This window comes from Rhodopseudomonas rhenobacensis (assembly GCF_014203125.1).
Taxonomy (GTDB): Bacteria; Pseudomonadota; Alphaproteobacteria; order Rhizobiales; family Xanthobacteraceae; genus Rhodopseudomonas_A; species Rhodopseudomonas_A rhenobacensis.
The window spans coordinates 1-81,330 of sequence record NZ_JACHIH010000025.1; the positions used below are offsets into that span (position 1 = coordinate 1).

The 81,330-nt window shown below is 65.7% G+C and carries 76 protein-coding genes, 3 pseudogenes and 1 riboswitch; of the genes and pseudogenes, 42 read left to right on the top strand and 37 right to left on the bottom strand.

Features of this window, described 5'->3' with window-relative positions:
• The first annotated feature begins 200 nt into the window (after positions 1-200).
• The 3 genes from HNR60_RS17350 (at position 201) to HNR60_RS17360 (ending at position 3,973) form a co-directional block, all read left to right on the top strand.
• Positions 201-1,358 carry an alpha-D-ribose 1-methylphosphonate 5-triphosphate diphosphatase gene (locus HNR60_RS17350; RefSeq protein ID WP_184259751.1) on the top strand — a complete coding sequence of 386 codons (1,158 nt, stop codon included), beginning with the start codon at positions 201-203 and terminating at the stop codon, positions 1,356-1,358.
• The gene (gene phnN / locus HNR60_RS17355; RefSeq protein ID WP_184259754.1) at positions 1,355-1,933 is read left to right on the top strand and encodes a phosphonate metabolism protein/1,5-bisphosphokinase (PRPP-forming) PhnN; all 579 of its coding nucleotides are present in this window, start codon (positions 1,355-1,357) and stop codon (positions 1,931-1,933) included. The genes HNR60_RS17350 and phnN overlap by 4 nt, the downstream gene beginning before the upstream one ends.
• 996 nt (positions 1,934-2,929) lie before the next feature.
• Positions 2,930-3,973 (top strand): transporter, encoded by a 1,044-nt coding sequence (locus tag HNR60_RS17360; RefSeq protein ID WP_246432984.1) that lies wholly within the window; start codon positions 2,930-2,932, stop codon positions 3,971-3,973.
• Positions 3,974-3,988: 15 nt separating this feature from the next.
• On the opposite strand, the gene HNR60_RS17365 is transcribed toward HNR60_RS17360, so the two are convergent.
• The 3 genes from HNR60_RS17365 to HNR60_RS17375 all read right to left on the bottom strand — a co-directional run bounded on the left by HNR60_RS17365 (position 3,989) and on the right by HNR60_RS17375 (position 5,513).
• Positions 3,989-4,210, bottom strand: a complete 222-nt coding sequence (locus HNR60_RS17365; protein WP_184259757.1) for a hypothetical protein — start codon at positions 4,208-4,210, stop codon at positions 3,989-3,991.
• A 278-nt stretch (positions 4,211-4,488) separates the two neighbouring features.
• Positions 4,489-4,812, bottom strand: coding sequence for a DMT family transporter (locus tag HNR60_RS17370; protein ID WP_184259760.1), 324 nt, complete (start codon positions 4,810-4,812; stop codon positions 4,489-4,491).
• Entirely contained in the window at positions 4,809-5,513 is a 705-nt protein-coding gene (locus HNR60_RS17375) for a class I SAM-dependent methyltransferase (protein ID WP_184259763.1), read from the bottom strand. The genes HNR60_RS17370 and HNR60_RS17375 overlap by 4 nt, the downstream gene beginning before the upstream one ends.
• 148 nt (positions 5,514-5,661) lie before the next feature.
• Here HNR60_RS17375 and HNR60_RS17380 point away from each other — a divergent pair, with 148 nt between their 5' ends.
• Positions 5,662-6,867: a BtaA family protein gene (locus tag HNR60_RS17380; RefSeq protein WP_184259766.1), complete on the top strand. Its 1,206-nt coding sequence runs from the start codon at positions 5,662-5,664 to the stop codon at positions 6,865-6,867.
• Positions 6,868-7,098: 231 nt separating this feature from the next.
• Here the strand turns inward: HNR60_RS17380 and HNR60_RS17385 are convergent, their stop codons facing one another.
• A complete protein-coding gene (locus tag HNR60_RS17385; RefSeq protein ID WP_184259769.1) occupies positions 7,099-7,323 on the bottom strand; it encodes a hypothetical protein in 225 nt (74 codons plus the stop codon).
• 205 nt (positions 7,324-7,528) lie between these two features.
• Positions 7,529-7,708: riboswitch (cobalamin riboswitch) on the top strand.
• 87 nt (positions 7,709-7,795) lie between these two features.
• On the opposite strand from HNR60_RS17385, the gene cbpA reads away from it, so the two are divergent.
• The gene (gene cbpA, locus HNR60_RS17390) at positions 7,796-7,945 is read left to right on the top strand and encodes a modified peptide precursor CbpA (protein ID WP_184259773.1); all 150 of its coding nucleotides are present in this window, start codon (positions 7,796-7,798) and stop codon (positions 7,943-7,945) included.
• Entirely contained in the window at positions 7,942-9,363 is a 1,422-nt protein-coding gene (cbpB, locus tag HNR60_RS17395) for a peptide-modifying radical SAM enzyme CbpB (protein ID WP_347339354.1), read from the top strand. The genes cbpA and cbpB overlap by 4 nt, the downstream gene beginning before the upstream one ends.
• 95 nt (positions 9,364-9,458) lie before the next feature.
• Here the strand turns inward: cbpB and HNR60_RS17400 are convergent, their stop codons facing one another.
• The 7 genes from HNR60_RS17400 to HNR60_RS17430 all read right to left on the bottom strand — a co-directional run bounded on the left by HNR60_RS17400 (position 9,459) and on the right by HNR60_RS17430 (position 15,690).
• Positions 9,459-9,605, bottom strand: a complete 147-nt coding sequence (locus HNR60_RS17400; RefSeq protein WP_184259776.1) for a hypothetical protein — start codon at positions 9,603-9,605, stop codon at positions 9,459-9,461.
• A complete protein-coding gene (locus HNR60_RS17405) occupies positions 9,602-9,742 on the bottom strand; it encodes a hypothetical protein (RefSeq protein WP_184259779.1) in 141 nt (46 codons plus the stop codon). Before HNR60_RS17405 ends, HNR60_RS17400 begins: the two co-directional genes overlap by 4 nt.
• A gap of 247 nt (positions 9,743-9,989) precedes the next feature.
• Positions 9,990-10,904, bottom strand: a complete 915-nt coding sequence (gene hemF, locus HNR60_RS17410; RefSeq protein ID WP_184259781.1) for an oxygen-dependent coproporphyrinogen oxidase — start codon at positions 10,902-10,904, stop codon at positions 9,990-9,992.
• Between the two features lie 276 nt (positions 10,905-11,180).
• Positions 11,181-12,227, bottom strand: coding sequence for a phytoene/squalene synthase family protein (locus tag HNR60_RS17415; RefSeq protein ID WP_184259784.1), 1,047 nt, complete (start codon positions 12,225-12,227; stop codon positions 11,181-11,183).
• Positions 12,224-13,759, bottom strand: coding sequence for a phytoene desaturase (locus HNR60_RS17420; protein ID WP_184259787.1), 1,536 nt, complete (start codon positions 13,757-13,759; stop codon positions 12,224-12,226). The genes HNR60_RS17415 and HNR60_RS17420 overlap by 4 nt, the downstream gene beginning before the upstream one ends.
• 54 nt (positions 13,760-13,813) lie before the next feature.
• Positions 13,814-14,728 carry an alpha/beta fold hydrolase BchO gene (gene bchO / locus HNR60_RS17425; RefSeq protein ID WP_184259790.1) on the bottom strand — a complete coding sequence of 305 codons (915 nt, stop codon included), beginning with the start codon at positions 14,726-14,728 and terminating at the stop codon, positions 13,814-13,816.
• An 11-nt stretch (positions 14,729-14,739) separates the two neighbouring features.
• A complete protein-coding gene (locus tag HNR60_RS17430) occupies positions 14,740-15,690 on the bottom strand; it encodes an alpha/beta fold hydrolase (protein ID WP_184259793.1) in 951 nt (316 codons plus the stop codon).
• Between the two features lie 112 nt (positions 15,691-15,802).
• Between HNR60_RS17430 and hemE the strand changes: the two genes are divergently transcribed.
• The 3 genes from hemE to HNR60_RS17445 all read left to right on the top strand — a co-directional run bounded on the left by hemE (position 15,803) and on the right by HNR60_RS17445 (position 17,629).
• Positions 15,803-16,849, top strand: coding sequence for a uroporphyrinogen decarboxylase (gene hemE, locus HNR60_RS17435; RefSeq protein WP_184259796.1), 1,047 nt, complete (start codon positions 15,803-15,805; stop codon positions 16,847-16,849).
• A 163-nt stretch (positions 16,850-17,012) separates the two neighbouring features.
• A complete protein-coding gene (locus HNR60_RS17440; protein WP_184259970.1) occupies positions 17,013-17,309 on the top strand; it encodes a type II toxin-antitoxin system RelE/ParE family toxin in 297 nt (98 codons plus the stop codon).
• Positions 17,310-17,317: 8 nt separating this feature from the next.
• Positions 17,318-17,629, top strand: coding sequence for a HigA family addiction module antitoxin (locus HNR60_RS17445; protein WP_184259799.1), 312 nt, complete (start codon positions 17,318-17,320; stop codon positions 17,627-17,629).
• A 21-nt stretch (positions 17,630-17,650) separates the two neighbouring features.
• On the opposite strand, the gene HNR60_RS17450 is transcribed toward HNR60_RS17445, so the two are convergent.
• Positions 17,651-18,640, bottom strand: a complete 990-nt coding sequence (locus HNR60_RS17450; RefSeq protein WP_184259802.1) for a L,D-transpeptidase family protein — start codon at positions 18,638-18,640, stop codon at positions 17,651-17,653.
• 676 nt (positions 18,641-19,316) lie between these two features.
• Here HNR60_RS17450 and HNR60_RS17455 point away from each other — a divergent pair.
• Positions 19,317-20,381, top strand: a complete 1,065-nt coding sequence (locus tag HNR60_RS17455) for a PAS domain-containing protein (protein ID WP_347339355.1) — start codon at positions 19,317-19,319, stop codon at positions 20,379-20,381.
• 16 nt (positions 20,382-20,397) lie between these two features.
• Here the strand turns inward: HNR60_RS17455 and HNR60_RS17460 are convergent, their stop codons facing one another.
• The 3 genes from HNR60_RS17460 to hemC are packed head-to-tail and all read right to left on the bottom strand — an operon-like array spanning position 20,398 to position 24,253.
• The gene (locus tag HNR60_RS17460; protein ID WP_184259808.1) at positions 20,398-22,197 is read right to left on the bottom strand and encodes a magnesium chelatase subunit D; all 1,800 of its coding nucleotides are present in this window, start codon (positions 22,195-22,197) and stop codon (positions 20,398-20,400) included.
• Positions 22,194-23,216: a magnesium chelatase ATPase subunit I gene (gene bchI, locus HNR60_RS17465; protein ID WP_184259811.1), complete on the bottom strand. Its 1,023-nt coding sequence runs from the start codon at positions 23,214-23,216 to the stop codon at positions 22,194-22,196. The genes HNR60_RS17460 and bchI overlap by 4 nt, the downstream gene beginning before the upstream one ends.
• 56 nt (positions 23,217-23,272) lie before the next feature.
• The gene (gene hemC / locus HNR60_RS17470; protein ID WP_184259814.1) at positions 23,273-24,253 is read right to left on the bottom strand and encodes a hydroxymethylbilane synthase; all 981 of its coding nucleotides are present in this window, start codon (positions 24,251-24,253) and stop codon (positions 23,273-23,275) included.
• A 292-nt stretch (positions 24,254-24,545) separates the two neighbouring features.
• On the opposite strand from hemC, the gene HNR60_RS17475 reads away from it, so the two are divergent.
• From HNR60_RS17475 to HNR60_RS17495, 5 genes are all read left to right on the top strand, one after another.
• Positions 24,546-25,859, top strand: coding sequence for a DUF3422 family protein (locus tag HNR60_RS17475; protein ID WP_184259817.1), 1,314 nt, complete (start codon positions 24,546-24,548; stop codon positions 25,857-25,859).
• Positions 25,860-25,863: 4 nt separating this feature from the next.
• The gene (locus tag HNR60_RS17480) at positions 25,864-27,507 is read left to right on the top strand and encodes a dienelactone hydrolase family protein (protein WP_246432985.1); all 1,644 of its coding nucleotides are present in this window, start codon (positions 25,864-25,866) and stop codon (positions 27,505-27,507) included.
• Positions 27,508-27,731: 224 nt separating this feature from the next.
• Positions 27,732-28,238, top strand: coding sequence for a CIA30 family protein (locus HNR60_RS17485; RefSeq protein ID WP_184259821.1), 507 nt, complete (start codon positions 27,732-27,734; stop codon positions 28,236-28,238).
• 96 nt (positions 28,239-28,334) lie between these two features.
• Positions 28,335-29,564 (top strand): Coenzyme F420 hydrogenase/dehydrogenase, beta subunit C-terminal domain, encoded by a 1,230-nt coding sequence (locus tag HNR60_RS17490; protein WP_184259825.1) that lies wholly within the window; start codon positions 28,335-28,337, stop codon positions 29,562-29,564.
• A 113-nt stretch (positions 29,565-29,677) separates the two neighbouring features.
• Positions 29,678-30,133, top strand: a complete 456-nt coding sequence (locus HNR60_RS17495) for a PA2169 family four-helix-bundle protein (protein WP_184259828.1) — start codon at positions 29,678-29,680, stop codon at positions 30,131-30,133.
• Between the two features lie 180 nt (positions 30,134-30,313).
• Here HNR60_RS17495 and HNR60_RS17500 read toward each other — a convergent pair whose 3' ends face one another.
• The 6 genes from HNR60_RS17500 to pufB all read right to left on the bottom strand — a co-directional run bounded on the left by HNR60_RS17500 (position 30,314) and on the right by pufB (position 34,000).
• A complete protein-coding gene (locus HNR60_RS17500; RefSeq protein ID WP_184259831.1) occupies positions 30,314-30,766 on the bottom strand; it encodes a hypothetical protein in 453 nt (150 codons plus the stop codon).
• A 310-nt stretch (positions 30,767-31,076) separates the two neighbouring features.
• Positions 31,077-31,346 carry a hypothetical protein gene (locus HNR60_RS17505; protein WP_184259834.1) on the bottom strand — a complete coding sequence of 90 codons (270 nt, stop codon included), beginning with the start codon at positions 31,344-31,346 and terminating at the stop codon, positions 31,077-31,079.
• A 9-nt stretch (positions 31,347-31,355) separates the two neighbouring features.
• Positions 31,356-32,012, bottom strand: coding sequence for a hypothetical protein (locus HNR60_RS17510; protein WP_184259837.1), 657 nt, complete (start codon positions 32,010-32,012; stop codon positions 31,356-31,358).
• On the bottom strand, positions 32,009-33,463 hold the full coding sequence (locus HNR60_RS17515) for a PucC family protein (protein ID WP_184259840.1): 1,455 nt from the start codon (positions 33,461-33,463) through the stop codon (positions 32,009-32,011). Before HNR60_RS17515 ends, HNR60_RS17510 begins: the two co-directional genes overlap by 4 nt.
• Positions 33,464-33,652: 189 nt before the next feature.
• The gene (locus tag HNR60_RS17520) at positions 33,653-33,832 is read right to left on the bottom strand and encodes a light-harvesting protein (RefSeq protein WP_184259843.1); all 180 of its coding nucleotides are present in this window, start codon (positions 33,830-33,832) and stop codon (positions 33,653-33,655) included.
• Between the two features lie 12 nt (positions 33,833-33,844).
• Positions 33,845-34,000, bottom strand: a complete 156-nt coding sequence (pufB, locus tag HNR60_RS17525; RefSeq protein WP_011471705.1) for a light-harvesting antenna LH1, beta subunit — start codon at positions 33,998-34,000, stop codon at positions 33,845-33,847.
• Between the two features lie 914 nt (positions 34,001-34,914).
• On the opposite strand from pufB, the pseudogene HNR60_RS17530 reads away from it, so the two are divergent.
• Positions 34,915-35,109 (top strand): annotated as a pseudogene (locus HNR60_RS17530) (response regulator transcription factor); the annotation flags it as partial.
• 46 nt (positions 35,110-35,155) lie between these two features.
• On the opposite strand, the gene HNR60_RS17535 reads toward HNR60_RS17530, so the two are convergent.
• The 9 genes and pseudogenes from HNR60_RS17535 to glgX form a co-directional block, all read right to left on the bottom strand.
• A complete protein-coding gene (locus tag HNR60_RS17535; RefSeq protein ID WP_184259846.1) occupies positions 35,156-36,358 on the bottom strand; it encodes an NnrS family protein in 1,203 nt (400 codons plus the stop codon).
• A gap of 105 nt (positions 36,359-36,463) precedes the next feature.
• A complete protein-coding gene (locus tag HNR60_RS17540) occupies positions 36,464-37,180 on the bottom strand; it encodes an NnrU family protein (protein WP_184259849.1) in 717 nt (238 codons plus the stop codon).
• 284 nt (positions 37,181-37,464) lie between these two features.
• Positions 37,465-39,120 carry a phosphoglucomutase (alpha-D-glucose-1,6-bisphosphate-dependent) gene (gene pgm, locus HNR60_RS17545; protein ID WP_184259852.1) on the bottom strand — a complete coding sequence of 552 codons (1,656 nt, stop codon included), beginning with the start codon at positions 39,118-39,120 and terminating at the stop codon, positions 37,465-37,467.
• 143 nt (positions 39,121-39,263) lie between these two features.
• Positions 39,264-39,884, bottom strand: coding sequence for a Crp/Fnr family transcriptional regulator (locus HNR60_RS17550; protein ID WP_184259855.1), 621 nt, complete (start codon positions 39,882-39,884; stop codon positions 39,264-39,266).
• A 415-nt stretch (positions 39,885-40,299) separates the two neighbouring features.
• Positions 40,300-40,521, bottom strand: a pseudogene (locus tag HNR60_RS17555) (SDR family oxidoreductase); the annotation flags it as partial.
• Between the two features lie 91 nt (positions 40,522-40,612).
• Positions 40,613-40,837 carry a hypothetical protein gene (locus HNR60_RS17560; protein ID WP_184259859.1) on the bottom strand — a complete coding sequence of 75 codons (225 nt, stop codon included), beginning with the start codon at positions 40,835-40,837 and terminating at the stop codon, positions 40,613-40,615.
• A gap of 87 nt (positions 40,838-40,924) precedes the next feature.
• Entirely contained in the window at positions 40,925-41,752 is an 828-nt protein-coding gene (locus tag HNR60_RS17565) for an alpha/beta hydrolase (protein ID WP_184259862.1), read from the bottom strand.
• Between the two features lie 165 nt (positions 41,753-41,917).
• The gene (locus HNR60_RS17570) at positions 41,918-42,280 is read right to left on the bottom strand and encodes a response regulator (protein ID WP_246432986.1); all 363 of its coding nucleotides are present in this window, start codon (positions 42,278-42,280) and stop codon (positions 41,918-41,920) included.
• 114 nt (positions 42,281-42,394) lie between these two features.
• Positions 42,395-44,554 (bottom strand): glycogen debranching protein GlgX, encoded by a 2,160-nt coding sequence (gene glgX / locus HNR60_RS17575; RefSeq protein WP_184259865.1) that lies wholly within the window; start codon positions 44,552-44,554, stop codon positions 42,395-42,397.
• Positions 44,555-44,769: 215 nt separating this feature from the next.
• Between glgX and treZ the strand changes: the two genes are divergently transcribed.
• The 3 genes from treZ to HNR60_RS17590 all read left to right on the top strand — a co-directional run bounded on the left by treZ (position 44,770) and on the right by HNR60_RS17590 (position 47,208).
• The gene (gene treZ / locus HNR60_RS17580) at positions 44,770-46,581 is read left to right on the top strand and encodes a malto-oligosyltrehalose trehalohydrolase (RefSeq protein ID WP_184259868.1); all 1,812 of its coding nucleotides are present in this window, start codon (positions 44,770-44,772) and stop codon (positions 46,579-46,581) included.
• Between the two features lie 117 nt (positions 46,582-46,698).
• Positions 46,699-46,869 (top strand): hypothetical protein, encoded by a 171-nt coding sequence (locus HNR60_RS17585; protein WP_184259871.1) that lies wholly within the window; start codon positions 46,699-46,701, stop codon positions 46,867-46,869.
• 18 nt (positions 46,870-46,887) lie between these two features.
• Complete coding sequence (locus tag HNR60_RS17590) at positions 46,888-47,208, top strand: hypothetical protein (protein WP_184259874.1); 321 nt, start codon at positions 46,888-46,890, stop codon at positions 47,206-47,208.
• Positions 47,209-47,247: 39 nt separating this feature from the next.
• Here the strand turns inward: HNR60_RS17590 and HNR60_RS17595 are convergent, their stop codons facing one another.
• From HNR60_RS17595 to HNR60_RS17615, 5 genes are all read right to left on the bottom strand, one after another.
• Entirely contained in the window at positions 47,248-48,030 is a 783-nt protein-coding gene (locus tag HNR60_RS17595; protein ID WP_184259878.1) for an SDR family NAD(P)-dependent oxidoreductase, read from the bottom strand.
• 456 nt (positions 48,031-48,486) lie between these two features.
• Positions 48,487-48,663, bottom strand: a complete 177-nt coding sequence (locus HNR60_RS17600; protein WP_184259881.1) for a DUF2934 domain-containing protein — start codon at positions 48,661-48,663, stop codon at positions 48,487-48,489.
• 116 nt (positions 48,664-48,779) lie between these two features.
• Positions 48,780-50,378, bottom strand: a complete 1,599-nt coding sequence (locus tag HNR60_RS17605) for a response regulator (RefSeq protein ID WP_184259884.1) — start codon at positions 50,376-50,378, stop codon at positions 48,780-48,782.
• 210 nt (positions 50,379-50,588) lie between these two features.
• Positions 50,589-50,837 (bottom strand): hypothetical protein, encoded by a 249-nt coding sequence (locus HNR60_RS17610; RefSeq protein ID WP_184259887.1) that lies wholly within the window; start codon positions 50,835-50,837, stop codon positions 50,589-50,591.
• A gap of 110 nt (positions 50,838-50,947) precedes the next feature.
• Complete coding sequence (locus tag HNR60_RS17615) at positions 50,948-52,543, bottom strand: ABC transporter substrate-binding protein (RefSeq protein WP_184259890.1); 1,596 nt, start codon at positions 52,541-52,543, stop codon at positions 50,948-50,950.
• Positions 52,544-52,776: 233 nt separating this feature from the next.
• Between HNR60_RS17615 and HNR60_RS17620 the strand changes: the two genes are divergently transcribed.
• The 19 genes from HNR60_RS17620 to HNR60_RS17710 all read left to right on the top strand — a co-directional run bounded on the left by HNR60_RS17620 (position 52,777) and on the right by HNR60_RS17710 (position 74,242).
• The gene (locus HNR60_RS17620) at positions 52,777-54,396 is read left to right on the top strand and encodes an ABC transporter substrate-binding protein (protein WP_246432989.1); all 1,620 of its coding nucleotides are present in this window, start codon (positions 52,777-52,779) and stop codon (positions 54,394-54,396) included.
• Positions 54,397-54,556: 160 nt separating this feature from the next.
• Positions 54,557-55,510, top strand: coding sequence for an ABC transporter permease (locus HNR60_RS17625; RefSeq protein WP_184259896.1), 954 nt, complete (start codon positions 54,557-54,559; stop codon positions 55,508-55,510).
• A 16-nt stretch (positions 55,511-55,526) separates the two neighbouring features.
• A complete protein-coding gene (locus tag HNR60_RS17630) occupies positions 55,527-56,414 on the top strand; it encodes an ABC transporter permease (protein ID WP_430694978.1) in 888 nt (295 codons plus the stop codon).
• Positions 56,415-56,418: 4 nt separating this feature from the next.
• Positions 56,419-57,507 carry an ABC transporter ATP-binding protein gene (locus tag HNR60_RS17635; protein WP_184259909.1) on the top strand — a complete coding sequence of 363 codons (1,089 nt, stop codon included), beginning with the start codon at positions 56,419-56,421 and terminating at the stop codon, positions 57,505-57,507.
• Complete coding sequence (locus tag HNR60_RS17640; RefSeq protein ID WP_184259912.1) at positions 57,491-57,691, top strand: hypothetical protein; 201 nt, start codon at positions 57,491-57,493, stop codon at positions 57,689-57,691. Before HNR60_RS17635 ends, HNR60_RS17640 begins: the two co-directional genes overlap by 17 nt.
• The gene (locus tag HNR60_RS17645; protein WP_184259915.1) at positions 57,688-59,103 is read left to right on the top strand and encodes an amidase; all 1,416 of its coding nucleotides are present in this window, start codon (positions 57,688-57,690) and stop codon (positions 59,101-59,103) included. The genes HNR60_RS17640 and HNR60_RS17645 overlap by 4 nt, the downstream gene beginning before the upstream one ends.
• Positions 59,100-60,125 (top strand): ABC transporter ATP-binding protein, encoded by a 1,026-nt coding sequence (locus HNR60_RS17650; protein WP_184259917.1) that lies wholly within the window; start codon positions 59,100-59,102, stop codon positions 60,123-60,125. The genes HNR60_RS17645 and HNR60_RS17650 overlap by 4 nt, the downstream gene beginning before the upstream one ends.
• 46 nt (positions 60,126-60,171) lie before the next feature.
• A complete protein-coding gene (locus tag HNR60_RS17655) occupies positions 60,172-60,756 on the top strand; it encodes an ANTAR domain-containing response regulator (protein ID WP_184259920.1) in 585 nt (194 codons plus the stop codon).
• Positions 60,753-61,916, top strand: coding sequence for a CmpA/NrtA family ABC transporter substrate-binding protein (locus HNR60_RS17660; RefSeq protein ID WP_184259923.1), 1,164 nt, complete (start codon positions 60,753-60,755; stop codon positions 61,914-61,916). The genes HNR60_RS17655 and HNR60_RS17660 overlap by 4 nt, the downstream gene beginning before the upstream one ends.
• 349 nt (positions 61,917-62,265) lie before the next feature.
• Positions 62,266-63,576: a CmpA/NrtA family ABC transporter substrate-binding protein gene (locus HNR60_RS17665; RefSeq protein WP_184259926.1), complete on the top strand. Its 1,311-nt coding sequence runs from the start codon at positions 62,266-62,268 to the stop codon at positions 63,574-63,576.
• A gap of 188 nt (positions 63,577-63,764) precedes the next feature.
• The gene (gene ntrB, locus HNR60_RS17670; RefSeq protein ID WP_184259929.1) at positions 63,765-64,664 is read left to right on the top strand and encodes a nitrate ABC transporter permease; all 900 of its coding nucleotides are present in this window, start codon (positions 63,765-63,767) and stop codon (positions 64,662-64,664) included.
• A gap of 10 nt (positions 64,665-64,674) precedes the next feature.
• Positions 64,675-65,469: an ABC transporter ATP-binding protein gene (locus tag HNR60_RS17675; RefSeq protein ID WP_184259932.1), complete on the top strand. Its 795-nt coding sequence runs from the start codon at positions 64,675-64,677 to the stop codon at positions 65,467-65,469.
• A gap of 196 nt (positions 65,470-65,665) precedes the next feature.
• Positions 65,666-66,082, top strand: coding sequence for a globin family protein (locus HNR60_RS17680; RefSeq protein ID WP_184259934.1), 417 nt, complete (start codon positions 65,666-65,668; stop codon positions 66,080-66,082).
• Positions 66,079-67,308 (top strand): NAD(P)/FAD-dependent oxidoreductase, encoded by a 1,230-nt coding sequence (locus tag HNR60_RS17685; RefSeq protein ID WP_184259937.1) that lies wholly within the window; start codon positions 66,079-66,081, stop codon positions 67,306-67,308. The genes HNR60_RS17680 and HNR60_RS17685 overlap by 4 nt, the downstream gene beginning before the upstream one ends.
• A 5-nt stretch (positions 67,309-67,313) precedes the next feature.
• Positions 67,314-69,071, top strand: a complete 1,758-nt coding sequence (locus HNR60_RS17690) for a NirA family protein (protein WP_184259982.1) — start codon at positions 67,314-67,316, stop codon at positions 69,069-69,071.
• On the top strand, positions 69,068-70,684 hold the full coding sequence (locus HNR60_RS17695) for a sulfite reductase subunit alpha (protein WP_184259940.1): 1,617 nt from the start codon (positions 69,068-69,070) through the stop codon (positions 70,682-70,684). Before HNR60_RS17690 ends, HNR60_RS17695 begins: the two co-directional genes overlap by 4 nt.
• On the top strand, positions 70,684-73,371 hold the full coding sequence (locus HNR60_RS17700) for a nitrate reductase (protein ID WP_184259943.1): 2,688 nt from the start codon (positions 70,684-70,686) through the stop codon (positions 73,369-73,371). Before HNR60_RS17695 ends, HNR60_RS17700 begins: the two co-directional genes overlap by 1 nt.
• 78 nt (positions 73,372-73,449) lie before the next feature.
• Positions 73,450-73,968 carry a hypothetical protein gene (locus HNR60_RS17705; RefSeq protein ID WP_184259946.1) on the top strand — a complete coding sequence of 173 codons (519 nt, stop codon included), beginning with the start codon at positions 73,450-73,452 and terminating at the stop codon, positions 73,966-73,968.
• 67 nt (positions 73,969-74,035) lie between these two features.
• Positions 74,036-74,242, top strand: coding sequence for a hypothetical protein (locus tag HNR60_RS17710; RefSeq protein WP_184259949.1), 207 nt, complete (start codon positions 74,036-74,038; stop codon positions 74,240-74,242).
• 269 nt (positions 74,243-74,511) lie between these two features.
• Here the strand turns inward: HNR60_RS17710 and xth are convergent, their stop codons facing one another.
• Positions 74,512-75,282, bottom strand: a complete 771-nt coding sequence (xth, locus tag HNR60_RS17715) for an exodeoxyribonuclease III (protein ID WP_184259985.1) — start codon at positions 75,280-75,282, stop codon at positions 74,512-74,514.
• A gap of 389 nt (positions 75,283-75,671) precedes the next feature.
• Between xth and HNR60_RS17720 the strand changes: the two genes are divergently transcribed.
• Positions 75,672-76,667 (top strand): cytochrome-c peroxidase, encoded by a 996-nt coding sequence (locus tag HNR60_RS17720; protein WP_184259952.1) that lies wholly within the window; start codon positions 75,672-75,674, stop codon positions 76,665-76,667.
• A 92-nt stretch (positions 76,668-76,759) separates the two neighbouring features.
• On the opposite strand, the gene HNR60_RS17725 is transcribed toward HNR60_RS17720, so the two are convergent.
• The gene (locus tag HNR60_RS17725; RefSeq protein ID WP_184259955.1) at positions 76,760-77,695 is read right to left on the bottom strand and encodes an alpha/beta hydrolase; all 936 of its coding nucleotides are present in this window, start codon (positions 77,693-77,695) and stop codon (positions 76,760-76,762) included.
• A 171-nt stretch (positions 77,696-77,866) separates the two neighbouring features.
• Here HNR60_RS17725 and HNR60_RS17730 point away from each other — a divergent pair, with 171 nt between their 5' ends.
• The 3 genes and pseudogenes from HNR60_RS17730 to HNR60_RS24495 all read left to right on the top strand — a co-directional run.
• Positions 77,867-78,244, top strand: coding sequence for a rhodanese-like domain-containing protein (locus HNR60_RS17730; RefSeq protein ID WP_184259958.1), 378 nt, complete (start codon positions 77,867-77,869; stop codon positions 78,242-78,244).
• Positions 78,245-78,546: 302 nt separating this feature from the next.
• Positions 78,547-80,859 (top strand): FdhF/YdeP family oxidoreductase, encoded by a 2,313-nt coding sequence (locus HNR60_RS17735; protein ID WP_184259961.1) that lies wholly within the window; start codon positions 78,547-78,549, stop codon positions 80,857-80,859.
• An 8-nt stretch (positions 80,860-80,867) separates the two neighbouring features.
• Positions 80,868-80,990, top strand: a pseudogene (locus HNR60_RS24495) (amidohydrolase); the annotation flags it as partial.
• Between the last annotated feature and the right edge of the window lie 340 nt (positions 80,991-81,330).

The following is an 81,330-nucleotide window of genomic DNA, read 5'->3' on the forward strand; positions in this document are numbered from 1 at the left end:
CTGGTCCGCCTCAACGCCAAAGCGCGCGATGCGCGAGCCGAATACGCTAATGCAACTTGACACGCCAGATAGTCGCTCACCCGACCCGGCTTCGCGGAGCTTGTACTCGGACGGCGCGAAGCGCCGATCCGGGTGCTCCGCCAGGTCGACCTCTCCCCGCAAGCGGGGAGAGGTGAATCAGTGCTCCAAGGACAGATCAAATGACCACGCCTGACTCTCAATCTCTGCTCGGCAATGCCCGCATCGTGCTGGCCGACCGCGTCATCGATCGCGGCTGGGTGGCGATCGAAGCCGGCCGCATCGCCGAATTCGGCGAAGGCCCCGCCCCGCGCGGCAGCGTCGATTGTGGCGGCGACCTGCTGATGCCCGGCCTGATCGAATTGCATACCGATCATCTGGAGATGCATTATCAGCCGCGGCCCAAGGTGCAATGGGACCCGGTGGCGGCGGTGGTGTCGTATGACGGGCAGCTCGCGACCTGCGGCATCACCACGGTGCTGGATTCGCTGCGGGTGTGGCGCGAGGAAGGCGCCGACGACGTCGACGGCCAGGCCGTCATCCTCGCCGAGGCGATCGCCGCCGCGCGCGACGCCAATCTGCTGCGCGCCGAGCATTATCTGCATCTGCGCTGCGAAATCCCGATGCCCAACGTGGTGCACGAAGCCAAGGAGCTGATCGACCGCCCCGACGTGCGGCTGATGTCGCTGATGGACCACACCCCGGGCCAGCGCCAGTTTCGCGACGAAGGAAAGCTGCGCGAGTATTATCGCGGCAAGGGCGCCGGCATGACCGACGCCGAGCTCGACGTGATGTTCGCGCGCCGGCTGTTCTGCAAAGAGAACTACGCCGAGGCCAATATGCGCGCGATCGTGGCCTTGGCGCATCAGCACGCCATTCCGCTGGCCAGCCACGACGACACCACCGAGGAAAACGTCGCCGACGCGCTGCGCGACCGGGTGGCGGTGGCGGAATTTCCCACCACGCTGGAAGCCGCGCGCGGCTTGCACGAGGCCGGCATCGACATTCTGATGGGCGCGCCGAATGTGGTGCGCGGCGGCTCGCATTCCGGCAACATCGCGGCGATCGATCTCGCCCGCGAGGGGCTCTTGGACATTCTATCGTCGGACTACATCCCGTCGAGCTTGTTGATGGCGGCGCTGCAATTGCCGGACCGCGCGCCCGCGATCGATCTCGCCGCGGCGGTGCGCACCGTCACCAAGGCGCCGGCGGAAGCGGTCGGGCTCAACGATCGCGGCGAGATCGCGATCGGCAAGCGCGCCGATCTGATCAGGGTCCACGTCGCGCACGAGGTGCCGGCGGTGCGCAGCGTCTGGCGCGAAGGGAATCGGGTGGCGTGAGCGACCTTTTCACCAGCGCCGAACAAGCAGCAGCGCCGATCGGCCCCGGCCACTTCATCGCGGTGGTCGGCCCGAGCGGCGCCGGCAAGGACACGCTGATCGCGCTGGCGCGTGCCGGCTGCGGCCCCGAGGTGCTGTTCCCGCGCCGCGTCGTCACCCGCGCGGCCTCGGCCTATGAGGACAACGACACGCTGACGCCGCAGGCGTTTGATGAAGCATTGGCGCGCGGCGCCTTCGCGCTCAATTGGGGCGCCCACGGGCTGCGCTACGGCCTGCCTGTGGCGATCAATGATGCGATCCGCGCCGGCCGCAGCGTGGTGATCAACGTCTCGCGCGCGGTGCTGCCGGCGATCCGCAAGACTTACGCGCACGTCACCGTGGTGCTGATCACCGCGCCGCCCGACGTGTTGGCCGCAAGGCTCGCCGCAAGGAAGCGGCCGAGCGATGGCTCGCTCGACGAGCGGCTGCACCGCACGGTCAGTGACGCCGACGTCGCCGCCGACGTCACCATCAGCAATGTCGGCCCCGCCGAGCAGCATGGCAGGGAGCTGTTGGAGGTGATCAGGCGGGGGTGATTCTGGACGTCATCACGCGGCGGATGCAGATCGCGCTCCAAAGAGGGCGCGCCCCGGACGCGGCGCACCGCGCCGCGCTTGCGGCGTGGTGCGTTGCAGAGCCGGGGCCGTTACGGAACGCGGCGCTTGCAACGGTCGAGATTTAGCGCGTAACGGTCCCGGCTCGCTGTGCCGCGCCAAACGCGCGGCACAGCGTCCGGGACACGTGCCTCGTCTCTAATAGAAACCGTCATCCCGGGGCACGAGCGGCGTGAGCCGCGAGTGAACCCGGGATCCAGTACTCACCGCCCTGGAATACTGGATTCCGGGTTCGCTCGGCCTTCGGCCTCGCGCCCCGGAATGACAGCCTGAGTTTGGGCCGGCGCAGGAGAGGAACAGCTGAGCTGCGCAGCAGGAAACAGCCCTCCTGAATCACTCCACGACAGCGGTTCCGCGCCGCCCGGTTCCCCGCTGTCATCCAGACTTCAACTCCCTCGGTCATTGATGACCGCTCATTTGCAGATGAGGGATGTTGCATGACCGATTTGACGCTCGACCCATCGATGGACGGCGGCCCGGTGCAGCCGGCGGCGCGGCCCAATCTCGACAACGGCTTCAATCCGCTGACCTTGCCTGGGTGCTGACGCTGCCGGCGGCGATCCTGTTGTCGGGCGCGCTGTACTTCGTGTTCTCGCGGCTGTTTTGAGGCAAAAGGGCGAGAGACGTAGTCAGCGCTCGAGTTCGTCATTGCGAGCAGCTCTTGCGACGAAGCAATCCAGGGCTAAGCGTGCAGCCCCTGGATTGCTTCGCTGGTCGGCCGGCGCTGCGCGCCGTCCTCGGCTCGCAATGACGACAGGGCGTGGGTTACGAGCAGGCGTGCCCCGACTGTGCATGCTTCTCGTCATGGCTGGCAGTCGCTTCAGCCGAGATGGTCAGACTGACACATTGCCGTAACACAAAGGTCATTTCATAGGCGTGATGGCCGGTCCGCGGCCGGAGTAGTTCGATGACCGCATCATGACGTCCGACGTTCCCGCCGCGCACAGCCTTCCGATCGACCCCGAAATCCCGCTATTGGCGCCGCCGCAGCCGATCCCGGGGCTGGTGTGGGCGTTCCGGATCGGCGCCGACGGTCGGCCGCAAGCGTTGCCGGTCGATCGGCCGATCGAGCCGCAACACGACGCGCGGCTCTGGCTGCATTTCAACCTGACCGACACCCGCGCGCTGCAGTGGCTGGAGTCCGCGGCGCTGCCGATTCCCGAACAGGCCCGCGCGCTGCTGCTGTCGAAGGACACCTATCAGCAGCTGCACGCCAGCGACGACGGCGCCTACGGGGTGATCGCCGACCTGTTGCGCGACATCGGCGGCGCCACCGAGGACACCGGCTATCTGCGCTTCGTGATGACCGAGCACCTGCTGCTGAGCGGCCGGCACCGCGCGCTGTGCGCCGCCGACGCCACCAGGCGCGCGCTGGAAAACGGCTGCCGCATCGACAGCGTCGCAACATTGTTCGAAACCATCGTCGAGAACGTCGCCGCCACCATGGAACGGGTGATCGACCGGCTCGCCGAGACGCTCGACGACATCGAGGAAGAGGTGCTGTCGGACGAGGACGTCGATCTGCGCAAGAATCTCGGCCAGGTGCGGCGGACCTGCGTGCGGCTGCATCGGCAATTGTCCGGGCTGCAGCAGGTGTTCCACCGGCTGGAAGAGAAGGACACCTCCGAGCTGAAGCCGGCGCTGCAGATCGCCGCCGGCAAATTGGCGCAACGGCTCGACGGGCTCGACCGCACCATCATCGAGATGCGCGAGCGCAGCCGGTTGCTGCAGGAAGAGCTGCAGCTGAAGATCGAGGAACAGGGCAACAACAGCCTGCGGGTGCTGTCGGTGCTGACCGCGCTGTTGATGCCGCCGACGCTGGTCACCGGCATCTTCGGCATGAACACCAAGGGGCTGCCGTTCACCGACAGCGACGCTGGGTTCTGGTGGGCGGCGGCGCTGATCTGTCTGGCGTCGCTGTCGGCCTATCTGATCCTGCGGCGGATCGGCATCATCAGGTAGCGCGCGAGGCGCACGTTACGCCGCGAGGTCCCACAGCGACGGCGAGCCGCGCAGCAGCACGCTGCGCCCGGTCGGGGTGATGCGCGGGCCGTCGTCGCCCGGTGCCGCCAGCCCGAGCGAGATCAGCTCGGCCAAAGCGTGAGTGTTCATCGCGCGCCGCTCTGCGGCGGGCAGCCGCAGCGCGCGCAGTGTGTGCCAATGATCCGGGGTCAGGCTGCATCCGATTTCCGTCGCCATCGCGTCCGCCTTCAATCCGTGGTGCTGCGGGCTTGATACGGGCGGTAGATGAATAGGGTGCGACCGCTTTGCGGCGGGACCTTGAATTCCGCGCAACGGATTGTGATGGCCGACCAGCGCACTCCGATCTGACGCGTGTCCCGGACGCGGTGTGGCGCGTCAGCGCCGCACCCGCGAGCCGGGACCGTTCGAAATGCGGACTCCGTAACGGTCCCGGTTCTGCGGAGCAGCGCTTCGCGCTGCCCCGCGGCCGGGACACGGAAGGCACATACACGAGATTACACCGACGAATTCAGCTTCAGCCCGATCATGCCGGCGACGATCAGCAGCAGGCACAACAGCCGCACCGGATCGGCGGATTCGCCGAACATCAGCATGCCGACCACGATGGTGCCGGCGGCGCCGATCCCGGTCCACACCGCGTAGGCGGTGCCGAACGGCAGCGATTTCAGCGCCACCGCCATCAAGGCGAAACTGGCGAGAATCGCCAGCGCGGTCGCGGCGGTCGGCCAGAACCGGGTCAGCCCGTCGGAATATTTCAGCCCCATCGCCCAGGCGATTTCCAGAAGCCCCGCGGCGAACAGCGCAAGCCAGCCGTTCAAGGCGCGCGCGGTCCCGGCGGCAGGCTGATCACCGCATATTGAGCGTAGCCGCGATACGGCCGCTCGAAGCGAAGCGTGGCGCCGCGGCTGTCAGCGAAGCGCTGCAGCGTGCGCGCCAGATCGTCGCGCGGGGTGACGTCGAACAGCGCCAGCCAGCGTCGCAGCAGCGTGCGGGCCCAGCGCGGCAGGCCGTGCTGATCGCCGAAATCGACGATGTGCAGGCTGCCGCCCGGCGCCAGATGATGCGCCGCGGCTTCGAGTACGTGCGGCCAGTCCGCGATCATCGACAGGCAGTAGGAAATCATCACGTGATCGAAGGCGCGGACGCCGAACATCCGGCGCGGATCGAACGCGGTGGCGTCGCCATGCGCGACGCGAACGCGGTCGCTGCGGCCGTCGCGGGCAATCGCCGCGATCGCCGAGGTCAGCATCTCGGTGGAGACGTCGAGGCCGAAGAATTTGGCTTCCGGATAACGCCGCGAGGCGACGATCAGATTGCGGCCGGTGCCGCAGCCGATCTCCAGCACGCGCGCGCGCGGCGCCGGCTTCAGGCCGTCGATCATGTGGTCGCGGCCGAGCAGGTAGTAACGCCGCGTCGCATCGTAGATGTGGCGCTGCCAGCGATACATCCGGTTCATGCGCTGCGTAGCGTCGACCGGCCAGGAGCCGTCGACGCCAATCTCGGGCTGAAATGCGGACATCGTTGCACCTCATCAAGTGTGGGGTTGCCTCATCCTTGCGATGTTTGCGCGACAGCGGTGTGACACCTCGCGCGGGAAAAGCCGGGCGTTGTCGCAAAACTGCAGTGCGCGGTGGATATTTTCTGCAGATTGCCGATTCGAGGGTCCCATGAATACGCACTTGATCGCGGACGCCGTCCGCAACAGCCGCAGCCGCGACGAGTCGACCGTTTGGGACAAGTTGTTTGCGTTCTGGTTTCGCCGTCTGGTCTACACCCAGATCTGGGAAGATCCCGAGGCCGACCTCGCCGCGCTGCAATTGCCGGTCGGCTCCACCATCGTGACGATTTCATCCGGCGGCTGCAACGCGCTGTCCTACCTCACCGCGCGGCCCGCGCAGGTGTTCGCGGTCGACCTCAACGAGGCGCATCTGTCGCTGCTGAAATTGAAGCTCGCGGGCTTGCGCGCATTCGCCAACTACGCGGATTTCTGGCAGTTCTTCGGCGAAGGCGCCGATGAGGCCAACGCCGAGCTCTATCGCAACAAGCTGCGGCCGTTGCTCGACCCCGAGGCCCGCGAGTTCTGGGACAAGCGCAATCTCCTGGCCCGGCCGCGCCACGCTTACTTCACCGACGGCTTCTATCGCCACGGCGTGCTCGGCCGCTTCATCGGCATGGCGCATATCCTGGCCAAGCTGGCGCGGATCGATCTTGCCGCGTTGCTCGACGACAACCGCGAGGCGCCGAAACGCGTCGAGGCGCTGGCGCGGCTCGACCGGCTGTTTCATTCAGCATTGGCGCGGTTCATCACCAGGACCCCGGCGCTGTTGTTCAGCCTCGGCATTCCGCCGCAGCAGCGCGATCTGTTGGGCGGCAACTCGCCGCTCAACCAGGTGCTGCACGAGCGACTGCTCAAGCTGATCAACGTGCACCCCAACGATACTAATTACTTCGCCTGGCAGGCGCTCAGCCGCCGCTATCCGGGGCCGGGCGACACTTGCCTGCCGCCCTATCTGCAGGCCGGCCAGTTCGCGCGGATGCGGGGCGGCGCCGGGCTGGTGATCCCGGTGCACGCCAATCTGCGGGTGTTTCTGGAAAGCCTGCCGGCCAACCAGATCGACGCGGTGGTGCTGCTCGACTCGCAGGACTGGATGGCGCCCGACGAAATCCGCGCGCTGTGGAATGCGATCGACCGTACCGGCAGCGAGCGGGTGCGGGTGATCTTCCGCACCGCCGGCGCCGACTCGCCGCTCGAAGGCGACGAACTCGCGTCACTGCGCGAGGTCTGGCGCCGCGACGAGGCGCGCAGCGCCATCGGGTTTTCCCGCGACCGCTCCGGGATCTATGGCGGCTTCCACTGCTACGGGCGGGTGTGAGCGCGGCTGGTCGGGTCGAATCTCTTTCTTGGGCTCGACCATTTTTGTCTGGGATACTGAAGCATCCAATTCAAACGCGGCCGTCATTCCGGATTGCGAGTTCGAAGAACGAGCAAGTCCGGAATCCATATCCCCTGCAGGGGTTATGGATCCCGGGCTCACTCGCAGCTTCGCTGCTCCTGCCCCGGGATGACAGCCGGGACTTTTGCATCCATCCAACGCGAAGAGCTTTTAATTCTTGCCCTTCTGCTCGCGGCCGATGCCGGCGACCAGCAGATAAGCCACCACAAGGCTCGCGACATTGAACGCCGCGTAGCGGATGCCGTCCGGGGAGAACCCGAACTGGGTCCTGGCGATGTATTCCACCGCCGCGGCGACGATCAGCGCGACGACGCCGGCTGCTGCCAGATAGCCCCAGGATTTCGGCGAGAGTTTCGGGAACGAAAATTTCGGCATGGTATGATTATGCCTTTGTCAATGATAGCAGCCAGTCGGACCGGTCGGGTCCGCTCGAAACATACACCTAACGGAAATCAGTCGCGCCAAGTTCCATCCGCTTGGAAATAGCTGCGGCCCCCCAATACCGTAGAAGGTTACCTCTGTGCAGGCCAGCACTGACTGCGCCAACCTCGGAGTTTGACGAGCCCGCCGCCGCGCAGTAATCGTGAGCGATAGTTTCAGTATCCAGGAACACGGTGCAATTCCGTGGCGGACCCGCCGCTGTATTCGGGGACGCCGGCTGCAAGGCGAAAGCCAGTCACTGATGGGGAAGTCCTGTCGGGAAGGCGCAGACGGCGGACGATCCGAGAGCCAGAAGACCTGCTGAAACGGTCCGACCGGGCGAAATCCGATGGCAAAGGGTTTCGGTGAGGAACGTGCTTACGCGCGCGCCTTGCCGCATGCCCGGTCATCACGATGGAGCCTGATGATGACTAAGATTGCCACCTCGACCACCGCCCGCCCCGCCACCGAGCCCGCCGTGCTGCGGCCCGACGTCATCGCGATTCGCAAGACCTGCGATTCCGAAGGCACCGGCCTGTCGCACTTCGTGCTGATGGACAAGGAGGCGGCGAAGTGAACGCGCCATTCCAATTGGCGTCCGGAACGGCCCCCTCGCGGGGCCGTTTCATTAACAGCGGTGCCGGACCCGCGATCCAGCCCTACGACATCGGCCATGCCAGCCACATCGCGCTGATCTCGCCGGACACCGCGTTCTGGTCGCTGGTGCGCAAGGACCAGCTCGCCGAGACGCTCGGCGGCGGGCCGCTGCTCGACGGCTACCGGACCATGGCCGACGAGTTCGCCCGCGAGATGCAGGCGCTGCGGTTCGGGCTGAAGCCCTCGGCGGTCTATGTCAACGCCACCGAGCGCTGCAATCTGAACTGCACCTATTGCTACATCCCCGCCGACATGCGCCGCGACGGCATCGACATGGACGGCCCGACGCTGTTGAAGGCGCTGGACACGCTGGACCGCTATTTCAGCCGCCACATGCCGGCCGACCGCCGGCCGCAGATCATCTTCCACGGCGCCGAGCCGTTGATCGCCCGCGAGGCGATCTTCGCGGCGATCGACGCGTACAAAGACCGCTTTCGTTTCGGGCTGCAGACCAACGCCACGCTGCTCACCGACAAGGCCGCGGAGTTCTTGACCTCGCGCGGCGTCGGCATCGGGCTGTCGCTGGATGCGCCGGTCGAGGCGATCGCCGACCGCACCCGCGCCAATTGGGGCGGCGTCGGCGTGTTCGGCAAGGTGGTGGAGGCGATCGAACGGCTGAAGGGCTATCCGGCCTTCAACGTGATCTGCACCATGAGTTCGCAGAACCTCGACCAGCTGACGCCGATGGTGGAATTTTTGCACCAACGCGAAGTGCCGGCCTGCATGCTCAACGTGATCCGCTGCACGCTGCCCGGCGCCCGCACCGTGCGGCCCGACGACGTGCCGCTGGCGCAGGCCTTCATCGCCGCATTGGAGCGCAGCCACGCGCTGTATCGCGAGACCGGGCGCAAGCTGGTGGTCGCAAATTTCGCCAATATCCTGATCGGGATTCTGGCGCCGACCGCGCGGCGGCTGATGTGCGACATCTCGCCCTGCGGCGGCGGCCGGGCGTTCTTTGCCCTCGCCCCGAACGGCGACCTGTTTCCGTGCAGCGAGTTCATCGGGCTGCCGGCGTTCAACGGCGGCAACCTGTTCCGAGACGACATCGAGGACGTGTTGCAGACGCCGGCGTTCGCCGCGGTCACCGGCCGCAAGGTCGAGGATATTAAGCCGTGCCAGGGTTGCGCGATCCGGCATTTCTGCGGATCGCCCTGCCCGGCCGAGGCGCAGGAGATGAACGGCGGCATGACGCAGACCGGCGCCTATTGCGAGTTCTACGAGGAGCAGACCCGCTACGCGTTCCGGCTGATCGCCGACGACCGCCACGGCGATTTCCTCTGGGACGGCTGGGACGACGACGCGGCCACCAGCTTCGACGCGGCGCAGTTGGGGTGCTGAGAAGGCTGTAGGATGGGTTGAGCCCTTCGCGAAACCCATCGCCGCACAACGCGGGGATGATGGGTTTCGCTGCGCTCAACCCCTCCTACGGCTTCCTACCGCTTTTCACTCTCTCGCTTCGCCTTCTCCGCCTCGCGCTTTTTGTCGAGGCGTTTGCCCTGCCATTCGAGAATGAACCAGGCGCAGACGAACAGCGCCAGCAGGATGAATTCGAAATAGTTGAACGAGCTCTCGCTGTTCATGGCGCGTCGCCGCGATTCTTGTCGCGTTCGGCACGCTGGCGATCGAGCCTTCGGCCCTGCGCGGACAGCACCGCCCAGCCGGCGAGCAATCCGCCGAACACCAGCGCCAGTTCGATCAGACCAAAATAGTCCTCCATGCGGCGTCCCTCGATCGGGGCTTATCGCTCGCGCACAGCCCCTAGAACATTTCGGTTGGGATTGAAGCATCCAACCCAAATGCCGTCGTCATTCCGGATTGCGAGTTCGAAGAACGAGCAAGTCCGGAATCCATATTCCCTGCAGGGGTTATGGATCCCGGGCTCACTCGCAGCCGTCGCTGCTCGTGCCCCGGGATGACGGCATACAGATCTCGAAACGCATCAATCCAACTCGAAAGGATCAAGCCTAACCCCAGCTCACCAAGGGCGGCATCGAACTCAAGATGGTCTCGATGTTGCCGCCGGTCTGCAGCCCGAACATCGTGCCCTTGTCGTACAACAGGTTGAATTCGACATAGAGCCCGCGACAGGCGAGCTGCTGGGCGCGCTCGGCGTCACTCCACGGCTGCTGCATCCGCTTGCGCACGATCTTCGGATAGACCTCGAGCAGCGCCAGGCCGACGTCGCGGGTGAAGGCGAAATCGCGCTCGAAATCGCCGGTGTTGAGGTGATCATAGAAGATGCCGCCAACGCCGCGCGCGGTGCCGCGATGCGGCAAATAGAAGTAGCTGTCGGCCCACGGCTTGAATTTGGCGTAGTAGCCCGGATCATGCGCGTTGCAGGCGCGCTGCATCGCTTCGTGGAAGGTGACGCAGTCCTCGGCCTCGGCGCGGCGCTGCTCGGTCAGCATCGGCGTGAGGTCGGCGCCGCCGCCGAACCAACCCTGCGAGGTCGACAGATACCGGGTGTTCATATGCACGGTCGGCACCCGCGGACTGCGCGGATGCATGATCAGGCTGATGCTGCTGGAGACGTAGTCGAGCTGCACGCCGTCGCCGGGCAGGGTCTTGGCCATCTCCGGGGTGAGCCGGCCGTTGGCCGACGAGGTGTGGATGCCGATCTTTTCGAACAGCCGGCCGCCGCAGAGAAATCCGCCGACGCCGCCGCCCTGCCCGGTCTGGCGCTGCCACGGCTTGTAGCTGAAACGCGCCGGCTCGCCGGGAAACAGCGCCGCCGGCGCCTCGCGCTCCAGCGCCTCGACCTCGGCGCAGATCTTGTCGCGCAAGGATTCGAACCAGGCCTTGGCGCGGGCACGGTGCTGCTCCGCCTCGCTGCGGGGGTCGTGAGGGATCTCGGCGCGGAGATCGGTGTCGATGGTCATCGGCAACTCTTCGGCTGGACTGCCCCAAGAGCGCCATGGGTATCACGACCTTTGGCCGGCTTCGAGTGTTTTTGCGAATGGCTGGCAAGGGCCGGGACGGGGCTGCCGATGTGACGCCGTGCCCCGGACGCAGCGCAACGCGCCGCATTTGCCCCGTGGTGCGCTGCAGATCCGGGGCCGTTACGGAACGCGGCATTTGGAACGGTCCCGGCTCTGCGCAGCAGCGTGAAGAACGCTGCAGCGCGTCCGGGACACGAGGCCCTGAACGAGAAGAGCTTACGCCCGGCTGCGCGACAGCTGGTCGCGGCGTTCCAAGCGGGAGAACAGGTCGACCAGCCAGGCCACCTTGTCCTCGATCGGTTTCGGCTGCGGCACCACCGGCGTCTCGCGCAGCGGGGTAGCGATGATGGCGTCGATCAGGAAGCGGGTCTCGGCCATGTCGCCGAACCGCGCCGGCAGATCCTTCGCCGGCGCCCATTCGGTCTCGCTGAACGCCAGCATCCGCGCCAGCACCGCGAGCTTGCGGCCGGTGGAGACCACCGCGCGGCTCGATACCGAATCGAGGCCGGAGCGTTCGACCTCGCGGCCGATCTCGGCATACAGCGCGCGTGCGGCGAAGATGCCGGGGCGGCAGGCGCGCGGCAGGTTCTCGATGCCGAAGGTGGCGCGATCATACAGCGCGTCGGCGGTGTCGAGCAGCCGCTTGACGATCGAGGCGATCTGCGAATTGAACACCGGGTTCTGCAGCCACTGATCCGGATCGAGGCCAGCTTCGCGCATCCACGACAGCGGCAGATACAGCCGGCCGGCGCGGGCGTCCTCGCCGACGTCGCGGGCGATGTTGGTGAGCTGCATGGCGCAGCCGAGATCGCAGGCGCGAGCGACAACATCGGGCGCGCGCTGCCCCATCACCAGCGTCATCATCACGCCGACGGTGCCGGCGACGCGGGCGGCGTAGCCGTAGAGGTCGGACAGCGTCTCGTAGCGACGGCCTTCGGCGTCCCACTCCAGGCCCTCGATCAGCGCTTCGGGAATGGTTTCGGGAATCGCGTAGCGCGCCACCACGTCGGCAAAGGCGCGGTCGGACGGATACGGCATCGGCAGGCCGCGGCAGATGCGGTCGAGCCGGTCCTTCAGCAATTCGACCGCGGCGGCGCGATCGATGCCGAGATCCACCGCATCGTCGGCGACGCGGCAGAACGCATACAGCGCGACCGCCGGATCGCTGATCCGCCGCGGCAACACCAGCGAGGCGGCGTGAAAGGTGCGCGAGCCCTCTTTCAGCATTTCGCGGCAGGCGGCGATATCGGCTTGCGAGGTCATGACTTCACCAGGGTGTGAGCGTCGGGGACTAGCGCATCGAGCACCCGCGCCGACGACAGCACACCGGGTAGCCCAGCGCCGGGATGAGTGCCGGCGCCGACGAGATACAAGCGATCGATATCTTCGCTCTTGTTGTGCGGCCTGAACCAGGCCGACTGCGTGAGGATGGGCTCGAGGCCGAAGGCGGCGCCGCGGAACGACGACAGCCGGTCCTGGAAATCCAGCGGCGTCAGCATCCGCGAGGTGACCACCTGGTTTTCCAGATCCGGCAGGATGGTGTTGCTGAGCTCCTTGGCGATCAGCTTGCGGTAGCTCTCCGCCTTGGCCGGCCAGTTGATGCCGCTGTCCATATGCGGCACCGGCGACAGCACGTAGAACGTATCGCAGCCCTCCGGCGCCAGCGACGGATCGGTCGCGGTCGGGCGGTGCAGATACAGGCTGAAATCGTCGGCGCAGATCTTGCGCTTGAAGATGTCGGTGACCAGCTCCTTGTAGCGCGGCCCGAGCATGATGGTGTGGTGCTTGACGTCGGGATACTGTTTCTTGGTGCCGAAGTACCAAAGGAACAGGCTCATCGAGTAGCGCGCCTTCTCGATCTTGCGATCGGTCCAGCGCGAGCGCACCGCGGCCGGCAGCAGGTAGCGATAGGTCCAGGCGGAATCGGCGTTCGACACCACGATGTCGGCGTCGATCACCTCGCCCGAGGCGAGCCGCACGCCGGTCGCGGCACCGTTCTCGACGATGATCTCGCGGACGTCCTGATTGTAGCGGACGGTGTTGCCTTGGCCGATGATCAGCTTGACCAGGCCCTCGGCGAGCTTGCCGGTGCCGCCCATCGCAAAATGCACGCCCCAGTGCTTTTCCAGGAAGGTGATCAGGCAATACACCGAGGTGGCGTTGAACGGATTGCCGCCGACCAACAGCGGATGGAACGAGAACACCACACGCAGCCGAGGATCGCGGAAATATTTCGACACCAGGCCGTAGACGCTGCGATAGCTCTCCAGCTTGATCATGTCGGGGGCGATCTTCACCATGTCGGTGAAGTTGTTGAACGGCATGTCGCCGAGCTGCTCGAAGCCGACCTTGAAGATCGCCTCCGAGGCTTTCATGAAGCGGTCATAGGCGGCGACGTCGTCCGGGCAGAACTGCGCGATCTGCCGCAGCACGTCCGCCTTGTCGTCGGAATAATCGAAGGTGGTGCCGTCGTTGAAGCGGATCCGGTAGAACGGCGCGATCGGTTTCAGCGTGACGTCGTCGGACAGCTTCTTGCCGCACAGCTTCCACAATTCTTCGAACAGATACGGCGCCGTGACGATAGTCGGGCCGGCATCGAAGGTGAAGCCGTCCTGCTTGTAGACATAGGCGCGGCCGCCGGGCGCATCGAGCTTTTCCAGCACGCTGACGCGGTAGCCCTTGGCGCCTAATCGGACCGCGGCGGCGAGGCCGCCAAAACCTGATCCGATCACCACCGCATGGGGTTGATGATCATTGCGCATCGGGGGAATGGGTTTGGAACCTGGGTCAAGCATGAACGGCAGTGTAACTGTTTCTTGACAGTTTTCCAGCCCGCCTGTGTAAGATTTTCATGACACAGTTAGCGCGCTAGCGCTGGGCTGAACCGTCGGCGCCGCGTAGCTCATGATCAGATCGGCGACCAGCCGGGGCCGCTCCTCATGGGCTAAGTGACCGAGGCCACTGAGATTTTCAATCACCGCCGGCGGGAAGATCTGCTTCAGCCGGACCGCCTCGGCCGGCGCGATCGCCCGGTCGCGGTCGGCGGTGACCAGCACCAACTTGGCCTTCAGCCCGGGCATCGCCTGCAGCAGCGGCTCGAGCTGCCAATTGGCCATCATCCGCAGCGCCGCAGCGACATGGGTCGGACTACGTACCAGTTTACCATAGAGCGCGATGCCGGCGGGCTCGATCTGCGACCCGGTATTGCCGATCAAGCGCTCCACCGAGCCCGGCACCATCGCCTGCCAGGCGAAAATCCGCGGAACGAAGGGATTCAGCACCAGCAACTTGGCCAGCGGCGAGAACAGGTTGGCGGCGTGCCCGCCATACGGCAGGAAGGCGCCGTTGAGGCTGACCAACAGCTCCGGCGCGATGCTGCCGTCGAGGCACATCCGGGCCAGGATTGCGGCACCAGCGGAATGGCCGACCACCACCTGCGGCGCGACGCCGAGCACTCGCAGCAGCGCGGCGAGATCCGCCGCCATACCCGGCAGCGACAGCCGGTGCGCCAGCGGCGTCTCGGTGAAGCCGTGACCGGGCAGGTCCGGCGCGATCACGCTGAAATGCTGCGCCAGGATCGGCATCAACCCGCGCCAGGAATGCGACGCGGCGCCGGTGCCGTGCACCAACAGGATTGCCGGCGCATCAGGGCCGGCGCAATCCATCCGCTGCACGTGCCAGCGGATGCCGGCGGCGGCAACGAATTCGCTGGCCTCGCGATGCGGCCAGTCGCTGCCGTCCCGGCTCCAGATCAGATCGGACATCGCCCCTCGCGTTACGGCACAGGCGGCTTTTCGACCCCGGCCAGGAACGCATCATAATCGCGGATGAACGCCTCGGGCAGCTCGAAATGCGGCATGGCGCCGGTCTCAAAAACCGTGATGGTCCAGTTCGGCCGACCCTCGACGGTGGTCTTGTTGCCGTAATCGACAAAGTCGCCGCGGCTGCCGTGCGACATCCACACCGGCATCGGCAGCGCGTGATACAGCGCCAGCGCGTCCTGGGCGAACAGATAGCCGGAGACGAAATAATACGGCGCGTGCTGCGCGCCCGGCTGATGCGTCGTCAGATAGTCGTAGTCGAGCAGGCCCCGGTCGTAATTGTTGGAGCCGAAGGTCTTTTTCAGGAACCAGCCGATCACCGGGCGGGCGGTCAGCAGGCGGAAGAAGCTCTCGCTCCACAACGGCTGCTCGAAGGTCTTGTGCAGCCACGGCTTCGCCCGCGAGCCGCGGATCCAGCGCACCGCGCGGGTGTCGAATCCGGTCGGGCTGATCAGCGCCACGCTGCGATAGGCCTGCGGCCGCTCGTTGGCCGCGCGCGCCAGAAACTCCGACGACAGCGACAGCGCGATGGCGTCGATCGGGCCATTGTGCGTCTTGGCGATCTCAGCGGTGACGGCGAGGATCGCGTCCGTCATCATCCGAATTGTGTATTGACGGTTTTCCCGCGAGGTATGACCAAAGCCCGGCAGCTCGATCGCATAGACCGGGCGGATGGTGCGGTAGTGCTCGTAGAGCGGCTTGATCTCGTAGGCCGAGCCGGCGGCGTTGATGCTGTGAATCAGCAGCAGCGGCGTCTGGTTGGTGGCGGTGTCGGGAGCCGCGGCCCAATAGCTCAGCTTTCCTGCTGAACTATCGATCTCGTGGCGCTCTCCGGAGACCGGCGCGGGCAAGCTGAGGGCGTTGCCCGTGGCGGGCAAAGCAAGGGTGGGTGCGACTGCATTCATTCTGGAATTCCTGTTTCAGTCTATCTGGCCCGCATCTCGCCGTGGTCAAGACGGTGTCGGCAGTGTATCAGACCCGTCGAGAAAGCTTGGCGATTAACAATGGAACCATGTCTTGACACAGAATCTCGTAACCAAACCGTTCATTGAAGTGCTGTCCGGTCATCGCCAGGCCTCGCCGCCGATGTGGATGATGCGTCAGGCCGGCCGCTATCTACCGGAGTACCGGGAAGTTCGCGCCAAGGCCGGCGGCTTTCTCGACCTGTGCTTCAACGCGGAATTCGCCGCCGAGGTGACGCTGCAGCCGATCCGCCGCTTCGGCTTCGACGCCGCGATCATCTTCTCCGACATTCTGGTGGTGCCCTACGCGCTCGGCCGCTCGGTGCGGTTCGAAGTCGGCGAAGGCCCGCGGCTCGATCCGTTGGATTCGCCGGACAAGGTCGGCACGCTGTCCAAGGCGATCGATTTGTCGAAGCTGCAGCCGGTGTTCGACGCGCTGAAGATCGTGCGCCGCGAGCTGCCGCCCGAGACCGCGCTGATCGGCTTCTGCGGCTCGCCGTTCACGGTGGCGACCTACATGGTGGCCGGCCACGGCACCCCGGATCAGGCCCCGGCCCGCAACATGGCCTACCAGCACCCCGGCGCGTTCGCCAAAATCATCGACGTCTTGGTCGAGAGCTCGATCAGCTATCTGCTGGCGCAGCTCGAGGCCGGCGCCGAAGTGCTGCAGATCTTCGACACCTGGGCCGGCGTGCTGCCGCCGCGCGAATTCGAGCGCTGGTCGATCGAGCCGACCCGCCGCATCGTCGAAGGCGTGCGCAAGGTCAAGCCGGGCGCCAAGATCATCGGCTTCCCGCGCGGCGCCGGCGCGATGCTGCCGGCGTTCGTCGAGCGCACCGGCGTCGACGGCGTGTCGATCGACTGGACCGCCGAGCCGTCCTTCGTTCGCGAGCGGGTGCAGAGCAAGGTCGTGGTGCAGGGCAACCTCGATCCGCTGGTGCTGATCGCCGGCGGTGCCGCGCTCGACGAAGCGGTCGACGACGTGCTGAAGAGCTATTCGGGCGGCCGCCACATCTTCAACCTCGGCCACGGCATCCAGCCGGAAACCCCGATCGCTCACGTCGAGCAGATGATCAAGCGGGTCCGCGACTACAAGGGCTAAGCCCAAAAGCCGCATCGAACGATTTGCAATGGCCGGGCACTGCCCGGCCATTTTCGTTTATCCCAGTGCGACGTCCGTCGAAGCCGTCATTGCGGGACAGGGACGACGTTGCCCGTTGTACCATAGAGTGGTACCCTGCCTCAACCTTCTGCCGAGGTCGGGGATGATCGTCAGCTTCAATGACGAATGGCTGCGTGCCTTTTTCGTTGACGACGTTCGTTCGCGAAACATTCCTGCCGACCTCCAAGACCGGCTGTATCGCAAGCTGCAGATGATCGACGACGCGACCAGCGATCAGGATTTACGCGCGCCGCCCAGCAACCATTTCGAAAAGCTGCGCGGCCAATTGGCGAATTTTCATTCGATCCGGGTCAACCAGCAATGGCGGCTGGTGTTTCGATGGGATGGCGCCCGCGGCAAGGCGACCGATATCTATCTCGACAACCACAGTTACAGGTGAGGCCCGCGATGCTGATGACGAAACGCAAGCCGGCGAACGTCGGCGAGATCCTGGTCACCGAGTTCATCGAGCCGCTGGGTTTGACCCAGGGCCGCCTGGCCGAGGCCATGGGTGTGCAGCGCAAGCACGTCAACGAATTGTGCAACAACCGCCGCGCGGTGACCGCGGCGACCGCGCTGATCCTGGCCAAAGTGTTCGGCAACAGCGCCGAGTTCTGGCTCAACGTGCAGCGGCGCAGCGATCTGTGGGAGGCGATGCATTCGCCGCGCGAGCGCGAACGAATCCAACGCGCTCGACCGCTGAAACCCGCTGCGACATAGTAGCAGAAGGACTCGGGCGCCCTACTTCGCCGCCTGCTGGTCGTCGACGAACGCCACCTCGACGCCCTTCTTCACCATTCGCGACAGCCGCAGCACGTCCCAATTGGTCAGGCGGACGCAGCCGTGGGAGTCGCTTTTGCTGACCCGCGACGGCTCGGCGGTGCCGTGGATGCCGTAGCCCGGCTCCGTCAGCCCGATCCACATCGCGCCGACCGGATTGTTCGGGCCCGGCTTGATATTGAACGGGGTCTTCGACTTCACGCCGCTGAATTTGTATTTCGGGTTGTAGCGGTAGTTCGGATTGGCATCGACGGTGTCGACCTTCAGCGAGCCGGACGGCGTCGGCTTCTCTTCGCTGCCGACGCTGGCGGGATAGAACGCCAGCAACGCGCCGTCGGCGCCGAACGCCTTGACGGTCTGGCGCTCTTTGTCGACCTCGACGCGCACGGCCGGCGTCGGCATCGCCTCCGGCGGCAGGCTGACGATGGTGATGGCGTCGCCGGCGCGATTGAATTTCTGCCCCGGATTGAGCTCGGCCAACAATTCCTGGCTGATATGGAAGCGCTCGCTCAACGCCTCCTTCGGGCCGGTGTAGTTGAGATGCTTCAGCGTCTTCATCTGCTCCATCTTGGCGGGCAGCTTGGCGAGGAACGGACCTTTCAGGTCCTCCGCCGTGATGGTGTATTGCGCCAGCACCGGGTCGCCGGAATTGGCCTTCAGCTTCGCCCAGATCTCCGGGGTCAGCGCCTTGCCGGGCGGCAACGCGTTGGCCTCCGCATAGGCTAACAGCGCCTTCTCGACATTTTCGCCGAACCGGCCGTCGATCTCGCCCGGCGAGAAATGCGCGCGGTCGAGCAGCACCTGCAGCTTGACCGCGAGCGGGCTGAGCTTCTCCTCGGTCGGGATCTTGCCGGAGAATTCGGCGGCGTTGATGGCGTCCGGCTTCAACGCCGCGGCCAACGCCGGCTCAGCGAGACACAACAGGCCGGCGAGAAGAACAATGCGTTTCATGGGACCCCTGAATTCGATCGGCAGCCGACACGGCGCGACGCATGACAAGATCCGGTACGGCGGCTGGTTCCGCGGGCGGGCAAAGATCGGGAGGCGGAGCGACCGCGCGACAGAGCGGACCGCGTCCTTGGAGTGGCAGCCGCCGCCGGCAGCAGCGGATCGATGACGCGCCGAGCCGCCGCGCGGGCACGAGACGGTTCGGCGGTCCGGCTGTCAGGAAAACCCTGACGCGGGATCGCGCACGTCGCGCGATGCATCGCCGAATCTCGCCGACGCAATCCCGGCCGCGCCATCATGCGCAGTCACGACCGTCGCAACAGCACCGCAACGACGGCGCACCAACTGCCACGCGCGAGTTTGACATGTCCCGTCGTCAGCAACGGCAACGACCCGAAGGCACCGAGAGATTGGAAGCCAGTTGGTGTTTGGCTCGGGGCACGCGCATGACGAATGCAGCTACTCAGATTGCGCCTCGAAAGATCAAATAATGCCCTGGCTAGGTAAACTACTCAGTAGCGCGTTCACGCCATGACCATATGTCGGATAGTTGACATGGCCCTGCGCCCACGCGCATGGATAGCGCGATATGAAGCACACCAACACGGTTACCGACATCACTCGGCCTCCGAACCAAGCGTCGCCCGCGACAGTCCCTTTCTCTTTTCTCGAGCAGACCGTGGAGCGTGGCGGCCTGGGCTTTGCCAAATTCGACGTACGGTCGCGCAAGCTGATATTTGCCAACCCGCGCTTCTGCGAGATGGTCGGCTACTCGTTCGATGAATTGAGCGACGGCGAGCGGCTGTTCGCAGATCTCACCCACCCCGACGATATCGAGCGATGTATCACGCAGCTGCAGCGGCTGCTTCGTGGCGACATCGACTCCTACACACTCGAGAAGCGCTACATCCGCAAGGACAGCTCGGTGGCGCCGGTGTGCGTCACGGTGGCCGCGCTGCAGCGCGATCACGACGATAGCGCCGTGGAAATCGGCGTGATCGGCACGCCGGCCGATCCGGAATCGACGGATCGTCAATCGCTGCCCTGCAGCCATGGCCAAAGCGCGTCGTTCTGGTGCAAGGATTTCGGCAGCGACATCGCGCACTGCTCCGACGGATTGAAAATCCTGCTCGGTCGCGATCCGAACGATGCGGTGCCGACATTCGAAGATTTTGTCGCGCAGCTGCATCCCGAAGACCGCGAGCGCGTCGTCGAGGAGCTTCGCCGAGTCCGCAACGGCATGGTCTACAGCAGCGAACACCGCATCATTCGCCCGGACGGAGAAATCCGCTGGGTGAATCAGACGGTGATGCCGGTGTTCGACGAAACCGACGACGTCGCCGGCCTGATCGGCGTTTGCCTGGACGTCACCGAAGCCAAGCGGGGACCGAAATCCAGTTCGGCCCACAATACGGTGACGGTGGTGAAACGTTACGTCGACCTCAATTGGGACCGGCCGCTGAACATCGCCGCATTGGCCACGGCGGCCGATGTCAACATCCGGACGCTGTTCAAGCATTGCAAAGCGGCGTGGGGCGTGACGCCGAACGAGTACATCAAGAACGTACGGCTGACCCACGCCCGCGCGATGCTGCAGATGGCCGACAAGTCCACCACGGTGCTCGGCACCGCGCTGAAATGCTGCTTCCAGAACCAGGGGCATTTCGCCCGCGACTATCGGCTGGCGTTCGGCGAGCGGCCTTCTGAGACGCTGGAGCGTGCCCGGCAGCGCCGCTGGCGCTGAGGCGCGAGCCGAGCCGCTACGCCGCCTGGGTGCTCGCCAGCACCGCCTGCGACAGCACGGTGGCGTCGGCATAGGGCAGCGGCAGATAGCGCGCGCCCATCTCCTTGGCGATCTTCTCGCCCTGCGGCCCCGGCCGCGGCGACATGTCGACCAGCACCGCGTTGATATTGGCAGCGCGCAATTGCCGCGCCGAGGCGATGGCGTCTTCCTCGGCCTTGGGCCGGCCCGGCGCGCCGTCGCGGGCGATGTTGGCGCGGCCGTCGGTCATCAGGATCACGGTGGGCGTCTGGCCCTTGCGCTTGATCGAATCGGCCAGCGCGTAGGCGGCATCGAGGCCGCAGGCCAGCGGCGTGCCGCCGCCGCCGGGCAATCCGGCGAGGCTGCGCTTGGCGCGCGCCAAAGAGCGGGTCGGCGGCAGCAGGATCTCGGCGATGGTGCCGCGGAACGCGATCATCGCCACCTGGTCGCGGCGCACATAGCAATCCGCCAGCAGCAGTTCGACCGCGCCCTTGGCTTCGGCCAGCCGATGCAGCGCCGCGGAGCCCGAGGCGTCGACCACGAAGATGGTGATGGTCTCGGTGCGCTGCTTGAAGCGCGCGATGCGGAAATCGTCCTTGCGGATCAGGATGCGCGGCTGCGGCGCGGCCTCGCCGCCGGCGGCGATCGCCTCGGCGGCGGTGGCAGCGGCTTCGCGGCGGCGCAGCGGCTGCCAGGGCGCGGCCGAGCGCAACGTCTCGATCACGCTGAGCTTGGCGCCAGCGCGGAGTTCGCCGCGCACCGTGCCGGTCGGCCGGCCGCGCTTGTTGGATTTCTGCAGCTCGCCGGCCTTGCCTGAGGAGCGCGCCCGGGTGCGGCCTGCGGAGGCGCGCAGCGAGGCCAGCACGTCGGGCGGGATCGCCGCCTTGGCAGCAGCCAGGATCACCTCGTCGAGCGCGCGGTCGATGTCCGGGATCTGCTGCTCGTCCTGGTCCTTGTTGTCCTCGGAATTGTCCTCCGGCGGAGGCGGCTCTTCGGGCGGCGGCTCCGGCTGGTCCGGCTGCTCGGCCTGCGGGAAGTACAACGCACGCGGTGCCAGCACCAGGCGCGCGGCGATGCCGATGTCTTCCTGGTCGATCTCGGTGTGGCCGCTCCAGGCCGCCGCGGCGCGGGCGACGCGGATGGTCAGCAGCGGCGCGCGCAGCGAGACGATGCCCATCGCGGCGGCGGCGGTGACGATCGCCTCGATCTGCTCGTCGGTGGCGCGGATCAGCGGCAGCCGCTGGCGCGCCACTTCGATGTCGGCGGCGTTGATCTCGAATTCCTCGGTGTCGCGGAATGAGAAGCGGTCGAGATCGACGTGAAACGCCAGCCGGTCGCGCAGGCTGGCCGGGGCGAATTCGTCTTCCAGGCCCTCGTCGAGCGCCACCACGCCGAACCGCGCCGGCATCCGCAGCGACAGCCCGTCGCGCTCGATCAGCGTCTCGTGGGCGTCCATCGCCGCGGTGACGTGCACCGTGGTCGAGGATTGCATCCGTTCGGCCATCGCCAGCATCAAGACGCCGCCGTCGGCCTCGGCCAACAGCCCGCGTTCGGCGACCGGCCGGCCGGAGACCAGCGTCGCCGACAGATCGAGGCCGCCGAGCAACCGGCCCTCGGCGATGTGCAGCGGAAGATGCTTATGGGCGTCGGTCGGCGGCAATGCTGCGCGCAGCATCGCCAGCCAGCGGTCGCGCACCGGACCCGCGCGCGAGCGCAACAAGACGCCGGTGCCGACCGGATCGACCGCGAACAATTGCGCCGCGGTCGCCGCATCGGACCATGCGACGGCCTGGCTCATCCGAACACTTCGACAATGGCGCGATCGACGCGCACGGTGGAGCCGGCGTCGTCGAGCGGGTTACGTCGCAGCCGATGCCGCAGCGCCGAGGGCGCGATCTTCTTCAGATGCTCGTCGGTGACGTGCTTGGCGTGCTCGATCGCAGCCAAAGCCCGCGCCGCGCGCATCAAGGTCAATTCGCCGCGCAAGCCGTCGGTGCCGAGCCGCATGCACAAGGTCGCGGCGCGCTCCAGGGCAGCGTCGGACACCGTGACCTCGGGCAACCGCTCGCGCGCCTGGGTGATCTTCTTGCGCAGCTTGGCTTCTTCCTTGGTCCAGGCGGCGAGGAACGCCGCGGGATCGCTCTCGAAGGCGTCGCGGCGGCGCACCACTTCCATCCGGCTCGGCAGATCGTCGGGGGTCTTGACCTCCACCGACATGCCGAAACGATCGAGCAGCTGCGGGCGCAACTCGCCTTCTTCCGGGTTGCCGGTGCCGACCAGCACGAAGCGCGCCGGGTGGCGGATCGACAGGCCTTCACGCTCGACGACGTTTTCGCCGGAGGCGGCGACATCGAGCAGCAGATCGACCAGATGATCTTCCAGCAAATTGGCTTCGTCGATGTAGAGGAAGCCGCGATGGGCGCGGGCCAGCAGTCCGGGCTCGAACGCCTTCTCGCCGCGCGCCAGCGCGCGTTCCAGATCGAGCGCGCCGACCACGCGGTCCTCGGTGGCGCCGAGCGGCAGATCGACCACCGGCACCGGCACCTGCGCGGTCTTCAGCTTGCCGTGCTTTTCCTTCTCCCGGCACTCGTCGCAGAACGCCTTCGGCAGGTCGGGATCGCAATTATAGCGGCAGCCGACCACGACCTTCATCTTCGGCAGCAGGGCCGCGAGCGCACGCACCGCGGTGGACTTGCCGGCGCCGCGATCGCCGAACGCCAACACGCCGCCGACCTTGGGATCGACCGCCGCGATCAGCAGCGCAAGCTTCATCTCGTCCTGGCCGACGATGGCGGAAAAGGGGAAAACAGTCGCCATGCTATGCTTTCGTCACGTTAAGCTTGGTCGCGGGAAGTAGGCGGCGGGGATATTGCTCAGTCGGGCCGGGTCCGCTCGATGATCGCGGCGGCGCCCTTGTCGAGCAGCTCCAGCGCGACCGCGCGGCCGAGTTCGCGGGGACGATTGGCCGGGCCGCTGCGGCTGGCCTCGATGAACAGCCCGCCTTCTTCGTCGAGCACCGAGGCGCTGAGCGTCATTTCCGAGCCCTTGATGGTGGAGAACGCCGCCATCGGCGAATTGCAATGGCCGTTCAGCACCCACAACACTTCGCGCTCGGCGTCGCAGCTCAACCGCGCCACCGGATCGTCGATCAGTTCGAGATATTTGCGGATCTGCCAATTGTTCACCGCGCATTCCACCGCGACGATGCCCTGCCCTGCGGACGGCAGCATCTCCTGCGGGGTGAAGTCGTGCACGATGCGGTCGACGAAGCCGACCCGCTCGAGGCCGGAGCGCGCCATGATCAGCGCGTCGGCGGGGCCGACATGGCCGCCGTCGGGCAGCCGCTGCTTCTCGCCGTTATCGAGCTTGCGCACCCGGGTGTCGGCGGCGCCACGGAAATGGATGATGTTGACTTCGGGAAACAGCCGCTTGGCATAGGCCGCGCGCCGCACCGCATTGGTGCCGATGGTGTAGCCCTTGCCGCGGGACTTCTGCAGGTCTTCCAGGGTCAGGCCCTTGCGCAGCACCAACGCGTCGGTCGGCGGATCGCGCGACAGCGTGGCGCCGATGATCAGGCCGGGAGTGTCTTCGTTGCCCGGCATGTCCTTCAAGGAATGCATGCAGGCTTCGAGCTTGCCGGCGGTCACCGCGGCGCGGATCTCGGCGACGAACGCGCCGCCCTTGCCGCCGTGCGGCAACAGCTTGCTGATCTGGTCGCTATCGCCGACGGTTTCGAACTTGACGATCTCGACATCGAGCTCGGACGCCGCGGCGGACAATCGACGGGCGATGTCCTCCGTCTGGGCAAGCGCCATGATACTCTTGCGAGTGCCGATACGGACTGGAATTGCCACCGCTCATGCTCCATTCGACGACCGCGTGAAGGGCGCGGTATTATTTTCGGGCCGGAGAGTAAGACCAGCCCGCGCCGGAATGCAAACGGATGGCCCGCAGTTTCCGACGATTGTTGAGTTTGGCCGCGAACCTTCTGTTCTCGCGACGTATTCGGCGCTGCGAACGGCTCGCAACCGACCGCGCGCGTCGCGGTACCTTTCGGCTTCTGTCTGTCGCAACGCAATGCTACTCAAGTCAAGCATGCCGTGCCGGAACCTGCGTCGCGGCCGCACAACCCGCTGGGAAGTTTGAATGACTGTTGAGGTTTCGATTGGGGACGGCGCCACGCGGCTGACGTCGCATCCGCTGCGCGCCGCGGTGCTGGGCGAAGTCCACGCCCGACCGTTTACTCCGCTCCCCGTCCCTTCCCGCGTGATCCACTTCGCATTCGATACCACGGGTCCGCGGGCGGCCGCCGACCGCGCCCAGCTCGCCGCTTTCTGCGTCGAGCGCGGGCTGCCGGCGCCGCCGCCGCACGAAAAGCATCATCGCATGCCGTTCGGCGCCACCGTTCTGCGCTGGGAGCAGCATTCCGAATTCACCACCTACACCTGGGAAGTGCGCGCCGATCCGCTCGGCCTGCCGTTTCATCCCGACGCGGCGTCGCTGGCCGGACCGATGCAGCTGGTGCCGCAGCCGGGTCCGCTGCTGGTCGCGGTCGACCTGCATCTGTTGAAGGACGATCCGCCGCGCACCGATCCGGAGCAATTGTTCGACCGCGCCAGCCTCGCGGTGGCGGAGAATTCCGACGGCGCTGCGTTGTATGCCACCGACTTCCAGCCCGGCCCGTCGGGCTTCGTCCGCGTGCTGGTGATCGACCGCGGCATGTCGGCGGGACGCGCCGGCGCCTTGGTGCAACGCGTCATCGAAGTCGAGACTTACCGCACCTTGGCGCTGCTCGGCCTACCGGAGGCGCAACGGCTGGCGCCGTCGATCGCGTCGTCGGAGCGGCGGCTTGCCGAAGTCACCAGCCAGATGCGCTCGGGCTCCGACCTCGCCGGCAACCACAAGCTGTTGGAAGAACTGACCGGGCTCGCCGCCGAAGTCGAGGCCGGCGCCGCCGAGAGCCTGTTCCGGTTCGGCGCCAGCCGCGCCTATGAGGAAATCGTCGAACAGCGGCTGCACACCATCGGCGAACGCAAGGTCGGCGGGCTGCCGACCTGGTCGTCGTTCCTCGCCCGCCGGATGAAGCCGGCGCTGCGCACCTGCGTCACCATCGAGGAGCGGCAATCCAGCCTGTCGCTGAAGCTGGCGCGCGCCGCCAATCTGTTGCGCACCCGGGTCGACGTCGAGCTCGAACAGCAGAATCAGGAACTGCTGAAATCGATGAACGCACGGACCCGGCTGCAGTTGCGGCTGCAGACCACGGTGGAAGGGCTGTCGACGGCGGCGATCACCTACTATGTGGTCGGACTGTTCGGTTATCTGATGAAGGGGCTCTACGAGGCCGGCCGGCTTCCGGTCGATCCCAGCGTCGCGGTGGCGGCGTTCGTGCCGGTCGCGGCGCTGTCGATCTGGTGGACGGTGCGCAGTATCCGCCGCCGCCACGTCGGCGACGAGGATTGAACCGATGCATGATCGACCGAGCGAGCGGGGCGTGATGCGGCGGCTCGTGACGCCGGCGCGATGGCTGGTCGCCGTCGCTGCGCTGATCGGCATCGCGGTGGCGCTGTGGCAATTGCAGCACGCCGAAAGCGGGCTGCGCATCACCACCGCCACGGTCGGCGAGACCCCGGTCACGGTGTATCGGCCGCAGGCCGAGGGCCCCGCCCCAGTGGTGGTGATCGCGCACGGCTTTGCCGGCTCGCAGCAATTGATGCAGCCGTTCGCGGTGACGCTGGCGCAGAACGGTTACGTCGCGGTGACCTTCGATTTCACCGGCCACGGCCGCAACCCGGTGCCGATGAAAGGCGACGTCAACGAACCGACCAGGATCACCGGCGTGCTGGTCGACGAGCTCGGCCGGGTCGCCGACTACGCCAAGACCCTACCCGGCACCGATGGCCGGCTGGCGGTGCTCGGCCATTCGATGGCCTCCGACATCGTGGTGCGCTACGCGATGGCGCATCCCGAGGTCACCGCCACCGTCGCGGTGTCGGTGTTTTCGCCAGTGGCGACTGCGTCGAGCCCGCGCAACCTGTTGGTGATCGTCGGCGCGCTGGAGCCGAACATGCTGATCAACGAGGGTCTGCGCATCGTCAATCTGGCGACCGGCGGCGGCGCGGTGGCCGGCCAAAGCTATGGCGACTTCGCCGACGGCAGCGCGCGACGGCTTTCGCTGTCCTCCGGCGTCGAACATATCGGCGTGCTGTACAGCCGCGACAGCATGGCGGAATCGTTGCAATGGCTGAACCAGGCGTTCGGCCATCAGGGCTCGGGCTTTCTCGACCGCCGCCCGCCCTGGCTGGCGCTGTTGTTCGGCGGGCTGATCGCGCTGGCCTGGCCGTTGTCGCGGCTGCTGCCGAAGGCCGCAGAAGCGCCGATGGGCGCCAATCTGCGCTGGAAGCCGCTGCTCGCGGCCGCGATCCTGCCGGCGCTGCTGACGCCGCTGATCCTATGGAAGATGCCGACCGATTTCCTGATCATCCTGCTTGGCGATTATCTGACGCTGCATTTTTTGGTCTATGGCGTGTTGACCGCGCTGATCCTGCGGTTCGGCAACCGCGGCAAGCCGCTCGCCGGCCAGACTTTGCTGTGGCCGGGCCAGTCACGACTCCGACTGGCCGGCCAAGCGGGCTGGAAACCCGGCGCGCCGAACTCGATCACCGCGCAAGCCTCGCTGACCTATGTGGCGATCGCGGCGCTGGCGGTCGGGGCCTACAACATCATCGCCATCGGACTGCCGCTCGACCGCTACGTGTTCTCGTTCCATCCGATCGCGCCGCGGATCCATCTGATCCTGGCGGTGGCGTGCGGCACCGTGCCGTATTTCATCACCGCGGAATGGCTGACCCGCGGCGACGCCCGGCGCGGCGCCTATGCGCTGACCAAATTCTGCTTCCTCGCCTCGCTGGCGATCGCGGTGGCGCTAAACCTCTACAAATTGTTCTTCCTGATCATCATCGTGCCGGCGATTCTTTTATTGTTCCTGGCGTTCGGGCTGATCAGCCATTGGAGCTACAAGGCCACCAATCATCCCTTGCCCGGCGCGCTCGCCAACGCCGCGGTGTTCGCCTGGGCGATCGCGGTGACGTTTCCGATGGTGATCCGCTGAGTGCGGCCCGGTTGGGTCGATGCATCCAACCGAAAAACGGCCGTCATTCCGGGGCGCGAGAGCGTAAGCTCGAGCGAACCCGGAATCTCGCAACAGCCGAGGCGGCTGACATCGCAATGCGCGGCAAGATTCCGGGTTCGCTCGGCCTGCGGCCTCGCGCCCCGGAATGACAGAATACGCCCCAGGATGACAGAATTGAAGTTGGCCATGGAAGGAAACCTCGCATGACCGACCTCGAATTATGGCCCGGCGACGGCGCGCGGGGGTGGCAGCTGATCACCGACGCGGTGATGGGCGGGGTTTCGCGCGGCCGCGTCGTGGCCGACATCGTCGACGGCCGCGCCGCCGTGCGGATGCGCGGCGCGGTGTCGACCGACAACAATGGCGGCTTCATCCAGATCGCGCTCGACCTCGCCGCGGCGGGCGCCGTGATCGACGCCTCGGGCTTCACCGGCATCGCGCTCGACGTCGCCGGCAATGGCGAAAGCTACGGCTTGCATCTGCGCACGCCGGACGTCACCCGGCCGCAGCAGTCCTGGCGGCAGGGCTTTGTTGCGACGCGGGAGTGGCAAACTATCCTGTTGCCATTCGTGCAATTTGTTCCGCATCGCATCGACGCCGCGCTCGATCCGGCGCGGCTGCGGCGGATCGGGCTGGTGGCGATCGGCCGCGAATTTGACGCCGATCTATCGGTGGCGCGGCTGGCGCTGTATGGATCGGACCACGCCTGACTTATGGCGAATGGCGGCGGCAACCGCCGGTTCTTAGAAATGCGGCTCGCCCGAAGCACCCGCGGCGTGAACGCCCAGCCAGGACTTGAGACGCGCATGGCAGATCTGGCCGATCCAGTTCCCGCGGTGTGGACCCCGCCTTTGGCCGAGCCGGTGGCGCGCGAGCTGTGCACCGATTGCGGGGTGTCGCGCTCCAGCGATCCCAAGCAGTGCGGCCAGGCCTGCCAGTTCATCAAGCCGGACTACCCGGCGATGGAGCTGCGCGTGCACGGCCGGGTGCGCGATCCGGCCAAGCCCGACGAAGCCTTCTTCGGCCCGTTTCGACGCATGGTGCGCGCCGCGATGAAACAGCCGCGGCAAGGTGCGCAATGGACCGGCATCACCACCACGATCGGCCAGCGACTCTTGGAGACCGGCGCGGTCGACGCGGTGCTGACCATGGCGCAGGACCCCGACGACAAGTGGAAGCCGCGGCCGGTGATCGTCACCAAGGCGGAAGGCATGAAGGCCTGCCGCGGCATGCGGATGGGCTACGCGCCGCTGTTGTCGCTGTTGGAGCCGGCGCGCGAGGCCGGCCACAAGCGGATCGCGGTGATCGGGATTCCCTGCCAGATTTACGCGCTGCGGCAATTGGAAGAGAAACTCGGCTTCGAAAAAATCTATGTGATCGGCACGCCGTGTTCCGACAACACCACGACGGCAAGCTTCCACCAGTTCCTCGATCTGTTGTCGGACAAGCCCGACAGCATCACCTATCTCGAGTTCCGCGCCGACTATCACGTCGAGCTGCGCTTCGATGACGGCAAGGTGAAGGAAATTCCGTTCCTGCTGCTGCCGATCTCCAAGCTGCCGGCGGATTTCTTTCCGATGACCTGCCGCACCTGCGTCGACTACACCAATACGCTGGCCGACATCACCGTCGGCTATATGGGTGGTGAGGGCGAACAATGGCTGCTGGTGCGTAACGCCCGCGGCGAGCAATTGCTCAATCTGCTTGGCGACGAGGTGAAGCTCAGCGAGCCCGGCAGTGCCGGCAAGCGCATGGCGCCGGTGAAGGGCTTCATGAAGAACGTCGAACTCGCCGCCGGCGGCCTGCCGGTGCGCGGCATGCCGAACTGGCTGCGCCCGTTGATGGGCTGGCTGATGCCGAAGGTCGGGCCGCGCGGGCTGGAATTCGCCCGCACCCGGGTCGAGATGAAGGCGATCGAGACCGTGCTGCATCTGCGCCGGCAATACCCGCAACGCATCAAGAACATGGTACCGGCACACGTCTGGGCGCTGGTAAAACCCTACGGCATCGAGCCGCAGGACGGCGAGCGCAAGTAACAACCTCCTCCGCCGCGACACCGTGACGGGAACCCGCCTGCTCCGCGGCAGTTGTCTGGCATCGCTGCTACAGCCTGCGGCGGGCCGGCGGCGCCTAACCCGTGGAGGATAATGTGGACCAGGATCTACTCGATCATTTGAAGACGCTGCACACCGCAGCGATCGACGCCCGCAACGGCTATCAGGAAGCGCTTGAGGATGCCGAAGGCCATGGCCTGACCGGCCTGTTCAACGAGATGATCGCGCTGCATGAAGGCAACGCCCGCGAACTCGCCGCCGAATTGACCACGGCCGGTGAGACGCCCGACACCGACGGCTCGTTCATGAGCCTGATCCACCAGACCATCATGAATGTGCGCTCGCTGTTCAACGGCCTCGACGGCAGCGTGCTGCCGGGCCTGATCGACGGCGAGAAGCGCAACGTGTCGAAATATGACGACGCCTTGCAGGCCTCTACGTCGGCGAGTGCGATCACTGCGTTGTTGACCACGCAGCGCGGCAAGATCGAGCAGAAGATCGCCAAGATGGAAGCCGAGCACGCCGAATACGAACGCGCTTCCGCCAGCTGATCCCGCTGACGACCGGCCGTTCTGACATGACGATCCAGCCTCGCTTGCCGCGGGGCTGGATTTTTTGTGTCTCGCGCGGTGATGTCTCGAGCGTTTGCCACTCCGATCAAGAGCCGACCGCACACAAAAAATCGGGGGCCGCGAGGCCCCCGATTCAGATCGTCCTATATGACGAATGCGTTACTTGGTCGGGGTGCCGGTGTTGCCCGGCGAGGAGCCGACGCCAGTATCCGAACCGGTGGGCGCGACGCGGTTATCGGTGCCCGGATTGGCGGGCTGATAGCGCTTCGGCTGGTTGAACGAACCCGGATCCTGCATGTTGCCCTGACCGCCCTGGCCGGTGGTGGTTCCGACCTGGCCCGGAAGCTGTGCGGTTTCGACGCTCGGCTTGCTGTTCTGACCAACGGCCAGGAGGCCCATGGCGATTAACGCGAAGGCGGTAATGCCCAGGAGTTCAGGCAGCGCGCCGCTCGGCGCCGCACCGCGGCTACGGCCATCGCCTTCCAGCGCGTTTTCCGCCGCTTCGCGGTTCGACCGCGAGCGAATGAAATTCAGGAACACCGCGCCGACAATCACGACGCCCGCGGCCAGAGTAAAGAACATCAGCCAGCTGATGGGTTGGTCACCGTTCATGAGATCCTCCAAGGGGTTTGCAACTTCAGCAAAAGTAACGGAGGATTTTTGGTTTGGTTCCAGACGGGCTGCGTGTGTCGCTGCGCAGCGGCGATATTGTTTTCATCGGCAATGCCGCCATAAGTCGGCCGTCGGACGTAGCCCGGGATCGGCAATCAACGCCGGCCCAAGACTCGCCGCGCCGGCCCAAGACTCGCCGCGGCGGCGGCGCCGCGACGCGCAGCCAGGTCGGCGCACGACCGCCGCACAAAAACAAACGCCGCAGGCATTGCTGCCTGCGGCGTTTCGTTGGGGAGCCTGGCGGCTGGGCTTACTTGCCGAGCAGCAGCAGCGAACCGGAGAACGACTTGTACTCGCCCTTCTGCTCCAGCAAGAGCGGGGTGCCCGAGAAGAAGGTGTTGCTGTCGATCAGCAGCGGGGTGCCGGAGAACGACTTGTATTCACCCTTCTGTTCCAGGACGAGCGGGGCGCCGGAATAGGTCTTGTCGCTATCAACCAGCAGCGGGGTGCCCGAATAGAACTTGTCGCCATCGACGAGCAGCGGGGTTCCGGAATAAGACTGATAAGAATCGTTGGACATGGTGTTCACCTACTTTGAGAGGACAGGGAGGCCCAGCCAGGACGACAGCGGGGTCGGATTGTTGATCACGAGCGGTGTGCCGGAATACGACTTGTAAGGTCCTTTGGTATCAAGCAGCAGAGGAGTTCCGGACAAAGACTTGTACGGCCCATTGCTATCAAGCAGAAGCGGCGTGCCGGAATAGGTCTTTTGGCTATCAACCAACAGCGGAGCACCGGAATAGGTCTTGTTGCTATCCACCAGAAGCGGGGTGCCGGAGTAGGATTCGTACGGCCCCGAATTATCCAGCAGCACCGGCGCGTGCAGGATATTGGAAAACGGCGTCGCCGGGTCGATCTCGACGCTGCCCGCGGCCGACGCCGGGATGCTGGACTGGTTCGGGCTGTAGCGATCGAGGATCGCGGCGGCCTTGGCGCCGAATCCGAATTCGGCGACCACCGAGACCACGGCGCCGCCCTTCTTGATGGCGTCGAGATAGGACCGGCCTTCGCCGCGCGAAATGCCGGCGCGTCCCAACGCCGCCAAGATGGCATCGTCGAGCGAGGTGCCGGGCTGGCTCGGCTGTGCGCTGGTGACCACGGCGAATTTGAAGCTGCCGTTCTTCAGCTCGGTCTCGATCGCCGGGACCTGCCTGCTGGTGTCATACAGTCGGGTGATTTGGGTCATGACTTCTCCGTTTCAGTCTCAAGGCCGATCGGTGGCCGTGTCAGCAGCGGACCCGCCCCGGCACTCCGTCCGGTCTGTCGAATAAGCGGGGCCATCGTTATGAGCGTCGCGAACAGCAGGACGATTTCGAGGCAGTAGACGAAATCATAGCCTGCGGCAGCCCCCAGCGAGGTGTGCGGCGCCATCGCATCGACCACGTCGCGCAGCACGCCGCCGAGCGCGATCGCAATGCCGGCGGCCGAGGCCTGCACCGCGCCCCAGGCGCCGAGCGCAAGGCCGGCCTGATGCTTCGGCGCGGCGTTCATGGTCGCGGTCAGCGTGCCGTGGCCGAACAGGCCGGCACCGAAGCCGATCAGGAAGGTGCCGGCGCCGAACAGCAGCGCCGACATCAGCGGCGCGGCGAAGATCACCGCCAGAAAAGCCGGAATGCCGACCAGCGCGCCATAGCTCGCCATCCGGAACGGATCGGCGCCGCGGCTGAGCACGCGCGACGCGAGCCCGAAGCCGAACAATCCGCCGAGCGCGAGCGCCGCGGTGAGCTTGGTGGTGTCGCCGACCGCGAGATGCAGGATCTGGCCGCCGAACGGCTCCAGCAGCACGTCTTCCATGCTGAACGCCATGGTGCCGAGCCCGACCGCGATCAGCCGGCGCAACGCGTTGTCGCCGGCGATGAAGGCAGCCCAGGTTTCGCGGAAAGCGGGGGTGCGCTGCTGCGGCGCGGCCTGCGCGGCGGCGCCGGAGCGTCGGGTTTCCTGTTTCCAAACCGCGACGCCGTTCAGCAGAATGGTGACCACCGCGGCGCCCTGGATCACCTGGATCAGCCGTCCCGGCGAGAAATTCGCCAACAACGCGCCGAAGATGAATGCGCTGGCGATCATGCCGAACAGCAGCATCACATACATCAGGCCGACCACCTTGGGCCGCGACTCCGGCGCCGCGAGATCGGTTGCGAGCGCGAGTCCGACGGTCTGGGTGGTGTGGACGCCGGCGCCGATCAGCAGAAAGGCGAGCGCCGCGGCGGCCTGCCCGATCCATACCGGCGCGTGCCCGGCCTCGCCGCCGCCGGACAGCACCAGCAGCGCGAATGGCAGGATCGCCAGCCCGCCGAACTGCACCATGGTGCCCTTATAGAGGAAGGGCACCCGCTTCCAGCCGAGCGCGGACGTATGGACATCGGAGCGAAAGCCGATCAGCGCCCGGAACGGCGCAAAGATCAGCGGCAGAGAAATCATGATGCCGACGATCGACGCCGGCACGTTCAGTTCGACGATCATCACCCGGTTCAGCGTGCCGACCAGCAGCACCAGCGACATGCCGACCGAGACCTGAAACAGCGACAGCCGCAACAGTCGCGACAGCGGCAGGTCCGGGGTCGCCGCGTCCGCAAACGGCAAGAACCGGGTTCCTAAGGACACCCAGAGCTTGATCGCTTTTTTGCTGACAGGGTTCATCGTTGAGCTGATCCAACAGATGAGGAAAGGGTGTTGGTAGCCAACACCGCGCCGCCTATCCGGCGGACACTTCGTGGTCGAAGGCGAACAAGCCCGGCCACACCGGCCTCGCTTGTTCACCCCCGGCTACAAAGCAAGCGACCGGGACCCTTGGATCCCGGTCCTGCATCACAGCTCTAAGGAGCTGAATTAACCGACGTTGACCGAGGACTCGATCGAGGCGGTCTTGCCGTTCCAGTACTTCGGGAACCAGGTGGTGTGCGAGATCAGCGCATAGTGCACGAGGATCGCGATGATGGTGACGCTGCCCAGCAGGAGGGGCAGACCGACGGTCGGCTTAACGACAGTCCAGATACGACCTTGATTCATTTTCGGTTCCCCTTACTTCAGCCACGGCGAATAGACATACGCCAGAAAGTGAGCAACGATCGCGATCGCGCCGAAGATGCGCGTGCCGTCGATCACATGCTTGTGGAGCTCTTCCGATTCCGCGATTGTCAAGCCAGTCGGCCAGACCTTGTTCGGATCGTCTACCATAACATAACCTCCTAAGAGACTTACGATCAGTTTCGTGCTGAACCCGCACGCAGGTTATTCGCTGCTGCTACGCCGAACGGATGTTCGCTTGGTCTCAGCATCCTGTCTGTTGCCCGCCGAGGCCGCCGTCACCAATCGAGACGTGACCCAAACGAAGCGATGTCAGACTCGTTTGATCGGAAAATCCCAGGACGGAAATGCCCCAACTTGCTTGGAAACACCCTCGTCCCTAGCGGGAAACTCCTCTCGCTCGAGTGAGTGTAAGAATAACCTGACACAAAGCTTTGTCAACTAAACGTGACAACAAGCGGCGACCTTGTGATGAGGCGGCACGGTCTGCAGCTGAATACCACCACGTCTATCCCTCGGCATATCCGTACCGGTCGCGGCATTTGTTTAGATGTTGCGGTGTCGGGGGCTAAGCGATTTGGCCAGCTTGGTTTTCTGCCTATCGCCGGGCTTTCCCTGCAGTTCAGCTGGGATTGCCTGGCATCTGACGGGTACGCAGAAGCCCAATGAAATCGCGGCCCCGCCGCATCATTCTTTGGTTGTAAGGAGATGCGACAGCGCGACCGCGGCGCGGCTCGCAACCTCGCAGGCGCGATCGCTGCGGGAGCGAGTCGGCAACCTGGGAGACGGCAAGGACCGCGCTCTGCAGCCATCGCGGTCAATTCCGCCGCGCTCGCAACCTGCGCCAACCGAGAGAGCAGCTCCTCCGATCGACCAGTGACGTGGCCACTGTCCAATTTAGCTTACATATGAATGTCAGTTGCGCATGACAGGTGCGGCGATCCGTGCGATAGAAAGCCTCTTCCAGCGATTTGCCGTCGATGCGCCGGCGATGAAGTTTTGGTTGGCGATCGATCGCCGTTGAAACGCCCGGATTGCCCATGGAGCAACGATCCAAGCATCCTCTCAGCGCGCGCGAGCACGAGGTGTTGCGGCTTGCCGCGGTCGGCCACAGCAACAAGACCATCGCGGAGAAGCTGCAGATCGGGCCTAAGAGCGTCGAGACCTACAAGGCGCGCGGCATGACCAAGCTCGGCTTCCACGACCGCGTCGAGGTCGTCCGCTTCGCGCACAGCATGGGCTGGCTCGACGAATCCTGAGCAACACGACGGCTTCGGCACAGCAGTTGTTAGTTGCGATTCCGCGTCACGCCGACCGCGGCGCTTCCGGTCGCCGCTTGCGGTAGCCCAGCAGCAGCGGACCGAAGCTGATCGCGAAGCCGAGAAACGCCGCCGCCCAGGCGAACGCCGCCAGATGCAGCAAGCCGACGCTCCAGGCCGGATGGATCGCCGCGCAGATCCGCGCCAGCGCCGCCACGGCGGCCAGCACATAGATCGTCTGGGTGGCGATCGAGGCGGTGAGCTGCTGGCCGGTATGGCCGAGGCTGGCGCGGGTCATCACCGCCAGCGTCATGATGCCGGCGCCGCCGATCATCCAGGCGTGGGCGCCGGCGCTTGGCGCGATTGCCCCGAACGCCGCCGCCGCGGTCAGCAGAAAGCCGAGCGGCACGAACAGATAACCGACGTGCAGCACCAGCACGAGACGCTCGCGGCCGGTGCGATGGCCGGCCCAGCGGCCGAGCCGCAGCAGATGCAGCACGCCGGCGATGCCGAGCGCGGTGCCGACCAGCGCGCCGTCCTGCAGCGCCACCCACAGCAGCAAGCTCACTGCGCTCACCGCCACCACCGCGCCGTCGAAGCGGCCGAACGGGGACGGCAGCCGGCCGGGATTCTCGCGCGCCAGCCAGTTGCGGGTGAAGCTCGGAATGATGCGGCCGCCGATCAGGCCGATCAGCAGGATCACCACGGCAATGCCGAGCCGGATGCTGACATCGGCGAGGCCGCCGAAATGCGCCTCGAGATGAAAGCCGATATTGCCGGCGAGCAGCAGCGTCAGCAGCGCCACCACCGGCAGGTTATTCCATTTGCGGCCGGTGATGATCTCCCGCGCCACCACGATCGCCACCAGCGCCAGGAAGCTGCCATCGATCAGCAGCGCCGCGAGCCAGCCGGTGTCGGCGGAGAACGCCATCACGAAGCGCCCGGCGAGCCAGGCCAGCACCAGGCCGAGCAGCGGGGTGCCCTGGATCGGCATCCGGCCGGTCCAGTTCGGGATCGCGGTGAACAGAAAGCCGGTGATCACCGCCGGCAGATAGCCATACAGCATTTCGTGGACGTGCCAGTCGCGCGGCGCCAGCGTGGTCACCAACGTCAGCTCGCCATAATAGAATGGCAGCCAGATCAGCACCGCGACCGCGGCATAGATCGCGCCGGCAAGAAAGAACGGCCGAAAGCCGCTCGACAGGATGGCCGGGCCATGGTGCGGCTGAAAGCGGGGAATCGGGCTCATCTCGACACATCCGGTGCGTTGCGCTGCAGGCTATGTAACGCCGCGCCGGAAACCGTGGTTGTGCCGCGACAAGCTTCGCGGCGATTTCGCCGAGGTGATCGATCGTTAAGGCAGCGGCGACACCCCGATCACCGGGGCGTGCAGCGCCAGCAGCGTCAGCCAGGCGACGAGGCCAATCGCCGCCCGCTTAAGCTCGATCCGAAACGATCGCGGCCGAAAGCGGCCGTCAAGCAAAGCGGCGAACGGCCAGAACGAGGTGTTGCGGGCCAGCGCGTGCCAAGCTTCATATCCGAGCCGGCGTTGTTTGCGGCGGTCGATCATCACCATGCCGGCCAGCGCAATCAGCGCGAAGAAGCCGAACAGCAGGGCGTGGGCGAGATCGCCGTTGGGCAGCAGATGCGCGCCGGACCACAGCGCGATCGCCCATAGCAACGGATGCCGCGCCACGCCTGCAATGCCGGGGCGATCGGGATCGAACGGCAAATTCGGATTGCCGCCGAACGACAGCGGGTTCGCGGCGCCGACGCCGAACGCCGCCAGCAGGCAGGCGAACGGCATCGCCAGATTCGGCGCCAGCATCTGCCAATGTTCGAACGGCCACAGCGGAACGAACGGCGCGCGGCCCGCAGCTGCGATCAGCCAGGCCAGCACCAGCAGCGAGACGCCGCTGTACAGCGCGAGGAAGCCGCGCTCGCTGAGCCGTGCCACCATCGCAGCGCGCACCGCAGGCCGCGACGGCACCGCGTGCGAGGCGACGAACACCGCGAAGGCGGCGATGAACTCCGCCCAGTCGCTGAGGTGGGGGGCTGCGCTGGCTGGCATCGGGCTCCTGTTTTCGTTGTTGAATCTAGGACACTCCAACGCATTTCCGATTGGGGTGATGCGGTTCGCAACGACGAGGCTGTCATTCCGGGGCACGAGCGGCGTGAGCCGCGAGTGAACCCGGAATCCAGTACTCACCGCCCTGGAATACTGGATTCCGGGTTCGCTCGGCCTGCCGCCTCGCGCCCCGGAATGACAGCTTCGTTTTCGGTTGGCGCAGCGAAGAACGCGACGGATCGCGGACGCCCGGGACTCTTCAACGCGAAGGCCGTTGGCCCTTCGCCCTACCCCTTCGCGGCGAACACCGCCGACAGAGCGCTCTGCGCTTCCTGCTGGATCTGCTGCAAATGATCCTGGCCGCGGAAGCTTTCGGCGTAGATCTTGTAGACCTCCTCGGTGCCGGAGGGCCGCGCGGCGAACCAGCCGTTTTCCGTCACCACCTTGATGCCGCCGAACGGCTGATCGTTGCCGGGCGCGTTGGTCAAGGTCGAGTGGATCGGCTCGCCGGCGAGCTCCTTCAGGCCGAGTTGGTCGGCGGACAGCGATTTCAGGATCGACTTCTGCTTGGCGGTGGCCGGCGCGTCGATCCGCTCGTAAAACGGCACGCCGAGTTCTTCGCCGAGCTGATGGAACAGCTGCCCCGGATCGACCTGGGTGCGCGCGGTGATCTCCGCCGCCAACAGCCCGAGGATCAGCCCGTCCTTGTCGGTGGTCCATACCGTGCCGTCGCGGCGCAGGAACGAGGCGCCGGCGCTCTCCTCGCCGGCAAAGCCGAACGCGCCGGAGCCGAGCCCGTCGACGAACCATTTGAAGCCGACCGGGGTCTCGACCAGATCGCGGCCGAGCCGGGTGGCGACCCGGTTGATCATCGCGCTCGACACGATGGTCTTGCCGATCGCGGCCTGCGCGCCCCACTCCGGGCGATGCTCGAACAGATAGAAGATCGCCGCGGCGAGATAGTGGTTGGGATTCATCAGCCCGTTCCAGCGGGTGACGATGCCGTGGCGGTCGGCGTCGGTGTCGTTGGCAAAGGAGACGTCGAAATTGTCGCGCATGCCGATCAGCCGCGCCATCGCATAGGGCGAGGAGCAATCCATCCGCACCTTGCCGTCCCAGTCCGCGGTCATGAAGCGGAAGGTCGGATCGACCACGTCGCTGACGATGGTGGCGTCGATGCCGTAGCGGTCGATGATCGGCCGCCAGTAATGCACCGCGGCGCCGCCCAACGGATCGATGCCGATCTTGACGCCGGAGGCCTTGATCGCCGCCATGTCGATGACGTTTTCGAGGTCGGCGACGTAGGGCCCGACATAATCGTAGCGGTGCACATTGGCGGAGCGCAGCGCCTGCGCCAGCGTGATCCGCCTGACACCGCGCAGACCGTCCTCGAGCAGCGCGTTGGCGGTGCGCTCGATGTCGCTGGTGATGTCGGTGTCGGCCGGCCCGCCGTTCGGCGGATTGTATTTGAAGCCGCCATCCTCCGGCGGGTTGTGCGACGGCGTGATCACCACGCCGTCGGCGAGACCGCTGCTGCGGCCGCGGTTATAGCTCAGGATGGCGTGCGAGATCACCGGGGTCGGGGTGTAGCCGCCGTTCTCGTCGATCATCACCTCGACGCCGTTGGCGGCGAACACTTCCAGCGCGCTGGCCAGCGCCGGCTCAGCCAGCGCGTGGGTGTCGATGCCGATGAACAACGGCCCGTCGATGCCGGCGCGGCGCCGGTATTCGCAGACGCCCTGGCTCACCGCCAAAATGTGCGCCTCGTTGAAGGCGTTGTTGAGCGCCGAGCCGCGATGGCCGGAGGTGCCGAACGCCACGCGCTGTGCCGGGATCGCGGGATCCGGCCGGCCGGAGAAATACGCCGTCACCAAACGCGGCACATTGACCAGCATTGACGGATCAATGACCTGGCCGGCGAGCGGGCTGACTTCCGCAACCATCTGTAGCTCCTGGATGGATGAGACCACGCGACCGGACGGCCGCAGTTGGCGGCACCATGGCACGTCGGTGATGCGATTGAAAATTCCGCGTGGGTGGCAGCGACCCTACGATAGGCGCAGGGGTCGGTTCTGCGCCGGCGCGCTCACAGCAGCAATGCCGACTGTTCCAACAGCGTCTCGTAACATTCACACGACAGCTTCGCCACCGCAGGCCGATTCGTGATCTTGATGACGCCGCGCGAATAGGAGATCAGGCCGGCATTCTGCAGCTTGGTGGCGACCTCGGTGACCGAGGTGCGCCGCACGCCGAGCATCTCGGCGAGGAATTCCTGGGTCAGGTTGACCGTATCGCCGCCGGCGCGGTCGGCGGATTGCAGGAGCCAACGGCAGAACCGGGCCTCGATCAGATGCAGCGCGTTGCAGGCCGCGGTCACCCGCGCCTGCGACAGCAGCACTTCATTGTATTGGATGCAGAGAGTGCGCAGCGCCTCGCTGTTGGCGGCGACCTTCCTGAATTGCGACGAGGGAATCTTGGTCAGCGTAGTCGGCATCTGCACCACGACGCGAACCAGCGACTTGTACAGCCCCAGTCCCGCCATCGCGCCGACCACGCCCTCGCGCCCCACGGTTGCGGTCTCGATCGCCTTGCCGTCGCGCAACACCGCCAGCAACGACAGCATCCCGTTGTGCGGGAAATAAACGTGCTCGAACTCGTCGCCGGGCTCCAGCAGCACCAGCCCCTGCTGCAACGAGGCAGTGGTCATATGCGGCGCCAAAAGATCGAAGATAGCGCGGGGGAGCCCCGCCAACAATTTGTTATCCAAGGGTAATCTAACGTTTATGGAATGCACTGCGTTATCCGCCCGGTCGGTCGGGCCGTCTACCGCAGGGGTGGGGAGGACGCGCCGAGACGCATTCCGCGGATCTGCGAATATATGAAAATGACCCCCGATTTGTCTGTCCGGTTCCGCGCTTATCGCGGTACCCGGCGCGATCAGGGTTTTCGCGCGGGAAGTCCGAAAATATTCGGAGTGCCAAGCCCCGGACCAGGTAAAGCTACGAGGATTAGTGTGTCCGAAAGCCGACAGATGCGCCGGAGGCGCCCGGTTTAAGGAACTGGACCACCACCAGGCGTATTGTTGCGCTCGCAACTGATCGGACGCCCGGCCAGGCGTCGGTTCAGATGAACGGCTTGCCGCCGGTGACCGCGATGGTGGTGCCGGAGACGTAACTCGACAAGGGATCCGCCAGCATCACGTAGGCGGTGGCGAGTTCGGCTGGCTGACCCGGACGCCCGATCGGCGTCTGCTTGCCGAAATTCTCCACCGCTTCCTCCGGCATGGTCGAGGGAATCAGCGGCGTCCAGATCGGCCCGGGCGCCCTTATAGGTTTTTTCGCCATGGTCCGGCCGCGGATCCATCGCCGCGGTGGAACCGGGCATGTCCTGCGGCTGGGACGCGAACGGCGGCTTGGGATAGTCCAGCATAGAGGGTCAATTCCTGAAGGCGTTCTGGAACGCTGAAATCGCCTTGTTGGCGAGGCGGATCTTGTTGCGCTCGCCGCGGTAGTACAGATCGACGACGGTATCGAGCAGCAGTTCGTGAACCCCGAACATCTCGGGGATGGCGCCGCTCAGGCGCAGGTAATCGAACGCGATGTCGTAAGCCTGGTCGAGCGTCTCTAAGCCGGTGGTGCGCAGATTTTGCTGGGCCAACATGGCGATCACTCCCGTTGTGGAGTGAAAAGCGTGGCGCCGGAAAAATGTTCCCGGCGCTGGCGCCGCAGCCCACGACCTTGCCGGTCGCTAGGGACCCATCGCGCGCGGATCGCTGGTCAGCCTGCTGGTATCGACCGGGCCGAGTTGGCTGCTGTCATCCTGGGCGAGAAACTTGTCCAGCGTGTCTTGAATGCGCTGCTTGACGCTGTCCGGACCGCGATCGCTCATGTCGGTGTGCTGAAAGTCGGTGGCCACGATGTCGATGCCGGCTTCCTTGGCCATCTCGGGATCCGGCAACACGCCGGGATCGGTCTTGAATACCGGATCCTTGGAGCGGAACGACAGGATCTTGGCGGCGCCCGAAGTGACGAACGGCACGCGCAGATTATCCAGCGTCACCACCCGGCGGACCAGTTCGGGATGCTGCTGGGCGAAGAACATCGAGATGTCGCCGCCGTTGGAATGCCCGGCCAGCGTGAGATGTGCGTAGTCGGCGTTGGGCTGGATCTTCTTCATCTCGCTGATCGCGAACAGGATGTTCTGCATGCCGCGCTCGTAGACCTGCAGGCGACCGACATAGAGCGAGCCGGCCTTGGTCATCAACGGTTTGTCGCCCGGCAAGTCATGCTGGATGCTCGCCACCAGGTAGCCGCGCGCCGCCAGCACGTTGGCGAGGAAGGAATATTCGGTGTTCTTGACGGTGTTGCCGTGGCTGATGATGGCCACCGGCAGCACAATGCCCGCCATCGCCTTCATCTCGGCGTCGCGACGCACCGCGATGTCGACATCGATCGCGCGGTTGCGCGTGCTGTCGAACAAATTCAAGGTCTCGTGCCGGATCGCCAGCTTGCTGGCCACAAAATACGAGCCGATCGCCAGCACAAACACGCTTACAAGAATCGCCAGCTTCTTCATCGCTCCATCCGCGCAAAGGGTCCTGCTTGAGGTGGGCCTCCTTGATAACGCGGAAAGCCCCGGTTTTGCACGCGGGGAATTAAATTTTTGAAAGAAATCGAGGGGTTAGCATACCGCAACGCGAAATTCCAACTGCACTGCGATAACGGCAGAGGCGGGATCGGTTCAGCAGATCAGCTCGCTGATCACGCCGGCGATCTGCGCCGGACTATAGGGCTTGGGCAGGAAACGCCCGCGCTCGGGAAGCTGGTCGGGACTGATCGACAACTGCCCGGAGGTGGTGATGATCTCGATCGGCGGCCAGCGTCCCCGCACCGCTTGGGCAAGCTTCAGCCCGTCCATCGCGCCGGGCATCTGGATATCGGTGAACACCACGCGGATATCGTTGCGCGCTTCCAGGATCTCGATCGCCTCGTCGGCATTGGCGGCTTCAACGACTTGGAAGCCCGCCGCCTCGATCATCTCCACCGCATTGGCCCGAAGCAAGCTCTCGTCTTCTACCACCAAAACGATGGGCTTTTTGCTCATTAATCCGACCATTGATTTACTTTGCCCCTTCAATGGAGCTAAGGTTTTGAGACTATTATCGTTCCGACACTGCGAGAAATTCCGAAAACGGACATTCAACTTGAAAAGCTGCCGTCAGGCCTGCCGGGCCTCCCACAGCGACAACGATCTTCCCACCATATCGTAGTGCGCGTCCTTCTTGAGACGGGAAATCCTGCTGTCGCCGGGCTTGTTGGTGTCGATCAGACACTCCCAGGTCCGGCACTGCGGCACGGCGGGGAATTTGAACGGCACCGTGTCGTGGTGGGCGTTGAACATCAGGAACAACGTGTTGTCGGAGCCCTTGCGGCGGATGCCGGTGACCTGCGCCCGGCCATCCAGCAACATGCCGACGCAACGCGCATTGCCGTCGTTCCATTGCTCGCAGGCCATCTCGGCGCCGCTCGGATCGATCCAGGTCACGTCCTTGACTCCGAGCTCTTCGTTGAAGGCGCCGGTGAGAAACCGGCCGCGATGAAACAACGGCTGACGCTGCCTAGTTTCGATCAGCCGCCGGGTAAACTCGATCAGGCCGCGGCCGTCCTCGTCGATGCCCTCCCAGTCGAGCCAGCTGATCTCGTTGTCCTGCGCATAGGCGTTGTTGTTACCCTGCTGGGTGCGGGCGAATTCGTCGCCGGCCAGGATCATCGGCGTGCCGCGCGACAGCAGCACGGTGGCCAGCAAATTACGCATCTGCCGGAACCGCAAGTCGCGGATCTGCGGATCGTCGGTCGGGCCTTCGACGCCGTGATTCCACGACAGATTGTGCGAATGGCCGTCGCGATTGTCCTCGCCATTGGCCTCGTTGTGCTTGTGATCGTAGGACACCAGATCGTTCAGCGTGAAGCCGTCATGCGCGGTGACGAAGTTGACCGACGACCACGGCTTGCGGCCGCGCTTGTTGAACAGGTCCGGCGAGGCCGACAGCCGGGTGGCGAGCTCGGCGAGCTTGCCCTCGTCGCCCTTCCAGAACGCCCGCGTGGTGTCGCGGAAGCGGTCGTTCCATTCCGCCCAGCCCGGCGAGAACCGCCCGACCTGGTAGCCGCCCGGCCCGCAATCCCACGGCTCCGCGATCAATTTCACCTGGCTGAGTACCGGATCCTGCCGGCAGGCGTCGAGGAAGCCGCCGCCTTCGTCGAAGCCGTAGGGCTCGCGCGCCAGGATGGTGGCGAGATCGAAGCGGAAGCCGTCGACCCGCATCTCCTGCGCCCAATAGCGCAAGCTGTCGGCGACCATCTGCAACACCCGCTGGTGCGACAGGTTGACGGTGTTGCCGGTGCCGGTGTCGTTGATGTAGTAACGCCGATCCGGCGCCAGCCGGTAGTATGACGCGTTGTCGATGCCCTTGAACGACAGCGTCGGGCCGAGCTCGTTGCCTTCGGCGGTGTGGTTGTAGACCACGTCGAGAATGATCTCGATGCCGACGCGGTGAAACTGCGCCACCATTTCCTTGAACTCGTTGACGAACGGTCCGGACAGATAGCGGGCCTGCGGCGCAAAGAATCCGATGGTGTTGTAGCCCCAGTAATTGTGCATGCCCTTCTCGACCAGATAGCTGTCGTCGACAAAAGCGTGGATCGGCAACAGCTCGAGCGCGGTAATGCCGAGGTTGCGGATATAGTCGATCACTTCGTGATGCATCATGCCGGCGAAGCTGCCGCGCAGCACCTCGGGGACCGCGGGATGCTTCATGGTGTAGCCGCGGACGTGGGCTTCGTAGAAGATCGTCCGTTCCCACGGAATATGCGGCCGGCGCTCGTCGCCCCAGGTGAAGGCCGGATCGATCACCCGGCACTTCGGCACGAACGCAGCACTATCGCGCTCGTCGAACGACAGGTCGCCGTCGGCGTGACCGAGGGTATAGCCGAACAGCGCCGGATCCCATTTCAGGCCGCCGACGATCTGCTTGGCGTAGGGATCGAGCAACAGCTTGTTGGGATTGAAGCGGTGGCCTTCGGCCGGTGCATAAGGCCCGTGGACGCGGTAGCCATAGACCTGACCGGGCCGCGCGTCCGGCAGGTAGCCGTGCCAGACTTCGTCGGTGTATTCGGGCAGCTCGATCCGCTCCAGTTCACGGAGGCCGTCATTGTCGAACAGGCACAGCTCGACCTTGGTGGCGTTGGCGGAGAACAGCGCGAAATTCACGCCGAGGCCGTCCCAATTGGCGCCGAGCGGAAACGGCCGCCCCTCCAGCACGCGATGTCTGGCCCGCGAGGCGACAGACTGGGCGACGGAAATCCTCGGCATCTGGTTCATGGCTGCCCCCTGAAGAATGGTCAATAACGACCAGAAACCCGCAAAGTTCAAAAACCTGAATGGCTGGCGTCGATCGCGGCGCCAGTGGCGGATATGGGTATCGCGCGGCTCGGCACGCGCAGCTTAGTAACTTCGCCCGAGCCGGCTGCGGGTTGGAACGTGTGCCGGACTGTGCCGTTCATGAACCGCCCACCCTGACCTGAAAGACCACTCCCATGGACCAATTTTCCCCGCCCGCTCCCACACGCTTCGGCCCTGAGATCCACGACGGCGGCGTGCTGTTTCGGCTGTGGGGGCCGAGCCAGGCCAAGGTCGAATTGGTGATCGAGGGACGCGGCGTGTTGCCGATGAATCGGACCGAGGCCGGTTGGCACAGCCTGCTGGTGCCGGGCGCCGGCCCCGGGACGCGCTACAGGTTTCGCATGGCCGATGGCCTCGAGGTGCCCGACCCGGCGTCGCGCTATCAGCCGGAGGACGTCCACGGTCCCAGCGAAGTGGTCGACGCCGCGGCGTTCGCCTGGTCGGACCAAAGCTGGCGCGGCCGGCCGTGGGAAGAAACCGTGGCCTACGAGCTGCACGTCGGGGCGTTCACCGAACAGGGGACGTTCACCGCGGCAATCGAGCGGCTGGATTATCTCGCCGAACTCGGCGTCACCGCGATCGAGCTGATGCCGGTGGCGGAGTTTCCCGGCGCGCGCAACTGGGGTTATGACGGCGTGCTGCTGTTTGCCCCGGACGCCAGCTACGGCCGGCCGGACGACATGAAGGCGCTGGTCGACGCCGCGCACGCCCGCGGCATCATGGTGTTTCTCGACGTGGTCTATAATCACTTCGGCCCCGACGGCAATTATCTCTCCGCCTATGCGCCGATCTTCAACGACCAGCACCAGACCCCCTGGGGCGCCGCGGTCAATTACGACGCCGCCGGCTCGAAGACGGTGCGGGAATTCGTGATTCAGAACGCGATCTATTGGATCGATGAATTCCACCTCGACGGGCTGCGGCTCGATGCGGTGCACGCCATCAAGGACGACAGCGATCCGCATTTGTTGGCGGAGATCCCGAGCCGGCTGCGCGCCGGCGGCATCAACCGTCCGATCCACCTGATGCTGGAGAACGAGGAGAACGAGGTCGAAAGGCTCGCGCGCGACGACGACGGCGAGCCGTTGCAATACACCGCACAATGGAACGACGACCTGCATCACGTGCTGCACACCGCCGCCAGCGGCGAGAGGTCCGGCTACTACGCCGAATATGCCGGCGACAGCGAAAAGCTCGGCCGCGCCTTGGCCGAGGGATTCGCGTTTCAGGGCGACCACATGCGCTATAGCGACCGCAGCCGCGGCCAGCCCAGCCGCCACCTGCCGCCGACCGCATTCGTCGGCTTCATCCAGAACCATGACCAGATCGGCAATCGCGCATTCGGCGAGCGGTTGACCGCGTTCGCTCCAGCGACCGCGGTGCAGGCGGCCGCCGCGGTCTATCTGCTGCTGCCGCAGATTCCGATGCTGTTCATGGGTGAGGAATTCGCCTCGTCGCGGCCGTTCCCGTTCTTTTGCGATTTTGCCGGCGACCTCGCCGACGCGATCCGCGAGGGGCGCCGCAAGGAATTCGCGCGGTTTCCGGAATTCGCCGATCCGCAGATGCGCGAGGCGATCCCCGATCCCGGTGCTGCGACGACATTCGAGGCCGCCAAGCTCGACTGGAACGAGCCCCTCGGCGGCTTGCATGCGGAATGGCTGGCGCTTTACCGCACGCTGTTGGCGATCCGGCACCGCGAGATCGCGCCGCGGCTCAAGGCGATCGGCGGCAATGCCGGACGCTTTACCGTGCTGGACCGCCTGGCGGTGCGGGTCGAATGGACGCTGGCCGACGGGGCGCAGCTCACGCTGATCGCCAATCTCACCGACCAGCCGCTGCCGGGAGTTTCCCTGCCGGACGGTCGACGGCTATGGCCGACCACGCCGATCGAGACCTCGTCGCTCGGGGCCTGGCAGGTGGTGTGGACGATCAGCGCGCCGGGATAAAGGTGACGGTCGACACAAGCCCTGCGCGCATGGCCGCCACCGCGCCAGAAATCGGAACCCTCGATCAGATCGGGGATTGTCATGCGTTCCCTCAAAGGCGACTTGGGGAGAGAAGGCATGCAGCCGGACGAAAACGAACGGAAGCGCATTCAGGACAAGCAGGGCGGCCACCACATGCCGCCGCGCCCCGAGGGCGAGGCGCCGCTCGACGATACCGACCGCAACACCGACAAGATCATCAAGCCGTCGCGGAAGTCGGGCGACGCACCTAGTCAAACGAGTTCATGACACGGGAGTGATTTCGGAATGCCCACCAAACTCATGCCCTTGATTTTCACCATCGATATCGCCGGCCTGCCGATATTGACGTTCGAAGCCGCTAATTTGCGCGAAGCCCATGAGGTTTGCCACGAGCGTTGGCTGCTGGCCGACCTCAAGCAGATGACCCGTCGCGGCGTGCCGGTGTGGGACGGCAAGACGCGGTTGCGGGCGCGCTATGCGACCGAAGACGAAAAATCCGTCTATCGCAACGCGCCTGCGGCGGCACAGGAAGCCGGAGAGCTCAAGCTGGTGTACTTGGTCGAGGCCGACGGCGCGGACATCCACACCACGCAGGCCGCCGAATAGCTCATCGCCGAAATCGCTCGCCCGCGCTTCGCGGCATCGTCACTTCGCCGTCCCCGGCTCCGCCCATTTGCGGTGCTGTGACGCCAGCAGGCCCGCGGGCACGACTTGCGCCACGGTGGATTGGATCCGGTTTTTCCAGCCGCTGACCACGTCGCCCTCGCCGTTCATCATCGCATCGAAGCCGAGCTTGGCGACGCGCGCCGGATCGTCCTTGCCGATGGTGCCGACGCTGGTGTCGAGCATCTCGGCGCGCTTGAAGAAATCCGTCGCGGTCGCGCCCGGCATCAGGCAGGTGACGCTGACGCCGCTGTGCTTCAACTCCTCGCGAATGGCGAAGGAGAACGAATTGAGGAACGCCTTGCTGGCGCTGTACACCGCTTGGAAGCTGCCCGGCACGAAGCCGGCGATCGATCCGGTGATCAGGATGCGGCCGGATTGCCGCCGCCGCATGTCGTTGCCGATCCTGTGGATCAAATAGGTGGTGCCGGTGATGTTGGTGTCAATCACGCAGCGCGCCTTGGCGAAGTCCTGGTCGAGGAAGGCGTGGCCGAGACCGCGGCCGGCGTTTGCCAGCAACGCATCGACCGGACGTCCCTTGGTAGCCGCATAGAGCGCGTCGACGCCGTCCATCGTCGAGAGGTCGACCTGCACCGGCTCGACGTCCACTCCGGTCGTTGCCAGTTCGGCAGCCGCGCGGTGAATCCGCTCCTCGTCGGCGGCGATCAGCAGATCGAAGCCGGCTTTGGCGCAGCATCTTGCGAGTTCGAGACCGATTCCAGTAGACGCCCCGGTGACGACGGCGAAGCGGCGCGGTGATGACATCAGTGACTCCGTGCGAGGCATGTTGCGGCGCTAACCCCCGCTTTCGCTCTGAGTTCCCTGCGAGCCTTATTTCGCCGTGCGGAGGAACAGAACACCGCTCCCGCCTGGTTGCTGGCAAGCAATGTAGCAGATAGCAAAAGGGATAAAAGCGTCGTGCGGCAGATCGTCGCTTGCGGCTCGAGCGTGCCACCTCCCGCCGTGGCGCAGATCGTGCGGCGGCGATGATCAGCCCGATGCGATCGGGGCATGATCAGATCAGGACTGAAGACCTGACCACCGGATCACAGTACGCTCTCGCATTGTCGCTACCAGCACGAACCGGATACCACATGCATCGGCATCAACGATCGGCGCGGCATCGGAGACCAGACGAAAACAGCCCCGGACAAAACGACGGCGGCCCTGCCGACGACAGGACCGCTCGCTTCATGAATTGCACCGTTGGGACCGACGGGCTCAGCTGTTGGTGCTGATGCTCGGATCGGCGCGGAGTTCTTGCAGCGTCTCCCCTTCGCCACGGACCTGCTTTTCGGCCTTGCTCCAGAACTCTTCGTCGCGCCCGTCCGGACGCCCCGCCATTTCCCACAATTCATGGGCGCGGCGCTTGATATCTTCTTCCGACACTTCAGCCATTGTGTGCTCCACTCATACGGTTGGAACCCGTTAATGAAGTTGGCGCGGACAAGTTCCGGGCTCAACGTAGAGCTGATGCGTGATCGTCTGATGACGCGGCCAGCCGCCGCACGGCGTCATCGGCGATCGAGCACGCTGCGGATCTTGGCCGCCAGCGCCACCTGCGACAGCGGCTTCTGGATCAGGTCGACGCCGGCGTCGAGCCGGCCGTGATGGACGATGGCGTTACGCGAATAGCCGGTCATGAACAGCACCTTCAAGTCCGGCCGTTGCTCACGCAGCTGATCGGCGAGCTCGCGGCCGTTCATGCCCGGCAGCACCACGTCGGTCAGCAGCAGATCGAGCCCGCCGTCGAGCTTCTCGGCCATCGCGAGCGCGGCGCCGGCGTCGGGCGCCTGGACCACCTGATAGTTCAGGTCGTGCAGCACTTCGACCACGTAGCTGCGGACGTCGGGATCGTCCTCCACCACCAGGATTTGCTCGGCCTGCATCGCGCCGACCTGGATCGAGTCCGGGACGGATTGCTCGATCGCCGCGGTGTGCAGCCGCGGCAGGTAGACCTTCATCGTGGTGCCGTGGCCGACTTCGCTGTAGATCTTGACGTGGCCGTTGGATTGCTTGACGAAGCCATAGACCTGACTGAGCCCGAGCCCGGTGCCCTGACCGACGTCCTTCGTGGTGTAGTACGGCTCGAAGGCCCGGGCGACGACGTCGGCCGACATCCCGCTGCCGGTGTCGGTCACCGCGACCTGGACGTATTGGCCGGCGACCACTTCGGAATGGCGGCTCGCATAGTCGTCATCGAGATAGACGTTGCTGGTTTCAATGGTGAGCTTGCCGCCATCCGGCATCGCGTCGCGGGCATTGACGACGAGGTTGAGGATCGCCGCCTCGAAATGGCTGGGGTCGATCTCGACCTGCCACAGCCCGGCGGTGCCGACATATTCCAGATCGATGGTCTCGCCCAGGGTGCTGCGGAAGAAACCGGCCATGCCCTTCAGCAATTGATCGAGATTGCATGGCTTGGGATCCAGCGGCTGGCGCCTGGCAAACGCCAACAGCCGGCTGGTCAACGTCGCGGCGCGCTGCGCACCGGACATCGCGCTGCCGACCAGCCGGCGCAACCTTGTGTCGACGCCGTCGCGCAGCTTGCCGATGTCGCGTTCGGCGATTTCCAGATTGCCGATGATGATCGTCAGCAGATTGTTGAAGTCGTGCGCCACGCCGCCGGTCAATTGCCCGACCGCCTCCATCTTCAGCGACTGCCGCAGCATGTCCTCGGCGTCGCGGCGCTGCAGGGTCTCGGTCTGCAACGCCGATTGCGCCTCGCGCAATTGCGCCGGCGACGGCACCGCGAGCAGTTTCGGCAGCAGCGGCCACAGCATCGCGGCCGTGACCACCGAGGCGATGGCGGTCATCGCCTTGACGATGCCTTCCAGCTCATAGACCGGCAGCCACAGCGTCACGATGGCGAAGATGTGGGTGAAGCCGCAGGCCAGGATGAAGATCGAGAACGCCCAGAACACCCAGCCGAATTCCACATCCGGCCGCTTGGCGACGAAATACGACAGCGCGAAGGGGATCGAAAAATACGCCAGCGCGGTCGCGGCGTCGGACGCCACATGGAGCCAGATCAGCGAAGGCTCCCACAGCAGACAAATGCCATGAGGCGAGAAGGTGGAGGTGTCCACCAGCCCTTGCAGCAGCGCCCACATTCCTATGCCCTCTTGCAGCCGCCCGCTGGCCCGGGACGCTCTTGCGCGTCGCCGGAAGGTCGCGGTTTCTTGAATGGGGGAAGGTCTATCACGGATGCCCGGCGATTCCGCGCGACGCGGCGCTGGGGTGGATTGCGGGGATGTTGCCCATCCCCGTAATCCGTCGTCTCAGATCAAACGGGCCGTTGCCCTCGCAACACGGCCGGACGCTTACAGCGGAACGCTGATCCCGCCGCGCATGCTGCGCCGGCGCTCGAACCTGGCGCGCAACCGCGGCGCCAGACCCCACGCCAGGGGCGCGGCGAGAACGAAGCTGGCGATGACGACGATGGGGATCAGTTCCATCGACCGCACCGCCAGCGCGGGGATCAACAGCACGGTCAACAGACCGGCGAAGAACAGCACCGCCGCGGTCATCGAGAAGATCAGGGCGGCGACGCGAAATCTGGTGTTGAACATGGGGGCCTCCAAAGGCTTTCCGATTGGGAGGCTAATTCCGATTTTACCTTCTAGTTCCCTCGCCGGCAGACGCGAAGCTCGCGCCTGCCGCGAGCGCCAGGCGGATCGCGCTATTGCAGCCCGATCGTGGTGAGGTCCTGGAACCAATGCTGCGCCTGCACAAAGCTCTTCACCTTCGGCGACAGCGCGTGCGGGTTGGTGTCGTGCACCACCCAGACCAGCACCGCGTCGTCGACGATCAGGCTGTGCGCCTGCGCCAGCAATTCGTCCTGCTTGGTCGGATCGAACGTGGTCTTGGCCTCGTCGATCAAGGCATCGACCTTGGGGTTGTTGTAGCCGCCCCAGTTGACGCCGACCGGCGCGATCTGCCCGGAGTGGAAGAACCGCACGATGGCGTAGAGCGGATCCGAGGTGACGTAAGCGATGTTGTTGGCGGTGATGCCCTTCATGCTGTCGTCGGCCGCGCCCTTGCGCCAGGCGGTATAGAGCACTTCGAGTTCGACGACCTTGAACTCGACGTCGACGCCGATCTCCTTGAAGCTCTGCTGCAGGAATTCGTTCATCGGCAGCGACAGCATCTGGCCGGTGCCACCATTGGCGATGATGAATGTCGCCTTCAACGGCTTCTCCGGCGAATAGCCGGCTTCCTTCACCAGCCGCTTGGCTTCGGCGGGATCGTATTTGATGGCGAAGCTCGGCTTGCCGAACCACGGACTCGACGGATCGACCTGGCCGATGGCGGGCTTGGCGAGGCCGTTCATCAGACCGACCACGGCGTCGCGGTCGATCGCCAGATTGAGCGCCTTGCGCAACCGCACATCGGTCCAGGGCGAACCGGGCAGTACGCTGAGGTGATAATTCCAGACGTGCGGCGTGACGTTGTCGACGATCTTCATGCCGGCCGACTTCAACTGCGGCACGGCGTCGGGTGCCGGCGTCTCGATCAGATCGACTTGGCCTGCGAGCAGCGCGTTGGTGCGGGTCAGCGCTTCCGGCATCGGCACCAAGACCAGCTTGTCGGTCTTCGGCAGCCGCGCCTTGTCCCAATACTCATCATTGCGGGTGAGTTCGGCGAGTTCGCGCGGCACCAGCTTGGTCAGCTTGAACGGGCCGGTGCCGGACGGCTGTGCGGCGAACTTGTCCCAGTCGTTGCCGAGCTTGGCGTATTGCGCCGGGCTCGACACCAGAAACCACAGCATCTGGTAAGGGAAGAAGGAGTCGACCGTCTTGGTTGTAATTTCGACGGTGTCGTCGTCGATTTTGGTGTAGCTGGCGACCGACGGCAGCCGGGTCTTGACCTGCGCGCTCTGCCGCTTGTCGAACTGCGGTGCCTTATCGTTCAGCACCTTGTCTAAATTCCAGACCACCGCATCGGCATTGAATACACTTCCGTCGTGAAACTTGACGCCCTTGCGCAAGGTAAATCGCCATTTTTTCTTATCGCCATCATCGACTTTCCATGATGTTGCGAGCCCGGGCACCAGCTTGCCGGGCCGATCCGCCACGTTCATCTCCCAGGCGACCAGCGGATCGTAGATCGTATAGCCGGTGAATTGATACGCGCCGGCGCCGCGATCGGGCTGCCCGGTGGTCAGCGGAATGTCCGCCATCGAGATGCCGTAACGCACCACAGACTCGGCGCGCGCCGAACTAATTGCGGCGATCGCGACGGCGGCAGCGACGACGATGGATTTTCGTAGGGTCATTGAAAACACTCAGCTCCACAGGAATGGTGGCGGCTAGGCTGCAACGATGATGCCAGCATCGCGCTGTGACCGATGCGATGACGCAAACGTGTGAGTCCGCCAGACGTACGCGTTTCGATTTCGCTGGCACAGCCGTTGCATGAGGCAGCATAAGTTTTTAGCAGCCCCGATGAAGGACATCTTGCATGCGTATGATTGGTTATGTCGCTCGGCAAACCGCCGCGGCCGTCTTCATGCTGACCACTGCGAGCACGCTCGCGTTGCCACAATCGGCGAGCGCGGAAACCGTGCTGCGCATCGGCATGACTGCTGCGGATGTGCCGCGCACGCTCGGGCAACCCGATCAGGGCTTCGAAGGCAATCGCTTCACCGGCCTCACGATGTACGACGCGCTGACGATGTGGGACCTGTCGTCCGCAACCAAAGCCAGCGTGGTAATCCCGGGCCTCGCCACCGAATGGGCGGTGAACGACGCCGACAAGACCAAGTGGACGTTCAAGCTGCGCCCCGGCGTCAGCTTCCATGACGGCGCGCCGTTCAACGCCGACGCCGTGGTGTGGAACGTCGAGAAGGTGCTGAAGCAGGACGCGCCGCAATTCGACGCCAGCCAGGTCGGCGTCACCGCGTCGCGGATGCCGACGCTCATCTCGGCGAAGAAGATCGACGACATGACGGTGGAGCTGACCACCAAGGAGCCGGACAGCTTCCTGCCGATCAACCTCACCAACCTGTTCATGGCGAGCCCGAGCAAGTGGCAGGCGCTGTACGAGAAGGCCCAGGGCGGCGACGCCAAGGCGAAGTCGCAGGCGGCCTGGGCGTCATTCGCCAAGGACGCCTCCGGCACCGGGCCGTGGAAGATGTCGAAGTTCACGCCGCGCGAACGGCTCGAACTCATCAAGAACGACAAGTATTGGGACACGGCGCGGGTGCCGCATGTCGACCGCCTTGTGCTATTGCCGATGCCTGAAGCCAACGCCCGCACCGCGGCGCTGTTGTCCGGCCAGGTCGACTGGATCGAGGCGCCGGCGCCCGACGCGGTCAAGGAGATCACCGCGCGCGGCTTCAAGATCGAGAAGAACGAGCAGCCGCATGTCTGGCCGTGGCAGTTCTCCCGCGTCGAAGGCTCGCCCTGGAACGACATCCGGGTGCGCCGCGCCGCCAATCTGTGCATCGATCGCGAAGGCCTGCGCGACGGCCTGCTCGCCGGATTGATGGTGCCGGCAACCGGCACCTTCGAGCCCGGCCATCCGTGGCGCGGCAAGCCGGAATTCCAGATCAAATACGACCTGCCGGCGGCGCAGAAGCTGATGAAGGAAGCGGGCTTCGGCCCGAGCAAGAAGCTCAGCGTCAAGGTGCAGACCTCGGCGTCGGGCTCCGGCCAGATGCTGCCGCTGCCGATGAACGAATATCTGCAGCAGGCGCTCGCCGAGTGCTACTTCGACGTCAAGCTCGACGTCATCGAATGGAATACGCTGTTCACCAATTGGCGCCGCGGCACCAAGGATCCCTCCGCCAACGGCGCCAACGCCACCAACGTCACCTATGCGGCGATGGACCCGTTCTTCGCCATGGTGCGCTTCCTGCAATCCTCGATGGCGCCGCCGGTGTCGAACAATTGGGGCTACATCAACAATCCGAAGTTCGACGCGCTGGTGACCAAGGCGCGCACCACCTTCGACGCGTCGCTGCGCGACGAAGCCTTGGCCGAACTGCACGCCGCCTCGGTCGACGACGCCGCCTTCCTCTACGTCGCCCACGACGTCGGACCGCGGGCGCTGAGCCCGAAGGTCAAGGGCTTCGTGCAGCCGAAGAGCTGGTTCGTCGACTTCTCGCCGGTGACGCTGGCGCCGTGATCAAGGTGTCCCGGACGCGGTGCGGCATTCTTCATGCCGCTCCGCGAGCCGGGACCGTAGCAAATGCCGTCTCTCGAACGGTCCCGGCTCGTAGCGCTGCGCTACGGCGCAGCACGACGTCCGGGACACGCTCTGCTGACAATCTGATGAAAGAACCGCATTGTTCATCTATATCGCCCGTCGCATCGTCTATGTGATCCCGATCGTGATCAGCGTCGCGCTGGTGTGCTTCCTGTTGGTGCACATCACGCCCGGCGATCCTTTGGTGGCGGTGCTGCCCGCCGACGCCTCGCAGGAATTGGCCGCGCAGCTGCGCGTCGCCTACGGCTTCGACCGGCCGCTGCCGGTGCAGTTCGGGCTGTGGTTGTGGAAGGCGCTGCACGGCGATCTCGGCAATTCGATCGCCACCGGCCGCCCGGTGCTCGCCGAAGTGCTGCGCGCGGTCGGCAACACGGTGACGCTGGCGATTGCGGCGGCGACCATCGGCTTTTCGTTCGGGCTGTTCTTCGGCCTCGTCGCCGGTTACTTCCGTGACACATGGATCGACAAGGTGGCGACCTCGATCGCGATCGCCGGCGTCTCGGTGCCGCATTATTGGCTCGGCATGGTGCTGGTGATCATCTTCTCGGTGCAGCTGAACTGGCTGCCCGCGGTCGGCGCCGGCCCCGGCGGCTCCGGACAATGGGGCTGGGACTGGGAGCACCTGAAATATCTGGTGCTGCCGGCGATCACCACCTCCGTCATTCCGATGGGCATCGTCACCCGCACGGTGCGGGCACTGACCGGCGATATCCTGTCGCAGGATTTCGTCGAGGCGTTGCGCGCCAAGGGGCTGCGCGAGACCGGCGTATTCCGGCACGTCATCAAGAACGCTGCACCCACCGCGCTCGCCGTGATGGGGCTGCAACTCGGCTACATGCTCGGCGGCTCGATCCTGATCGAGACGGTGTTCTCCTGGCCGGGCTCCGGGCTGTTGTTGAACTCCGCGATCTTCCAGCGCGACCTGCCGCTGTTGCAGGGCACCATCCTGGTGCTGGCGCTGTTCTTCGTGTTTCTCAATCTCGTCGTCGACATCGCGCAGGCCGCGATCGATCCGCGCATCAAGCGGAGCTGAGCAGGATGGGCCGCCGATGACCACGATGACCGACACCGCGCTGCAGAGCGCTCCTGCTACCCCAGCGCGCGGCTATTGGGCCACGGTCGGCCGCCGGCTGCGCCGCGACAAGGTGGCGATGGGCTGCGCGCTGATCCTGTTGCTGATCTTCGTCTCGGCGCTGGTGGCGCCGTGGCTCGGGCTTGCCGATCCCTATCAGGGCTCGATGATCCGAAGGCTGAAGCCGATCGGCACGCCGAACTACTTGCTCGGCACCGACGAGCTCGGCCGCGACATGCTGGCGCGGCTGGTCTATGGCGGCCGGCTGTCGCTGCTGATCGGCATCCTGCCGGTGATCCTGGCGTTCGGCATCGGCACTTCGCTGGGCCTCGTCGCCGGCTATGTCGGCGGCAAGCTCAACACCGCGATCATGCGCACCGTCGACGTGTTCTACGCGTTTCCCTCGGTGCTGCTGGCGATCGCGATCTCCGGCGCGCTCGGCGCCGGCATCACCAATTCCATCGTGTCGCTCACCGTGGTGTTCGTGCCGCAGATCACCCGCGTTGCGGAGAGTGTCACCACCGGGGTGCGCAACATGGACTTCGTCGAGGCGGCGCGGGCGTCGGGGGCCGACGCCTTCACCATCATGCGGGTGCATATGCTCGGCAACGTACTGGGGCCGATCTTCGTCTACGCCACGGGATTGATCTCGGTGTCGATGATCCTCGCCGCCGGCCTCTCGTTCCTCGGGCTCGGCACCAAACCGCCGGAGCCGGAATGGGGCTTGATGCTGAACACGCTGCGCACCGCGATCTACGTCAATCCATGGGTCGCCGCCTTGCCCGGCGCGATGATCTTCGCGGTCTCGATCTGCTTCAACCTCTTGAGCGACGGCATGCGCAGCGCGATGGACATCAGGAATTGATGGCATGACCGACATTCTCGACCCACTCGACGCAATCGAAAAACTGGAGCCGATCGAAGACATCGGCGGCGTCGCGCAGCCGCTGTTGAAGGTCAACGGCCTGACCAAGCATTTCCCGGTGCGCGGCGGGCCGTTCGCGCCGAGCAAGACGGTGCGCGCGGTCGACGACGTCTCGTTCGCCATCGCCAAGGGCGAGACGCTGGGCATCGTCGGCGAATCCGGCTGCGGCAAGTCGACCACCGCGCGCCTCCTGATGCATCTGATGCCGAGCTCGAGCGGCGAGATCATCTTCGACGCGAGGCAGGTCGGGCGCCAGCTCTCGTTGCGCGAATTGCGCCGCGGCATGCAGATGGTGTTTCAGGACAGCTACGCCTCGCTCAACCCGCGGCTCACCATCGAGGAATCCATCGCGTTCGGTCCCAAGGTGCACGGCATGGCCGACGCCGCGTCGCGCGTTTTAGCGCGCGAACTGCTCGGCAAGGTCGGCTTGCGGCCGGAGAATTTCGCCAACCGCTATCCGCACGAGATTTCGGGTGGTCAACGCCAGCGCGTCAACATCGCCCGCGCGCTGGCGCTGTCGCCGCGGCTGGTGATTCTGGACGAAGCGGTGTCGGCGCTCGACAAATCGGTCGAGGCGCAGGTGCTCAATCTGTTGGTCGACCTGAAGCGCGAATTCGGCCTGACCTATCTGTTCATCAGCCACGACCTCAACGTGGTGCGCTACATCTCGGACCGGGTGCTGGTGATGTATCTCGGCGAAGTGGTCGAGGTCGGCCCGGTCGACGAGGTGTGGGACGCCCCCGCGCATCCCTATACGCGGGCGCTGTTGGCGGCGATGCCATCGTCCGATCCCGACCATCGCACGCAGGTGCCGCCGATCACCGGCGACCCGCCGAACCCGATCGATCCGCCGAAGGGCTGCCGGTTTCACCCGCGCTGCCCGTTCGCCGAGCCGCTGTGCTCAGGCGCCACGCCGAAGCTCACCGAACTCAATCCGACCGGCCACCAGGCCGCCTGCACCATGGCGATCCCCGGCTCGGGACACAGCCGCGCGCCAGCCAAGGAAGTACAGAACGATGTCGACGAAACCTGAGTCCGCGACGATCAAGGCGATGGCGGCGGTGGCCGGCGTCACCGTCAGCAACGAAGTGGCGGCGCGGATCGCCAATTCGATCGGCCCGGCGTTCGAGGGCTTCGCGCCGATCGCAGGATCCTTGCCGTTCGATCTGGAGCCGGCAAGCTTCGTCGTGGTGCAGAATGCGAAGGCCGCGTCATGAGCGCGAGCGATCCGGCGCTGCTGTCGCTGAGCGAAATCGCAACGGCGATCGCGCAGAAGAAATTCTCCTCGCGCGAAGCCACCTTCGCCTGCCTGAACCGCATCGCGGCCTTGCAGCCCAAACTCAACGCCTTCATTGCGATCGAGCCCGAGGACGCGCTGGCCGCGGCCGACGCCGCCGATGTCGCGCTGGCGCATGGCGACAACAAAGGCGCGCTGCATGGCGTGCCGCTGGCGCACAAGGACATGTATTACGACCAGGGCTTTGTGGTGACCTGCGGCTCCAAGATCCGCCGCGATTTCGTGGCGACCACGACGTCGACGGCGCTGCAACGACTGAAGAATGCCGGCACGGTGCGGCTCGGCTCGCTGCAGATGTCGGAATTCGCCTATGGGCCGACCGGCCACAACGCGCATTTCGGCGCGGTGCATAATCCCTGGGACCTTGACCACATCACCGGCGGCTCATCGTCCGGCTCAGGCTCAGCGGTGGCGGCACGACTGACCTATGCGGCGCTCGGCTCCGACACCGGCGGCTCGATCCGGATGCCGGCGCATTTCTGCGGCGTCACCGGCTTGAAGACCACGGTCGGCCTCGTCAGCCGCGCCGGCGCGATGCCGCTGTCGCAATCGCTCGACACCGTGGGGCCGTTGGCGCGTAGCGCCGAAGACTGCGCGCTGCTGCTCGGCCTGATGGCCGGCGCCGATCCCGCCGATCCGACCTGCAGCACGCGCGCCGTGCCGGACTATCTCGCCGCGACTAAAGGATCGCTACAAGGCGTCCGCATCGGCATTCCCAGCGCGTTCTATGTCGACGACCTCGATCCCGAAGTCGCGCGGGTGCTCGACGACACCCGGTCCGCGCTGCAACGCGAAGGCGCCGACATCGTCAAGGTCGAGCTGCCCGACCAGCGCCAGCTCTCGGCGGCGTGCCAATTGGTGCTCGCGGTCGAGGCCGCCGGCTTTCACACAAGCTGGATGATCGAGCGGCCGCAGGACTACGGCCCGCAAGTGTTGATGCGGCTGCAGAACGCGCTGGCGATTCCGGCCGTGACCTATCTCGAAGCGATGCGCTGGCGCGGTCCGGCGCTCGCCGCGCATCTCGCAGCATCGGCTGGCGTCGACGCGGTGCTGGCGCCGGTGGCGCCGGTGGCGGCGCCGACCATCGCGGAGAGCGACGTCGGCAATTCGCTCGACGCCGAGGCGGTGATTCAGCGGCTGACTCGCTTCACCCGGCCGATCAACTATCTCGGCCTGCCGGCGCTGGCGCTGCCCTGCGGGTTCACCCCAGCCGGTCTGCCGGTCGGGCTGCAAGTCATCGGCAAGCCGTTCGACGAGGCGATGCTGCTGCGGATCGGCGCAGCCTGGCAGCGCGCCACCGACTTTCACAGCAAGACGCCGGAGCTTGCATGAGCAACCTGGTCGAGGTCAAAAATCTCAACATCCGCTTCACCGGCGAACGCACCGTGCATGCGGTGAACGACCTCAGCCTGTCGCTCGGCGAGGGCGAAGTGCTCGGGTTGCTCGGCGAATCCGGCTCCGGCAAGAGCGTGACGCTGCGCGCCCTGATGCGGCTGTTGCCGAAGAAGCGCACGCAGATTTCCGGCTCCGTCAACGTGCTCGGCCAAGACGTGCTGGCGCTCGATGATGACGGGCTGTCGGCGTTTCGCGGCCAGACCGCGTCGATGATCTTCCAGGAGCCGGCGCTGGCGCTCGACCCGGTCTACACCATCGGCCGGCAGATCGCCGAAAGCGTGATGCGCCACGAAGGCAAGAGCCACGCCGAGGCGCAGGCGCGCGCGCTGCAGATGCTCGAAGTGGTGCGGATCCCGTCGGCCAAGCGCCGGTTAGATGCCTATCCGCACGAGATGTCGGGCGGGATGCGGCAGCGCGCGATGATCGCGCTGGCCTTGGCCTGCAAGCCCAAGATCCTGCTCGCCGACGAGCCCACCACCGCGCTCGACGCCACCGTGCAGATCCAGATCCTGCTGCTGCTGCGCGAATTGCAGCGCGAATTCGGCATGTCGGTGATCTTCGTCACCCACGACATCGGCGTGGCGATCGAGATCTGCGACCGCGTTGCGGTGATGTATGCCGGGCAGATCGTCGAACAAGGAACGCTGAGCCAGATCGTGCGCACGCCGCTGCATCCCTATGCGCAGGGGCTGCTGGCCTCCACCGTGCACGGCGCCAAGCGCGGCGCGAGGCTGGAAACCATCCCGGGCACCCCGCCATCGCTCGACAAGGCGCCGACCGCCTGCTCGTTCGCGCCGCGCTGCCGCTACGCCCAGCCGCGCTGCGTCGAGGCGCTGCCGCCGGACGTCCAGGTCGGGCCGAACCGCACCGCGCGTTGCATCCTGGCCGAGCCGATCGCCGACGGTGCCGCGCCGGCGCGCGCCGCCGATGCTGTTGCGGGCGGGCTCGATCTCGCCTAAGCGATCGGGGAGTCTTGCTTCGACAGCCTTTGAGTGACGTCGCGCCATGGAATCCCCGCTGAAGATCGTCATCGTCGATGAAAGTCCGGTGCGGGCCGCGATCCTCAAGGATGGGCTGCGCGAAGCCGGCGTGTCGCAGGTGATCCATCTGGAGGCCACCACCAATCTGTTGGCGCGGGTCTATGAGATCGACCCCGACGTCATCCTGATCGACCTCGAGAACCCCAGCCGCGACATGCTGGAGCAGATGTTCCAGGTCAGCCGCATCGTCAAGCGGCCGGTCGCGATGTTCGTCGACCAGAGCGACACCGCCTCGATCCAGGCCTCGGTCGACGCCGGGGTCTCCGCCTATATCGTCGACGGGCTGAAGAAGGAGCGGATGAAGCACATCCTCGATCTGTGCATCTCGCGCTTCAACGCGTTCTCCAAACTGCAGAGCGAGCTCGACCGCGCCAAGACCGCGCTCGACGACCGCAAGGTGATCGACCGCGCCAAGGGCATTTTGATGAAGGCCAAGTCGCTCACCGAAGAGCAGGCCTATGTGATGCTGCGCAGTGCGGCGATGAACGAGAAGAAGAAGATCGCCGAGATCGCCCAGTCGGTGATCACCGCGTCGGAGATGTTGAAATGAGCACGCGCTTGCGGATCGGGTTCATCCCGCTGGTCGATGCCGCGGCCTTGATCGTCGCGGTCGACAAGGGGTTCTGCGCCGCGGAAGGGCTCGACGTCGAACTGGTGCGGGAGATTTCCTGGGCCAATGTCCGCGACAAGCTCAACATCGGGATGTTCGACGCCGCGCATATCCTGGCGCCGATCGCGATCGCCTCCAGCCTCGGCATCGGCCACGTCAAGGTGCCGATCGTCTCCGCCTTCGGGCTCGGCATCAACGGCAATGCGATCACGGTGTCGCCGGACCTCTACGCCGCGATCAAAGCCGCCGCCGACGGCGACCTGCTCGATCCGCTGGTGACGGCGCGCGCGCTGGCCCGCGTCATCGCCGAGCGCAAGCAAAAGGCGCTGGAGCCGCTGACCTTCGGCATGACGTTTCCGTTCTCCACCCACAATTACGACCTGCGGTTCTGGATGGCGGCGGGCGGCGTCGACCCGGACGAGGACGTGCGCCTGGTGGTGCTGCCGCCGCCGTTCATGGTGGACAGCCTCGCCAACAAGCATCTCGACGGCTTCTGCGTCGGCGCGCCATGGAATTCGGTCGCGATCGATCTCGGCATCGGCCACGTGCTGCACTTCACCTCGGAACTGTTGCAGCGGGTCGCCGAGAAGCTGTTGGCGGTGCGCGCGCCCTGGGCGGCGGAAAATCCTGATGTGATGATGGCGCTGGTCCGCGCCCACGCCCGCGCCGCGGACTATATCGAGGACCTCGGCAACCGCGACGAGGTCGCGGCGCTGCTGACCGCTCCCGGCCGCATCGAAGTCACGCCGGAACTGATCCTGCGCACGCTCGACGGCCGGATGCGGGTGGCGCCGGACGGCACCGTGCGGCCCAGCGACCGCTATCTGCTGGTCGGCCGCGACGGCGCGGCGCGACCGGATCCGGTGCAGGCGGCGTGGTTCTACGCCCAGATGGTGCGCTGGGGACAGGCGCCGCTGTCCAACGACCTACTCGCCGCCGCCAAGGCGGTGTTCCGGCCGGATCTCTACGACGCCGCGCTTGGCCCGACCGCGCCGCCGCCCGTCTCGGAGCCCGCCGATGGCATCGGCGCCTTCACCGGCCCGGCGTTCGATCCCGACGATATCGCCGGCTATCTCGCGGCGTGCCGGCGCCCCGGGTAAACACCAGGCGCGGCTTCGCACTGCACATTATTCGGGCCGCGCTGCCCAAGCGCGTCGCGTTCGGCGCCCGGAGCCGATCGCCGGGAACTGCCGGCCGAACCAACTAATCATTTGCTGATATTGAGATTTCCGTAACCGCGAGTAGTTGGCACGGAATTCGCTACACTACGGCGAGGGCGCCGACGCGGAGCCTGACGTTCATCGATGGTCTGACAGCAATGCCGCTGTCCTGGAAACGCGCGCGAGCGAATTCCAGGCGGCGGCTTTTTTTTGTTTTCGGCCCTCGCGATCGGACCTGAACGGCAGCGCCAGCCAGCACCGGCGCGGGCACAACGAGGAAGGGGTGAGGATGACCAACACCAAGCACAGCACCGGCCGCAACCAGCTCAGCCGTCGGCAATTGCTGAAAGCCGGCGCCGGCTCCGCGGCGCTACTCGCCGCGGCGAAGCTGAATTTCCCCGCCGGCGCCTTCGCGCAAGGCGCAGGCCCTGAGGTGAAGGCCGCCAAGCTCGGCTTCATCGCGCTGACCGATGCGGCGCCGCTGTTCGTCGCCAAAGAGAAAGGCCTGTTCGCCAAATACGGCATGCCCGACGTCGAGGTGCAGAAGCAGGCCTCCTGGGGCACCACGCGCGACAATCTGGTGCTCGGCTCGGAAGGCAACGGCATCGACGGCGCGCATATCCTGACCCCGATGCCCTACCTGATCTCCTCCGGCAAGGTGACGCAGAACAATCAGCCGACGCCGATGTACATCCTGGCCCGGCTCAACCTCAACGGCCAGTGCATCTCGGTCGCCAAGGAGTACGGCGATCTGAAGGTCGGCGTCGATGCGACGCCGTTCAAGGCCGCGCTCGACAAGAAGAAGGCCGCCGGCAAGGCGATCAAGGCGGCGATGACCTTCCCCGGCGGCACCCATGATCTGTGGATCCGCTATTGGCTCGCCGCCGGCGGCATCGATCCCGACAAGGACATCGAAACCATCGTGGTGCCGCCGCCGCAGATGGTCGCCAACATGAAGGTCGGCACCATGGATTGCTTCTGCGTCTGCGAGCCGTGGAATCTGCAGCTGATCCACCAGGACATCGGCTACACCGCGCTCACTACCGGCGAACTCTGGAACAAGCATCCGGAAAAATCCTTCGCCATGCGCGCCGCCTATGTCGACAAATATCCCATCGCCACCAAGGCGCTGCTGATGGCGGTGCTGGAAGCGCAGCAATGGTGCGAGAAGCCGGAAAACCGCGACGAGGTCGCCGCGATCTGCGGCAAGCGGCAATGGATCAACTGCCCGGTCGAAGACATCACCGACCGCGTCAAGGGCAAGTTCGATTACGGCACCGGCCGCGTGGTCGACAACAGCCCGCACATCATGCGGTTCTGGGACGACCACGCCTCCTATCCGTATCAGAGCCACGATTTGTGGTTCATGACCGAGGATATCCGCTGGGGCAAATACGCCCCCGACTTCGACGCCAAGGCGCTGATCGGCAAGGTCAACCGCGAGGATCTATGGCGCGACGCCGCCAAGGCGCTCGGCGTCGCCGCGCTGCCGGCGTCGACCTCGCGCGGCCAAGAGACCTTCTTCGACGGCAAGGTGTTCGATCCGGACAATCCGGCCGCTTACTTGAAATCGCTGTCGATCAAACGCGTGGAAGCCTGAACTGCATTCGGGAAGAAGATGATGTTGCAAGTTGTTCGACAAGGCCAATTGCAGGCACGGACTTCACCTCTCCCCGCGCGCGGGGAGAGGGTCGAGTTGCCGCACCGCTCATATCAACTTGAACCCCTGAGCATACGGGCCGCAACGCGCAATCCGCACCCGCCCATTTCGATCACGAGGTAGCAGCGATGACCATGCCAGCAATCAGGAACGACGGCGTGACGATAATGCCGGCCGCGGCCGCGAACGCGCCGGTGGTCGCGATCACACCGCGCCGCCGGCCATGGCGCGACAGCTACGGCCGCATCGCGCGCGACACCGCGGCCCGCGTGATCCCGCCGCTGATCGTCATCACGCTGCTGATGCTGTTTTGGGAACTGGTATGCCGGCGTACCGGCTCGACGCTGCCGCCGCCGTCGAAAGTGTACAACGACACCAAGGAGCTGATCTTCGATCCGTTCTTCGATCACGGCGGCATCGACAAGGGGCTGTTCTGGCATCTGTCGGCGAGCTTGCAGCGCGTCGCGCTCGGCTACTCGCTGGCGGCGGTCGCCGGCATCGGGCTCGGCGTCCTGGTCGGGCAATCGGTGTGGGCGATGCGCGGGCTCGATCCGCTGTTTCAAGTGCTGCGCACCATTCCGCCGTTGGCCTGGCTGCCGCTGGCGCTCGCCGCATTTCGCGACGGCCAGCCCTCGGCGATCTTCGTGATCTTTATTACTTCCATCTGGCCGATCATCATCAACACCGCGGTCGGCATCCGCAACATTCCGCAGGACTATCGCAACGTCGCAGCGGTGGTGCAACTCAACCCGCTGGAGTTCTTCTGGAAGATCATGCTGCCGTCGGCGGCGCCCTATATCTTCACCGGCCTGCGGATCGGCGTCGGGCTGTCGTGGCTGGCGATCATCGCCGCCGAGATGCTGATCGGCGGCGTCGGCATCGGCTTCTTCATCTGGGACGCGTGGAATTCTTCGCACATCAGCGAGATCATCCTGGCGCTGTTCTATGTCGGCATCATCGGCTTCGTGCTCGACCGCGCCATCGCCGGGCTCGGGCGACTCGTCACCCACGGCACCTCGGCCAGCTAAGGATCACGCCATGTCCGCTTATCTCAAGCTCGACCACATCGACAAAGTGTTCAGCCGCGGCGCCGCCTCCACCGAGGTGCTGAAGGACATCACGTTGACCATCGATCGCGGCGAATTCGTCTCGATCATCGGCCATTCCGGCTGCGGCAAGTCGACCCTGCTCAACATCGTCGCCGGGCTGACCACTGCGACGATGGGCGGCGTGCTGCTTGAGGACCACGAGGTCAACTCGCCGGGGCCCGACCGCGCCGTGGTGTTTCAGAACCACAGTCTGCTGCCGTGGCTGACGGTGTATCAGAACGTCAGGCTCGGCGTCGACAAGGTGTTCGCCAAGACCAAGAGCCGCGCCGAGCGCGACGCCTGGACGTTGCACAATCTCAGCCTGGTGCAGATGGTGCACGCCAAGGACAAACGGCCCTCTGAAATATCCGGCGGCATGAAGCAGCGCGTCGGCATCGCCCGAGCGCTAGCGATGGAGCCGAAGGTGCTGCTGCTCGACGAGCCGTTCGGCGCGCTCGACGCGCTGACCCGCGCGCATCTGCAGGATTCGGTGATGGCGCTGCATCATAAGCTCGGCAACACCATCCTGATGATCACCCACGACGTCGACGAGGCAGTGCTGCTCTCGGATCGCATCGTGATGATGACCAACGGCCCCAGCGCCACGATCGGCGAAGTGCTCGAGGTGCCGCTGCCGCATCCGCGCAAACGGCTCGAACTCGCCACCAACGCGGCTTACCTGAAATGCCGGCAGCGGGTGCTGGAATTCTTGTACGAGCGCCACCGCTTCATCGAGGCGGCGTAGTTCTTCACCTCTCCCCGCTTGCGGGGAGAGGTCGGCCCGGCGAAGCGCAGCGAAGCCGGGGCGGGTGAGGGGGCGGTTCGACAGGCTCGACCGAATTGAGAGGCCCCCTCACCCGCTTCGCGGACTTCGTCCGCTCAGCACCCTCTCCCCGCAGGCGGGGAGAGGGAAGATCAAGCGCCAACGTCAGGAGACACCCATGACCCCACACGAGATCACGCAGGTCCAGCAGAGCTTCGCCAAGGTCGCGCCGATTTCGGAGCAGGCCGCGGCGCTGTTCTACGGCAGGCTGTTCGAGATCGCCCCCGAGGTGAAGCCGATGTTCAAGGGCGACATCCGCGAGCAGGGCAAGAAGCTGATCGGCACATTGGCCGTCGTGGTCGCGGGCCTCACCGATCTCAACAGCGTGCTGCCGGCGGCGAGCCGGCTCGCCAAGCACCACGTCGGCTATGGCGTCGAGGCCGCGCACTACGCCTGCGTCGGCGCCGCGCTGTTGTGGACACTCGAACAGGGGCTCGGCGACGCCTGGACGCCGGAACTCACCAGCGCCTGGAGCAGCGCCTATGCGACGCTGTCCGGCTACATGATCGCCGAAGCCTACGGCGTTGCCGCATGAGCGAGCCGCTCGTCATCATCGGCAACGGCATGGCCGCGCTGCGGCTGGTCGAGGAACTGACGGGCCGCGCGCTCGGCCGCTACGCCATCGCGGTGGTCGGCGAAGAGCCGCGCCTCGCCTACAATCGCGTGCTGTTGAGTTCAGTGCTGGCACGCGAGATCGCGCCCGCCGCGACCGAGCTGAAATCCGCGACCTGGTGGCGCGAGCGCGGGGTGACCTTGCTCTATGGCCGCAGCGCGGTTGCGATCGACGCCGATATCCGCCGCGTGAAACTCGCCGGCGGCGCCACGCTGCCGTTCGGCAAATTAGTACTCGCCACCGGCTCGAAGCCGATCCGGCTCAACGTCCCCGGCATGGATCTGCCGGGCGTGCTGACCTTCCGCGATCTCGCCGACGTCGCGGCGATCGCGCACGCCGCGGAAGGCCGTCGCAAGGCGGTGGTGATCGGCGGCGGCCTGCTCGGCCTGGAAGCCGCCTACGGATTGTCGAAAGCCGGCGCCGAAGTCACCGTGGTGCATCTGATGGACCGGCTGATGGAGCGCCAGCTCGATCCGCGCGCCTCGATGCGGCTGCAGACCGCGCTGCAAGACCGCGGCATCAAAGTCCGGCTCAACGCCGACACCAAGGCGCTGCTCGGTCGCGACCGCATCGAAGCGGTCGAACTCTTCAACGGCGAACTGATCGAGGCCGACCTGGTGGTGGTCGCCGCCGGCATCCGCCCCAATGTCGAGCTGGCGCGCAGCGCCGATCTCGCGATCGGCCGCGGCGTCATGGTCGACGATCAGTTGCAGACCAGCAAGGCCGGCATCTACGCAATCGGCGAATGCGCCGAGCATCGCGGCATCTGCTACGGGCTTGTGGAGCCGGCCTATCAGCAGGCCGCCGTGCTCGCGGCGCATCTCGCCGGCGCGCAGGCCGCCTACACCGGCAGCGTGCTGGCGACCAATCTCAAGGTCTCCGGCGTCAACGTGTTCTCGGCCGGCGACTTCATCGGCGCGCCGGGCAGCGAACAGATCGTGCTGACCGATCCGGGCCTCAATCACTATCGCAAGCTGGTGATCGCCAACGGCCGCCTCACCGGCGCGGTGCTGTTCGGCGACACCGCCGACGGGCTTTGGTATCTCGATTTGATCCGCTCCGGAGCGCCGATCGCGGCCTTCCGCGACGACATGATGTTCGGCCGCGCCTTGGCCGAGCGCTCCCTCCCCTCCGATCTGGCGGCGTGAGCGCGATGGGCAGCGAATTCAGCATCGACCAGAAGCGCTACCTCGAAGGCTTCGCCTCCGGCGTCACCGCGGCGCGCAGCGCGCGGGCCAAGCCTGCGAGCGCGGAGGCGGCACCGAGCGGCCCCGACGCGATCCATCTCGAGGCGCAGAACCGCACGCTGGCCGCGGGCGGCAAGCTGGTCGATCAGGAAAAGTGGAAGCGCGACGAGCATCCGTTCGACGCTTACGCGCGGCTGAAGAGCCAAGCCCGCAACAACGCCGCGCCAAAACCCGCGGATAATTTCCGCTGGCGCTATTACGGGCTGTTCTACGTCGCGCCGACGCAGACGTCGTATATGTGCCGCTTGCGGATTCCCAACGGCATTCTCACCGCCTGGCAATTCGCCGGCCTCGCCGATCTTGCCGATCGCCACGCCGGCGCCTATTGCCACGTCACCACCCGCGCCAATCTGCAATTGCGCGAGATCGAACCGAAGAGCGCCGTCGCCGTACTCGAAGGCATCGAGAGCCTCGGATTGTGGACGCGCGGCGCCGGCGCCGACAACATCCGCAACGTCACCGGCTCGGCCACCGCCAGCATCGATCCGCAGGAACTGCTCGACACCCGCGCCTATGCGCGGGACTGGCACTTCCACATTCTGAACACCCGCGCGCTGATCGGCCTGCCGCGCAAATTCAACGTCGGCTTCGAGGGCGGCGGCGCCATTCCGACGCTGGAAGACACCAACGACATCGGCTTCCAGGCGGTCGAGGTGAAACAAGGCTTCGGCGTCGAACCGGGCATCTGGTTTCGCCTCACCCTCGGCGGCATCACCGGCCACCAGGATTTCGCCCGCGACACCGGGGTGATCGTCAAGACGGACGACGCCACGCGGCTCGCCGATGCGATCGTGCGGGTCTATAGCGCACATGGCGACCGCACCGACCGCGGCAAGGCGCGGTTGAAGTATTTGCTCGACGCCTGGGGCTTCGAGAAGTTTCTCGCCGAGGTCGAGAAGCTGCTCGGTCAGCCGCTGACGCGGGTGCCGGCGGACGCGCTGGCGCCGCGGCCGGCGTTCGATCGCGCCGCGCATATCGGCGTACACCGGCAGAAGCAGCCCGGGCTGAACTGGATCGGCGTGGTGTTTCCGGTCGGCAAGATCACCACCGCGCAGATACGCGGGCTGGCCGCCGTCGCGCAAACATTCGGCGACGGCGATATCCGGCTCACGGTGTGGCAGAACCTGCTGATTTCCGGCGTGGCGGACGCCGACGTCGCGGCGGCGCGGGCGGCGATCGACGCGCTCGGCCTCGCCACCGCGGCCAGCGCAATCCGCGCCGGATTGATATCCTGCACCGGCGCCACCGGCTGCCGGTTTGCCGCCGCGCACACCAAGGAAGATTCCGAGGCGATCGCAGCGTGGTGCGAGCCGCGCGTCGCGCTCGACAGTCCGGTCAACATCCACCTCACCGGCTGCCACAACAGCTGCGCGCAGCATTACATCGGCGACATCGGGCTGATCGGCTGCAAGGTCGCGATCAGCGAGGATGACACCGTCGAAGGTTATCATATCCATGTCGGCGGCGGCTTCGGCCCCGACGCCGCGATCGGCCGCGAACTCTTTCGCGACGTCAAGGCGGGCGACGCGCCGCGGGTCATCGAGCAGATGCTGCACGGCTATCTGACGCACCGCGCCGCGACGAACGAGAGCTTCCTCGACTTCGCGCGCCGTCATGAGATCGCAACCTTGCAACAGATCTTCGCGCTCGAGGTCCCCGCATGAACCAGACCACGCCCTTGCCGATCCCGTCGCTGGTGCCGGAGACCGCGCCGTTCTCCGACGAGCAGCGCGCCTGGCTGAACGGCTTCTTCGCCGGCTTGGTGTCGTTGGATAGCGCAGGCGTCACGCCGCTCTCGTCCGAGCAGGCGGCTGCGCTGATCGGCGGAGGTGCGACGGCGCCCGCCGCGGACGACGATGGCGGCGCGCCGTGGCACGATCAGAGCCTGCCGCTCGCCGATCGGATGAAGAGCGCGGAGGACAAGCCGCTGCGCTGGAAGCTGATGGCGGCGATGGCGCAGCAGGATTGCGGGCAATGCGGCTATGACTGCAAGAATTACTCGGGCGCGATCTTCGCCGGCAAGGAGACGCGGCTGAACCTCTGCGTGCCGGGCGGTAAGGAGACCTCCCGGATGGTGAAGGCGCTGGCCGAGCAACTCGGCGCCGCGCCGCCGGCAGCTTCGACGCCGGCCGCCGCTGAAGCCACACCCGCCACGCTGCCCGCGCCCGGCTATTCGCGCGACAATCCGGCGACCGCCACCGTGCTGTCGTGCCGCAAGCTCAACAAAGTTGGCTCGGAGAAGGAAACCTGGCACGTTGAATTCGATCTCGCGTCGTGCGGGCTCGACTACGCCGTCGGCGATTCCTTCGGCGTGTTTCCGACCAACGATCCGGCATTGGTCGATGCGGTGATCAAGGCGCTCGGCGCGCCGGCAGATTTCCCGATCGGCGGCCGCGCCTTGCGCGACGTGCTGCACGACGGCGTGTCGCTGGCGCCGGCGCCCGACATGCTATTTCAACTTTTTTCCTACATCAGCGGCGGCGAACGCCGGAAGCTGGCCCGTGCGCTCGCCAATGGCGAAGACCCGCACGGCGACGCCGCGACGCTCGACGTATTAGCCGCGATCGAAAAATTCGCCGGCATCCGCCCGGATCCGGAAGCCTTCATCGAGGCGCTCGATCCGTTGCAGCCGCGACTGTATTCGATCTCGTCGTCGCCGAAGGCTACGCCCGGCCGGCTCTCGCTCACCGTCGATACGGTGCGCTACATCATCGGCAAGCGGCAGCGGCTCGGCGTCGCCTCCACTTGTCTTGCCGAACGCTTCAAGCCCGGCGATGCGGTGCGGGTCTATCTGCAGAAGGCGCACAACTTTGCGCTGCCCGCCGATCCCAACGTGCCGATCATCATGATCGGCCCCGGCACTGGCGTAGCACCCTTCCGCGCCTTCCTGCACGAGCGTCAGGCGATCCATGCGCCGGGCCGCAACTGGCTGTTCTTCGGCCATCAACGCTCGCATTGTGATTTCTTCTACGACGACGAATTCAAGGCGATGAAGACGTCGGGGCTGCTGACGCGGCTGACGCTGGCGTGGTCGCGCGACGGCGATCAGAAGATCTACGTGCAGGACCGCATGCGCGAGGTCGGCCGCGAGCTGTGGGCGTGGCTGGCCGACGGCGCAATCCTCTACGTGTGCGGCGACGCCAAGCGGATGGCCAAGGACGTCGAGCTGGCGCTGGTCGATATCGTGGCGCAGCACGGCGCGCGGACGGCGGCGGAGGCCACCGCCTTCGTCGGCGAGCTGAAGAAGGCCGGCCGCTATCAGCAGGACGTCTATTGATGAACGCGCTGCCCCCGCATCCGCTCGCGGTGAAAACCACCTGCGCCTATTGCGGCGTCGGCTGCGGCATCCTTGCCAGTCCCGATGGCCGCGGCGGTGCATCGATCGCTGGAGATCCCGCGCATCCGGCGAATTTCGGCCGGCTGTGCTCGAAGGGCTCGGCGCTCGGCGAAACGTTGGGCCTTGAAACACGTTTGCTTCATCCGATGCTACGCGACGACGACGGCGCATTGAAGCGCGCGTCGTGGGACGTGGCGCTCGGCGCGGTCGCCGACGGTTTTGCGCGGGTGATTGCCGAGCATGGGCCGGATTCGGTGGCGTTCTATCTCTCCGGGCAATTGCTGACCGAGGATTACTACGTCGCCAACAAGCTGATGAAGGGCTTCATCGGCTCGGCCAATGTCGACACCAATTCGCGGCTCTGCATGGCGTCTTCGGTCGCCGGGCATCGCCGCGCCTTCGGCGCCGACGTGGTGCCGGGTAGCTACGCCGATCTCGACGAGGCCGACCTGGTCGTGCTGGTCGGCTCCAACGCAGCCTGGTGCCATCCGGTGCTGTATCAGCGGATGCTCGCCAACAAGCGCGCCCGCGGCACCAAGATCGTGGTGATCGATCCGCGCCGCACCGAGAGCGTCGAGGCCGACGATCTGTTTCTTGGGCTCGCCCCCGGCATGGATGTCGCGTTGTTCAGCGGCCTGTTGGTGCACCTCGCCGACACGCTGGCGCTCGACTACGGCTATATCGACGCGCACACCGCGAACCTCACCGAAGCTTTGGTGCGGGCGCGCGAGATCGCCCCCGACATCGCCGCGACCGCGCGCGCTGCCGGGCTTGCCGAATCCGATGTGGAGATATTCTTCGCGCTGTTTCGCAACACGCCGAAAGTGGTCACCTGTTTCTCGCAGGGGGTCAACCAATCGGCGCAGGGCACCGACAAGGTCAATGCCATCATCAACTGCCATCTCGCCACCGGACGGATCGGCAAGCCGGGCATGGGGCCGTTTTCGCTGACAGGGCAACCCAACGCGATGGGCGGCCGCGAGGTCGGCGGGCTCGCCAATCAGCTCGCGGCGCAGATGGATTTTACGCCGGACAACATCGACCGCGTCGGCCGGTTCTGGCGCGCGTCGCAGATGGCGCAGCGCGACGGGCTGAAGGCGGTGCAGCTGTTCGAGGCGATCGCGCGCGGCGAGATCAAGGCGCTGTGGGTGATGGCGACCAATCCCGCGGTGTCGCTGCCGCGCGCCGGCACGATGCGCGAGGCGTTGCGCCAGCTCGAGCTGTTAGTTATTTCGGAGAACGTCGCCGGCAACGACACGCTCGATGCAAAGCCGCATGTGCTGCTGCCGGCCGCGGCGTGGGGCGAGAAGGACGGCACCGTCACCAATTCGGAGCGCAGAATCTCGCGGCAGCGCGCCTTCCTGCCGCTGCCCGGCGAAGCCCGGCCGGACTGGTGGATCGTCGCGCAAGTGGCGCTGCGCATGGGCTTTTCGCACCCATTCAACTATCAATCCGCCGCGGAGATTTTTCGGGAGCACGCCGCGCTCTCGGCGTTCGAGAACGACGGCGACCGCGCCTTTGATATCGGCGCGTTGGCGGCGCTGAGTGATGAAGCTTTCAATGCGATGGAGCCGGTGCAATGGCCAGCGCGCGCGGGCGAAGCGATTGGCGAGCCGCGGTTGTTTGCGGAGGGCGGATTCTTCACCGCGGATCGCCGGGCGCTATTGATCGCGCCGGAAAAGCCCAGCCCGCACGAAGCCCTATCGGCGGAATTTCCGTTCCGGCTTAACACCGGGCGGGTGCGCGACCAGTGGCACAGCATGACCCGCTCAGGGCTCAGCCCGCGGCTCGCCGCGCACCGCCCGGAGCCGTTCGTCGAGCTGCACAAAAATGATGTGGCAAACCTGGGGCTGGTCGACGGCGGTCTCGCCCGGGTGACGACGGCCCATGGCAGCGTCATCTTGAAGGTCGTCGTCAGCGACGGTCAGCGGCCGGGCTCGCTATTCGCTCCGATCCATTGGAGCGATGCCGCCGCGTCCTCCGCGCGGGTCGGCGATCTGGTGGCGGCGATCACCGATCCACTTTCCGGACAGCCCGAGGCCAAGGCGACGCCGGCTGCGATCGCGCCGGTCGTGTTCGGCACGCGCGGCTTCGCGCTCACTCGAACGCCGTTGACGCTGCCCTCCGAAAGCTGGTGGTCGCGCGTCACGCTGCAGAACGGCCATGGCCTGCTGTTCGCCAGCAACGACGCGCCGGCGGCGTGGCGCGCGCGGGCGCTGGAGATGTTCGGCACCGCCGAACTCGCCGAATATGTCGACGAGCCCGCCGGGCTGTATCGCGCCGCCGCATTCCTCGACGGCCGGCTGATCGGCTGCCTTTTCATCGGGCCGGCAGCGGTCGCACCGCAATGGGATGCGGTGAAGGCGCTGTTTGCAGAGGATTTGCTCGATGCCGCGCAGCGCCGCGCGGTGCTGTCGGGCAAATCCGTCGCCGGCCTCATCGATGCCGGGCCGATGGTCTGCGCCTGCTTCGGCGTCGGGCTGAACACGATCCGCGCGGCGCTCGCGCGCGGCGAGGCCACCACGGTCGAGCAGATCGGCCGGCGGCTACGCGCCGGCAGCAATTGCGGCTCCTGCCTGCCGGAGCTGCGGCGCCTGGTCGACGCCGGCATCCAACAGCCCGCCTGAAACAAGCGGGAACTAACTGCAAGGATGGCAATTGTTCCGATGTGATTGATCACACCTTGTTGCTTAGTTGGAGGTCCCATGGACACCGAGAAGACCACGCCGTCGGCCGATGAAGCCGACGCCGCAGAGACGACGACCGCCGAGAAGCCGAAGCCGCTGGTCGACAACCTGATCGACATCGTGATCGACGGCGCCGCTGCGCTGGCGAAGGGGGCGGCCAAGACGGCGGCGAAGCGCGTCGTCAAGTCGGCCGGCAAGACCCGCCCCGGCAAGGCGATCGAGTCGGTGACCAAGGCGGTGACCCAGGCCGCGCCGAAGACCGCGAAGAAGGCGGCGAAGAAAGCCGCCAAACAGACCGCGAAAACCGGCCGCGGCAAGACCGCCGGCAAGCAGGCCAAGATCGGGAAGACCGCCAAGTCTGCAAAGACCGCCAAGTCTGCAAAGACCGCCAAAGCCGGCAAGAAAGCCGGCAAGGCTTCCAAGACCGCTAAGGCGGCGAGCAAGAAAGTCGGCAAGTCGGCGGGCAAGACGTCCAGCGTCAAGAAAGCCAGCGCCAAAACATCGGCGAAGCGCGGCAAGAAGTCCGGCAAGCGCTAAGCGTCGGGCGCAAAACCTCCGCCGCCGCAGCGTGAACCTTTGCGGCGGCGTCGGCGTTAGGAAATCCATGTCGGACGCTGTGGATTATTTCCGGGCCTATGCACGCCGCGCCATCTGCCGCGCGCGGGCGATGCCGTTCGGCCGCAGCAAGCGGCTGCAGCGCGTGATCGCGCGGATCTATCATCTGCTCAGCAAGGAAGCCGCCTGCGGTCCGAATCTGGATCACATGGCGGATTTCCGCGCCGCGGAGAAGCTGGAGAAGACACTGCATTAGTATGGCTGGCGCATGTGCATAGTGGATTGATGCGCTTCGCAATTAGTTCGAGAGTGTCATCCCGGGGCGCGAGCGGCGTAAGCCGCGAGTGAACCCGGGATCCAGTACTCACCGGCCTGGGATACTGGATTCCGGACTTGCTCGTTCTTCGAACTCGCAATCCGGAATGACTGCCACATACGGGTCAGACGCTGTAATCCTCACTGCGAATGCTCCGGTATGGACGCCCGCTCGCCGTCCCTCGCCAACGGCCGCGACGCATCCCCCGCTTACTTCACCTTGATCCAGGTCGGCGCGTGGTCGCTGGCGCCTTGCTGGCCGCGCACCGCGCGATCGACCCCGGCGTCGCGCAGCCGCGGCGCGAGTTGCGGGCTGAGCAGCAGATGGTCGAGCCGCAGCCCGGCGTCGCGCTCGTAGCGCTGCCGCATGTAATGCCAGAACGTGTAGATCCTCTGGTCGGGATGCAGCTCGCGCAGCGCGTCGGTCCAGCCCTGCTTGACCAGCTTGGCAAACGCCGCGCGGCTCGCCGGCTGTACCAGCGCATCGTCGTTCCACGACTTGGTCGGATAGATGTCGAGCTCGGTCGGCGCGACGTTGAAATCGCCGGCCAGCACGATAGGAATGTCCTGCTGCAGCAATTTGCGCGCGTGAGCGTTGAGCCGCTTGAACCAGGCCAGCTTGTAGTCGAATTTCGGACCCGGCTGCGGATTGCCGTTCGGCAGATACAGGCAGCCGACCAGAATGCCGTCGATCGCCGCTTCGATGTAGCGGCTCTGCACGTCTTTGCGATCGCCGGGCAACCGCCGCTGCGTCACGATCGGCGCGGCGCGGCGCGACAGGATCGCCACCCCGTTCCAGGTCTTCTCGCCCTGCCACACCGCGTGATAGCCGGCGCCTTCGATCGCCTGCGCCGGAAACTCGGCGTCGCTGCATTTCAATTCCTGCAGGCAGACGATGTCGGGCTTCACCTGCTTCAGCCAGCGCAGCAGGTTGGGCAGCCGGCGGTTGACATTGTTGATGTTGAAGGTCGCAATTTTCATCGGCACCAGGATTGTCGGGCTGCCGGGACGGAACCGGAAGCCGGGGCGCTTGAGTTCGTCATTGCGAGGATCTCTTGCGACGAAGCAATCCAGGCCACGCAAGAAGCCCCTGGATTGCTTCGCTGTTCGGCCGGCGCTGCGCGTCGTCCTCGGCTCGCAATGACACTGCAGCTATGCAGTTATGCTCCCGACTGATCGCGCCGCTTCCAGCGGTACCTTATAGCCGCCGCACGCCTCCGTCTCCCGCGTTAGTTGCACATCAGTCTCATTAAAATTGACCCCTATCAATTCGCGGTGAACGCCGCTCTGTTAGAATACGAGTAGTTAGCAAAAGCGGCTGGTCTACGCTCCTGGGCTGGGGGTGGCCGCCCGCATCACCGGGGGCTCTCATGAGAATTTCTAAAGCGCTGCTGCTCGCGACGACGCTCTGTATCTCGACGCCACTATGGGCCGCACCGGCCGACGAGCCGATCCAGCCGTTGCCGGCGGCGGTCGTCAAAGACGCCAAGCTGGTCGAACTCGGCAAGAAACTGTTCTTCGATCCTCGGCTGTCGCTGTCCGGCTTCATCTCCTGCAATTCCTGCCACAACCTGTCGATGGGCGGCTCCGACAACCTGAAGAGCTCGATCGGCCACAACTGGCAGAAAGGCCCGATCAACTCGCCGACGGTGCTGAACTCGAGCCTCAACGTCGCGCAGTTCTGGGACGGCCGGGCGCTGACGCTGCGCGACCAGGCCGGCGGTCCGATCGCCAATCCCGGCGAGATGGCCTCGACCCACGAATTGGCGGTGGCGACGCTGCAATCGATCCCGGGTTATGTCGGCGAGTTCAAATCGGTGTTCGGCAACGACAAGGTGACGATCGAAGAAGTCACCAAGGCGATCGCGGCGTTCGAGGAAACCCTGGTCACGCCGAATTCGCGGTTCGACAAATGGCTGAAGGGCGACAAGAAGGCGCTGACCCCGACCGAACTCGCGGGCTACGAGCTGTTCAAGGAGTCCGGCTGCACCGCCTGCCACAACGGCTCGGCGGTCGGCGGCAACACCTTCCAGAAGATGGGCGTGATGGCTCCCTACAAGACCACCAACCTGGCGCAGGGCCGCATCGCGGTGACCAAGGCGGAAGCCGACCGCTTCAATTTCAAGGTGCCGACCTTGCGCAACGTCGAACTCACCTATCCCTACTTCCACGACGGCGAAGCCGCGACCTTGACCGAGGCGGTCGAGACCATGGGCCGGATCCAGCTCGGCAAGACCTTCACCCCCGAGGAGAACAGCAAGATCGTCGCCTTCCTGAAGACGCTGACCGGCGATCAGCCGGACTTCAAGCTGCCGATCCTGCCGCCGTCGACCGACAAGACCACGCCGCCGAAGCCGTTCGACTGAGCGTAACGCGGGATACCAGGACCCCACGACGACCACAGGCCCGATGGCAGCGATGCCGTCGGGCCTTTTGATTAGCGCAGGCTTGCGCGCGCTCAGCTGAAACGGGCTGTGCCGGCGCGCCGCCGGTCCGGTGCGCGGCAGGCGGCGTCGAGAAAGGCCAGCAGCTCGCCCGCATAGGGCGCGAGCGCCTCGCGCAGATCGTGGTCGCCATCGACCGGCAACAGCCGTGCGTCCGGCGATGCCGCGGCCAGCCGCTGCGCATCGGAAAACGGCACGGTGGCGTCGTCACGGCCGTGCACCAGCAGCACCGGGCATCGCACGGCGGCGATGGTGGCGAGCGGCGCGATGTCGTCGAACCGCGCGCCGATCACCTGCTGCACGTGGCGCAGCACGTACCAGCCGATCACCGGAACGGGGATGCGATGCTCGGCCATCCAGCGCTGCATCACCTCGCGCGGATGCGCGAAGGCCGACAGGCTGACCACCGCGCGCACGTCGTGGCAGCGCGCGGCGTGCAGCAGCGTCGCGGCGGCGCCGACCGAATGGCCGAGCAGCGCGAGGCGGTCCGGCGCGATCCCCGGCCGCGCGCGCAGCCAGGCGAGACCGGCGGCGATATCCTCGGCAAAGCGCGGCATCGAGGTGAAAGTCTCGTCGTCGCTGCGGCCGTGGCAGCGGGCGTCGATCAGCAGCACCGCGTAGCCCGCGGCATGCAGCGGCGGCACCACCGGCCACATCTGCGCGGCGTTGGAGCCCCAGCCGTGCATCACCAGCACCGCCGGCGCCGGCCGCGCGGCGGCCGGCGGCGGCTCCACCAGCCAGCCGAACAGCGAGCGGCCGCCCGGCCCGGCAATCCGGACTTCGCTGACGCACGCCGCCGGCAAGCCGTAATCCGCAGGGCCGTGCTCATGCGGCAGCCGCGGCGCGCGCAAGCCGCGCAGCAGCGCGTGACGCGCCAGCCGATGCGCGCCCCATAGCGTTGCGGCACTCGCCGCCAGCGTGGCTGCCAAGAGGGGAAGGCTGAGAGTCATTGGCGCTGCATCTTTCCGTCGTCGGCGGTCGCTCCACACCACACTACCGGAGTGGATTATTCTCTCGCCTTGGTAACTAATGCAAAGCCTTGCTCTCAAGCCGCTTTCGATTGCAAGAATTTCCTCTTTGGCGCTTAGATCGCCGCACCCTTTCCGCAGATGGAGACCCCGATGAAGACGGTACAAATGATGGTCGCCGAGGCCGACGCCGAGATCCCGCGGATCAGCCCGGACGAAGCCAAGACGCTGCTCGGGCGGCCGGACGTGCTGTTCCTCGATGTCCGCGAGCCCGGCGAAGTGGCAGCCTCCGGCAAGGTGCCGGGTGCGCTGGCGGTGCCGCGCGGGCTGGTGGAGTTTCGTGCCGATCCCACCTCGCCGCTGCACGACGCCGCCTTCGACCGCGCCAAGACCGTGGTGACCTATTGCGCCTCCGGCGGCCGCTCGGCGTTGGTCGGCAAGTCGCTGAAGGAGATGGGCTACGGCACCGTGCGCAACCTCGGCGGCTTCAAAGGCTGGATCGACGCCGGCGGCGAGGTCGAGAAGGGCTGAGCAGAACCTGAGCGTGCCCGGACGCAGCGCAGCACGCCGCGCTTGCGGCGTGGTGCGCTGCAGAGCCGGGGCCGTTACGGAACGCGACGCTCGGAACGGTCCCGGCTCACGGCGCAGCGCAGAGCGCTGCACCGCGTCCGGGACACGACACCTCATTTGACGACACCTCATTTGACGACACCTCATTTGACTCATTGATCACTGCTTGGTCATCGGCGGAACCTTCGCGCCGAGCCAACATTCCACTCCGGTCATTGCCTAGCCGCGACGTTGCGTCGCGCCGGGCGATCGGAGTGCACAGCATGGCATCGAAGCGCGAATTCGGACCGGATCTGGTGGTCGAACCGAACGAAGAACCGGCCGGCGGCTGGGGCTCGCTGCGCTCGGTGGCGAAAAGTATCGCGCGCGACCGCGTGCCGTTCACTGGCCCGGAATTGCTGCTGCAGCAGAACAAGAACGACGGCTTCATGTGCGTCAGCTGCGCCTGGGCCAAGCCGGCCGACCCGCGGGTGTTCGAATTCTGCGAGAACGGCGCCAAGGCCACCACCTGGGAAGTCACCAGCAAGCGGGTGACGCCGGCGTTCTTCGCCGAGCGCACCGTGACCGAGCTCGAGGCGTGGGACGATCACCAGCTCGAGGACGCCGGGCGGCTCACCCATCCGCTACGGTGGGATGCCGCGAGCGATAAATATCTCCCCGTGAGTTGGGACGACGCCTTCGCGGAGATCGGCCGCGAGCTGAAGGCGATGCAGCCCGACAGCGCGGTGTTCTACGCCTCCGGCCGCGCCTCGCTGGAAACCGCCTTCATGTATTCGCTGCTGGCGCGGGCCTACGGCAACAACAACCTGCCGGACAGCTCCAACATGTGCCACGAGACCACCTCGGTGGCGCTGCCGGAAAGCATCGGCGTGCCGGTCGGCACCTGCACGCTCGACGATTTCAAAACCACCGATTGCATCTTCTTCTTCGGCCAGAACGTCGGCACCTCGAGCCCGCGCATGCTGCATCAGCTGCAGGACGCAGCCAAGCGCGGCGTGCCGATCGTCACCTTCAATCCGTTGCGCGAGCGCGGGCTGGTGGAATTTGCCAATCCGCAATCGCCCGCCGAGATGCTGATCAGCGAGCCGACGCCGATCAGTTCGCAGTATCATCAGGTCAAGGCCGGCGGCGACACCGCGGCGATGCTCGGCATCGCCAAGGTGCTGTTCGCGCTCGACGACGACGCCTCGGCTTCGGGCGGCACCGCGGTGCTCGACCACGATTTCATCCGCGAGCACACCCACGGCTTCGACGACTTCGCCGCCGCGGCGCGGGCCGCCAACTGGCCCGACATCGAGCGCCACGCGGGACTGAGCCGCACCGCGCTGGAAGCCGCCGCCACGGTCTATGCGCACGCCAAATCGGTGATCTTCGTCTACGGCATGGGACTGACGCAGCACAAGATGGGCGTCGAGACGGTGCAGACGCTGGTCAATCTGGCGCTGCTGCGCGGCAATATCGGACGCCCCGGCGCCGGGATTTGTCCAGTGCGCGGCCATTCCAACGTGCAGGGCCAGCGCACCGTCGGCGTCACCGAGAAGCCGGAGATGGTGCCGGCCGACAAGATCAAGGCCTTGTTCGATATCGAGGTGCCGCCAAAGAAGGGCCTCAACACCGTCGAGACCTGCGAAGGCGTGATCGACGGCAGCGTCCGCGCGGTGATCTCGCTCGGCGGCAATCTGGTGCGCGCGGTGCCGGAGCATCGGCTGGTGACGCCGGCGTGGCGCAAGCTCCGGCTCACCGTGCAGATCATCACCAAATTGAACCGCACCGCGCTGGTGCATGGCGAGGTGTCGTTCATCCTGCCGTGCCTCGGCCGCATCGAGATCGACAATCAGGCCAGCGGTCCGCAGGCGGTGTCGATCGAGGACAGCGTCGGCTTCATGCACGGCTCGCGCGGCCAGATCGAACCGGCCAGCGCCGAGTTGCTATCAGAGCCGAAGATCGTCGCCGAGCTGGCGAAAGCGACGCTTGTCGACAGCAAAGTGCCGTGGGACGACTGGGTCGCCGATTATAGCAAGGTGCGCGACGCCATCGCGGCGACCTACCCGAAGATTTTCCACGACTTCAACGCCCGGCTGTGGCAGCCCGGCGGCTTCCACCGCCCGCTCGGCGCGCGGCACCGCGCGTGGGAGACCAAGACCGGCAAGGCGAATTTCATCACCGCGACGACGCTGACCAGCGACATCGCGATTCCCGCCAGCGACCGCGACGTGGTGCAGCTGATCACGCTGCGCACCAACGGCCAGTTCAACACCACGATCTACAATTACGACGACCGTTTCCGCGGCATCTATGGCTCGCGCGAGGTGGTGCTGATGCATCGCAACGACATCGACCGCTTCAAGCTGCGCGAGGGCGATGTGATCACGCTGCAGACCGCGGTCGACGATGGTGTCGCGCGCGAGGTCGGCGGGTTGCGCGTGGTGGCCTACAATATTCCGGAAGGCTGCATCGGCGGGTACTACCCGGAATGCAATCCGCTAATTCCGCTATGGCATCACGCCGAAAAGAGCAAGGTGCCGGCGGCGAAGTCGATCCCGGTGCGGGTGCTGAGCCGCGCCGCCGCGGCGTAACTGCGACGGTCAGCCAGGACGGCTCGGTGCCGCTGCACAATCCCGGTTATGTGTTCGACGACCAGCTGCTGCCGATCGGCGCCAGCATGCTGGCGCGGATTGTCGAAACCCGGCTGCCGGTCGGGGGATGATCCGGTTTCCGCTCAGCCGAACGTCGAAATTAATAGCAGCGGCGCCGCGCGCCTTCCCTCGCCCCGCTTGCGGGGAGAGGGTGGCGTGACAAGCGAAGGCTTGTCACGCCGGGTGAGGGGGCGCCGCGTTATGCCGAAGCGCCCCCTTGTATCTGCCCATTGAGCAAAATGTGCGATGGAAGCGGCTTAGCGCGTTGGCCGGTGGCCACCGGCCACCGCGCGCGGCGATGACGCCCGATACCCCTCCGGCAACAACCGTGGGTGAGCCTGGGACCATCGCCGTTGTCACGCACGACCGAACAGTCGCTGGACCGCACTCGTACGCACAAGGCAGGTTACC

Bases quoted from the DNA above. Each gene is read 5' to 3' on its own strand.
- HNR60_RS17350 (WP_184259751.1), top strand. From the start codon at position 201: ATGACCACGCCTGACTCTCAATCTCTGCTCGGCAATGCCCGCATCGTG.
- HNR60_RS17360 (WP_246432984.1), top strand. From the start codon at position 2,930: ATGACGTCCGACGTTCCCGCCGCGCACAGCCTTCCGATCGACCCCGAA.
- HNR60_RS17365 (WP_184259757.1), bottom strand. From the start codon at position 4,210: ATGGCGACGGAAATCGGATGCAGCCTGACCCCGGATCATTGGCACACA.
- HNR60_RS17375 (WP_184259763.1), bottom strand. From the start codon at position 5,513: ATGTCCGCATTTCAGCCCGAGATTGGCGTCGACGGCTCCTGGCCGGTC.
- HNR60_RS17380 (WP_184259766.1), top strand. From the start codon at position 5,662: ATGAATACGCACTTGATCGCGGACGCCGTCCGCAACAGCCGCAGCCGC.
- HNR60_RS17385 (WP_184259769.1), bottom strand. From the start codon at position 7,323: ATGCCGAAATTTTCGTTCCCGAAACTCTCGCCGAAATCCTGGGGCTAT.
- cbpA (WP_184259773.1), top strand. From the start codon at position 7,796: ATGACTAAGATTGCCACCTCGACCACCGCCCGCCCCGCCACCGAGCCC.
- HNR60_RS17400 (WP_184259776.1), bottom strand. From the start codon at position 9,605: ATGAACAGCGAGAGCTCGTTCAACTATTTCGAATTCATCCTGCTGGCG.
- HNR60_RS17405 (WP_184259779.1), bottom strand. From the start codon at position 9,742: ATGGAGGACTATTTTGGTCTGATCGAACTGGCGCTGGTGTTCGGCGGA.
- hemF (WP_184259781.1), bottom strand. From the start codon at position 10,904: ATGACCATCGACACCGATCTCCGCGCCGAGATCCCTCACGACCCCCGC.
- HNR60_RS17415 (WP_184259784.1), bottom strand. From the start codon at position 12,227: ATGACCTCGCAAGCCGATATCGCCGCCTGCCGCGAAATGCTGAAAGAG.
- HNR60_RS17420 (WP_184259787.1), bottom strand. From the start codon at position 13,759: ATGCTTGACCCAGGTTCCAAACCCATTCCCCCGATGCGCAATGATCAT.
- bchO (WP_184259790.1), bottom strand. From the start codon at position 14,728: ATGTCCGATCTGATCTGGAGCCGGGACGGCAGCGACTGGCCGCATCGC.
- HNR60_RS17430 (WP_184259793.1), bottom strand. From the start codon at position 15,690: ATGAATGCAGTCGCACCCACCCTTGCTTTGCCCGCCACGGGCAACGCC.
- HNR60_RS17440 (WP_184259970.1), top strand. From the start codon at position 17,013: ATGATCGTCAGCTTCAATGACGAATGGCTGCGTGCCTTTTTCGTTGAC.
- HNR60_RS17445 (WP_184259799.1), top strand. From the start codon at position 17,318: ATGCTGATGACGAAACGCAAGCCGGCGAACGTCGGCGAGATCCTGGTC.
- HNR60_RS17450 (WP_184259802.1), bottom strand. From the start codon at position 18,640: ATGAAACGCATTGTTCTTCTCGCCGGCCTGTTGTGTCTCGCTGAGCCG.
- HNR60_RS17460 (WP_184259808.1), bottom strand. From the start codon at position 22,197: ATGAGCCAGGCCGTCGCATGGTCCGATGCGGCGACCGCGGCGCAATTG.
- bchI (WP_184259811.1), bottom strand. From the start codon at position 23,216: ATGGCGACTGTTTTCCCCTTTTCCGCCATCGTCGGCCAGGACGAGATG.
- HNR60_RS17475 (WP_184259817.1), top strand. From the start codon at position 24,546: ATGACTGTTGAGGTTTCGATTGGGGACGGCGCCACGCGGCTGACGTCG.
- HNR60_RS17480 (WP_246432985.1), top strand. From the start codon at position 25,864: ATGCATGATCGACCGAGCGAGCGGGGCGTGATGCGGCGGCTCGTGACG.
- HNR60_RS17485 (WP_184259821.1), top strand. From the start codon at position 27,732: ATGACCGACCTCGAATTATGGCCCGGCGACGGCGCGCGGGGGTGGCAG.
- HNR60_RS17490 (WP_184259825.1), top strand. From the start codon at position 28,335: ATGGCAGATCTGGCCGATCCAGTTCCCGCGGTGTGGACCCCGCCTTTG.
- HNR60_RS17500 (WP_184259831.1), bottom strand. From the start codon at position 30,766: ATGAACGGTGACCAACCCATCAGCTGGCTGATGTTCTTTACTCTGGCC.
- HNR60_RS17505 (WP_184259834.1), bottom strand. From the start codon at position 31,346: ATGTCCAACGATTCTTATCAGTCTTATTCCGGAACCCCGCTGCTCGTC.
- HNR60_RS17510 (WP_184259837.1), bottom strand. From the start codon at position 32,012: ATGACCCAAATCACCCGACTGTATGACACCAGCAGGCAGGTCCCGGCG.
- HNR60_RS17515 (WP_184259840.1), bottom strand. From the start codon at position 33,463: ATGAACCCTGTCAGCAAAAAAGCGATCAAGCTCTGGGTGTCCTTAGGA.
- HNR60_RS17520 (WP_184259843.1), bottom strand. From the start codon at position 33,832: ATGAATCAAGGTCGTATCTGGACTGTCGTTAAGCCGACCGTCGGTCTG.
- pufB (WP_011471705.1), bottom strand. From the start codon at position 34,000: ATGGTAGACGATCCGAACAAGGTCTGGCCGACTGGCTTGACAATCGCG.
- HNR60_RS17535 (WP_184259846.1), bottom strand. From the start codon at position 36,358: ATGAGCCCGATTCCCCGCTTTCAGCCGCACCATGGCCCGGCCATCCTG.
- HNR60_RS17540 (WP_184259849.1), bottom strand. From the start codon at position 37,180: ATGCCAGCCAGCGCAGCCCCCCACCTCAGCGACTGGGCGGAGTTCATC.
- pgm (WP_184259852.1), bottom strand. From the start codon at position 39,120: ATGGTTGCGGAAGTCAGCCCGCTCGCCGGCCAGGTCATTGATCCGTCA.
- HNR60_RS17550 (WP_184259855.1), bottom strand. From the start codon at position 39,884: ATGACCACTGCCTCGTTGCAGCAGGGGCTGGTGCTGCTGGAGCCCGGC.
- HNR60_RS17560 (WP_184259859.1), bottom strand. From the start codon at position 40,837: ATGTTGGCCCAGCAAAATCTGCGCACCACCGGCTTAGAGACGCTCGAC.
- HNR60_RS17565 (WP_184259862.1), bottom strand. From the start codon at position 41,752: ATGAAGAAGCTGGCGATTCTTGTAAGCGTGTTTGTGCTGGCGATCGGC.
- HNR60_RS17570 (WP_246432986.1), bottom strand. From the start codon at position 42,280: ATGAGCAAAAAGCCCATCGTTTTGGTGGTAGAAGACGAGAGCTTGCTT.
- glgX (WP_184259865.1), bottom strand. From the start codon at position 44,554: ATGAACCAGATGCCGAGGATTTCCGTCGCCCAGTCTGTCGCCTCGCGG.
- treZ (WP_184259868.1), top strand. From the start codon at position 44,770: ATGGACCAATTTTCCCCGCCCGCTCCCACACGCTTCGGCCCTGAGATC.
- HNR60_RS17585 (WP_184259871.1), top strand. From the start codon at position 46,699: ATGCAGCCGGACGAAAACGAACGGAAGCGCATTCAGGACAAGCAGGGC.
- HNR60_RS17590 (WP_184259874.1), top strand. From the start codon at position 46,888: ATGCCCACCAAACTCATGCCCTTGATTTTCACCATCGATATCGCCGGC.
- HNR60_RS17595 (WP_184259878.1), bottom strand. From the start codon at position 48,030: ATGTCATCACCGCGCCGCTTCGCCGTCGTCACCGGGGCGTCTACTGGA.
- HNR60_RS17600 (WP_184259881.1), bottom strand. From the start codon at position 48,663: ATGGCTGAAGTGTCGGAAGAAGATATCAAGCGCCGCGCCCATGAATTG.
- HNR60_RS17605 (WP_184259884.1), bottom strand. From the start codon at position 50,378: ATGTGGGCGCTGCTGCAAGGGCTGGTGGACACCTCCACCTTCTCGCCT.
- HNR60_RS17610 (WP_184259887.1), bottom strand. From the start codon at position 50,837: ATGTTCAACACCAGATTTCGCGTCGCCGCCCTGATCTTCTCGATGACC.
- HNR60_RS17615 (WP_184259890.1), bottom strand. From the start codon at position 52,543: ATGACCCTACGAAAATCCATCGTCGTCGCTGCCGCCGTCGCGATCGCC.
- HNR60_RS17620 (WP_246432989.1), top strand. From the start codon at position 52,777: ATGCTGACCACTGCGAGCACGCTCGCGTTGCCACAATCGGCGAGCGCG.
- HNR60_RS17630 (WP_430694978.1), top strand. From the start codon at position 55,527: ATGACCACGATGACCGACACCGCGCTGCAGAGCGCTCCTGCTACCCCA.
- HNR60_RS17635 (WP_184259909.1), top strand. From the start codon at position 56,419: ATGACCGACATTCTCGACCCACTCGACGCAATCGAAAAACTGGAGCCG.
- HNR60_RS17640 (WP_184259912.1), top strand. From the start codon at position 57,491: ATGTCGACGAAACCTGAGTCCGCGACGATCAAGGCGATGGCGGCGGTG.
- HNR60_RS17645 (WP_184259915.1), top strand. From the start codon at position 57,688: ATGAGCGCGAGCGATCCGGCGCTGCTGTCGCTGAGCGAAATCGCAACG.
- HNR60_RS17650 (WP_184259917.1), top strand. From the start codon at position 59,100: ATGAGCAACCTGGTCGAGGTCAAAAATCTCAACATCCGCTTCACCGGC.
- HNR60_RS17655 (WP_184259920.1), top strand. From the start codon at position 60,172: ATGGAATCCCCGCTGAAGATCGTCATCGTCGATGAAAGTCCGGTGCGG.
- HNR60_RS17660 (WP_184259923.1), top strand. From the start codon at position 60,753: ATGAGCACGCGCTTGCGGATCGGGTTCATCCCGCTGGTCGATGCCGCG.
- HNR60_RS17665 (WP_184259926.1), top strand. From the start codon at position 62,266: ATGACCAACACCAAGCACAGCACCGGCCGCAACCAGCTCAGCCGTCGG.
- ntrB (WP_184259929.1), top strand. From the start codon at position 63,765: ATGACCATGCCAGCAATCAGGAACGACGGCGTGACGATAATGCCGGCC.
- HNR60_RS17675 (WP_184259932.1), top strand. From the start codon at position 64,675: ATGTCCGCTTATCTCAAGCTCGACCACATCGACAAAGTGTTCAGCCGC.
- HNR60_RS17680 (WP_184259934.1), top strand. From the start codon at position 65,666: ATGACCCCACACGAGATCACGCAGGTCCAGCAGAGCTTCGCCAAGGTC.
- HNR60_RS17685 (WP_184259937.1), top strand. From the start codon at position 66,079: ATGAGCGAGCCGCTCGTCATCATCGGCAACGGCATGGCCGCGCTGCGG.
- HNR60_RS17690 (WP_184259982.1), top strand. From the start codon at position 67,314: ATGGGCAGCGAATTCAGCATCGACCAGAAGCGCTACCTCGAAGGCTTC.
- HNR60_RS17695 (WP_184259940.1), top strand. From the start codon at position 69,068: ATGAACCAGACCACGCCCTTGCCGATCCCGTCGCTGGTGCCGGAGACC.
- HNR60_RS17700 (WP_184259943.1), top strand. From the start codon at position 70,684: ATGAACGCGCTGCCCCCGCATCCGCTCGCGGTGAAAACCACCTGCGCC.
- HNR60_RS17705 (WP_184259946.1), top strand. From the start codon at position 73,450: ATGGACACCGAGAAGACCACGCCGTCGGCCGATGAAGCCGACGCCGCA.
- HNR60_RS17710 (WP_184259949.1), top strand. From the start codon at position 74,036: ATGTCGGACGCTGTGGATTATTTCCGGGCCTATGCACGCCGCGCCATC.
- xth (WP_184259985.1), bottom strand. From the start codon at position 75,282: ATGAAAATTGCGACCTTCAACATCAACAATGTCAACCGCCGGCTGCCC.
- HNR60_RS17720 (WP_184259952.1), top strand. From the start codon at position 75,672: ATGAGAATTTCTAAAGCGCTGCTGCTCGCGACGACGCTCTGTATCTCG.
- HNR60_RS17725 (WP_184259955.1), bottom strand. From the start codon at position 77,695: ATGACTCTCAGCCTTCCCCTCTTGGCAGCCACGCTGGCGGCGAGTGCC.
- HNR60_RS17730 (WP_184259958.1), top strand. From the start codon at position 77,867: ATGAAGACGGTACAAATGATGGTCGCCGAGGCCGACGCCGAGATCCCG.
- HNR60_RS17735 (WP_184259961.1), top strand. From the start codon at position 78,547: ATGGCATCGAAGCGCGAATTCGGACCGGATCTGGTGGTCGAACCGAAC.